The following is a 114,250-nucleotide window of genomic DNA, read 5'->3' as shown; positions in this document are numbered from 1 at the left end:
GGGCTGTACTGGCTCGTGGTCAACCTGGCCGCAGAGCGCCCGGTCGTGCTCGTCGTCGACGACCTGCAGTGGTGCGACCCGGCGTCGCTGCGGTTCCTCGCGTACCTCCTGCGGCGCGTCGAGGGGCTGCGCGCCCTCGTCGCGAGCGGGCTGCGCACGGGGGAGGTGCCCACCGACGCCGCGCTCGTCGCGGAGGTGGCGCACGACCCCTCGACGGTGTCGGTCGAGCCCGGCCCGATCTCGCGCGAGGGCGTCGCCACCCTGGTCGCGGCGGGGCTCGGCTCGCCAGCGGCGCCCGCCTTCGTCTCGGCGTGCCACCGCGCGACCGGGGGCAACCCGCTGCTCGTCCGCCAGCTGCTCCGCGCGCTCGAGTCCGAGGGCGTGCGCCCCGACGCGGACGCCGCCGGGACGGTGGAGGCCATCGGCTCGCGCGCTGTGACCAGCCTGGTGGGCATGCGGCTGGCGCGGACCTCCGAGCAGGTGCGCGAGGTGGCCCGCGCCGTGGCCGTGCTCGGCGACGGTGCGAGCCTGCCCGCCCTCGCGGCCTTCACCGGGCTCGCCGAGCCGGCCGCCGCCGACGCCGTGGCCGAGCTCGCCGCGGCCGAGGTGCTGCGTCCCGAGCCGCCGGTCGGCTTCGTCCACCCGCTCGTCGGTGACGCGGTCTACCGCAGCCTGCCGCCCGGGCACCGGGAGCTGGCGCACGAGCGGGCGGCGACGGTCCTCGCCGCGCGGGGCGAGGCGGCCGAGCGCGTCGCCGCGCACCTGCTGCAGGTGCCGGCCAGGGGCAGCGCGTGGGTCGTCGAGGTGCTCACCGCCGCTGCCGCGACCGCGGTCGACCGCGGCGCGCCGGAGGGCGCGGTCGCGTACCTGCGCCGGGCGCTGGAGGAGCCGCCGGAGCCGGCCGCGCGGGCGGCGCTGCTGCTCGAGCTCGGCAGGGTCGAGACGCTCGGCGACGGCGACGCGGCGATCGGCCACCTCGAGCAGGCGTACGCGCTGGCCGGGGAGCCGCGGCTGCGCGCGACGGTCGCCCAGGTCCTCGGGCACTCGCTGGTGTTCGCGGGCGAGCGGGGCCGGGTCACCGCCTTCTCCCGCCGCGCCGCCGCCGAGCTGCCGCTCGACATGGTCGACGCGCGGCAGGCGCTCGTCGCGCTCGAGCGGGTCGGCGCGCACATGCACGGGCTGCCGCTGCGCGAGTGGTTCGACGCCCCCGTGCAGCCCCTGGAGGGCGACGGCCCGGGCGCCCGCATGCTCGCGGTCACCCGCGCGTGGGAGCTGCTCCGCGCCGCCGAGGACCGCGACCGCTGCGTGGCACTGTGCCGCGACGCGCTGGCCGGCGGCGTGCTGCAGCAGTCCGACCCGGGGCTGTTCTGGGTCGTCGGGGCGTTCGTGCAGGAGCTCGCCGACATCGAGCTCGGCAGCTTCTGGGACGACATGCTGCGCCGCGCGCACCAGCAGGGGTCGCTGTTCTCGGCGTTGGCGACGCACATGTGGCGCGGTCACGCGCTCTGGCGGCGCGGGGACCTGCGCGAGGCGGAGCTCGCGCTGCGCACGGCGATCGAGCAGAGCCAGCGCTGGGCGGCACCACCGGTCGCCGCGTCCTACGGCGAGGCCTTCATCGTCGGCGTGCTGCTGGACCGCGGGGACACCGCCGCTGCGCGCGCCTTCTTCGACGCGCACGACGACCACGGGCGCATGGGCGACGGCGAGCGGCTGTGGGTCGAGGCCGAGGCCCGGCTGCTGCTCACCGAGGGCGACCCCGCGCGGGCACTCGCGTGCGTCGACGGCTCGGGCGAGGTCGTGCTCGGCGTCCGCAACCCCGCCTGGTCGCCGTGGCGCTCGCTGCGCGCGCTCGCGCTGCGCCAGCTCGGACGCGAGCCCGAGGCCCGCGCACTGCTCGAGCAGGAGCTCGACATCGGCCGGCAGTGGGGCGCCTCCCGCGCCGTCGGCCGCGCCCTCCGGCTGCTCGGCCGGCCGGCGGAGGCCGTCGCCGTGCTGAGCAGCACGCCCTGGCGGCTCGAGCTCGCGCACGCCCAGCACGCGCTGGTCGGGGCCGTGCCGGACGCCGAGCGCGAGGCTCTGCTCGTCTCCGTGCTCGAGCTGGCCGAGGAGTGCGGTGCCGAGGGGCTGCGCCGCTCCGCCGCGGCCCAGCTGACCGAGTGCGGCGGGCGCGCCCCCGACGAGCGGGCCGGGCGGCGCCGGCTCACGACCACGCAGCGGCGGGTTGCCGGCATGGCGGCGGACGGGGCGGACGCGCGGCAGATCGCCGCGTCGCTGTTCCTCACCCCGCGCTCGGTCGAGGTCACCCTCGAGGCCGTGCGGGCGGCGTACGGCGTGGCGAGCGACGCCGAGCTCCGGCTCGCGCTCGCCACCTGACGGCTAGGGCGCGTCCACCCGCTCGGTGACGCGGCGGGCGTCGAGCCGGGCGGGGTCGGCGTCGCGGCAGAGCACGACCGACCCGCCGACCGCGAGCGGGACGAGCAGCGCGGCGCCGATGCCCGCGACGTCGTGCAGCGGCAGGGTGGACAGCGTCCGGGCCCCGCGCCCGATCCCGGCCTGCTGCGCCTGCTGCGCGCCGAGCTCCCCGAGCTCCTCCCGGCTCCAGGTCCGGCCGTCGAGCACGAGCGCAGCCTCGTCGGGCCCCACCGGCGCGTACGGGACGAAGACGTCGGCGGAGCCGAGCACCTCGCGGCCGGCGAGCAGGGCGGGGCGCAGCGTGAGCGCGACGTCGCCGCTCGCGGGCTCGGCCACGACCGTGGCGTCGGCCGCCGGCAGCGGCGCGTCCTCGGGCACCGGGTGCACCACGACGCCCAGCGCCCAGCAGGCCTGGAGCCAGACCGCTGCTTGCCAGTGCGTCGGGAGGGCGAGCGCCAGCGTCGAGCCGGCCGAGAGGGCGAGCTCGTCCTGCAGGTGGTTCGCGGTCTTCGCGACCCAGTTGTCGAAGGTCCGCACCGACAGCTCGATGCGCTCGTCGCTGCCGTCGTCGTAGAACGTGAGGAACGGGCGGGCCGGGTCGTCGGTCAGCGCGGTCCGCAGCAGGTCGGTCGGGGTCGCCACGCGGCTCACGGTACGGTGCCGCGCGTGCCCCGCCGCGCTGCGCCCCTGCTCCTCGCAGCCCTGGTCGGCGCCTTCCAGCTGGCGATCGGCCTCGTCGCCTGGCGGACGTACCGCATCGGGTCGTGGGACCTCACGCTGTTCGACGCGACCGTGCGGCACTACTCCCGCTTCCAGGCGCCGGTCGAGGAGGCGCTCGGCACCCACATCGGCGGCGGCCCGCGGATGCTCGCGCTGGGCGACCACTTCAGCCCGGTGCTCGCGCTGCTCTCGCCGTTCTACTGGGTCTGGGCCGACCCGCGCATGCTGCTCGTCGCGCAGGCCCTGCTCGTCGCGGTCTCGACGCTGCTCGCGTGGGTGCTCGCGCGCCGGGCGCTCGGGACGGCCGCGGCGTACCCCCTCGCGCTGGCGTTCGGCCTCGCCTGGCCCTTCCAGGAGGCCTCGGTCGTCGGCTTCCACGAGACGCTGATCGCGGTGCCGCTGCTCCTGCTCGCGTTCGAGCGGCTGCAGGCGGGGGAGCCCGGGCAGGCTGCGGCCGCAGCGCTCTGCCTGCTGGGCGTCAAGGAGGACCTCTGCGCGGTCGCGGCGGGCTTCGGCGTGCTGCTCGTCCTGCTGCGCCACCGCCGGCTGGGTCTCGCGGTCATCGTCGCGGGGGTGGCGGGGGCGTACGTCGAGACGGCCGTCATCATCCCGGCGCTGAGCGACATCGGTGTGCCGAAGACGGCGTACTACCAGGAGTTCCTGGACGCGCTGCCCGATCCCGTCGCGGCCCTGCGCGTCGCGGTCGAGCCGGCGCAGAAGTGGCGGACGCTCGGCTGGCTGCTGGCGCCGTGGGGTTTCCTGCCGCTCGTCTCGCCGCTCACCCTCGTCGGCCTGCCGCAGCTGGGGGTCCGGGCGATCTCGAGCCAGCCCAACTTCTGGGGGCTGCAGCAGCACTACAACGCCGTGCAGGTGCCGGTGATGTACGCCGCAGCCGTCTGGGTCGCGCAGCGGCTCCCGCGCCCCCTCCGGCTGGGCTGGGTCGCGTGGACCGTCGTCGCCGCGCTCTGGATCACCGGGCGCCACCCCGGGGCGCTGCTCTGGCACGGCGACTCCTGGCGCACGTCCCCGCGGATCGCCGCGGCCGACCAGGCCGTCGCCGCCGTGCCGCACGGCGTGCGGGTCGAGGCCGACAACGAGGTGGGTCCGCACCTCGCGGCGCGGGACACCGTGCTGCTGCTGGACACGACACCCCGCCTCGCGCCGTGGGTGCTCGTCGACGTGGGGGTCCCGTCGTTCCCCATCGACTCGCTGCAGATGCAGCGCGACCGGGTCGGCGAGCTGCAGGCCATGGGCTACCGGCTCGTCCTGGACAACGGGCAGTACGCCGTGCTGGCCCGATGACGGCTGGATCGACGAGGCTGCTCGCCGGGCGGGTGCTCGCGGTGGGGTCGACCGCGCCCGCCGCCGCGGTGCTCGCCGCGCTCGCCGTGTGGGAGCCGCTGCTCGTCGCCGGCCGGCTCACCCCGCTGGCCGCCCTGCTCACCGGCGTCCCCGCGGCGCTGCTCGCCGCGGTGCCGGTGGGGCTCGGCGCCGCGCGCCGCGCGGTGGCAGCACCGCCCGTCGCGGTCGCTGCCCTGCTGCTGCTCACGGTGGCGTTCGGCGTGCTCGCGGCCGGCTGGGACTCGCAGAACGTCGTGCTGCGCCGCGACCCCGGCTCCTACGCGCTGCTCTCCTCGTGGGTCGCGGACCACGGCTCGCGCGACGTCCCGGTGCAGTGGGACCGCTTCGGTGGCCGCGACCCGGCGCTGTCGGCGGCGTCGCCGGCGTACTACCCGGGCGGGGACTCGCTCGTGCCGCAGTTCCTCTCCGGTGCGCCCATGGCGTTCGCCGCGGGCAGGTGGATCGGCGGCACCAGTGCGCTGCTCGCGACGCCCGCGGTGCTGGGCGCGCTCGGGCTGCTCGCGTTCGCCGGGCTGGCGTGGCGGCTCGTCGGCGCGTGGCCGGCGGTGCTGGCGACGGCGCTGCTGGGGACGGCGTACCCGGTGCTGCACGTGGCGCGGTCGACCTACAGCGAGCCGCTGGCCCTGCTCGCGCTCGCCGCGGGGCTCGCGCTGCTGCTGGACGCGGACGAGTCCGCGGTCCGCAGGGACTCAGCCTGGCTCGCGCTCGCCGCCGGCGGCGTGCTCGGGGTCGCCACGCTCGCGCGCATCGAGGCGCTGCGCGAGGTCGCCCTGCTCCTGCCGGTCGCGGTGGCCGTCGGGCTGCGCTCGCGACTGCGCGGCGGGGCGCTCGCGGTCGGGCTCGCGCTGGGCACGGGGCTGGGCCTGCTCGACGGGTACGCCGAGGCCTACCCGTACCTCGACGAGATCCGCGACTCCGTCCGCCCGCTCGTCGCGCTGCTCGTGGCGCTGGCGGTGGCGGGGGTCGCCCTCGTCGCGCTCGACGCGCACCGCCCGCTGCCCCGGCTGCGGGTGCTGCGCCGGGGGTCGCCGCTCGGCCCGCTGCTGGTGCTGCTCGTGGCCGCCGGGCTCGCCGTCCGCCCGTGGGTGTCGCCCGGCCGGCAGGACCCGGCGAGCGGCGGCGGCCGCGCCGTACGCGCCATGCAGGCGGTCGAGCACCTCCCGCTCGACGGCTCGCGGACCTACACCGAGCAGGTACCGCACTGGGTCGCGTGGTGGGTCGGCTGGCCTGCGGTGGTGCTCGCCGTCCTCGGCGCGCTCCTGCTCGTGCGGCGTGCACCAGCGGTCGTGCTCGTCCTCGGGGGCTCCGCCGTGCTCGTCGCGCTGCGGGTCGGGATCACGCCCGACCACCCGTGGGCCGACCGGCGGCTGGTCCCGTCCGCGCTGCCCGTCGTCGCGCTGTGCTCGGCCGCGGTGGTGGGCCGCGTCGCCGGGCGGTCGTGGTGGCGCCGGGTGGTGGCGGCCGCCGGGGTGCTGGCCCTGCTCGTCCCCGCAGCCCACGCGACGTGGCCGCTGCTCGGCAAGCGGACGGAGGTCGGCGAGCCCGAAGCGGTCGCGCAGGCGTGCGCCGCGCTGCGCCCCGGCGACGTCGCGTTCCTCCTCGACCTGCGCGCGCGGCGCGAGTGGTCCCAGCCGCTGCGCGGGACCTGTGGGGTCCCGTCGGTCGGGGTGCTGGACCGTACGCGGCTGCCCGAGCTCATGGCCGCGGCCCGGCGGGCCGGGTCGACGCCGGTGCTCGTCGCCGCGACGTACCCCGACCGGGTGGGCGCGGCCGGGCTCGACCCCGTGCACGTCGTCCACCTCGTCACCAGCGAGGACGCTCGCGTGCTGTCCTCGCGCCCGTCCGGCACCGTGCGGCTGTACGTCGACCTCTGGCTGGGACGGTAGCCTCGTCGTCCGATGAGCACCCCCGCCGCCGCCGTCTCCGCTCCGCACGTCACCGTCGTGCTGCCCTGCTACAACGAGCAGGACCACGTCATGGACGAGATCGAGCGGATCGTGAAGTCCCTCGACGCGAGCGGCTACACCTACGAGCTGCTCTGCGTGGACGACGCCTCGACCGACGGCACGCTGCGCGTGCTTCAGGAGGCGCTGCTGCTCTACCCGCAGGTGCGGCTGCTGCCGTTCCGCCGCAACGGCGGGTCGGGCACGGTGCGCCGCATCGGGACGCAGCAGGCGCGCGGCGAGATCGTCGTGTGGACCGACGCCGACATGTCCTACCCGAACGAGCGGATCCCCGAGCTCGTCCGGATCCTCGACGAGGACCCCTCGATCGACCAGGTCGTCGGTGCGCGCACGAGCGAGGAGGGCTCGCACAAGGCGCTGCGGGTGCCGGCGAAGTGGTTCATCCGCAAGTTCGCCGAGATGCTGAGCAACTCGCGGATCCCCGACCTCAACTCGGGGCTGCGCGCCTTCCGCCGCTCGGTGGCGCTGCCCTACCTCCGGCTGCTGCCGCCCGGCTTCTCCTGCGTCACGACGATCACGCTGGCGTTCCTGTCCAACCAGCACGACATCCGCTACGTGCCGATCGACTACGCCAAGCGCGCCGGGAAGTCGAAGTTCCGCTTCGTCCGCGACGCGTACCGCTACCTGCTGCAGGTGCTGCGGATGGTGATGTACTTCAACCCGCTCAAGGTGCTCATGCCGATCGCGCTGACCCTGCTCGGGCTGGCCGTCGCCAAGGGCGTGTTCGACATGGTGGTCCACCCGGTGCGCTTCGCCAGCAACACCGTGCTGCTGTTCGTGACCGGGCTCATCATCGCGGTGATGGGCCTGCTCGCCGACCTCATCGTGCGCAGCCGCGACGACTACTGAGGCCCAGGCCCACCCCTTCCTGTGATCATGCAGGTCCTGGGGACACCCTCCCCGTGATCATGCACGTCCTGGGTTGGTCGCCTCGAGATGCTCGGCCCCCTCACCCTCGTGATCATGCACGTCCTGGAGGCCCCAGGACGTGCATGATCACGGAGATGGTCGTCAGGCGGGGTACGGCGACTGCTGGTCCGGCGGCACGCTGCCGCCCTCGCCGCCACCCTTGTTGCCCTTGTCCGTCCCGTGCGCCTGGCCGCCCTGGGACGCGCTGGGGGAGGAGTTGCGGATCTTCTCCGCCTTGTCGCTCGTCCCGCCCTTGCGGTTGCGACCGAGCTCGGGCTGCTGAGGGTCCACCGTGACAGGAGGGTGCCCGCTGGGGCGGAACCGCACGCCTCCCCCTCCGCGGTGATCATGCAGATCCTGGGCCCACGACGTGCATGATCACGGGGGAAGGAGCGCCCCAGGATCTGCATGATCACGGGGGTGGGGCGCCCCAGGATCTGCATGATCACGGGGGAGCGGGGTCAGGGGGCGAGGGGCTTGCGGGCGCGGACGACGATGCCCGGGCCCGTGCCCGGGAACGCGCGCTGCAGCAGGCGGAACGGCACGGTCCCGAGGCGGATCGCCGTGCTCTGCCAGTCCTCCTGCGGCTGGAGGTAGCGCCCGCTGTGGCCCGAGCGCTCCTCCATCGACCCGGCGGAGGCGAGCTTGCGGGCCGAGATGGCGTTGCGCGCGGCCTCCAGCGCGTAGCCGACCGGAGCGCCGTACAGCCGGAGGTCGACCTCGTCGAGACCGGCCCGCCGCAGCAGCAGCCGCAGGGCGGGCGGGTCGTAGCGGCGGAAGTGGCCGACGAGCTGGTCGGCCGCAGCGAAGCGCGCCGCGTGCGCCGGCACCGAGAGCAGCAGCGAGCCGCCGGGCCGGATGCGCTCCACCCACGAGGCGAGGGCGACCGCGTCGTCCTCGATGTGCTCGAGCACCTCGAACGCGCAGACGAGGTCGAACTCCTCGCCCTCCCGCAGCTGCTCGACCGAGCCGTGCCGGACCTCGCCGCCGGCAGCGCCGACGCGCTCGACGGCCACGGCGTACGACGCGGCGTCCGGCTCGAGCCCGACGTAGCGGCCGAGCCCGGCGAGGCGCGCGCCCGCGGCGCCCTGCCCGCACCCGACCTCGAGCACGTCGAGCGGGGGGTCGGGCAGCAGCCGGGACACGACGTCCCAGCGCAGCCAGGCGTTGGCGGTCAGCGGAGGCAGGGGAGCGCTCATCGGCGCCCATCCTGCCAACGCTCCTGCAGCGCGCGTGCCAGCGGGGCCACGACGGCCTCCGGGCGGAACGCGGTCTCGGCGAGCCGCCGCCCCGCCTCCTGGTACGCCGCGAGCCGCTCGCGGTCGAGGTGCAGCGCGCGCAGCGCCTCGGCCAGCGCCCCCGGGTCGCCCGGCGGGACGAGCAGCGCGGCCTCGCCGAGCACCCGCTGCTGCGGCGGCGTCGCGGAGGTGACGACCGCGCAGCCGGCCGCCGCGCCCTGGAACACCTTGTTGGGGACGACGCGCAGGGCCTTCTCGCCGGTGCCGAAGATCCCGAGGCAGACGTCGTGGTCGGCGACGAGGGCGGGCAGCTCGTCCGCGTCGACCCAGTCGCGCCACGCGACCCGCGCCCCTGTGGCCGCGCGCCGGGTCGCCTCGAGGTCCTGACCGCTGCCGACCAGCGTCGCCTCGACCTCGTCGCCGGCGAGCAGGGCGAGCGCCGCCCCGACCACCGGCGCTCCCTGCAGCGGTGTGAACAGCCCGAAGAAGACGACGCGGAGCGGGCCGTCGGCGCGGGGGCGCGGCTCGGCGTACCACGCGTCGGGCGCGCCCACGAGGACGACGAGGCCCTTGCCGCGGGCCCGCGCGGGGAGCGCGGCCAGGTGCTCCTCGGTGTCGACGACGACGAGGTCGGCGGCGGCGAGCGCCGCAGCGTCGAGCGAGCGCAGCAGCCGCTGCTTCACCGCACCCCGCTCGCCGCGGTCGACCGCGGTGCCGGCCGCGCTGATGAGGTGGTCCAGCACGATCGGCGTGCGGGGGAACAGCGCCCGGGCCAGCAGCACGTCGAAGTGGCCGAGGTAGCCGACGAGGACCACGTCCGGCACCTGCCGCCGCAGCCGGAGGCGCAGCGCGCCGGCGGCGAGGGTCCGCCAGCGCGCGAGCAGGGTGGCCGCGAACGCCGGGAGCCGGCGCACGTCCTGCAGCGCGGCGACACGGCCCGCGGTGCCGATGCCCAGCGGGGCGTTGAGCGAGCGCACGTCGAGGCCGTGCCGGCGCAGCCCCTGGCCGAGCACCGCGACCCGCGGGTGCGAGCGAACGTCGTACGTGCCGAACAGCAGGACGCGCACTCAGCCCGCCGCGGCGGCGACGACGCGGCGCCCGTGGGCGATGGTCACGGTCGCGGCGAGCCGAGGGGAGAGCCCGCGCGCGGTGACCCGCCAGGTGCCGAGGGCGCTCGCCGTCGTCGCGTACGCCCTGGTCCGCCGGCCGTGCTGCGCGACCGTCAGCGTGACCCGCGTCCCGGGCAGCACGGTCCCGTGGAGGGCGAGCGCCCCCGCGCGGCTGAGCCGGCCGGGAGCCGCGACCGCGACGGGGCACACCGCGTCCACGTCGAGCGCGGTGCTGCCGTCCCGGCCGCCGGACTGCCCCTGGACGATCGGGCCGCCGGTGGGCGAGGTGCGGCTGCAGACGGCGCGGGCCTTCGCGAGCGAGCTCCCCGCGCCGCCGTTGGCCCAGACGGGGAGCGTCGCGAGGTCGGGAGCCGCGCCGACGATGGTGCTCCACTCGCTGCCGAGCGTGTAGATCCCGACGCTGGAGGCGGCGCCGCTGTGGCGCAGCGCGTCGCGGACGCCCTGGACGGCCGCGCGGTTGAGCGCCGGCGACTCGTCGACCCACGACGACGCGCTCTCCACGTCGATCCACCACTGGACCTCGCGCGTGCGCGGCAGGCCCGCCGCGCGGGTCCACGCGACGGCTGCCTGCGCGCCCGTCCAGCCGTAGTCGTACGCGCAGGCCGTGCTCGCCGGGGAGGACGCACCGGCCGCGCAGCGGCGCGGGCCGCCCTTGCCCCAGTACGCCCCCCCGACGACCAGCGCGACGTTGACCGAGAGCTGGAGCGCGCTCGGGCGTGCCGCGGCCCACGACAGCTGGCGGGCGAGGTCGGGGTTGGGGGTGCCGAAGTTCAGCCCCGTCACCGACACCACGCCGTACGTCCTGGCCGGCAGCGCGCGCCCGGCCTGCGCGGCGTTGACGTCGACGCCGGTGGCCCCGGGAGCGGCTGGACCAGGGGCGGCCGCGGAGGCGGCGCCGGGGACGAGCGAGAGGCCGGCGGCGAGCAGCGGCAGCAGGAGCCGGGGGAGCGTACGGAGCGGCGGGGTCACCGTCCCAGCCTAGGGGCCCGTGCGCGGCGCCCTGTATGGGCGGTTATCGCCCGGTTCGAGCGGGCAGCGGTCCCAGGAGACGGAGCGGACGACCGACACCACCACACCACTGGGAGCGCACGTGGCCACGAAGACCGACCAGCCCGGCAACCAGACGCCGGACACACCGGACGTCAGCGAGACCGAGCTGCGCAAGCAGAAGGTCGCCGACCTCCGCGTGATCGCGGAGCAGGAGGGCGTGCCGGGCGCCGGCGACCTCCACAAGGACGAGCTCGTCGACGCGATCGTCGACGTCCGCGAGGGACACGGCGGCGCCCAGGAGAGCGCCCGGGAGGGCGGCGGGAGCGCCGGCGAGCCCGGCGACGGCGGTCCCGACGACGGCCGCGTGCGCACCGGCCCCGACTCCTCGAAGTCGCTCAAGTACTCCCAGGAGATCACCTCGCCCGACGACGACCCCGAGCGCGAGGGCCGCAGCCTCGTCACCACGAGCCACGAGGTGATCCGGCAGTGGGCGGAGTCGCGCGACGGCGTCCCGTCCACCGTCGAGGGCACCGGTCCCGGCGACACGCTCGGGGTGCTGCGCCTCGACTTCGGCGGCGACGACGGCGACCGGCTGACGCACGTCTCCTGGGACGAGTGGTTCGCGACGTTCGACGAGCGCGGGCTCAACTTCATCTACCAGGAGGACCACACGGACGGCCGGCCGAGCACGTTCTTCCGCCTGGAGAACCCGGACCGCGAGGACGGCTGATGCTCCACCTCGGCCCGGGGCACGACCATGCCCCAGGTCCGGGCGGCGCGGGGTGCGTCGACTGCGCCTGGCAGGCGCACCTGGACGACGCCGAGTGGAACCTGCTGGCGCGCGGTGAGACGGAGGCGCAGCGCACCGACCGCACCTCGTCGAGCTGCTCCAGGAGCTGCGCGTCGCGCAGACAGGGGTGCAGATCCTCTTCGCGTTCCTGCTCGGCCTCTCGTTCACCGCGCGCTTCACCAGCCTGAGCGGCGCCCAGCAGGCGACGTACGTCGTGGTGCTGACGCTCACGGCGGCGAGCGCGGCCTTCCTCGTGGCCCCGGTGAGCTACCACCGGCTCGTCTTCCGCCGCCGGCTCACGGCACAGCTGGTGCGGACGGCGCACCGCTGCGCGATCGTCGGGCTCGCCCTGCTGCTGCTCGCGCTGGTCGGCTCGGTCGGCCTCGCCGCGAGCCTCGTGCTGGGCGGGTGGGCGGCGGCGCTGGCCGGCGGGCTGGGTCTGCTGTTCGCCGCGCTCTGGTACGCCCTGCCCCTCGCCGCCCGTGCGCAGCACGCCCACGTCCCGCTCGACGAGGCCGCGCTCGACGCCGCGCCGGGCGCGCTGACCTGACCGCTACTCTGCCCCGGTGGTCCGGAGGCTCCTGCGCGCGCTCGGCTCGCCGCAGGTGCGGTGGGCGTTCGTCGTCGCCGTGCTCGTCGGCTTCGCCACCGCGCTGTGGAAGAGCCGGCACGACCTCTCCCGCGCCCTGCGCGAGCTCTCCGCGGGTGCCCTCGGCGGGGGGCTGGCCGCGGTCCTCGTCGGGCTCGTCGCCAGCATGTTGGCGTACCGCGCGCTGCTCGCCGACCTCGGCTCGCCCCTGCCCGTCGTGGTCGCCGCCCGCATCTTCTTCGTCGGGCAGCTCGGCAAGTACATCCCGGGCTCGCTGTGGCCGGTCGTCGCGCAGATGGAGATGGGCCGCGACGCCGGCGTGCCCCGCCAGCGCAGCGCCACCGCCATCACGCTGACGATCCTCATATACCTCGGCATCGGGCTGCTCGTGGGCGGGGTCGCGCTGCTGTTCGCCAGCGGGGTGCCCGTGGCCTACCGCTGGCTCGTGCTCGCCGCGCCCCTGCTCCTCGCCCTGCTGCACCCCCGCCTGCTCAACCCGCTCGTGCGCCGAGTGGTCGCGCTCGCGCGCCGGCCCGCCCCCGAGCACGACCTCTCCGGGCGCGGGGTCCTCGCCGCGGCCCTCTGGTCGCTCGTCTCCTGGGTGGCCTTCGGCGTCATGGTCGAGCTGCTCGCCTCCTCGCTGGGGGCGCCCCCCGGGCGCGCGCTGCCCCTCGCGGTCGGCGGCTTCGCCGCAGCCTGGTCGGTGGGGTTCCTCGTCGTCCTCGCCCCCGCTGGCGCCGGGCCCCGCGAGGTCGTGCTGGTCGCCGTGCTCGCACCGGTCCTGCAGCGCTCCGAGGCGCTCGCCGTCTCGGTCGTGGCACGGCTGCTCATGACCCTCGGGGACGTGCTCACCGCGGGGGCGGCCGTCGCCGCGTGGCAGGCCGGGCGCCGCCGTTCGGTCACGGAGCGGTAACGATCACCCGCTAGGGTTCCTCCATGTCCGAGGCCATCCTGCTCGTCGGCGGCAAGGGGACGCGGCTGCGCCCCCTGACGCTGAACTGCGCCAAGCCCATGATCCCGACGGCGGGCGTGCCGTTCCTCACCCACCAGCTCGCGCGGCTGCGCGACGCCGGGGTGACGCACGTCGTGCTCGCGACGTCGTACCGCGCGGAGACGTTCTCCGCGCACTTCGGCGACGGCGCCGAGCTCGGCCTGGAGATCGACTACGTCACGGAGACCGAGCCGCTCGGCACCGGCGGTGGCATCCGCAACGTCGCCGACAAGCTGCGCAGCGCCCCTGACGAGCCGGTCGTCATCTTCAACGGCGACGTGCTCTCCGGGCACGACATCGCCGCCCAGGTCGCCGCCCACCAGGAGCGCGGCGCCGACGTCACCCTCCACCTGGTCGAGGTGGACGACCCCCGCGCCTTCGGCTGCGTGGTGACCGACGAGAGCGGCCGGGTCGAGGCGTTCCTCGAGAAGACGCCCGACCCGCCCACCAACCGGATCAACGCCGGCTGCTACGTGTTCAAGCGCTCCGTCATCGACGGGATCCCGGAGGGCCGCCCCGTCTCGGTGGAGCGGGAGACGTTCCCCGGGCTGCTCTCGAGCGGCGCGCTCGTGCTCGGGCACGTCGACAGCGCGTACTGGCTCGACCTGGGCACGCCCGCGGCGTTCGTCCAGGGCTCGCGCGACCTCGTGACGGGCCGCATCGCCTCGACGGCCGTGCCCGGGCCGACCGGGGAGAAGCTCGTGCTCCCCGGCGGCGAGGTGGCGATCGACGCCAAGGTGAGCGGCGGCACGACCGTGGGCGCCGGCGCGGTGGTCGGCCGCGGGGCCGTCGTCGAGGGCAGCGTCCTGCTCGACGGCGCGGTCGTCGAGGAGGGCGCCGTCGTCCGCGACTCGGTCGTCGGGGCAGGTGCCTCCATCGGCGCCGGGGCCGTGCTCGAGGGCGTCGTCGTCGGCGAGGCGGCGCGCATCGGCGCCCGCAACGAGCTGCTCACCGGCGTGCGCGTCTGGGCCGGCGCCGAGCTGGCCGAGGGCTCGGTGCGCTTCAGCAGCGACGCGGGCTGAGCCGCCGGCCCGGCGGCCCGGCAGCAGTCACAGGCTCCTCACAGCCGGCTGACAGCGGGTCCCCACGTGGACGGCCGAGGGTGGTGGCATGACGATCGCGACCGGGCTGCGCAGCGGTGCCAACGACCCCTCCGCCACCGAGGACCTCCGCCGGCCGGACGGCTCCCCGGTGCGCGTCCTCGTCGTCGACGACGAGCCGACCCTGTCCGAGCTGCTCTCCATGGCCTTGCGCTACGAGGGCTGGGACGTGCGCTCGGCGCCGGACGGGCTGACGGCGGTGCGCGTGGCCCGCGCCGAGCAGCCCGACGCGGTCGTGCTCGACTGGATGCTGCCCGACATCGACGGGCTCGAGGTGCTGCGCCGGCTGCGCGCCGAGGCGCCGCGCCTGCCGGTGCTCTTCCTCACCGCCAAGGACGCCGTCGAGGACCGGGTCGCCGGGCTGACCGCGGGCGGGGACGACTACGTCACCAAGCCGTTCAGCATCGAGGAGGTCGTCGCCCGGCTGCGCGGCCTCATGCGCCGCTCGGGGGTGAGCGTGGCGGCCGAGAGCCCGCTGCTGGTGGTCGGCGACCTCACCATGGACGAGGACAGCCGCGAGGTGCGGCGCGGCGGCGACTCCGTGGCGCTGACCGCGACGGAGTTCGAGCTGCTGCGCTACCTCATGCGCAACCCCCGCCGGGTGCTGAGCAAGGCCCAGATCCTCGACCGCGTCTGGAACTACGACTTCGGTGGCCAGGCCAACGTGGTTGAGCTCTACATCTCCTACCTGCGCAAGAAGATCGACGCTGGCCGCGAGCCCATGATCCACACCGTGCGCGGCGCGGGGTACGTGCTCAAGCCCGCCGTCGACGCCGGCGCCTGAGGCTGCTCGTGAGGCTGCCCGGGCGCTCGCTGCGCACCCGCCTGCTGCTCCTGCTGGCGGTCGTCACGTCGCTCGCGTGCCTGCTCGTCGGCAGCCTCGCGCTGGTCGCCATCGACCACTCGCTGCGCGGCAACCTCGACCGCCAGCTCACCGCCCAGCCCGGCGGCGGAGGGCAGCGCCACGAGGTGCCACCGCCGGGCGCCGACCCGGGGTGCGGCACGGTCCGGGTCCCGTCGCGCCCGAACTCCGTGTTCGCCTGCATCTCCGACGGCACCGTCGAGGACGCGCGGGTGTTCCCGGCAGGGTCGTCGTTCGGCTCCTCGGGGACAGCGCTGACGCGCACCTCGGTCTTCCTCAGCGTCCCCGCGACCGACGAGCGCCGGCCGGTCACCCGCTCGGTGCCCGGCCTCGGTGACTACCGGCTGGTCGCGTTCGGCACCCCCTCGACGGGCGTCGTCCGCGTGATCGGCTACCCGCTGGCCGAGGTGACCCGCCAGGTGCACCAGGTCGCCCTGGACATCCTGCTGGTCTCGCTCGGCACCGTGCTGCTCGTCGTCCTCGGGGGCGCCGCCCTGCTGCGCCGCGCCCTCGCCCCGCTGCAGCGCGTCGCCGGCGTGGCCGCGCGCGTCAGCGAGATGCCCCTCGAGCGCGGCGAGGTGGCGCTGGGCGAGCTCGTCCCGGCGCGCGACGCCGACCCGCGCACGGAGGCCGGGCAGGTGGGCTCCGCGCTGAACCGCCTGCTGGTCTCGATGGACAGCGCGCTCAACGCCCGGCACGCCAGCGAGATGCGGGTGCGGCAGTTCGTCGCCGACGCCAGCCACGAGCTGCGCACGCCGCTCGCCGCGATCCGGGGCTACGCCGAGCTGACCCGCCGGCACCGGGCGACGCTGCCGGAGGACACGGCGTACGCGATGACGCGGGTGGAGTCGGAGGCGGCCCGGATGACCTCGCTCGTCGAGGACCTCCTGCTGCTGGCGCGCCTCGACTCGGGGCGCCCGCTGGCGGCCGAGCCCGTGGACCTCACCTCGGTGGTCGTGGACGCGGTCAGCGACGCGCACGCGGTCTCGCAGGACCACCGCTGGGAGCTCGACCTGCCCGACGAGCCGGTCGAGGTCGTCGGCGACGCGGGTCGGCTGCACCAGGTGGTCGCCAACCTGCTGAGCAACGCCCGGACGCACACGCCTCCCGGCACGGCGGTGGAGGTGGCGCTGCGCCGGGAGGACGGGACGTGCGTCGTCACCGTCAGCGACGACGGGCCGGGCATCCCGCCCGACCTGCTGCCCGACGTCTTCGAGCGCTTCGCCCGCGGGGACTCCTCCCGCTCGCGGGGCGCCGGCAGCACGGGGCTCGGGCTCGCCATCGTCGCCGCGATCGTCACCGCGCACGGGGGAGCGGTCGGGGTGGGCTCGGTGCCCGGACGTACGCGCTTCACCGTGCGGCTGCCGCTGACGCCGTCGGCGGACCGCCCGGTCGACGCGCTGCTCGAGCCGGCCCGCCGGGCCTCCGAGCAGCCCCAGCGCACCGCCTCCTGACGCTCACAGGGACGGCACAGCGCCGGCACACGGGTGCGACAGCACCGGGCCCGAACCTCGAGCCATGGACACCGCCCTCGAGCTCCCCGCCACCTCGCTGCGCGACGCGCCCCCCGCGCCGCGGCAGTCCCTCCTCGTCCTCGACGTCGTCATCCCCGTCTTCGACGAGGAGCGCGACCTGGGGCCGTGCATCGAGCGGCTCCACGCGTACCTCCGCGCCGAGCTGCCGTTCAGCTTCCGCATCACGGTCGCGGACAACGCCAGCACGGACGGGACGCCGCTCGTGGCGGCGGCGCTCGCCGCGGCGTACCCCGAGGTCCGGGTGCAGCGGCTGGAGGAGAAGGGCCGGGGGCGGGCGCTCAAGGCCGTCTGGTCGGAGTCCGAGGCCCAGGTCCTGGCCTACATGGACGTCGACCTCTCGACCGACCTGCGGGCCCTGCTCCCGCTCGTCGCCCCGCTCGTCAGCGGCCACAGCGACGTGGCGATCGGCACGCGGCTGTCGCGCTCGTCGCGGGTGGTGCGGGGAGCGAAGCGGGAGGTGGTCTCGCGCTGCTACAACACGATCCTGCGCCGCACGCTCGCCGTGCGCTTCAGTGACGCCCAGTGCGGGTTCAAGGCCGTGCGCCGCGACGTCGCACAGCGCCTGCTGCCGCTCGTCGAGGACCCGGGCTGGTTCTTCGACACCGAGCTGCTCGTGCTCGCCCAGCGGGCGGGCCTGCGGATCCACGAGGTGCCGGTCGACTGGGTCGACGACCCCGACAGCCGGGTCGACATCGTCGCCACCGCCGTCGCCGACCTCAAGGGAGTGGCGCGGCTGTCGCGGGCGCTCGCGACTGGGTCGCTGCCGCTGGCACGGCTGCGCTCCGAGCTCGGGCGGGGGCCGCTCGACGCGGGCCCCTCCAGCGTCCCCGGCGTCCCCCGCGGCATGGCGGCGCAGCTGATCCGCTTCGGCGGGATCGGCGTGCTGAGCACGCTGGCCTACGTGCTGCTGTACGCCGGGCTGCGCGGCAGACTCGGCGCCCAGGCCGCCAACCTGCTCGCGCTGCTCGTGACGGCGGTGGCGAACACCGCCGCGAACCGCCGGCTCACCTTCGGCGTCGTCAGCAGCGAGGGCGCGCTGCGCCAGCAGGCGCAGGGGCTGGTGGTCTTCGCCCTCGGGCTCGCGCTCACCAGCGGCTCGCTCGCCGCCCTCGCCGCTGCGGGCACGACGAGCCGGGGGGTCGAGGTCGCCGTGCTCGTGCTCGCGAACCTCGCTGCGACGGTCCTGCGGTTCGTCCTGCTCCGGGTCTGGGTCTTCCGGGGGCGGCGGGGCTGAACCGAGCCGCTGGCCGCACCCGGGCCGTGCGTCGGTCACCATGGAGGCGTGACCCCACAGCCCCGCACCGCGCCCCTGGCGACGTCGGGCGCGCGGCCGGACGCGACGGGCGTGCACGACCCCGGTCACCTGCTCGACCTGCGCGCGGTGCTCGGGCCGCTGCGGCGCGGCGGCGGTGACCCGGCGTACGCGGTGGAGCCCGCCGTCGGCGGCGGGCTCCCGGCGGTCTGGCGCGCCTCCCTGCTCCCCTCGGGCGTCGCCTCCCTCCGGCTGGCCGCGGAGCACCTGGCCAGCGGCACCGTCGTGACCGCGCAGGCGTGGGGGCCGGGCGCGGAGGAGGCGGTCGCCCGCGTGCCCGACCTGCTCGGCGCCAGCGACGCCTCGGCGGGGTTCGCGCCGTCCCACCCGGTGCTCGCCGAGTCGGTGCGCCGGCACCGGGGGTGGCGGGTGCCGCGCACCGGGTGCGTGGTGGAGGCGCTCGTGCCGGCGGTGCTCGAGCAGAAGGTCACCTCGACCGAGGCGCGGCGCGCCTGGCGCGACCTCGTCCGCGCGTACGGCGTCCCGGCTCCCGGCCCCACCCCCGTGCCCATGTGGGCGCCGCCCGCGGCCCGCGACTGGTGCCGCGTGCCCTCGTGGACCTGGCACCAGGCGGGCGTCGATGACAAGCGGGCCGCGACGATCGTCCGCTCCTGCGCGGTGGCGCCGGCCCTGGAGCGCACGCTGGCGCTCCCGGCCGACGAGGCGGCGGCCGTCCTGTGCAGCCTCCCCGGCATCGGCCCGTGGACCGCGGCCGAGGTGCTGCAGCGCGCCCACGGCTCCGCCGACCACGTCTCGGTCGGCGACCTGCACCTGCCGGGGCTCGTCGGCTGGGCCCTGGCCGCGGAGCCGTGGGCGGACGACGCGCGCATGCTCGAGCTGCTCGAGCCGTACCGCGGCGCCCGCTACCGCGCGGTGCGGATGGTCGAGCTGGCCCTCGGTGGCGGGCTCGTCCCGCCGCGGCCGCGACGCGCCCCGCGCTACGCCGTACGCGACTTCCGCCGCATCTGATCCGCGGCGCGGACCGTGCGACCGGTCGCACGGGCTAACCGGTTCAGCGAGACCGTAGTGAATTCGTTATCGTTCTGAGCCTTGACGGGAGAGCGCTCTCCCCGCAGAGTCAGAGAGCGCTCTCTCGCGCGGTGCCCCGGCCCCAGGACGGCTTGCCGGAGGCGCCAACGCTCCCAGGAGGACACATGCAGCTCAACCCGACCCTGCGCCGGTGGCCGGCACAGGCGGTGACGGCCATCGCGGCCGTCTCGATGCTCGCCGCGTGCGGCGGCAGCAGCAAGAGCACCGCGAGCTCGGACACCCAGCCCGCCAGCAGCGGCGGCGCCGCGGCCAGCGCGGCTCCCGCGGCGAGCAGCGGCGGCGCCGCCGCCGACTCGGGCGAGAAGGTCACGCTCACGGTGCAGACCTTCGGCGGCTTCGACTTCGACACCAGCGGTCTGTACGACGCGTACATGAAGCTGCACCCGAACATCACCATCAAGGCCAGCTCGGTCGCGCAGGAGCAGAACTACTGGCCGGCGCTGCAGACGCACCTCCGCTCGGGCTCGGGCCTCGCCGACGTCCAGGGCATCGAGGTCGGCCGCATCGCCGACGTCACGCAGAACCAGGCCGACAAGTGGGTGGACCTCGACTCGCTCGGGGCCAAGGACGTCGCGGGCGACTACTTCCCGTGGAAGATCAAGCAGGCCAGCACGACCGACGGCAAGCTGCTCGCCCTCGGCACCGACATCGGCCCGCAGGCGGTCTGCTACCGCGCCGACCTGTTCAAGGCCGCCGGCATCCCCGACGACCGCGAGTCGGTCGCCAAGGCGATGTCCACCTGGGACGGCTACATCGCGCTGGGCAAGAAGTACGAGGCCGCCAAGCCCAAGGCCCCGTTCGTCGACAGCGCCTCCAGCCTGTTCAACGCCATCACGAACCAGGGCTCGACGAAGTTCTACGACGCCAGCGGCAAGCCGGTGTTCGACACGAACCCCGCCGTGGCGAAGGCCTGGGACTACGCGATGCAGGCCCACGAGGCCGGGCTGAGCGCGAAGCTCGCGCAGTTCTCGCCGCCGTGGATGACCGCCATCGCCAAGGGCGGCTTCGCGACCGTCGCCTGCCCCGCGTGGATGGTCTCCTTCATCGAGGCGCAGGGCAAGCAGGCCGCCAGCGGCAAGTGGGACATCGTCCCCGAGCCCAACGGCAGCGGCAACTGGGGCGGCTCGTTCCTCGGCATCCCGACGGCGAGCAAGCACCAGAAGGAGGCCTACGACTTCATCAAGTGGGTCACCGGTGCTGAGCAGCAGGTGAAGCTCTTCACCGACCCGGGCCGCCACTTCCCGAGCAACGCGAAGGCCGCGAGCGACCCGAAGGTCGCCGCTGTCGTGGACCCGTACTTCCGTGGCGCTCCCGTCGGCAAGATCTTCGCCGACGCCGCCGCGAACATCCCGGTCCAGCCGAACGGCGCGAAGGACGGCGTGATCCAGGTCGACCTGAACAACGGCATCCAGTCGGTCGAGCAGCAGGGCAAGGACCCGAAGAAGGCCTGGGACGAGGCCGTGAAGACGACGAAGGACGCCCTGAGCGGCTGATCCTGCACCACCAGTGACCTGTGGCGCTCCGGACCCCTTGCCGGAGCGCCACAGGTCTCGTCGCGAACCACAGAATCGAGAGAGCACATGGCGAGCTCCGCTGCACTACCGGGACGCCCGCGGATCACCCTGCGGCAGCGTCTCTCCCTCTGGGACCGCTCCATCACGGCGTACGGCTTCATCGCGCCGTTCTTCGTGCTGTTCTTCGCGTTCGGGCTGTACCCGCTGCTCGACACGGCGTGGGTGGCCCTGCACAGGGAGAGCCTCACCGCGTCCGGGAGCTCGTGGGTCGGCTTCGACAACTTCACCTGGCTTTTCGGCAACGAGTACTTCCGCAAGTCCCTGCTCAACACCGTCACCATCGGCATCCTGTCGACGGTGCCGCAGCTGCTCGTCGCCCTCGGGCTCGCGCACCTGCTCAACATGAAGATGCGTGGTCGCACGTTCTTCCGCGTCATCATGCTGATGCCGTACGCCACGTCGGTGGCCGCCGCGGCGCTGGTGTTCGCGCAGATCTTCGGGACGGACAGCGGTCTGCTCAACTGGCTGCTCGGCACGGTCGGGATCTCCCCGGTCGCCTGGGAGCCCGGGCACTGGACCTCGCAGATCGCGGTGTCCACCATCGTGATCTGGCGCTGGACCGGCTACAACGCCCTCATCTACCTCGCTGCCATGCAGGCCGTCCCCGGTGACCTCTACGAGGCCGCGGCCATCGACGGCGCGAGCAAGTGGCAGCAGTTCCGCAACGTCACGCTGCCGAGCCTGAAGCCCACGATCCTGTTCACCGTCGTGGTCTCCTCGATCGGCGCGACGCAGTTGTTCGGCGAGCCGCTGCTCTTCTCGGCCGGCGCCGGCAACGCGAACCCGCTCGGCGGCAGCAGCCACCAGTACCAGACCATGGGCCTGCTCATGTACCAGCAGGCCTTCACCGACGGCTCGCTCGGCCGCGCGGCCGCGACCGCCTGGACGATGTTCGTCATCATCATCCTCGTCACCCTGCTCAACACGCTGCTCGTCAGCGGCCGGATCCGCATCCCCGGCCTGCGCCGGAAGGGAGCACGCGCATGAGCGCGGTCCTCGAGAAGCCGACCACTCCCGCAGCCGCGCAGTCCCCGCGCCGCCGGAACCGCCGCAGCGGCGCGGGCGACGTCCAACGGGCGAGCTGGCCGACGTACGTCGTCCTGACGGTCGTCTCGCTCGTCTCGGTCTACCCGCTCTACTGGGCGCTCGTCGGTGGCTCGCGCACCTCCGCCGACATCAGCTCGGACCCGCCGCCCTTCGTGCCCGGCGGCAACCTCTGGACCAACCTCAAGACCGCCTGGGACGACGGGCACATGGGCAAGGCCCTGCTCAACTCCCTCGTCGTCAGCGGTTCCATCGCACTGGGCACCGTGCTCTTCTGCACGATGGCCGGGTTCGCGTTCGCGAAGCTGCGCTTCAAGGGCAACAACGCGCTGTTCGGGTTCACGGTCGCGACGATGATGGTGCCGCCGCAGCTCGGGATCATCCCGCTGTACCTGCTGATGTCCAAGCTGCACTTCAACAACCACATCATCTCGGTCATCCTGCCCACGCTCGTGACGGCCTTCGGCGTGTTCTTCATGCGCCAGTACGTCACCCAGGCCGTCCCCACCGAGCTGCTCGAGGCCGGCTGGATCGACGGGGCCAGCACCTCGCGCATCTTCTTCTCGATCGTCATCCCGATCGTCCGACCCGCGATGACCGTGCTCGGCATGATCACGTTCCTCGCCGCGTGGAACGACTTCTTCTGGCCCGTCGTGACCCTCAGCTCGGACAACCCGACGGTGCAGGTCGCGCTCAACAACATCGGCGTCGGCTACTTCACGGACTACTCGATCGTCTTCGCGGGAGTCGTCGCCGGCACCATCCCTGTGATCGTCGTCTTCGCCCTGCTCGGCCGCCAGATCGTTGGTGGCATCATGCAGGGGTCCCTCAAGGGATGACGGCCCTGACGAAGGAACCCGCTATGAGCACTCCGTCCACGCCCGCTGCGGGCACCCGCCTCGAGTTCCCGCAGGGCTTCCTGTGGGGGACGGCGACCGCGTCCTACCAGATCGAGGGCGCCGTCGACGAGGACGGCCGCGGTCCGTCCATCTGGGACACCTTCAGCCGCACCCCGGGCAAGGTCCTCGGTGGCGACAACGGCGACGTCGCCGACGACCACTACCACCGCTACCCCGAGGACGTCGCGATCCTCGCCGACCTCGGCGTCGGCGCGTACCGCTTCTCGGTGGCGTGGCCCCGCATCGTCCCGACCGGCTCCGGCGCGGTCGAGCGCCGCGGCCTGGACTTCTACAGCCGCCTCGTCGACGAGCTGCTCGGCAAGGGCATCCAGCCGATCGCCACGCTGTACCACTGGGACCTCCCGCAGGGCCTCGAGGACGCGGACGGCTGGGGCAACCGCGCCACCGCGTACCGCTTCGCCGAGTACGCCGTCGAGGTCGCCAAGGTCCTCGGCGACCGCGTGCACACGTGGACGACGCTCAACGAGCCGTGGTGCTCGGCGTTCCTCGGCTACGGCTCGGGCGTCCACGCCCCGGGCCGCACCGAGGAGGAGACCTCGCTGCGCGCGGCCCACCACCTCAACCTCGCCCACGGCCTCGCGCTGACGGCGATCAAGCCGTACATCGGTGACGCCGAGCGCAGCGTGACGCTCAACCTCCACCACGTGCGCGCGGCGACGGAGGACCCGGCTGACACCGACGCCGCCCGCCGGGTCGACGCCGTGGCCAACCGCGTCTTCCTCGGCCCGATGCTGGCCGGCGAGTACCCCGCGGACCTCTACGCCGACACCGAGGCGATCACCGACTGGGGCTTCGTGCAGGACGGCGACCTCGGGCTCATCCGCGAGACGCCGGTCACGACGCTCGGCATCAACTACTACAACCCGACCCTCGTGCGTGCGGCGCAGGGGGAGCGGGCGGCGGACGCCTTCGACGGGCACGGCAACGGGACCGGCACCCCGTGGCCGGGCTGCAGCGGCGTGGAGTTCCTCCAGCAGCCGGGGCCGTACACCGCGATGGGCTGGCCGGTGGACGAGAGCGGGCTCTACGACCTGCTCCAGCGGGTGTCCAAGGACTACCCCGGCCTGCCGCTCATGATCACGGAGAACGGCTCCGCCTGGGAGGACGAGGTCTCGGCCGACGGCGAGGTGCACGACCCCCAGCGCGTCGACTACCTCCAGCGCCACCTGCGGGCGGCGCACGAGGCGCTGAGCGACGGCGTCGACCTGCGCGGCTACATGCTGTGGTCGCTGCTCGACAACTTCGAGTGGGCCTACGGCTACAGCAAGCGGTTCGGCATCGTGCACGTCGACTACGACACGCAGCGCCGCATCCTCAAGGACAGCGGCAGGGCCTACCGCCAGGTGATCGCGGACAACGCGCTCGTCCTCTAGGTCCTGCTCGACCCGCAGCGGGTGGCCGTCGTCGACGGCCACCCGCTGCGCCGTACGGGGGAGGCGGGGAGCGGGTGCATCAGCAGGTCGGCGTGCCCTGCCGATGCTGCTCCGAAGGGGCGGGGGACGGGTCCGCCCCCAGTCGGCTGGGGAGGTGCTCGTGAGCGGCGTGCGGACCCGCCTCGCCGTCCCGGCCCTCGTCGTCGCCATGCTCGGCGCCCTCGGCGCGCTGCTCGTCTCCCCGCTGCTGGACGTCCCCGCCGCGGCGGGCGTCCCGCACCTGCCGTGGCCGGCGCTGGTCGTGGCGCTCGCGCTGGCCGAGGTCATCGTCGTCCACGTGGAGATCCGCCGCGAGGCCCACACCTTCGGCGCCGGCGAGCTCGCCCTCGCCGTGGGCCTGCTCGCCGCCGGCGGCCGCGAGCTCGTCACCGCCGAGGCCGTCGGCGTCCTGCTCGCCCTGCTCTGGCGGCGCCAGACGCTGGTGAAGCTCGCCTTCAACGTCGCGCAGTACGCCCTCTCCGTCGCCTGCGCGGTGCCGGTCGTGCACGCCCTGGCACCCGCGCCGCGCCTGCTCGACGCCGCCACCGCGCTCGCCGTGCTCGCCGGCCTGCTCGTCGCGTCCAGCGTCGGCTTCGTCCTCATCACCGCGGCGATCGGGCTCGTCGACCGGGTGCCCCCGCTGCGGGAGAACCTCGACGTCCTCGTCATCGGGTACGCCGGCGCGGCCGCCAACGCCGGGCTCGGGCTCTCGCTGCTCCTGCTCGCCTCCGAGGGTCCGCTCGCGCTGCTCTGTGCCGCCCCGGCCGTCGCGGCGGCGCTCGCGTCGTACCGGGCCTACGTGCACGCGCGGCAGCGGCGCGAGCACCTCGCGCTGCTCCTGGCGGCGACGCAGACGCTGCAGCGCGGCGGTGACGACGGCGACACCAGCGGCGGCTGGTCCACGGTCCTCGCGGCCCTCCAGGAGCGCGTCCACGCCGAGCGCGCGACCCTGCTCGTCGCGCCCGCGGCGACGGGAGGCAGCGCGGGGGAGGGCACCTGGCTGCGCCTCGACGTGGCGACGGACGCGGAGGCTCGGCCGCGCTTCAGGGGCGCGAGCGCGGCCGAGGTGGAGGCGCTGCTGGTGCCGGGCGCGAGCGCGCTGGTCGCCGCGATCCGGGACGAGGACCGGCTGCTCGGGCACCTGCTCGTGGGCCCCCGGCTCGGTCCGCAGCCGCGCTACGCGGAGAGCGACCGCACGCTCGTCGAGGCGCTCGCCAACCAGGTCGGGGGCGCGCTCGAGACGGGCCGGCTGGAGCAGGCGCTGGCGCAGATCACCGCCCTGCAGCAGCGCATGGCGCACGAGGCCACCCACGACGGGCTGACCGGCCTCGCCAACCGCACGCGCTTCACCACCGCGCTCGAGGAGGCGCTCGCGGGCCCCGGACCGGCCGCCGTCGTGCTCGTCGACCTCGACGACTTCAAGGCCGTCAACGACCAGCTCGGCCACGCCGCCGGCGACGAGCTGCTCCGGGCCGTCGCCGACCGGCTCCGCGAGGTGGTCCGGGCCGAGGACACCCCCGCCCGGCTGGGCGGGGACGAGTTCGCCGTCGTGCTCCCGGACTGCTCCGCCGCGCGCAGCGCCGAGGTCGCCGCGCGGCTCGTCGAGGCCCTCGCCGCCCCGGTCCAGCTGGGAGCGACGCGGGTGGCGCCGCGCGCGAGCATCGGCACCGCCGCCCGCGACGGCGAGCCGCTCGACCTGGACGAGCTCGTGCGCCGCGCGGACGTCGCGCTCTACCAGGTGAAGCGCAACGGCAAGGCGGGCCACCAGTCGTGGCGGCCCGGGCTCCGCATGGCGGGCGAGGGCCCGGCGCTGCTGTCCTCGGTGCTGCCGGCGGCGGTGGCCGACGGCGAGTTCGTCTGCCACTACCAGCCGCTGGTCGACCTGGAGACGGGCGCGTCGTTCGGCCTGGAGGCCCTCGTCCGCTGGCAGCACCCGCAGCAGGGCCTCTTGCTGCCGGCCGCCTTCCTCGGTGCCGCCGAGGACAGCGGGCTCATCCGGCAGATCGGCGAGCAGGTCCTGCGCGCCGCCTGCCGCGAGGTCGTGCGCCTGCAGGCGCAGGACGGCCGGGACCACCGGCTCCACGTCAACATCAGCCCCGCCCAGATGGACGCGGGGCTCCCGCACCTCGTGGCGCTCGCCCTGCACGAGTCGGGCCTGGCCCCCGACCGGCTGGTGCTCGAGGTGACCGAGGGGCTGGCGCTCTCCCGGCCGGAGGAGGCCGCCGAGCTCATGCGGGCCGTCGGCGAGCTCGGCGTGACCTGGGCGCTCGACGACTTCGGGACGGGGTACGCCGCCCTCGACCGCCTCGTCGACCTGCCGGTCTCGCTGCTGAAGATCCCGCGCCAGCTCGTCCGCGGGGTCGCCACGCCGCGCGGCGCCCGGCTGCTCAGCGGCACCCTCGCCCTCGCCCGCGAGATGGGGCTGGAGGTGGTCGCCGAGGGCGTCGAGCAGCAGCAGGAGCTCGACGCGCTGCTGGCCGGGGGCATCACCCGCGCGCAGGGCCACCTGTGGTCGACGGCGCTGGACCCCGTCGCGCTCGGGCCGTGGCTGCGCAGCGAGCCGCGGCTGCAGGTGCCCCGCCCCCGGCGCTGAGCGCGCGCGGACGGGCTGCCTGCCGCGTACGGCGCTAGGCCGAGGCGCGCACGACGAGCCGCGTGGGCAGCACGACGTGCTGCGGGGCCTCCTCGCCGTCGAGCATCAGCCCGAGCAGGCTGACCATCTGCACGACCGCACCGTCGATGTCCTGGTGCACGCTCGTCAGCGGCGGGTCGGTCCACTCGTCGAGCGCGGCGTGGTCGTCGAAGCCGACCACGGCGACGTCCTCCGGCACCTTGCGGCCGCTGCGGCGCAGCGCGCGCAGGGCGCCGACCGCCATGAGGTCGCTCGCCGCGAACACGCCGTCGATGTCGGGGGCGCGCTCGAGCAGCTCGCGCATCCCCGCCTCGCCGCTCTCCTGGCGGAAGTCGCCGGCGACCACGAGCCGGTCGTCGAACTGGTTCCCGAGGGCCTCGCGGTAGCCGGAGAGCCGGTCGACCGCGGCCGGCATGTCGAGCGGGCCGGTGATGGTCGCGATGCGGCTGCGCCCCTGCTCCAGCAGGTAGCGCGTCGCGGTGCGGCCCCCGCCGCGGTTGTCGTTGTCGACCCAGTGGCGCAGCGGGCCGGCGTCCCAGGGGCGGCCCTGCAGCACGACGGGCAGCCCCAGCCGGGCCGCCACCTCGGGCAGCGGGTCGTTGCGGTGCAGCGAGAACAGCAGGGCGCCGTCGACGTGGCCGCCCTCGAGGTACTGCGCGATCCGCTCGTGGTCCTGCTCGTCCTGGGCGAGGAGGAGGACCATCTGCCGGCCGGTGCGGGCGAGCTCGCGCGACGCCGCACGCACGATGGGCCCGAAGAACGGGTCCGCGAAGACGAACTCCGCCGACTCGGCGACGACGACACCCACGGCGCCGGTGCGCCGGGTCACGAGGCTGCGGGCCGCGAGGTTAGGCCGGTAGCCCAGCTCCCGGATCGCCTGCTCGACCCGCTCGCGCAGGTGCGGTGCCACCGTGGGGGAGTTGTTGACGACGCGGGACACCGTGGCGCGGGACACCCCCGCGGACGCCGCCACCTCCTCCAGCGTGGGGCGCTGCTGCTGCGCGGGCATCATGCCGTCGTCTCCTGCGGTCCCTAGCGGACGAGCACGAGCCCGTCCATCCCTAGCGGACGAGCACGAGCCCGTCCATCCCTAGCGGACGAGCACGAGCCCGTCCATGTCGCGCGGGCCCCGCGCCGCCGGCTCCCCTGCGGGGGTGCCCACGGCGACGGCGCCCATCGGGTCCCAATGATCGCTCACCCCGAGGGCCTCGCGGGCGACCTCCGGGCAGAACAGCGTCGAGGACACCCACGCCGACCCGAGCCCCTCGGCGGCCAGCGCCACCAGCAGCCCCTGCACGGCGGCACCGGCCGAGAGCAGGAACATCTCGCGCTCGGCGCGGGAGCGCCGCTCGTCGGGGTACGCGTGGGCGCCCTCGGTCACGAGGCAGGGCACGACGAGGAGCGGGGCGCCGCGCAGCACGCCGCCGCGCCGCAGCCGGCGCCCGACCGCCGCCTCGTCGAAGCCGTCCGCCCGCAGGTCGGCCGCCCACGCCGCCTCCATCGCGTCGAGCAGTCGGGTCCGCGCCTCGGCCGTCTCGAGGACGACGAAGCGCCAGGGGACCGTGTGGTGCGGAGCGGGGGCCGTGGCCGCGGAGGCCAGGGCGCGGCGCACGGCCGCGGGGTCCGGGGCGCCGGGCGCGAAGGAGCGGACCGTACGCCGCGCCGGCACCGCCGCCCGCGCGCCCTCGGCGAGCGCCTCGCGGGTCCCCAGCCGGAACATGTCGCCGGCCGCGGGTCGGACCAGCGCGCGCGCCCCCGGTCCGTCCTCGTCGAGGAGCAGCGCGTCGGCCCCGCGGACGACGGCCGCGGGGACGCCCGCGGCCTTGCCCTTCACGAGGTCCGCCGCCGCCGCGAGCTCGTCGCCGACCGCCGGGACGGTCACCTCGAGGGGGCGGCCGTCGGCGTCCGTGCCGCCGCGCAGGTCCTGGAGCACCGCCACCCCGGCCGCGCCCACGGCGATGTCGGTCTGCCCCTCGCGCCAGGCGCGGCCGGCCGTGTCGCTGACGACGACCCCCAGCCGGGTCAGGCCGAGCGCGGCCAGCAGGCCCGTACGCAGCTGACGGGCGGACGCGTCGGGGTCCTCGGGCAGCAGCAGCACGCCGCCCCCGGGGCCGACGTTGCTCGCGTCGACGCCCGCCGCGGCGATGACGAGCCCGTGGCGGGTCTCGACGATGCGGGTGTCGCCGCGCGCCGCGACCACGCGCACGGTCTCCGCCTCGATCGCCGCCGCCCGGTCCATCCCGGGGCGGGCCTGCCCCTCGGCCTTCGCCACGACCTTGCTCGCGACGACGAGGACGTCGCCGTCCTGCAGGGGGGCGGTGGCCGCGAGGAGCGCGACCAGGTCGTCGCCCGCGGCGACCTCGGGAAGGCCGGGGACCGGGAGGACCTGCAGCACCGGCGGACCTGCGCTCACAGCACCCCGGCCAGCTCGAGCGCCTCACGGGCGATCGCGGCCGTCGCCGGGACGTCGGTCATGAGGAGGGGGACGGCGCGGCAGGGGATCCCCGCCTCCACGACCCCGGGCACGAGGTCGGCGTCGACCGTGTCGACGAGCCAGCCGTCGAGGAGCGCGGGGCCGTAGTGCCTGGCCACCGACCCGGCGTCGACCGCGACCCCGAGCGAGGGCAGCAGCTTGTCGGCCATGCCCCGCACCACGGCGCCGCCGACGAGCGGGCTGATGCCGACCACGGGAGCGGCCGTGGCCTCCAGCGCCGCGCGGACCCCGGGGACCTGCAGCACGGTGCCGATCGAGACGACCGGGTTGCTCGGCGGCAGGAGGACGGCGTCGGCGGAGGCGACGGCCTCGAGGACCCCGGGCGCCGGCCGGGACGCCTCGGCACCCACGGCCACGACCTCGACGACCTCGGGAGCCGCGCGCAGGCCGACCCAGTACTCCTGGAAGTGCACGAGGCGCTCGCCGTCGGCGTCGCGCACCCGCACGTGGGTCTCGACCGGCTCGTCGGTCATGGGCAGCAGCTCGACGCCGCGCGCGGGGAGGCCCCAGCGGCCGGCGACCAGCGCGGTCGCCTCGCTGAGCGTGGCGCCGCCGGCCAGCATGCTCGTCCGGGTGAGGTGCGTCCCGAGGTCGTGGTCGCCCAGCGCGAACCAGGTCGGCAGCACGCCGTACGCCGCGAGCTCGTCGCGCACGACGTAGGTCTCGCCCTGCCGGCCCCACCCCTGCTCCTCGGAGACGGCCCCGCCGAGGGTGTAGGTCAGCGTGTCGAGGTCGGGGCACACGCGCAGCCCCCACATGGTGACGTCGTCGCCGGTGTTGGCGACGACGGTGACGCGGTGGGGGCCGGGGAGGGCCTCGAGGGCGGAGAGCAGGCCGCGCACGAAGCGGGCGCCGCCCGTCCCGCCGGCCGGGACGACGAGGTGCATGCCGCCATCCTCGCCGACGGGCCGCAGCCCGGGCGGGGAGGGCTCGGGCGAATGGGCTCAGGCGGAGAGCGACCCGTGGCGGACGCCCGACTCGCCGCGCGCGCGGCGGGCGGCCTTGACGGCGTACATCTGCTTGTCGGCGGTGCCGAGCACCTCCTCGGGCGTCTCGCCGGGCGTGCCGACCGTCGCACCGACGCTGACGCCGACCCTCAGGAGCAGGCCGGACACGGCGAACGGGCGGCGGACGGCGGCCTCGACGCGGGTCGCGAGCGCCTTGACCTCGGGACGGCCGGCGCCCAGGCAGAGCACGACGAACTCGTCGCCGCCGAGCCGGGCCACGACGTCGGAGGCGCGCACGAGCGTGCGCAGGCGGCGGGCGACCTCGGCCAGCAGCGCGTCGCCGGCCGCGTGGCCGTGGGTGTCGTTGATGGCCTTGAAGCCGTCGAGGTCGCAGAAGAGCAGGCCGGCGCCCAGACCGGTCCCCGCGTCGAGCGCGTCGCTCAGGGCGGCGTCGAAGGAGACGCGGTTGAGCAGGCCGGTGAGGGCGTCGGTCTCGGCGAGCTGGCGCAGCTGCGCCTCGCGCTGGCGCTGCTCGGTGACGTCGATGCCGACGCAGACGAGGAACCGCGGCTCGCCCTCAGGGGAGCGCAGCACGCTGTCGATCCAGGAGACGCGCTGGCGGTCGCCCTCGACCGTGAGGAACGCGGACTCGCGCATGCCGCCGCTGGCGGCCTCGAGCGCGGCGCGGATGCTGCGCTCGGCCTCGGCGCGGTCGTCCTCGCTGGCGTAGACCTCCCAGGCGTAGCGCCCGAGCACGTCGCCCTCGGTCCAGCCCTGCGCGGCGCGCGCGGTGGCGTTCATGCGGAGGACCCGGCCGGTGTCGTCGAGCACGACGACGAGCGCCCCGGCGTGCTCGAGCGCGGCGGCGTCGAGGGAGCCGGTGTGGACCGGGACCTGCGCCACGCTGCGCCACCTCCTCCGACCGGGTGCACGGACTGCACGGACCGCTGCGCCCGGGCACGAGGCCACCGTAGGCGTGCCGCTCCTATCGGCACGGCGGCAGGATCTTGAGGGGTTTCCGGGACGCGCACGAGCGGGCACGGCGCGTCACCGCCGCGGGAGCGCCGGAAGCCCCGCAGGTCAGCGGCTCGTAGCACCCGCCACCTTGACTTCCCGGTACCGACGCGCGTGTAATTCCAGGCATGTCGTTCCGGCAACCGGGGGATGCGGACGAGGGTCCGCACGGGTCGGCCACGACCAGGGTCCAGGAGGCACAGATGCTGGAGGTGCGCATGCACGGCGACGACGGCGTCACCGCTGCGGCCGGGGTCGCCCCGGTGGCCCTCATCGGGGGCGGGGCGCTCGCGCCGGCCACCCTCGAGGACGTCCTCGACGTGGTCGAGGGCGACGGCGGCGACGAGGCGGGGTGGCAGGAGCGCGCGCTGTGCGCCCAGACCGACCCCGAGGCCTTCTTCCCGGAGAAGGGCGGCAGCACCCGCGAGGCCAAGCGCGTGTGCCTCGGCTGCGACGTGCGCGCCGAGTGCCTGGAGTACGCCCTGGCCAACGACGAGCGCTTCGGCATCTGGGGCGGGCTGTCCGAGCGCGAGCGGCGCAAGCTGCGCAAGCGCGCGGTCTGAGCCCCTCCGAGCGGGTGGAGGGAGCGGCGGGCGTCACCGCGGTGGTCGTCTGCTCCGACGGCGCGCGCTGGCTGCCCCGGCTGCTCCGCGCCCTGCGGGCGCAGGACCGGCGCCCGGACGCGGTCGTGGCGGTGGACGCCGGCAGCACTGACGCGACGCTCGAGCTGCTCGCCGCCGCGCGGCAGGAGGGGCTCGTCACCCACGTCGTCGAGCTCGGGCGCCGCACCGGCTTCGGCGCCGCCGTCGCGGAGGGCGTGCGCGCGGCGCCCGCGTCGGGCTGGTACTGGCTCCTCCACGACGACTGCGCCCCGGCCCCCGACGCGCTCGGGCGGCTGCTCGGCACCGGGGAGGCCGACCCGGGCGTCGCCCTCGTCGGCCCCCGCCTCGTGGGCGGCCCCGACGGGCGCCGGCTGCTCGAGCTCGGCACCTCGACCACCCTCGGCGGGCGGCGCAGCACCGGCGTCGAGCCGGGGGAGGTCGACCAGGGCCAGCACGAGGGCGTGCGCGACGTGCTGGCGCTGAGCACCGCCGCCCTGCTCGTCCGGGCCTCCGCGTGGGAGCGGCTCGGCGGGCTGGAGCCGCTGCTGCCGCTGTTCCGCGACGACCTCGACCTCGGCTGGCGCGCCCGCCGGGCCGGCTGGCGCGCGCTCTGCGACGCCCGCACCTCCGCCTGGCACGCCGAGGCCGCCCGGCACGGCCTGCGCCCCCACCCCTCCCCGGGCGGTGCGCCGCTCGTCGCCGAGCGGCGCGCCGCCCTGCTCGCGCTGCTGCTCGACTGCGGCGCGCTGGCGCTGCCCCAGGTGCTGGTCCGCGCCGTGGTGGGGGCCGTCGGCCGCGCGCTCGGCCTGCTGCTCGCCGCGGCACCGGGCTCCGCCGCCCGCGAGCTGCTCGCCGTCGCCGCCGTCCTCGTCCGCCCCGACCGGGTCGTGCGCGGGCGCTGGCGGCGGCGCCGGACGGCGCGCGTCCCCTCCCGCGAGCTGCGCCCGTTGCTCGCCCGCCGCACGGGCGTCGTGCGCCTCGTCCGCGACGCCGCCGCGGCCGCCGTCGCGCCGGCCGAGCGCGGCGAGGAGCGCGGGCTGGCCGCCGAGGTGCGCGGCACGGGGCTGCTCGTCGCCGTCCTCGCGGTGGTCGCCCTCTGGCCGCTGCGCGACCTGCTCGGCGGGGCGCTGGCCGGGGGGCCCGTGGGGCGCGTGCCCGGCAGCCTCGGCGCGCTGCGCGGCCTGCTCGTCGACGGCTGGCACCCGGTCGGCCTCGGCTGGGCCGGGGTGTCCGCCGCCGCCGAGCCGCTCGTCCCGCTCTGCCTGGCCGCCCTCGCCGCCGGGGGCTCGCCCGTGCTGGGCGCCGGGCTGCTCGTCGCGCTGGGCGTGCCGCTCGCCGGGCTGACCGCGTCGCTCGCGCTGCGCGGGGTGCTCGAGCGCCGCGCGGTGCGGCTCTGGGCGGCGGGGGCCTACGCCCTGCTGCCCGCGGCGACCGGCGCGACCGCCGGCGGGAGGTCGCTGAGCGCCCTCGTCGTCGTCGCCCTCCCCGTCCTGCTGCGGCTGGCCGGCGCAGCCGCGCAGCCGGGCCGGCGCCGCAGCTGGCACGCTGCCTGGGGAGCCGCCCTGCTGCTCGGCGTGCTCGCCGCGGCCGCGCCGCAGCTCTGGACGGCCCTCGCGCCCGCGGGGGTGCTCCTCGCCCTCCTCGCGCTCGCGCAGCGGACCCGCGCGGGTGCTGCCGCCGCCCTGCGCGTCGCGCTCGTCCTCGTCCTCCCGCTGGCCCTGGAGCTGCCCCTGCTGCGCGCGGCGCTCGACGAGCCGCGCGCGGCGCTCGCCGTCGCCGACGGGGGTACGGGCCGGTCGGCCCCCTGGGAGCTGCTCCTGCTCCACCCCGGAGGGCCGGGCATGGCGCCGGTCCTCCTCGCCGCGCCGCTGGTCCTGGGCGCGCTCGCCGCCCTGCTCGTCGAGGGGCGGCGCGCCGCCGCCGTGCGCACGGCCTGGCTGCTCGCCCTGTCCGGCTGGGCCGCCGCGCTCACCGCCGCCGGAGCGCACTCCGCGGGGCGCGGGCCGTGGACCGGCCCGGCGCTGGCGGTGGCCGGGGCGGGCGTGCTGCTCGCGGCGGCCACCGGCGCCGAGGCGGCGGTCGTCCGGCTGCGGGCGCGCGCCTTCGGCTGGCGCCACCCCGCGACCGCGCTGGTCGCGGCGCTCGCCCTGCCCGTCCCGCTGGTCGTCGCGCTGCTCTGGGTCGGGGCGCTGCCCGTCGCCGGCACGAGCCGCTCGCCCCTGCGGGCCGCGGAGCCGTCGCTGCCGGCGTACGTCCTGGCGGACCTCGCGACCCCCGACCGCCCGCGCGTGCTCGTGCTCGCGGGCACGGGGACGCGGCTGCGCTGGGCGGTGGAGCGCGGCGGCGGCAGCCCGCTCGGCGGGGACCCCTCGCGGGAGCCCGCTGCGGCCCGGCGGGCTGCGGCCGCAGCGGTCCAGGCGGTCGCGTCCGGGCAGGGCGGCGGCGCCGCGCGCGGCCTCGCGGCGCTCGGCGTGCGCTACGTCGTGCTGCGCGCGCCGGTCGACGAGGCGCTGCGCCGGACCCTCGACGGGGTGCCGGGCCTCACGCGCTCAGGGCGCCAGGAGCCGGACGGGGTGTGGGAGGTCGCGTCGGGCCGCACGGGCGGGCTGTCCGCGCGGCTGCGCGTGACCGACGCCCGCGGCGCGGACCTCGCCGCCGTCCCGGCCCGTCCCGTCGGGGCCGTGGCCCGTCTCGCCGCCGGCGGCGCCGGGCGGCTGCTCGTGCTCGCGGAGCCGGCCGGCCCCGGCTGGCACGCCGCGCTGGACGGGCGCCCGCTCGCCGCGGCCAGCGACCCGGTCGCCCGCTGGGCCCAGGCCTTCGCCCTCCCCGCGTCCGGCGGGCGCCTCGTCCTGCGGCACTCCGCGCCGGCCGTGCGCCCCGAGCAGGAGCTGCGACTGGCCGGGGCGGCCCTGCTCCTCCTCCTCGCCCTGCCGCTGCCGTGGCCGCGCCGCCGGAGCGCGTCGTGAGGGGCGGGCCCGTGCGCGTCGTGCTGGCGGCGGTCCTGCTCGCCGCGGGGGCGGGCGCGGCGACCCGCGCGCAGCCGGCAGCCCCCGCGCCGGCGGCTCCGCCCGCTGCCAGCACCGTGCCGCTCGCCGCCGCGGTGCTCGCCTGCCCCGACCCGGTGGTGGGAGGCGCGACGACGTCGGAGGTCACCGCGGTCTCCGCAGGCGCCCTCGACGGGGGCGAGGTGCGCGGGCAGCTCGCGCTGGACCGGCTGCAGGGGCGCGGCCGCCTGCAGGGCGACGCGCTGCCCGGCGGGGGCACGGCGCTGCTCGAGCGCCGCCGCGGCGAGCTGCTCCACGCCCTCGTCCCCGCCGGCACCGGCCCGGTCGTCGCCCGGGCCTCCGGGCTGCTCGCGCCCGACCTCGCGGCGGGGCAGTGGACGCGCTCGACCAGCGGGCTGGAGCCGCAGGGCAGCGCGACCGGGTCCTCGCGCGGCACCGGACTGGCCGCGTGCTCCTCCGCCACGACCTCGACGTGGTTCGTCGGGGGGAGCGGCGGCACCGGCCGGACCGCCGCGCTCTACCTGTCCGACCCGGACCCCGCCCCCGCGGTGGTCGACGTCGAGGTCTGGGGACCCTCCGGCCCGCTCGACGCGCCCGCGCTGCACGACGTGGCGCTGGCCCCGGGCGGGCAGCGGGTCCTCCGGCTCGACGCGGTGGTGCCCGCCGACCGCTACGCCGTGCACGTCGTCCCGAGCCAGGGCCGCGTCGCCGCGGCGCTGCGCACGAGCGAGGCGTCGGGGCTGCAGCCGCTCGGCTGGGACTGGGTCCCCGCCGCCGAGGCACCCGCCGAGCGGCTCGTGGTCCCCGCCGTGCTGCCCGGCTCGGGCACCCGCACGCTGCGCGTCGTCGCACCGGGGAGGCGCTCGGCCGTCGTCGCCGTGCGCGTCGTCGGGCCCGACGGTGACGTGGCGCCCGACGCGCTCGCCGCGGTGCGCGTGCGCGCCGGGACCGTGACCGACGTCGACGTCACCAGCGCGGTCTCGGCGACCCCCTCGGCCCTCGTCGTGAGCTCCGACGTCCCGGTCACCGCCTCCGTGCTCGAGCGCCAGGGCGCCGCCCCCGGCGCGAGCACGCGACCGGGGGAGCTCGCGTACACCGCCGCCGTCCCCCCGCTGCGCGCCGGCGAGGTCGCCGTCGTCCCCTGGGTGCCGACCGGGACCGGCCGCTTCGCCGAGCTCACCCTGTCGGCCACCACGACCGCCGCCCGCGTGCGCCTCACCCCCCTCGGGCGTCCGGGGCGCCCGGCGCCCGCGGCCAGCGAGGTGGACGTGCCCTCCGACCGGACCGTCCGTGTCGCGCTGCCGACCGCGGTCGGCACCTACCCGTACGCCGTGCGCGTCCAGGTGCTCGCCGGCTCCGGCCCGGTCAGCGCCGGGGTGACCCTGCGCGAGGCCGGCGCCGACGGCCCGCTGCTGGCGGCGCTGCCGCTGCGCGCGGTCGCGTCGTCGGTCCGGGTGCCCGCCGTGCAGGAGGACCCGGGGCTGGCCCGCGGCTGACCGCCGTACGAGCTCCGTCCGCTCCGGTCCACCTGACTCCACGTGCGTGGGACGTCGACCGGCCTGCGCGTGGTGCGCTCGGCGTACGGGCACGACGCCTTCCTGCTGGAGACCGCGCAGGTCTCGGGTCTCGTGCGCGAGGCGCTCGAGCTGGCCGAGGTGGCGCTGGCGCGCGCTCCTCAGTCGTCGTCGCGCAGGTCGTAGTCCGGGTCGACGGACTCGGGCGGCAGGCCGAGCAGCTCGGCCACTTGCTCGGTGACGACGTCCTGCACGAGGTCGGCGAGGTCGTCCGGGCCGACCGCCCGCGTCTCGACCGGCCGGCGGTAGATCACGATGCGCGGCGCCAGCCCGGGCGTCGCCGGGAAGGCGCGCCCGAGCGGGACGGGGTCCGGCCCGGGGCTCGGCGCGTCGGTCGGCGGCACGTCCTCGACCGCCACCTCGAGCCCGCGCAGCTGGTCGGCCCAGCGCTGCTCCAGGCTCTCCACTGCGTCGAGGACGAGGTCGTCGAAGACCTGCGCGCGGGTCCGCGCGAGCGGCGTCCCGGGCGGGCTGAGGGGGCCGCGCAGCCCGCGCCCGTGCCGGTCGCGCCGGCGTCGGCGGGGCAGCGGGGGCATGCGCCGCAGCGTACGCGGCCGGCTCCGGGAGCAGCGGAGGGCGAGCGCGACACGGGCGGCGCGGCGGCAGGTCCCTGCGCACACCCCGCGCGGGTCCTATCGTTGCCCCTCGTGAGCCCGATGCGCCGCTGCACCCGCACCGCGTGCGGGCGGCCTGCCGTCGCGACGCTGACCTACGTCTACGCCGACTCCACGGCCGTCCTGGGCCCGCTCGCGACCTACGCCGAGCCGCACTGCTACGACCTGTGCGCCGAGCACGCGGAGCGGCTGACCGCGCCGCGCGGCTGGGAGGTCGTGCGGCTGGCGCTCGGGACCGCGGCCCCGCAGCCCTCCGTCGACGACCTCGAGGCGCTGGCCGACGCCGTGCGCGAGGCCGCTCGCCCCGCGGCCGACGGCGTCGCCCCCACCCCCGTCGGGCCCGGCCGCAGGGGCCACCTGCGCGTCCTGCCGCCGCCGGAGCGCTGAGACCCGCGCCGCGAGGGGCCTCCCGCGGCACCCCCGCGCCTCGATAGGCTGCCCGGCATGGCGGACCTCTCCCAGATCATCAAGGCCTACGACGTCCGCGGACTCGTGGGCGAGCAGATGACCGAAGACCTGGCCCGCGCCGTGGGTGTGGCCTTCGTCCAGGTCGTGTGCGCCGAGACCGGCGCCGACGCGATCGTGGTCGGCAAGGACATGCGCCCCTCCTCGCCCTCGCTGTCGCGGGCCTTCTCCGAAGGGGTCGCCAGCCAGGGCGTGTCGGTCACGGACATCGGTCTCGCGTCGACGGACCAGCTCTACTTCGCGTCGGGCTCCCTCGACCGGCCCGGCGCGATGTTCACCGCGTCGCACAACCCGGCGGCCTACAACGGCATCAAGCTCTGCCGCCCGGGCGCCGCGCCCGTGGGGCAGGACACCGGGCTGCGCCGCGTCTCCGAGCTGACCAGCCAGTACCTCGACGAGGGCCTCCCGCCCGCCGTCGCGACCCCCGGGACCATCGAGGAGCGCGACCTCCTCCAGGACTACGCGGCCTACATGCACCAGCTCGTGCCGCTCGCGGCCGCGCGCCCGCTCAAGGTCGTCGTCGACGCCGGCAACGGCATGGCCGGCCACACCGTGCCGGTGGTGTTCGGCTCGCTGCCCTTCGAGGTCGTCCCGCTCTACTTCGAGCTCGACGGCAACTTCCCCAACCACGAGGCCAACCCCCTCGAGCCGGCCAACGTCGCCGACCTGCAGAAGGCCGTGCTCGAGCACGGCGCCGACATCGGCCTCGCCTTCGACGGCGACGCCGACCGCTGCTTCGTCGTCGACGAGCGCGGCGAGATCGTCTCGCCCTCGGCCATCACGGGGCTGGTCGCGGTGCGCGAGCTGCGCCGCGAGCCGGGCGCGGCCGTGATCCACAACCTCATCACCTCGCGCGCCGTCCCCGAGATCATCACCGAGCACGGCGGGCGCCCCGTGCGCTCGCGCGTCGGCCACTCGTTCATCAAGGGCGACATGGCCGAGCACGGCGCGATCTTCGGCGGCGAGCACTCCGGCCACTTCTACTTCCGGGACTTCTGGAAGGCCGACTCCGGCATGCTCGCGGCGCTGCACACGCTCGCCGCGCTCGCCGAGGCGCCGGCGGGGACGCCGCTCAGCGGGCTGCTCTCCGCGTACACCCGCTACGTCGCGTCGGGCGAGATCAACAGCCGCGTGGCCGACCCGCGGGAGCGCAGCGCGGCGGTCGAGGAGGCCTTCGGCAGCCGCGACGGCGTCGTCGTCGACCACCTCGACGGGCTGACCGTCACGCACCCCGACTGGTGGTTCAACCTGCGGCCCTCCAACACCGAGCCGTTCCTCCGGCTCAACGCCGAGGCGGCCGACGTCCCCGCGATGGAGGCGCTGCGCGACGAGGTGCTCGCGATCGTGCGGGCGCAGTCGTGACGGCGGGCCCGCTCGGCGTGGCGCCCTGGGTCCTCGAGATCCTCGCCTGCCCCCAGGACACCGCGCCGCTGCGGGCCGACGAGGCCGCCGGTGAGCTCGTCTGCACGCGCTGCGGGCTCGCCTACCCCGTCCGCGACGGCATCCCCGTCCTGCTCCTCGACGAGGCGCGCCGGCCGTGACCGGCACGCTCGTCGCCGACGACGCGCTGCTCGACGACCCCTCCGCGCTCGCCGCGGCGGACCACGGCGGGATGCTGCTGGCCTGCGCCTCGGCCGGGGCGCAGGTCCGCGCGGCGCTCCGCACCAGCGCAGAGGCCGGGCTCGCCGCGGTCGCGGCGGAGGGCCGCCCGCGCAGCCTCGTCGTCGCCGGCGTGGGCGGGTCCGGGACGGCGGGGTCCGTGCTCGCGGCCGCCACCGGCACGCGCTGCCCCGTCCCCGTCGTGGGCGTGCGCGACGTCGTGCTCCCCGGCTGGGTCGGGCCGCTCGACCTCGTGGTGGCCGTCTCGTGCAGCGGGCGCACCGAGGAGACCCTGCTGGTCGTGGAGGAGGCCGCCCGGCGGGGCTGCCGGCTCGTGACCGTCGGCGCCGCCGGCTCGCCGCTGCACCGCTACGGCGAGCAGGCCCGCGCCCGCCACGTCCCGGTCGACGCCGGTGGGCGGCTGCCCCGGGCCAACCTGTGGGCGCTGTCGGTCCCGCTGCTGGTGCTGGCCGACGCGCTCGGGCTCGCGACGGTCCCCGAGGCCGACCTGCTCGCCACGGCCGACGCGCTGGACGCCACCGCCACGGCGCTCGCGCCGTCGGTGCCGCTGGGGGAGAACCCGGCCAAGGACCTCGCGCTCGCGCTGGCCGGCCGGCTGCCGCTGGTCTGGGGCGCGTCGAGCGTGGCGTCCGCCGCCGCGTACCGGCTGGTCGGGCAGCTGGCCGAGAACGCGAAGCTGCCGGCCGTCCTCGGCGACGTGCCGGAGGTCGGCCACAACCAGGTCGTCGCCTTCGACGGCCCGTACGCCGGCGGCGCGGTCGACGACGTCTTCCGCGACCCCTTCGACGACCCGGCCGGGATCTCCCTGCGCCCCGTCCTCCTCCGCGCCGACGACGAGCACCCGCGGGTCGCGGTGCGCGCCGGCGCGCTGCAGGCCGTCGCCGAGCAGCGCGGGATCGCCACGACCGTCCTGCGCGCGACCGGCGCGAGCCCGGTCCAGCAGCTCGCCTCGCTCGTCGCCCTCGGGGACTTCGCCAGCACGTACCTCGCGCTCGCGACGGGCGTCGACCCGACCCCGATCCCGGCGATCGACGAGCTCAAGGCGCGCACCGCCCTGGACGCGCGGTGAGCAGCGGAGGCGGCAGCCGCGCGATCGTCGCGGCCCTCGGCGCCAACCTCGGGATCGCCGCCACCAAGTTCGTCGCGTTCGGGCTCACCGGCTCGTCGTCGATGCTGGCGGAGGCGATCCACTCGGTCGCCGACTCCGGCAACCAGCTGCTCCTCCTCGTCGGCGGGCGCCGCGCGCAGCGCGAGGCCGACGAGCGGCACCCCTTCGGCTACGGCCGCGAGCGCTACGTCTTCGGCTTCATCGTCTCCGTCGTGCTGTTCAGCGTGGGCGGGCTGTTCGCGCTGTACGAGGGCGTCCACAAGTGGCAGCACCCCGAGCCGATCGAGAGCTGGAAGTGGGTCCCGGTCGTCGTGCTCGTCGTGTCGATCGCGCTCGAGTCGTTCTCCTTCCGGACCGCCGTCGCGGAGTCGCGGGCGCCGAAGGGCGAGCAGTCGTGGGTGCAGTTCGTCCGCACCGCGAAGGCGCCCGAGCTGCCCGTCGTGCTGCTCGAGGACGCCGGGGCGCTGACCGGTCTCGTCCTCGCACTGTTCGGGGTCGTGCTCACGCTCGTGACGGACGACGGGCGCTGGGACGCCGCGGGCACGGGGATGATCGGCCTGCTGCTCGTCGTCATCGCCACGGTGCTCGCCGTCGAGACCAAGTCCCTGCTGCTCGGCGAGGCCGCGTCCCCCGAGTCCGTCGCCCGGATCCGCGCCGCGCTCGAGCAGAGCCCGCGGGTCGAGCGCGTGATCCACATGCGCACGATGCACCTCGGCCCCGAGGAGCTGCTCGTCGCCGCGAAGGTCGCGGTGCGCCACGACGAGACCGCGGCGGCCGTCGCCGCCGCCATCGACGAGGCCGAGGTGGCCGTGCGCGCCGCCGTCCCCATCGCCCGCGTGATCTACCTCGAGCCCGACGTGTGGAGCGACGAGGCCGCCGCGCGCGGCTCCGACCTGCCGCCGGTCGGTCCGCCCGCGGGCGGGCACTGAGCCGTACGTGCCCGTCAGGCGCTGGCGCGCCTCGTGCCCGTCAGGCGCTGACGCGCCTCGTGCCCGTCAGGCGCTGACGCGCCTCGTGCCCGTCAGGCGCTGACGCGCCTCGTGCCCGTCAGGCGCTGACGCGCCGCAGGAACCGCTGGGTCCGCTCGTCCTGCGGGTCGCCCAGCACCTGCTCGGCGGTGCCGCGCTCGACCACCCGCCCGCCCTCGAGGAAGCAGACCTGGTCGGCCACCGAGCGGGCGAAGGCCATCTCGTGGGTCGCCAGCACCATCGTCATGCCCTCGGCCTGCAGCTCGCGGACGGCGTCGAGCACCTCGCCGACGAGCTCGGGGTCGAGCGCCGAGGTCACCTCGTCGAGCAGCAGCAGGGTCGGGCGCATGGCGAGCGAGCGGGCGATCGCGGCGCGCTGCTGCTGGCCGCCGGACAGCCGGTCGGGGTACGCGCCGGCCTTGTCCTCGAGCCCGAAGCGCGCGAGCAGCCGGCGGGCCTCGTCCTCCGCCTCCCGGCGCGGGGTGCCGAGCACGCGGCGGGGGCCGAGCGTGCAGTTGTCGAGCACGCTGAGGTGCGGGAAGAGGTTGTAGGCCTGGAAGACGATCCCGATGCGGCGGCGCACGGCGTCGGCGTCGACCCGCGGGTCGGTGATGTCCTCGCCCTCGAGCTCGATCCAGCCGTCGTCGAGGGTCTCGAGCAGGTTGAGGCAGCGCAGCAGCGTCGACTTGCCCGAGCCGGAGGCGCCGATGAGCGCGGTGACGGTGTGCGGCGCGACCTCGAGGTCGACAGCGTCGAGCACGACGTGGTCGCCGAAGGCCTTGCGCACCCCGTGCGCCTGCAGCAGCGCGCTCACAGCGGCCCTCCCGTGGAGCGGACCCCGCCCTGGGAGCGGGCCGCGAGCCAATCGGTGAGCCGGGTCATGGGGATGGTGAGGGCGACGAACAGCGCGCCCGCCACGACGTACGGCGTGAAGTTGAAGGTCCGGCCGTTGATGATGCTCGCGGCCTGCACGGCGTCGGTCACCCCGAGCACGGAGACGAGGCCGCTGTCCTTCTGCAGGGAGACGAGGTCGTTGAGCAGCGGCGGCACGACCCGGCGCACGGCCTGCGGCAGGACGACGTGGCGCAGCGACTGGGCGTACGACAGCCCGAGCGAGCGGGCGGCCATGCGCTGGGAGGGGTGCACCGACTCGATGCCGGCGCGGAACACCTCCGCGACGTACGCCGAGTAGGTCAGCACCAGCGCGGCCGAGCCCCAGAACACCACGGAGTCGGTGACGCCGGTGAGCCGCAGCGCCGGCACGCCCAGACCGAGCAGCAGTAGCACGAGGATGAGCGGCAGGCCGCGGAAGAGGTCGGTGTAGGCGGTCGCGAACAGCCGCAGCGGGAACGCGACCGGGCCCTGCAGCGTGCGCATCAGCGCGAGGGTCAGCCCGAGCGCGAGGATGACCACCTCGCAGCAGACCATGATCCGGACGTTGAGCCAGAGCCCGTCGGCGACGTCGGGCAGCGACGTCCACGCCCAGTGCGGGCTGAGGAACGACTGCTGCACGGCCGGCCAGCCGGGGGAGCTGACGAGGACCGCCAGCACTCCGGCGACGAGCGCGACGGTGAGGGTGCCGGCGACCCAGCGGGAGCGGGCGGCGCGCGAGCGGCGGTACGCCTCCCGCTCGCGCTGCCGCTCGCTGGCGACCCAACCGCTCACTCGCCGAGGACGGGGGCGCCGACCGTCTTGGCCAGGAACTGCTGCTGGAGCTCGGTCAGGGTGCCGTCCGCGCGCAGCGCGTCGACCGCCTGCGAGACGCAGCTGGTGAGGGCGCTGCCCTTCTCGAGGACCATGCCGAACTGCTCACCACCGGGCTTGGCCGGGAACTGGCCGACGATCTTCGCGTCCGGGATCTCCGCGGCGGTGATGTAGAACGCGGTCGGCAGGTCGACGGCGAGCCCGTCGATCTGACCGTTCTTCAGCGCGGCCTTCGCGATGTCGTTGGTGCGGAACGCCGCGACCTTCTTCGACGGCTTGACGACGTCCGTGAGCGTGTCGAGGCTCGTCGTGCCGATCTGGCCGCCGAGCTTCGCGCCCTTGAGGTCGGCGATGGTCTTGGCCCCGGCGATGGGGGAGTCCTTGCGGGCGATGATCGCTTGGGTGACGTCGTAGTAGCCCGAGCTGAAGTCGACGACCTTCTTGCGCTCGTCGGTGATGCTCACCTGGTTGATGTCGACGTCGAACTTCTTGCGCCCGGGAGCTGCGACCGCGTCGAAGGGCACGGTGATCCACTTCACCTGGTCGCGGCTGAAGCCGAGCTTCGCTGCCACGGCGTACGCCACGGCGGACTCGTAGCCCTTGCCGTTGGTCGGGTCGTCGTCGCTGAACCACGGGTCGTAGGCCGGCTTGTCGGTGCCGACGGTCAGCACGCCGGACTTCTGCAGCTTCAGCGAGTCCTTGGCGCAGGCGGCGTCGGGAGCGGCGCTCGACCCACCCGCGGAGGCGTCGGGGGCGGCGCTCGCCGCGCCGGAGGCCGGGGCGCTGGCCGCGGAGCTGCCGCCCGCGGCGGCGCTGGGAGTCGCGGCTCCCGTGGAGGAGGAGCTCTGGGCGCAGGCGGCGAGCGCGGCGAGGGCGGCGACGGCGGCGAGGGGGCGCAGCTTCATGGGGGTCCTCGGGAGGTGGAGCCGGTCAGGGTACGCAGCGCTGCGCGGGCGCCGGTCCGCCGGTCCCGCCGCGTCGACGCCGCGAGGGGTCGCGCGCCGTGGATCCCTCGGCCGTGCGCCGCCGCAGAGTAGCAGCGCGTGGGCGGGGGCGTCCTGCGCTGCGGAATCCGCGTCCAGCAGCTGGGACGGGCAGCACCGTCAGAGCAGGCGCGGCACGAACTCGACGGCGAGCGCCACCGCCGCCGCGGCCAGCAGGAGAGCGCCAGCGCGCAGCGAGCGGCGGTAGCCGGCGTCGCCGATCCGGCGCCGTCCGCCCGCCGCGAGCAGGCTCACCGCGAGCTTCGCCCCCACCAGCCCGGCGTAGAAGCCGGCGACGAGCGCGACCGCGGAGGGCGGGCTGGACCGCCACGCCGCCACCGTCAGCGGCCCGAGCGCGGTCAGCCAGGAGAGCCAGGGGTGCGGGCTGGCGAGGTTCACCCCCGCGGCGCGGACGAGGTCGCGCCGCGCCGTGGACGGGGCTCCGGGGGCGGGCAGCACGGCGTACCGCGCCTCCCGCCAGGTCTGCAGCGCGGTCCACCCGACGACGACGGCACCCAGCGAGCCCAGCGCCCCGAACCACCAGTCGGGCAGCGCGTCCGCGAGCGTGACGGCGACGGCCACCACGACGACGTCGCTGAGGAGCGGCGCGGAGGCGACGGCCGCCCCGGCACGGACGCCCCCGCGCAGCGTCGAGGTGACGACGAGCACGAGCAGCGGGCCCGGGCTGACGCCGGCGGCCAGCCCGAGCGCGAGTCCGAGCAGCAGGTCGCCCACGGCGACCAGCCTCCCAGGACGGCCAACCCTGACACGCTCGTGGTAGGGTTGGCCCATGGAGCGCGCCGCCACTGTGCAGGACGCCGCGGCCGCGTCGGGCTGGTCGCCGCGCATGCTGCGCTACCTCGAGGCGCGCGACCTCGTCCGTCCCGAGCGCTCGGCCGCCGGCTACCGGCTCTACGGCCCCGCGGAGCTCGAGCGCCTGCGCAGCCTGCGCGCGCTGCTCGACGAGACGGGCCTCGAGCTCGCCGAGGTGGCCAGCGCGCTGCGGCTGCGCCGCGACCGGGCGCTCGCGGCGGCGGTCGACGAGTGGCTCGACGGCGTGCCGGAGGCCGAGGGACCGGCGCTCGAGGCGCTGCGGTGGGAGCAGGAGCGCTCCGCCCGCCTGTTGCGCCCCGGCCAAGGTTCACGCGACACTGTCAAGGAGCGGGCGGGAGCTGCCGATGCAGCAGCCGGCCCAGCAGAAGAACCAGCACCAGCCCTCCACCCGGAAGCAGGGGAGCCTCCCGCATGACCAGCACCACCACCAGCACCGGGCTGCAGCCCGACGTCCGCAACGGGCTCGACTTCAAGGTCGCCGACCTCGCGCTGGCCGAGTTCGGCCGCAACGAGATCCGCCTGGCCGAGCACGAGATGCCGGGCCTCGTCCAGCTGCGCGAGGAGTTCGGCGGGAGCAAGCCGCTCGCCGGCGCGCGCATCGCGGGCTCGCTGCACATGACGGTCCAGACCGCCGTGCTCATCGAGACGCTCGTCGCGCTCGGCGCCGAGGTGCGCTGGGTCTCCTGCAACATCTTCTCCACCCAGGACCACGCGGCCGCCGCGGTCGTGGTCGGCCCGACCGGCACGGTCGACGCCCCCGCCGGCGTCCCGGTCTTCGCCTGGAAGGGCGAGACGCTCCCCGAGTACTGGTGGTGCACCGAGCAGATCGTCGCCTGGCCGGACGGCGGCGGCCCCAACATGATCCTCGACGACGGCGGCGACGTCACGCTGCTCGTCCACAAGGGCGTCGAGTTCGAGGCCGCGGGCGCGGTCCCGGCGACGGCCGACGACGACTCCGAGGAGTGGGCGGTCGTCCTCGACACGCTGCGCCGCTCGCTCGCGGCGGACCCGCAGCGCTTCACCCGCATCGGCGCCGGCATCAAGGGCGTCACCGAGGAGACGACCACCGGCGTCCACCGCCTCTACGAGTTCGCCCAGGCGGGCTCGCTGCTCTTCCCGGCGATCAACGTCAACGACTCGGTCACCAAGTCGAAGTTCGACAACAAGTACGGCACCCGCCACTCGCTCATCGACGGCATCAACCGCGCCACCGACGTCCTCATCGGCGGCAAGGTCGCCGTGGTCTGCGGCTACGGCGACGTCGGCAAGGGCTGCGCGGAGTCGCTGCGCGGCCAGGGCGCCCGCGTCATCGTCACCGAGATCGACCCGATCTGCGCGCTGCAGGCCGCCATGGACGGCTTCCAGGTGACGACGCTCGAGGACGTCGTCGGCCAGGCCGACATCATCATCACGGCGACCGGCAACAAGGACGTGCTGACGGTCGAGCACCTCTCGAGCACCAAGCACCAGGCGATCGTCGGCAACATCGGCCACTTCGACAACGAGATCGACATGGCCGGGCTGGGCCGCGTGGCCGGCATCCGCCGGACGACCATCAAGCCGCAGGTCGACGAGTGGACCTTCCCCGACGGCCACAGCATCATCGTGCTGTCGGAGGGCCGCCTGCTCAACCTCGGCAACGCGACGGGGCACCCCAGCTTCGTCATGTCGAACTCGTTCTCGAACCAGGTCATCGCGCAGATCGAGCTGTTCGGCAACACCTCGTCGTACGACAAGCAGGTCCACGTCCTGCCCAAGCACCTCGACGAGAAGGTCGCGCGCATGCACCTCGACGCGCTGGGCGTGAAGCTCACGACGCTGTCGAAGGAGCAGGCGCAGTACATCGGCGTGCCGGTCGAGGGGCCGTTCAAGCCGGACCACTACCGCTACTAGTCCCTGCTGCCGATCCCCTTCCGATCCGCACACTGACCAGCAGGTCCGCGTCATGACAGCACGGCGCATCGAGCACTCCGCCCGCTCGATGCCCGTGCTGTCGGCGTTGCGGGACCGGTGGGCGCAGGAGCGCCCCCTCGAGGGGGTGGCCGTCGCCGCGTGCCTGCCGGTGACCGCCGAGACGGCGGTCCTCGTCCTGGCGCTCCAGGCGGCCGGTGCCGCGGTGGCCCTCTGCTCGTCGAACCCGCTGTCGACGCAGGACGACGTGGCGCGGGCACTGCACGCGGCCGGCGTCGCGGTGCGGGCGCGCCGCGGCGCGTCGCGCGACGACTACTACGCCGCCCTGCGCGGCACGCTCGACGAGCTGGCGGACGCGCGCTGCGGCGTGCTGCTCGACGACGGCTGCGACCTGCTCAGCACCCTGCACGACGAGCGCGCCGACCTGCTCGCGGCGGTCCCGCTCGCCGCGAGCGAGCAGACGGCGAGCGGCGCGCTGCGCCTCCGGCGGCTGGCGGCCGAGGGCCTGCTCCGGCTGCCCGTCGTCGCCGTGGACGGCAGCCGCGTACGCCGCGTCGTCGACACCCGGTGGGGCAGCGGCCAGGCCACGGTCGACGCGCTGCTGCGCGGCAGCGGGCTGCTCATCGCCGGCAAGACGGCCGTGGTGGCGGGCTACGGCGACGTCGGCCGCGCCGTCGCCACCCGGCTGCGCGGCATGGGCGCCCACGTGGTCGTCACCGAGGTCGACCCGGTCGCCGCGCTCGAGGCCGTCCTCGAGGGCCACCGCGTGCTGCCCATGGCCGACGCCGTGCGCGAGGCCGACCTCGTCGTCACCGCGACCGGAGGCATCGGCGTCGTCGCGGCCGAGCACGTGCCGCTGCTGCGCGACGGTGTCGTGCTGGTCAACGCCGGGCACTTCGACGTCGAGGTGGACGTCGCGGCCGTGGCCGCCGCGGGGACGAGGCTGCCCCGCGTACGACCCTCGCTCGACACGTGGCAGCTGCCCGACGGCCGGCGGGTCAGCGTCCTCGCCGAGGGCCGCGTGGCAGGGCTCGCCGCCGCTGAGGGGTCGCCGCCCGAGGCCATGGACGTCGCTTTCGCGCTGCAGGCGCTGGTCGTGCGCTGGCTCGTCGAGCAGCACCCGGAGCGCGCGGCCGTGCTCCCCGTCCCTCCGGAGCTCGACGCCCGCGTCGCCGAGCTCGCGCTGGCAGCGCTCTCCGTACGCGTGGACGTGCTCAGCGAGGAGCAGCGGGCGTACCTCTCCTCCTGGCGGTCGGGCTCCTGATCGGGCCACTCGCGCGGCATTGGCCCTGTCCGCCTGGCTGGTCGGTCAGCAGGATGGCAGGGTGACCTCCCGCCTCGCCCAGCTCCTCGCCGGCCTCGCGGCGTACGGCCTCTCCGACGCCCTGCTCGTCCGGGCGGGGCTCGGCCTCGACCCGTGGACCGCGCTGCACCAGGGACTCGCGCGGCAGAGCGGGCTCAGCATCGGCGTCGTCACCAACCTCGTCGGCGTCGCCGTGCTCCTGCTCTGGCTGCCGCTGCGGCGGCGCCCCGGGCTCGGGACCGTGCTCAACGTCGCGCTCATCGGGCCGTTCCTCGACCTCGCGCTGCGCGAGCTGCCGCACGCGCACGGGCTCGTCGCGCGGGGCGCGCTGCTCGTCGCCGGGGTGCTGCTCAACGCGGTGGCCACCGCGGCGTACGTCGGCGCGGGGCTCGGCACCGGACCGCGCGACGGGCTGAGCCTGGGCCTGGCCGAGCGGGGCCTGCCGCTGTGGCGGGTCCGCACCGCGGTCGAGGTCACCGTCCTCGTCACCGGCGTGCTGCTGGGCGGCACCGCCGGCATCGGCACCGTGGCGTACGCGGTGGCGATCGGCCCGCTCGTCCACCGGCTGCTGCCGCTGCTCGCCCGCGCCCCTCAGACGGGCGGCGCGAAGCCGCCGGCGCCGGGCGGCGAGGGCGCGGGCGGTGCTGGAGCCGGCAGCGGGGGCAGGACGGGCGACGCAGGCACCGCGGTGCTCCCGGCCAGGCGCGCGAGCTCCCGGCGGCGCCGCTCGGCGAGCACGGCGGCGAGGTAGGCCTCCGGCGGCATGCCGGGCAGCGGCGCCGGGGTCACCCGCTCGGCGACCGCTGTCGCGTAGCGCGCGCCGAGCGCCGCCCGCCGGTCGGGCAGCAGGTCGGCGGTGCGGCCCAGGAACGTCCGCGCCTCCTGCGCGAGCGCGTCCGGCAGCCCGGACAGGTCGAGCGCCGCGGACCACGCGGGCGGTACGCCGGGGTGGGCGTCCACGGCGGCCCGCGCCCGCGGCACCCGCTCGCGCAGGACCACGGTCCCGGCGAGGTGGTCGCCCACGCGCTTGCCGCGCGCCGAGGCGGCGGAGGCGACGAGCGCCACGACGCCGGAGGTGAGCCAGAGCTCGCCGAAGCCCACGAGCGCGCGGACGATGCTCTGCCGGGGGCGGACGGGGGAGCCGTCGTCGCCCACCACGCGCAGCCCCAGGGCGAGCTTGCCGAGGCTGCGCCCTCCGGTGACGGTCTCGAGGAGGACGGGCTCGCCGACGAAGACGGCGACCACGGCGAGCACGACCAGCCCCGCGAGGACGGCGTCGTCCACGACGTCGCCGACGAGCGCGACGAGGGTGACGAGCCCGAGGAGCAGCGCCACCTGGAGCGCGACGTCGAGCGCGGCGGCGATGCCGCGGGTGAGGAAGGTCGCGGGCCGCAGGTCGAGCGGGACCGCCTCGCCGGTGACGACCGGGCCCGGCAGCGCGCTCATGGGCGCAGTCTGCCCCAGCCGGTCCGGCGCGGCTATCGTGCGCGCGTGGACCTCGAGGCGTACGCCGCCGCCCACCGCGGGGAGTGGGAGCGCCTCGACGCGCTGGCGCGGCGCCGGCACCTCGCGGGCGCCGAGGTCGACGAGCTGGTGGAGCTCTACCAGCGGGCCGGCGCGCACCTCGCCGCGGTGCAGGCGGCCGCACCCGACCCCGCGCTCGTCGGCCGGCTCTCCTCGCTCGTGGCTCGCGGCCGGGCCGCCGTCGCGGGGGGTCCGGCGCCGAGCTGGCGGGCGCTCGGCCGCTTCTTCGCCGTGGTGCTGCCGGCGGCGCTGTGGCGCGCCCGGTGGTGGGTCGGCGGTGCGTCCCTCGGCTCGCTGGTCGTCATCGTCGCCGCCGCGGTGTGGGTCGCGCGCGACGCGCAGGTGGCGGCCACGGTCGTGCCGGCGGGGCAGCTGCCGGACTTCCGCCGCGAGTTCGTCGACTACTACTCGCAGAGCGCGCACGGGTCGTTCGCCTTCAAGGTGTGGACCAACAACGCGTGGGTCGCGGCGCAGTGCCTGCTCGCCGGGATCTCGCTGGTGTTCCCGGTCTGGGTGCTGCTGCAGAACGCCGCCGACGTCGGGGTCTCCGCTGGGCTGCTCGCCCGCGACGGCCAGCTCGGCACGTTCCTCGTCTTCATCTCGCCGCACGGGCTGCTCGAGCTCACCTCGGTCTTCACCGCCGCGGGCACCGGGCTGCGGCTCGGCTGGACGCTCGTCGACCCGGGGCCGCGCACGCGCTCGGCCGCGCTCGCCGTCGAGGGCCGGGCGATGGGCGCGGTGGCGCTCGGCCTGGTGCCGGTCTTCGCGGTCGCCGGCACGATCGAGGGCTTCGTCACGCCCTCCGGGCTCCCGGCCGCGGTGAAGGTCGGCGTGGGCGTCGTCGCGTGGGCGGCGTTCCTGGCCTACGCCGGGGTGCTGGGCTCCCGCGCCGCCCGGGCCGGGACCACGGGCGACCTCGAGCAGGCGCCCGCCGTCCTGCCGACCGCGGGCTAGAGCCGGCCGGCCGCCTTCAGCGCGAGGTACGCGTCGGCGAGCGCCGGCGCGAGCCGGTCCGGAGGCGCGTCGACGGCGGTGACGCCCTGCCGCTCGAGCAGGGCGGCGAGGCGGCGGCGCTCGGCGAGGGAGCGCTCGGCGGCCGCCGCGGCGTACACCGCGGCGGCGTCGCCCCGCCCGCGGGCCAGCTGCTCGACGCGCGGGTCGGCGACGGCGGCGACGAGCACCGCGTGCCGGCGCAGCAGCGGGGGCAGCGCGGGCAGCAGCCCCTCCTCGAGGCGCACCCGGTCGAGCCCGGTGAGCAGCACGACCAGCGCGCGCTGCGGCGCGCTCGTCAGCACGTCGCGCACGGCGCCGGCGAGGTCGGCGTCGACGAGCTCGGGCTCGAGCGGCGCCATCGCCTGGACCAGCGCGGGCAGGAGCGCGGGGCCGGTGCTGCCGGTGACCCGCGCCCGCGGACCCGACGCGTGCGCGAGCAGCGAGACGCGGTCGCCCGCCGCGGCGGCGAGGGCCGCGAGCAGCAGCGCGGCGTCGAGCGCGGCGTCGAGGCGCGGGGCGTCGCCGACGCGCCCGGCCGAGGCGCGACCCGTGTCGAGGACGAGCACGACGTGCCGCCCGCGCTCAGGGCGCCAGGTGCGCACGACGACGGTGCCAGCGCGCGCCGTCCCGCGCCAGTCGATGGAGCGGACGTCGTCACCGGGCACGTACGCGCGGTGGGCGTCGGCCTCCGTCCCCTGCCCGCGCACGAGCACGGCGTCACGGCCCTCGATCTCGCGCAGCTGCGCCAGCTTGCCGGGCAGGTGGCGCCGGGACGCGAACGGCGGCAGGGCGCGCAGGACGCCGGGGACCTCCAGCGAGCGCTGCCGCGCCGCCAGGCCGAGGGGCCCCCGGGTGCGTACGGTGACGCGGTCCGCCCTCCGGTCGCCGCGGCGCGTGGGCAGCAGGTCCGTCGTGCAGCGCTGCGCACCGCCGGCCGGCACGTCGAGCCGGTGCGTACGCGGCGAGGCGCCCGCCGACGGGGGCCACGCGTCGCGGAGCAGCCCGGTGACGCGGCGTCCGGCGGGAGCGCGGACGGTGAGGGTGGTCGCAGCGGCGGAGCCGAGGCGGACGGCCGCGTCACCGGTGCGCGACAGCTCGAGCCGGCGGGGAGACGGGGCGAGCAGGGCGTCGAGGCCCACCAGCACGACGAGGGCGAGGTTCCAGCCGAGCACGCCCGCCCAGGAGGGCGTGAGGAGCGCGACCGCGAGCACGCTCGCGAGGGCGAGCAGCGCCGCGCGGCCGGTGAGGGCCACGGCTAGCGGGGCACCGGCACGGCGGCGAGCACGGCCTCGAGCACGGCGTCCGCGGTGACCCCCTCGAGCTCCGCCTCCGGCCGCAGGACGACCCGGTGGCGCAGGGCGGGGCGGGCCAGCGCCTTGACGTCGTCGGGGAGGAGGTAGTCGCGCCCGGACAGCCAGGCCCAGGCCCGGGCGGCCGCGAGCAGCGCCGTGGCGCCGCGCGGCGACGCGCCGAGGCGCAGGGAGGGTGAGCTGCGGGTGGCCCGGCAGACGTCGACGACGTAGGCCAGCACCTCCGGCGCGACGCTGACGCGCCGGGCCTGCTCGCGGGCACGCGCGAGCACGGCGGCGTCGGCGACGGGGCGTACGCCGGCGGCGGCGAGGTCGCGCGGGTCGAAGCCCTCGGCGTGCCGGAGGAGGACGCCGACCTCCTCCTCACGGGTGGGTAGCGGCAGCACGAGCTTGAGCAGGAAGCGGTCGAGCTGCGCCTCGGGCAGCGGGTAGGTGCCGTCGTGGTCGACGGGGTTCTGCGTCGCCGCCACGAGGAACGGGTCGGGGAGAGCGCGCGGGGTGCCGTCGACGCTGACCTGGCGCTCCTCCATGGCCTCGAGCAGCGCCGCCTGCGTCTTGGCGGGCGTGCGGTTGATCTCGTCGGCCAGCAGCAGGTCGGTGAAGACGGGGCCCGGGCGGAAGGAGAACTCCGCGGTCCGCGCGTCGTAGACGAGCGAGCCCGTGATGTCGCCGGGCATGAGGTCGGGCGTGAACTGCACCCGCGTCGCCCGCAGCGAGAGCGAGGCAGCCAGCGCGCGCACGAGCAGGGTCTTGGCGACGCCGGGCACGCCCTCGAGCAGCACGTGCCCGCGGCAGACCAGGGCGATGACCAGCCCGGTCACCGCGGCGTCCTGCCCGACGACGGCCTTGGCGACCTCGGCGCGCACGGCGAGCAGGGCCTCGCGGGGGTCGGCGTACGGCTGCTCGCTCACGTGCGGCGCACCTCCTCCTCCAGCGCGTCGAGCGCGGCGGCCGAGCGGGTCAGGGCCGGGTCGTCGGCCGGAGCCGCACCGTACAGCAGCGGTCCGACGCTGCCGGGCGGCCTGCCGCTGGCGCGCGCGACGGCGGTGACGAGCTGCTCCGGCGGCGTGCCCGCGGGCAGGCCCAGAGCCCGACGCAGCCGCTCGGCCGCCGCTCCGCGCAGGGCGTCGACGGCCCGGTCGCGGGCACGCGCCCGCAGGTAGAGCCGCCCCCGCCCCTCGACCGCCTCGGCGGCCGGCACCACCACCGGCAGCGGCTCGGGGACGACGCGGCCGAGGCGCCGCGCCCGCCACAGCGCGGCGACGAGGGCCGCGACCAGCAGCTGGGCCACGCCGTAGCGGAGGCCGGCGGGCAGCAGGGAGACCAGCGTGCGGCGGGACTCGGCGGGCACGTCGTCGGGTGAGGGGAGGTACCACGCGAGCCCCGGGTGTGCCCCGAGCAGCCCGAGCGCGAGGGCGGCGCTCCCTTCCTCGCCGAGCGTGCCGTTCTGCAGGGGGCGGGGCGAGCCGAGCACCGTGACCCGGCGGCTCCCGACCTGGTCGTCGACGAGCAGTGCGCCGCCGCCCGCCGGGTAGCAGGTCAGCGCCCCGGGCCCCGACGAGTACGCCGTGCCCGGGAGCCGCACGCGGCCCGCTCGCTGGGCGGCCGGCAGCCCGCAGCCGGGGTCGCGCCGCCCGCGCCCGGCCGTACCGACCGGGCGCAGCTCGGGAGCGAGCACGCGGAGCTGCGGCTCGTCCGGTGCGACGAGGACGAGGTCCGCGCCGCTGCCCGCGAGGGCGCGGACCTGGGCGTCGACCAGAGCCGCGGGCTCCGTGACGAGCAGCGTCATCCCGGCAGGCGCCCGGCCGGCCTCGGCGGCGGTGCGCACGAGCGTGACCGCCACGCCCTGGCGGCCGAGCAGCCGAGCGAGCGCAAGGCTCCCCGAGGAGTCGGCGGCGCGGGGGTCGAGGTAGCCGGCCCGGGCGCCCGAGGCCGTGAGCGCCACCGCGGCGCCGGTGAGCACGACGAGCAGGACCACGGCCGCGGCCGCCGCCCGCCGGCGTACGGGCCGGCGGGCGCTCACGCGCGCACCCCCGCCCGCACCGCGCGCAGCGCGGCGACCCCGAGCGCGTCGTCGTTGCCGGTCGCCGGGCGCCCGGCGTACCAGACCTGCTCGAAGGATGCGGCCGCCGCGCCGAGCGCCTCCCGCGCCGCGGGCACGGCCAGGGCCGCCTCCGCCGCGGCCTCACCGACCGTCCGGCCGGCGCGCGGCTCCAGCCTCCCGTCCTCCTCGAGGCCGCGGACGAGGGCCCGCCAGCGCTCGCGCAGGGCGAGGTCGTGGCGCCCGGCGCGGGCGTGCTCGTCGGCGAGCGCGGCGTGGCCGGCGGCGTCGAGCGCGCCGCCGGCGAACAGCGGGGGAGCCGCCGCCGACCGCACGAGCGCGCCGGTCCGCAGCCGCACGGCGACGACGGCGCCGACGACGAGCAGCACGAGGGCGGCGAGCCCCAGCCAGCCCACCCCGCCCCCGCCGCCCCCGACCGAGGAGAGCAGGTCCCCGGCCCGGTCGAGCACCCAGCGCAGCGCCCGGGAGACGACGCCGGGGCGGTCGCGGGCGTACTCCGGGCGGGCGAGCTCGCGCCGCGCGAGCTCGCGGGCGGCAGCGCGGCCGAGCTCGACGGGGACGGCCACCGCTCAGGCCGCGGCGCGCGCCAGCTCGAGGTCGAGTCCCTCGCGGCGCATGCGCAGGTCGACGTAGAGCAGGCCGACCGAGCAGGCGACGATCGGCGCCGTGAGCGTGCCGGACACGACGGAACCGACCGCGACGAGCAGCTGCGGCCCCACGTCGTAGAGCGAGCCGTCGGACGCGCGCGACACCACGAAGGCGGCCACGCTGAAGACGCCGCCGAGGATGCCGCCGGCGACGCTCGCCCCGATCTGCACCAGCAGCTGGATGCCGAGCACCCGCCAGAACGACCCGCGCACCAGGCGCACCGAGCGGCGCAGCGCCCCGCGCACGCCCTGCTTCTCCAGCACGAGCGCGGGAGCCGCGACGCCCGTGGCGGTCCAGAGCCAGGCCAGCAGCACGACCAGCCCGGCCAGCAGCGGGACCGCCAGCAGGGCCCCGGCCACGGGCGCGACGGCGACCGCTGCGACGGCGATGACCACCACCACGACGGCGACCGCGAGCACCGAGACGAGGGCGAGCAGCAGCGTCATGCCGAGCAGCGGGAGGAGCCGGGGCCGGACCTCCCGCCACACCTCGCCAGCGGGAGCGGGGCGGCCGAGCACCGCGCGGCCGAGCACACCGACGAGCATCCCCGTGAGGACGACGTGCACGAGCACGCCGACGAGCGCGGAGATCCCCGTCGCGGCCGTGAGGTGGCCGAGGGCGCTCGTCGCCTGGTCGTCGGTCAGGGGGACGGTCGAGTCGCGGAACAGCGGGGCCGCGCCGGCGCCGACGGTCGTGTTGGCGACGAGCCCGACCAGCGCGCCCACGCTCACGGCCACGGCGGAGAGCCCGAGCACGACCCGGGGGTGGGCGCGCGCGGTCTGCACGGCGCCGTCGAGGATCTCGCCGACCGCAAGCGGGCGGAGGGGGACGACGCCCGGCCGCACCGCGGCGTAAGCAGGGGTGGCGGGCGCGCCGTACGGCGAGGGTCCCCAGCCCGGAGCGGGGGGCGGCAGCGGCGCGCCAGCCGGCGGCGCCGGCGGCGGGACGGGCTGGACAGGGGGGACCGGTGGGTGCCACCCGCCCCCGGGCGGCCCCTGCGGTTCCTGCGACATGCCCTGCCTCGCCTCGCCCTCGTCGTCCGTCGTGCCGAGCCCCGCCGATCCTGCCACCCCCGGTTGCGGCGGGGGTGCACGATGGAGGGGGCCCGTACGGGCCGGCGGGCGAGGGAGAGGACGGGGACGCAGGTGAAGGGACGAGTGCTCGTGGTCGACGACGACCCGGCGCTGGCGGAGATGCTCGGGATCGTGCTGCGCAGCGAGGGGCTCGACCCCGTGTTCTGCGCGGACGGGGACTCCGCGCTGGAGGTGTTCCGCGAGTCGCGCCCCGACATCGTGCTGCTCGACCTCATGCTCCCCGGCCGCGACGGCATCGAGGTGTGCCGGCAGATCCGGGCGGAGTCCGGCCTGCCCATCGTCATGCTCACGGCCAAGGGCGACACCGTCGACGTCGTCGTCGGGCTCGAGGCGGGCGCCGACGACTACGTCGTCAAGCCGTTCAAGCCCAAGGAGCTCGTCGCGCGGCTGCGTGCCCGGCTGCGCCGCGGCGACGAGCCGGCCTCGGAGTCGCTGCAGATCGGCGACCTCTCCATCGACCTCGCCGGCCACAGCGTGCGGCGCGACGGCCAGCTCATCGGGCTGACCCCGCTGGAGTTCGACCTGCTGGCCGCCCTCGCGCGCAAGCCCTGGCAGGTCTTCAGCCGCGAGGTGCTGCTCGAGCAGGTGTGGGGCTACCGCCACGCCGCCGACACCCGGCTGGTCAACGTCCACGTGCAGCGCCTGCGCGCCAAGATCGAGCGCGACCCGGAGCACCCGGAGGTCGTCGTCACCGTCCGCGGCGTCGGCTACAAGGCGGGACCGGCCTAGCCCGTGCGCCTGCCCTCCGCGCTGCGCTCGGGGCGCCGGCCGGCCTCGCCGCGCCCCGCCCTCCGCGCGCCCCGGCCCGCGACGCTGCCCCGGGCCCCGCTGCCGCGCCACCCCGCTCGCCGGGTGGTCGCCGCGTGGCGCCGCTCGCTGCGCCTGCGGGTCGTCTCGACGACGGTCGCGCTCTCGCTGCTGTTCGTCTCGCTGCTGGGGACGTTCCTGTTCGTCCAGGTGCGCGACGCGATCCTGCGCGCCCGCGTCACGAGCGCGGTCGCCGAGACGCTGTCCGGCGCGGCGGGGTCGAAGGTGTCGGCGCCGGCTCCCGACGGCACGAGCGCCGCGAAGGTCAACGCCGACGCCGGGAAGCTGGTGCGCTCGCTCGCGAGCACCGGCGGGGAGCCCGGCCGGCGCGAGGTTCTCCTGCTCGTCACCCGGCGCTTCGCCGGCGGCACCGAGGTGCTGAAGGATTGGCAGTCCGGGGTCAACGAGCAGCAGGTGGTGCCGGCGGAGCTGCGCGACGCGGTGTCCGAGGGCCGGTCCGGCTACGCGTACGCCGTGGGACGCGACCCGAAGCGCCAGCGCAGCGTGCCGGCGCTCGTCGTCGGGACCGGGGTCCAGGTCGACGGGCTGCAGTACGAGCTCTACTACGTCTTCTTCCTCACCTCCGAGCGCGACACCCTCGACCTGGTCCGCAACACCTTCCTCCTCGCCGGGATCGCCCTCGTCGTGCTCGTCGGGCTCATCGCGTACGTCGTGGCGCGCACCGTCGTCACGCCCGTCCGCCTCGCCGCGCGCATCGCCGAGCGGCTCGCCGCGGGCAAGCTCGAGGAGCGGATGCACGTACGTGGTGAGGACGACCTCGCCCGGCTGGGGGCGTCGTTCAACCGCATGGCGACCAACCTGCAGAGCCAGATCCGCGCGCTGGAGGACCTCTCGCGGGTGCAGCGGCGGTTCGTCTCCGACGTCTCCCACGAGCTGCGCACCCCGCTCACGACGGTGCGCATGGCCGCGGACGTGCTCCACGGCTTCTCCGACACCTTCCCGCCGCACGTCGCGCGCTCCAGCGAGCTGCTCCAGACCCAGCTCGACCGGTTCGAGGCGCTGCTCGCCGACCTGCTCGAGATCAGCCGCTTCGACGCCGGCGCCGCGCAGCTCGAGCTGGAGCCCGTCGACCTCGAGGCCCTGGTGCGCCGCGCGCTCGAGGCGGCCGAGCCGCTCGCCGAGCGGCGCGGCAGCGAGCTGGTGCTGCAGCCGCCCATGCAGCCCTGCCTCGCCGAGTGCGATCCGCGGCGGATCGAGCGGGTCGTGCGCAACCTCGTCGTCAACGCCGTCGAGCACGGCGAGGGCCGGCCCATCACCGTGGCGATCGCGGGCAACGACGAGGCTGTCGCGATCGGCGTGCGCGACCGGGGCATCGGCTTCACGCCCGAGGACGCGCTGCGGGTGTTCGACCGGTTCTGGCGCGCGGACCCCTCCCGCGCCCGCCACACCGGGGGCACCGGGCTCGGGCTCTCGATCGCGCTGGAGGACGCGCACCTCCACGGCGGGTGGCTTCAGGCGTACGGCGAGCCCGGGCACGGCGCGCACTTCCGGCTGACCCTGCCCCGGCACGCCGGCGCGGAGCTCCACGGCTCGCCGATCCCGCTGGGCCCGGCCCGGCGCAACGCCATCACCGACATCGGCGTGGCCTACCAGCAGACCGAGCGCGCAGGAGGGCTGCTGTGAGCCGCGCCCGTCGCGGGACTCCCGTCCTGCTCGCCCTCTGCCTGCTGCTGGCCGCCTGCGCCGGCATCCCGTCCTCGGGCATGACCGAGGTGCCGGACCGCGCGGTCGCGCCGGCCGACGCGTACGTCCACGTGCGGGTGCCGGGCCCCGAGCCGGGGCTGGACCCGCGCACGGTCGTGGCGCGCTTCCTCGCTGCGTCCGCCGGGTTCGACGAGGACTTCGCGACCGCCCGCAGATTCCTCTCCGCCTCGGCCGCGACGAGCTGGCAGCCCTCCGCGGGCATTCTCGTCGTCGACGCGCTCACCCCGGAGAAGGGGGGCGACCCCACCTCCCCCCAGCAGGTCGAGCGCGGGACGGCGCTCGGGCGGCTCGACGGCGGGCGCTACGTCCCGCTGCCGGCGCCGGTGAAGGTGCGGCTGACCTTCTCCCTCGTCGACGCGGCGGTGCAGGGCGGGAGCGCGGAGTGGCGCGTCGGCGCCCTGTCCGGCGCGCCGGTCGAGGGTGCCGCGGACGCCCTGGGCGAGATCGACCTGTCCACCGGCCTGGTGCTCGACCGGGCCTCCGTCGCCTACGCGCTGGCGCCGCTCAACCTCTGGTGGCTGACTCCCGACCACCAGCGCCTCGTGCCGGAGCCGGTCTTCCTGCCGCAGGGCCGCGGCAGCCTCGCCACGGCGCTGGTCCAGCTGCTGCTCGCGGGCCCGCCGACCCGCCTGCAGGGCGCCGTCACCACCGCGGTCCCCCGCGGGACGGTCCTGCAGCAGCCGGTCACGCTCGACACGAGCACCGCGCAGGTCCAGCTCAGCGGGCTCGACGCGCTCTCGGCCGCGCAGCGCGAGCTGCTCGGGGCGCAGCTGTCCGCGACGCTGACGCAGAGCGACCTCGGCGCCGACCTCGAGCTCGGCATCGACAAGGTCGCGCTCGCGACCGGGGTGGGGGCGCCGGTCGACGTCACGGGCCTCGCCGCCGGCTACGACCCGGCGCCCAAGGCGGAGAAGACCGTCCTGGCCGTCCGCCTCGACAAGAAGCACCCGGGGGTGCGCGCGGGGCAGGTGGTCGTGGCCACGGTCGGAGGGTCCTCGGCGACTGCGTACTCGGGCCTGCGGGGTCGGGCGCTCTCCTTCCCCGTGCGCACCGGTGTCGGCCGCGCGGGCGTCGTGCGCAGCGCCGCGCTCGGCGGCACGGGCCGGCGCGAGCTCGTGCTCGACGACGGCACCGGGCTGGCGCCGCGGACTGTCTACACGGGTCGCGGGTCGCTCGCGGCGCCGTCCTTCGACGGCACCGGCTGGCTGTGGTCGGGGGACACCGCGACCGGCCAGCTGCTCGTCGTCGCCCCGGGCTCGACCGAGGTCGGGCAGGTCCCGCTCGACCTCGGCGCGCTCGCCCAGCGCTACGGCGTCCCGCGGCTCTCGCTCAAGCTCGTCCACGTCGCGCCGGACGGGGCGAGGGTCGCGGTCGTCCTCACGACCGGCAAGCAGCGCGACGTGGTGGTCGTGCTCCCCGTCGTGCGTCGAGAAGCCACTCCCGTGCCCCTGCTAGGGGAGGCGCTGCCGCTGGCGAGCACCGGCGACCAGGTGGTGCGCGACGTCGAGTGGGCGCAGCCGTCCTCGGTCGCGCTGCTCACGTCCAACCCCGGCTCCAAGGCGCAGCCGAGCTTCCGGGTGGTCCCGGTCGGCCGGGTGTCGTCCACCGTCGACGAGACCGCGGGGGCGGAGACCGTCGCCGTCTCCGCGAACCCGGACCAGCCGCCCGTGCTCGGGCTGCCGGGGACCGGCGGCCAGCTGCAGCTGCTCAAGGGCAAGACCTTCGGCGCCGGGCTCACCCAGCCCTCCTTCCAGGAGTAGGAGCCCGGGCGTCCGTCCCCAGGGTGCGACCGCGTCCGAGGGGCCCGTCGTCCCCAGGCCGCACCCGCGTGCTCGCACAGGGCGGAGGCCGCGCGGGAGCGTGGGCACGTGCTCGCCGATCTCGCCGACCTGCTCCTCCGGGCGCGCTGCGCGGGCTGCCGCGGCCCGGCCAGCGGGCCGCTGTGCGCGGACTGCCTCGCCCTGCTCGGCGCGCCGCCGCACCGCTCCCGCCCCACGCCGGAGCCGCCGGGTCTCCCGGTGGTGCACGCCGTCGCGGCGTACGCCGGCCCGCTGCCCGCCGCGCTCGCCGCGTTCAAGGAGCACGGGCGCCGGGCGCTGGCGCCCCCGCTCGGGGAGGCGCTGGCCGCGGCCGTCCGCGGGCTGCTCGCCGAGACGGGTGCACCGCTGGAGGAGGGGCTGCTGCTCGTGCCGGTCCCCTCCTCGCGCTCGGCCGTCCGGCGCCGCGGCCGCAGCGCGGGGGGCGAGCTCGCGGCGGCGGCCGCCGGGGCGCTGCGCCGGCAGGGCGTGCCGGCGCGCCGGGCGGTCCTGCTGCGCCCGACCCGGCAGGTCGCGGACTCCGCCGGGCTCGGCGCGGGGGAGCGAGCGCGCAACCTCGCCGGGGCGTACGCCGCCCGAGCGGGGGGCCCGCGGGGGGTGGTCGTGCTCGTCGACGACGTCATGACGACGGGCGCCTCGCTGGTCGAGGCGCGCCGCGCGCTGCTCGCCGCCGGGCGGGTGCCAGTCGGTGCGGCGGTGGTCGCGACGACCCGGCGCCGCCGTCCGCCGTCGGTGGGGAGGGCCGGTCGGCCGGCGGGCCCCCGCGCCGCGCCGGATGCGACTACCGTTCCTCCATGGCACCCGACCGGGTCCGTGGTTGCGCTCGTCCCCCCTCGGCTGCGCGAGCAGTCGCGGAGGGCGGGCTAGCCGATGCCAGCCGCAGGCGAAACGGCCCACGTAAGGCGACTCCTCGTCGACCGATCACGGTGCGGCTTAGAAGTAAGTCCTGCCCCGCCGGTGGTCCAGATGGCCGCCGTCCCGGGAGAAGGGCAGTAGTGGCGTGGAGCCGCGACCCCCTCAGCAGGCGGATGTGGGGTTCGAAGACCAGGTCGGCCGGTCGGGTGCCGCCCCCTCCCCGACGCTCCGGGGACACTCCGGGCGTGTCGCAGGGTGATCAGGGCGCATCGCCGGGTAGTCAGTACGGACAGCCCAGAAGGGACCCGAGGACCATCGCCCGTCCGTGACCCGGCCCCCGCCAGGTCGCCACTCCGCTGGAGGTCGCATCCGTGGATGTCGTCGTCAAGGGTCGTCACACCGAGGTGACCGACCGGTTCCGCCGCCACGCCGTCGAGAAGCTCAGCCGGGTCGACCGCTTCGACGCCAAGGTCATGCGCATCGACGTGGAGGTCTCGGAGGAGCACAACCCGCGACTGGCGGGTGAGTGCGAGCGGGTCGAGATCACCGTGCGGTCCAAGGGGCCGGTCGTGCGTGCCGAGGCGTGCTCCGACGACCGCGGGACGGCGCTCGACCTCGCGATCGGCAAGCTCGAGGCGCGGCTGCGCAAGGCCGCTGACCGCCGCCGCGTGCACCACGGCGGGAAGACGCCGGTGTCGGTCGCCGCCGCGACGGCAGCGGCCGGGGCGACGCCCTCCGACCTCGTCGTCGAGGACGACGCCGAGGCCGCGGGCCCGGACCAGGGCGAGAGCCCGGTGGTCATCCGGGAGAAGGTCCACGAGGCGCAGCCGGTGACGCTGGACCAGGCGCTCTACGAGATGGAGCTCGTCGGCCACGACTTCTTCCTCTTCGTCGACGCCACCACCAAGCGCCCGAGCGTGGTCTACCGCCGCAAGGGGTGGAACTACGGCGTGATCGCCCTCGACCTCGAGGCGGCCCCCGGGCCCGCGCCCGACGAGGGCTAGCCGACCGCGCGGCGGGGGAGCGGGAGCGCGCTCTCCCGCTCCCCGCCTGGTCGCGTGACAAGATGGCGGCGTGCCGGCTGACCCGATCCGCGTGCTGATCGTCGACGACCACGCACTGTTCCGCCGTGGCCTGGAGGCGGTGCTCGGCCTGGAGCCGGACCTCGAGGTGGTCGGCGAGGCGGGTGACGGCGCCCAGGCCGTGGCGCAGACCGTCGAGCTGACGCCGGACATCGTGCTGATGGACGTCAAGATGCCCCAGCGCGGGGGCATCGAGGCCTGCCGCTCCATCCGCGAGCTGGTGCCGAGCGCCGAGATCATCATGCTGACCAGCTCGGACGAGGACGCCGACCTGTTCGAGGCCATCAAGGCGGGGGCCAAGGGCTACCTGCTGAAGGACGTCGCCATCGACGAGGTCCCGAGCAGCATCCGCGCCGTCCACGGTGGGCAGTCGCTGATCTCGCCCGCACTGGCCAGCAAGCTGCTCACGGAGTTCTCGACGCTGATCCGCCGCAGCGACGACCGTGAGCAGGTGCCGGCCCCGCGGCTCACCGAGCGCGAGCTGCAGGTGCTCAAGCTCGTCGCCCGCGGGCTCAACAACCGCGACATCGGCCAGCAGCTCTTCATCAGCGAGAACACCGTGAAGAACCACGTCCGCAACATCCTCGAGAAGCTCCAGCTCCACTCGCGCATGGAGGCGGTCGTCTACGCGGTGCGCGAGAAGCTGCTCGAGATCACCTGAGCCCCGGACGGTGCCCGCGCGCAGCCCGGAGCGGCTGACCCTCGCCCAGGCCCGGCGCGTGGCGCTCGCCGCGCAGGGCTTCGCTGTGGAGCGCCCGGCGGCGGTCGGCAACCGTGCCCTCACGGCCACGCTCGCCCGGCTCGGCGTCGTCCAGATCGACAGCGTCAACGTCCTGTCCCGCGCCCACTACCTGCCGTTCTTCAGCCGCCTCGGCGCGTACGACCGCGGCGGGCTGGACGCCCTGGCCGGGCGCGCTCCTCGTCGGTTGGTGGAGTACTGGGCCCACGAGGCGAGCTACGTACCGCCCGCGACGCTGCCGCTGCTCCACTGGCGGATGCAGCGCTGGGAGACCGACGCGTGGGGCTCCCTGCGCCGGGTGGCGGTGGAGCACCCCGACCTCGTCGCCGCCGTGCTCGAGGAGGTCGGTGCCCGCGGCCCGGTGACGGCGGTCGGGCTGGAGCGCGCGCTCGCCCACGACCTGCCGCGGGCGAAGGACCACTGGGGGTGGAACTGGTCGCTGGTCAAGCAGGCGCTGGAGCACCTGTTCTTCTCCGGTCGCGTCACCTCCGCCGGGCGCACCGCGCAGTTCGAGCGCCGCTACGCCCTCCCCGAGCGGGCGCTGCCGGCCGCCGCTCTCGCCGCGCCGCCGGAGGACCCCTTCCCCGAGCTCGTCGAGACCGCCGCCCGGGCCACCGGCGTCGCCACCGAGCGCGACCTGCGCGACTACTTCCGCCTGCCGGTGGCGGACGCGCGGCACGGGATCGAGGTGCTCGTCGAGCGGGGGGTCCTGCTGCCGGTGCAGGTGGGGGAGCTGCGCCGCCCGGCGTACCTCCACGCGGCCGCGCGGCTGCCCCGGAGGGTCGAGGCCCGCGCCCTGCTCGCGCCCTTCGACCCGCTCGTCTGGCAGCGCGACCGCGTCGAGGAGCTCTTCGGCTTCCGCTACCGCATCGAGATCTACGTGCCGGCGCCGCAGCGCGTCCACGGCTACTACGTGCTGCCCTTCCTGCTCGGTGACCGGCTCGTCGCCCGCGTCGACCTCAAGGCCGACCGGGCTGCGGGCGTGCTCGTCGTGCAGGGCGCGTACGCCGAGCCCGACGCCCCGCCCGCCACCGCGCGCGAGCTCGCCGAGGAGCTGGGCCTGCTCGCCGGCTGGCTCGGGCTGGATCAGGTGCGCGTCGTCCCCCGCGGCGACCTCGCGGCCGCGCTCGCCGGAGTGGTGGGAGCGTGACGGGCACCCCGGCGTACCGCGTGCTGGGTCCGCTCGCCCCCGACGTCGCCGGACCCCGCCCGCGCGCCCTGCTCGCCCGCCTCGCCCTCGAGCCCGGGCGGACGGTCCCGCGGGCCGCGCTCGTCGACGCGCTGTGGGGCGAGGAGCCGCCGGCCGACGCGTCGGGAGCCCTGCAGACGGTGGTCTCCCGGCTGCGCCGGGCGCTGCCCGAGGCGGCCGCCGTCTCCTCGCAGCCCGACGGCTACGCGCTCGCCGTCGCGCCGGACGAGGTCGACGCGGGGCTCGCCGAGCGGCTCGCCCGGCAGGGGCGCGCCCTGCTCGGGGAGGGCCGGGCGGCCGAGGCGGCCGCGGTCCTCGACCGCGCGTGCGGGTTGTGGCGCGGCGAGCCGCTCCAGGGCGTCACGGCGCCGTACGTGCCGGCCGCCGCCGCGCGCCTCGAGGCCGCCCGCGCCGACCTCGTCGAGCTCGCCGCCGCGGCCGCCCTCGGCGCCGGGCGGGCGGCGGACGCGGCGGAGCGCCTCGCGGGCCTGCTCGAGCGCGACCCGCTGCGGGAGAGCGCCGTCGTCCTGCGCATGCGCGCCCTCGTCGTCCTCGGCCGGCAGGCCGACGCACTCGCGCTCGCGGAGCGGACGCGGGCGCTGCTCGCCGACGAGCTCGGCGTCGACCCGGGCGCCGAGCTCCAGGAGGCCCTGCTCGCCGTGCTCCGCGGCGAGCGGGCCGCGCCCGAGCCCGCCGCGCCTCCCGCCGGGCCCGCCGCACCGGCGTACCTCACGAGCTTCCTCGGCCGCGACGGCGCGCTCGCGGCGCTCGCCCGAGCCGTCGCGGAGGCGCGGCTGGTGACGCTGCTCGGGCCCGGCGGCGTGGGCAAGACCCGCCTCGCCACGGAGGCGGGACCGGCGCTCGCCGCGGCGGCGGGGTCGGGCGACCCGCCCGTGCTCGCGCTGCTGGCGCCCGTGCGGCCGGACGAGGAGCTCGCCACCGCCGTCGTCGAGGCGCTCGGCCCGCGCCGCTCGATGCTGCCGGACGTCACCGCCGTCCCCGGCACGCCCGGCGACCGCCTGGTCGAGCTGCTCGCCGGTGCTCCCCGCGTGCTCGTGCTCGACAACTGCGAGCACGTCGTGGCCGCGGCCGCCCGGCTGGTCGCGCTGCTGCTGGCGCGCTGCCCGCAGCTGCGGGTCGTGACGACCAGCCGCGAGCCGCTGGGACTGCTGGGCGAGCGGGTCGTCGCCGTCCCGCCCCTCGACGACGCCGCGGCGGCCGAGCTGCTCCGCCAGCGCGCGGACGCCGTGCGCCCGGGCTCGGCCGACGACGACCGGCTCGTGGCCGAGGTGTGCCGGCGCCTCGACCGCCTGCCGCTGGCGATCGAGCTCGCGGCCGCGCGGCTGCGCGGGATGACGCTGCAGCACGTCGCCGACCGGCTCGACGACCGCTTCCGGCTGCTGCGCGGCGACGACCCCGCGCTGTCGACCCGCCACCGCGGGCTGCGCGCGGTCATCGACTGGAGCTGGGAGCTGCTCCCTCCAGCCGACCGGCGGGTGCTGCGCCGCCTCGCGGTCTTCGCGGGCGGTGCGTCCGTGCCGCTGGCGGCCGCGGTGTGCGCCGACGACGGGGGCGACGCCGTCGAGGTCGCCGACGCGCTCGCCCGGCTCGCCGAGCAGTCGCTGCTCGAGGCGGGCGCCGACGGGCGCTACCGGATGCTCGAGACCGTCCGGGAGTACGCCCGGGAGCGCCTGCGCGAGGCCGGCGAGGAGGAGGAGGTGCGGCTGCGGCACGCCCGCGCGTACCTCGAGCTGGTCGAGCGGGTGGAGCCCGACCTGCGCACCGCTGGCCAGTCGGCCGCCATCTCCCTGCTGCGTGCCGAGCGCGCGGAGGTCGGCGCGGCGATCGAGGCCTTCGTGGCCGCCGGCGACGTCGACGGCGCGCTGCGCACGGGCGCCGGCCTGTGCTGGTACTGGGTGCTGCTCGGCAGCCACGCCGAGGCCGCCGTCGAGCTGGCACGGCTCCATGACCTGCCCGGCGACGCCTCGCCCAGCGCGCGCGCCCTGGTCGAGTCGATGTGGCTGCTGGCCGCGGGCACGAGCACGGGCGTGCCCGACCTGGCCGAGCGCTTCCTCGCCGTGCAGGAGCTCGTGACCTCCACCCCTCCGGACGAGCGGCACCCCCTGCTCGCGCTCGTCGGCGTCGTCGCGGGCATCGTCGCGGACGACAGCGCGGCCGTGCGCGCGGCCGCCGAGGAGGTGCTGCCCGGTGCCGACACCTGGCAGCAGGCCGCGCTCCACCTGGTCGTCGCGCTGTCCGACGAGAACGCCGGCGAGGTCGAGGGCCAGCTCGAGGGGCTGGAGCGGGCGCTCGCGCTGTTCCGCCGCGTGGGCGACGGCTGGGGGATGGCGATGACGCTGTCGCAGCTCGCCGGCGTGCACGCGCTGCGCGGGGAGCTCGAGCAGGCGGAGGCGGCGTACCGCGAGGCGGTCGAGCGGCTCGTCGGGCTGCAGGCCGTGGACGACGCGTCCTTCACGAGGGTCCGGCTCGCGATGCTCCACGCCGCGCACGGCGACCCCGCCGCGGCCCGCGACGCGCTGGAGTCGGCCGTCGCGGTGTCCGAGAGCACGGGCTCGCTGGCGAGCGGGGCCCTGGCCCTCATGGCGCTGGCCGAGCTCGACCTCGTCGAGGGGGACCCCGCTGCGGCGCTGCGGCGGCTGGGCCCGGTCCGCCCGTCCGGGCCGGAGCCGGGGTCGCACGAGCCTGCCCAGCTCACCGCCCTCGTGCTCGCGGTCGCCGCCTCGGCGGAGGCCGCCCTCGGCGCTGTCGACCGGGCGCGGGTCGCCGGCCTCGACGCCCTCGCTCGCGCCAGCGCCGTGCGCGACATGCCCTGCCTCGCCGAGGTCGTCGCGGTCTGGGCCGACCTCGCGCTGGCCGCAGGGGACGGGGGAGGGGCGGCGTACGCGCTGGGGGCGGCCGCCGCCGTGCGCGGTGCCGACGACCTCGGCGGACTGCGGACCCGCAGGCTGCGCGACGCCGCCCTCGCCCTGGTGGGCGAGGACGGCGTGTCCGCGGCGTACGCGCAGGGCCGGGCGCTGGGGCGCCACGAGGTGCTGGGAGCGCTGCGCGCGTCAGGTGCGCTTCCGGTACGCCCGGGTGGCGAGCGGGACGAAGACCGCGAGCAGCCCGACCATCCAGCAGGCGGTGACGAGCAGCGGCTGCGCGACCGGGCCGCCGACGAGCAGCCCGCGCTCGGCCTCGAGGACGTGGCTGACGGGGTTCAGGTGGGTCCAGGCCTGTAGCCAGCCGGGCAGCGTGCTGGTCTGGACGAACGCGTTGCTGCCGAAGGTCAGCGGGAACAGCACGAGGAACGCGATGCCCTGCACGGACCCGGCGCTGCGCGCGACGAGCCCGAGCCACACGCTGACCCAGCACAGGCACAGCGCGAACCCGATGACGAGGACCGCGCCCGCCAGCGCCTCGAGGGCGTTGGTGCGCACGTCGAACCCGATCGAGAAGCCCACCGCGGCGAGGACGACGACCGACACCGCGTAGCGCACGACGTCACCGAGGACGGCTCCGACGAGCGGGGCGCTGCGCGAGATGGGCAGGCTGCGGAAGCGGTCGAAGACGCCCTTCTCGACGTCGGTGTTGAGGTTGACGCCGATGGCCACCGAGCCGAACAGCACGGTCTGGACGAGCAGGGCGGGCAGGACGTACTCGAGGTACTCGTGGCGGGAGCCGGCGATCGCCCCGCCGAAGACGTAGACGAAGAGCAGCACGAAGATCACCGGCTGCAGCGTCACGTCGAGCAGCTGCTCCGGGGTGCGGACGATCTTCCGCACCGCGCGGCCGGCGAGCACGAGGCTCTGCCGGACGGTGGCGGGGAGCAGCGGGCGCGGCGTCGAGGCGGGGCTGGCGGTGGCGGCGCTCATCGGGCGTCCTTCCGGGTCAGGGCGAAGAAGACCTCGTCGAGGCTGGGGAGGGCGAGGGCGAGCTCGCTGAGCGCGATGCCCTCGCGCTGGACCACGTCGAGCAGCGTGCGCAGGACGCCCTCGTCGCCCGGCACGCTCGCGACGCCGCGCCCGGGGGAGTCGGGCACGCGCCCGGTGACGCGCTCGAGCAGGGCGAGCACGGCTGGCAGGTCCCCGGGGTCGGCGGGCCGGACCCGCACGCTCGAGGCGCCGACGACCCGCTTGAGCTCGGCCGGGGTGCCGGTGGCGATGACGCGGCCGGCGTCGATGACCGTGATGGCGTCGGCGAGCGCCTCCGCCTCCTCGAGGTACTGCGTGGTCAGCAGGACCGTGGTGCCGTCCGCGACGAGGCGGCGCACGATGCCCCACACCTCGTCGCGCTTGGCGGGGTCGAGCCCGGTGGTGGGCTCGTCGAGGAAGATCACCTGCGGCGAGCTCACGAGGCTCACCGCGAGGTCGAGCCGACGGCGCATGCCGCCCGAGTACGTCTTGGCCGCCCGGTCCGCGGCGTCGTCGAGGTCGAAGTCGGCGAGCAGGGCGGCGGCGCGGGCCTTCGCGGCCCGCCCGGGCAGGTCGAGCAGGCGCCCGACCATGACGAGGTTCTCGCGGCCGGTGAGGTCCTCGTCGACCGAGGCGTACTGGCCGGTGAGGCCGATCGAGCGGCGCACGGCGTCGGGCTCGCGGACGACGTCGTGCCCGGCGACGCGCGCCGTCCCGCCGTCGGGGCGCAGCAGCGTGGCGAGGATGCGCACGGCGGTCGTCTTGCCGGCGCCGTTGGGCCCGAGGACGCCGAGCACCGTGCCGGCGGGCACGGCGAGGTCGATGCCGTCGAGCGCGCGGGTGGCGCCGTACGCCTTGGTGAGGCCCTCGGCGTGGACGGCGAGGTCGGAGCTGCTCCGCGTCATCGGCGCGAGGTCCTGTCGGAGGGCCCGGGACGTGCCCGGCGCAGGGGCGACGGGGCTGTGGGTCTGGGTGGTCTGCGTGCTGCTCATGGGACCACCGTCCCCGGAGGCGCTGTCAGGCGGCGCTCAGCCCGCTGTCAGCGCCGGCGCCCCGTCGACAGCGGCTGCCAGCGGCCGACAGCCGCCTAGTGGACGTCGGTGAGGATGCCCGTGAACAGCGACGCGAGCCCGGCCGCGAGGAAGACCCCGAGCCCGATCCAGAACACGACCCACGAGCCGGCGGCGAGGCCGATGCCGCCGACCGTGAACGCGACCACCATGACGAGCACCCACACCCAGGAGATCGGGCGTCCGCGCGTGCTGGCCTGGGCCATCCGTGTCCTCCGTGGGTCGTGCTGGTGGTCGTGCCGGTGGCGCTCGTCGCGCCGCGCTGCCGGAGCACGCGGTGGGCCAGCGCGGGGGCAAGCCTAGCCGCCTGCCCCGGCAGCGGGAGCGCGGGCATAGCATGGACAGCCACGGCGCCACGACGACGCCGCTCGCCGCGCTCCCGCCAGGGAGCGGGCGGGACACGGACGCAGGTAGGAGTCGAACGGGTGCCCGCGATCCTCGACAAGATCCTTCGCGCCGGCGAGGGCAAGACGGTGCGCAAGCTCGAGGGCCTCGCGGCCCAGGTCAACGCCATCGAGGAGGACTTCGTCGCGATGAGCGACGAGGAGCTGCGCGGCCAGACCGAGGAGTTCCGCCGCCGCCTCGCCGAGGGCGAGTCCCTCGACTCCCTGCTGCCGGAGGCGTTCGCCACCGTGCGGGAGGCGGCCAAGCGCGTCCTCGGGCAGCGCCACTACGACGTCCAGCTCATGGGCGGCGCCGCGCTCCACCTCGGCAACATCGCCGAGATGCGCACCGGTGAGGGCAAGACCCTCGTCTCGACGCTGCCGGCCTACCTCAACGCCCTCGAGGGCAAGGGCGTCCACGTCGTCACCGTCAACGACTACCTCGCCGAGCGCGACGCCGAGTGGATGGGCCGCGTCCACCGCTTCCTCGGGCTGTCGGTGGGCACGATCCTCGCCTCGATGACGCCGGAGCAGCGCCGCGAGGCCTACGCCTGCGACATCACCTACGGCACCAACAACGAGTTCGGCTTCGACTACCTGCGCGACAACATGGCGTGGTCGCGCGACGAGCTGGTCCAGCGCGGGCACAACTTCGCCGTCGTCGACGAGGTCGACTCGATCCTCATCGACGAGGCCCGCACGCCGCTCATCATCAGCGGCCCCGCCGACCAGGCGACGAAGTGGTACGCCGAGTTCGCGGCGCTCGTGCGCCGCATGAAGCGCGGCGACCCCGAGAAGGACGTCGACGGCGACTACGAGGTCGACGAGAAGAAGCGCACCGTCGGCATCCTCGAGCCCGGCGTCGTCAAGGTCGAGGACTGGCTCGGCATCGACAACCTCTACGAGTCGGCCAACACCCCGCTCGTGGGCTACCTCAACAACGCGCTCAAGGCCAAGGAGCTCTACAAGCGCGACAAGGACTACGTCGTCATCAACGGCGAGGTCCTCATCGTCGACGAGCACACCGGCCGCATCCTCGCGGGCCGCCGCTACAACGAGGGCATGCACCAGGCCATCGAGGCCAAGGAGGGCGTGCCGATCAAGGACGAGAACCAGACGCTCGCCACGATCACCCTGCAGAACTTCTTCCGGCTCTACTCCAAGCTCTCCGGCATGACCGGCACGGCCATGACCGAGGCCTCGGAGTTCCAGCAGATCTACAAGCTCGGCGTCGTCCCCATCCGGACCAACCGCCCTGCCCAGCGCGCCGACCAGTCCGACCTCATCTACAAGACCGAGGAGGCGAAGTTCGACGCCGTCGTGGAGGACATCGCCGAGCGGCACCAGAAGGGCCAGCCGATCCTCGTCGGCACGGTGAGCGTCGAGAAGTCGGAGTACCTCTCGCAGAAGCTGCGCCGCCGCGGCATCCCGCACGAGGTGCTCAACGCGAAGCACCACGAGCGCGAGGCGGCCATCGTCGCGCTCGCCGGCCGCAAGGGCGCCGTCACCGTGGCGACCAACATGGCCGGCCGCGGCACCGACATCATGCTCGGCGGCAACTCGGAGTTCCTCGCCGACCACGGGCTGCGCGAGCGCGGCCTCGACCCGGTCGAGACCCCGGAGGACTACGAGGCGGCCTGGGCCGACGCGGTCGAGAAGGCGCGCGAGGCGGTGCGCTCCGAGCACGACGAGGTCAGCGAGCTCGGCGGCCTCTACGTCCTCGGCACCGAGCGCCACGAGTCGCGGCGCATCGACAACCAGCTGCGCGGCCGCTCCGGCCGTCAGGGCGACCCCGGCGAGTCGCGGTTCTACCTCTCGCTCGAGGACGACCTCATGCGGCTGTTCAACGCCGCGATGGTGGAGTCGTTCCTCACCCGCTTCAACATCCCGGACGACGTGCCCATCGAGTCCAAGATGGTGACCAACGCGATCCGCTCGGCGCAGTCGCAGCGCGAGGCGCAGAACTTCGAGATCCGCAAGAACGTCCTCAAGTACGACGACGTCCTCAACCGCCAGCGCGAGGTCATCTACGACGAGCGCCGCCGCGTGCTCGAGGGCGAGGACCTCGCCGACCAGGTCGCGCACATGATCGACGACGTCGTCGAGGCGTACGTCGTGGGCGCGACCGGCGACGGCTTCGCCGAGGAGTGGGACCTCGACCAGCTCTGGACGGCGCTGCGCACCCTCTACCCTGTCGGCGTCACCGTCGCCGAGGTCGAGCAGGAGGCGGGCGGCGACCGCGCCGGCATCACCCAGGACCTGCTGGTGGAGCGCCTGCAGCGCGACGCGCAGGAGGCGTACGCCCGCCGCGAGGAGGCGCTCGGCGAGGAGGTCGTGCGCGAGCTCGAGCGCCGCGTCGTCCTCTCGGTGCTCGACCGCAAGTGGCGCGAGCACCTCTACGAGATGGACTACCTCCAGGAGGGCATCGGGCTGCGCGCGATGGCGCAGCGCGACCCGCTCGTCGAGTACCAGCGCGAGGGCTTCCAGCTGTTCACCGCGATGATGGACGGCATCAAGGAGGAGTCGGTCGGCTTCCTGTTCAACCTCGAGGTCCAGGTCGAGGCGGAGGAGGACGGCGCGGCCGACGAGGCGGGCGACGAGCACGAGCACGTCCACGTCTCCGCCAAGGGCCTGGAGGCGCCGCGCCGCCCGACGCAGCTCGCCTACACGGCGCCCAGCGTGGACGGCGACGCCCGGGAGATCCGCGAGGAGAGCGACGACCTCGACGGCGTCGACTTCGCCGAGGTCGCCCGCAACGCCCCGTGCCCCTGCGGGTCGGGCAAGCGGTTCAAGCGCTGCCACGGCGACCCGCGCAACCGGCAGGAGTCGTTCCCCGGCCAGATCGGCTAGCCAGGTCGGCTGGCCAGGTCGGCTGGCCAGCTCGGCTCGTCAGCCAGGCCGCCCGCCGCACGCTCAGCCCGCCACCCGGACCCCCCGGGCGGCGGGCTGCTGCGTCTCCGGGGAGGTGCCGGGCAGCAGCCGGTCGTACGACGTGCAGACCCAGCGGCCGTCGAGGCCCTCGAGGCGCAGGGCGAGCGCGCGCACCCGCCCGTGCACGGCGACGACGGCGGCGACCTCGGCGACCCCGTCGTCGGGCTCCCCGACGTGGACGCGTACGAGCCGTCCCGGCAGCGGACGCACCCCGGCACGCGCGGCCGGCGGGCTCGTGGCGCGGCGGCGGCGCACGTCGAGCAGGACGTCCTCGCGCAGCCAGCGGGCGAGCTGGCTCGTCGGCCGGGCCCCGGACTCCACCTCGAGCAGGGCCTGGACGAGCCGGGTGGCCCAGGCGCGGGCGTCCGGGAGCGAGGAGCGGCCCGTACGCCGTGGCCCGTCGCCGTCGACGAGGCGCAGCCGCACGGGACCGGTGCGCTCGGCGAACCCGAGCTCGAGGCGCAGCTGAGCCAGGTCCTGCCGCGTCCTTGATCGCTCCGCCGGAGGCGTGGAGGGCGGGGCGTGCGGCGGCTCGTGCGCGGGGGCGGGGCGGCGGAAGGGGAGCGTCGCGGGGCTCGTGGTGGTCACGGGGTCTCCTCGGCTGGGGTGGTGCGCTGGCGGGGTGTCGGAGCAGGTGGGCGCCTACCGGGCGCGGGTGGGGCGCTCGACGGGGATGCGGAGCACCTGGCCCGGCACCAGGCGGTCGGGGTGCCGGCCGAGCTGGTCGGTGTTGGCGTGCCACCACCGGGGCCAGGCGCGGGCGACGTCCGCGGGTCGCGCGGCCGAGCCGAGCTGCCGTGCCGCGAGCGCCCACAGGGAGTCGCCCGTCCGGACGGTCACGGTCCTCGCGGTGGGAGCAGCAGGAGCAGAGGCCGTCGCCGGAGCGGGTGCCGGGGCAGCCATGGGCCGGTCGGCGGTGGGGAGGCCCCGCGTCCACGCCAGCGCTGAGGGGACCGCCGGAGCACGGACGGTCCCGGCGGGACCGGCGGCGAGCGCGGGGGCAGCCGGTGCCGCGACGACGGCGGCACCCGCGAGGGCGCCCAGCGCCCGGCGCAGCACCAGGGGAGTGACCCGCTCGGCCGCGACGGTGGCCGCACCCCCGACCGCGCCCGGCAGCGCCGCGAGCGCGCAGAGCGCACCAGCGAGCGCGAGCCAGCCGAGCACGGCGACGACCAGCAGTCCTGCGGTGGCCCCCGTGCAGGTGTCGAGCGCGGCGGGTCCGGCCCCCGGGGCGCGCAGCGCGGCCGAGCCGACGCGGACGGCACCGGGCGCGTACGCCGCCAGCGCTGCCGTGGCGAGGACGGCGGTCGAGGCACTGCGGAGGACGGCCATGCACTCATCCCTTCGTTTGCTTGCGTTTGCGTGTGGATGCATTCGATCACCACGAGGTGCGCGCCGCCATCACTCGAAGGTGTGGTCTGCTTGCCCGGTGCGCTGGGACGAGCTGTTCGCGGACCTGGAGGCCCAGCTGGAGGCCGCCGAGCGCGCCGAGCTCGGGGCCGAGGTCGCGGACCGCACCCGGCGGGAGTGGGCCCGGGTGCCGTGGGCGGCGCGGCTCCGCTCGGCGCACGGCTGCAGGCTCGTCCTGCGCGTGGAGGGGGCCGGTCCGCTCGAGGGCGAGCTGGTCGACAGCGGGCCGGGCTGGCTGCTGCTGGGGTCGGGCGTGCGGGCTGCCGTGGTCGCCGCCCCCGCGGTGCTGGCGGTGAGCGGCCTCCCGGCCCGCAGCGCCGTCGAGGAGGGCGAGGTCGCGCGGCGGCTGGACCTGGGCTACGTGCTGCGCGGGCTCGTCCGCGAGCGCGCGGCGCTCGACGTGGTGCTCCGCGACGGGACCGTGCTCCACGGCACCGGGGACCGCGTGGGCGCGGACTGGCTCGACCTCGCGGTGCACCCGGCGGACCGAGCGCGGCGCAGCGGCGAGGTGCGCGGGGTGCAGACGCTGCCGCTGCCCGCGCTCGCGGTGGTGCGGCCCGGCTGAGCCGGCGTCAGTCGGTGGGCTCGTCCCCGAACGGGTGCGCGTCGACGAACGCCCGGGTCTCCGAGTAGAGCCGCTGGATGTAGTCCTCCAGCACGCTCGCCTCGACCCGCCACTGGCCGCGTCCGCCGATCTTGATCGCCGGCAGGTCGCCGTTGCGCACGAGGGCGTAGGTCTGCGAGGCCGAGATGTTGAGGATCTCGGCGACGTCGCTGAGCTGGAGGAAGCGTCGCTGCACGGCCATGGCGGCACCAGTGTCGCAGTCGTACGCCCAGCGTGACGACGCTCGTCCACAGGGTGGTGGGTGCCTCCGTCCGGTGGTCACCCGTGCGAGGGAGCGGGCGGCGTCGTGCTCGGCCTGCCCGCAGCCTGGGCGACGACCCCTGCACCAGCACCAGCACCGCACCAGCACAGGAGGAGCACGCCGTGCCCGACGCCCCCGCCCCCAGCGCCGCACGGCTGCCGCGCGCCCGCTGGCTCGAGCCGCGCGCCGTGCTCGGCCTGCTCCTCGTCCTCGGCTCGGTCGCCCTCGGCAGTCGCGTCGTCGCCTCGGCCGACGACCGTACGCCGGTGTGGGCGCTGCGCCGCGACCTCGCCGCGGGAGCGCGGCTCTCGCCGGCCGACCTGGTCGCGGTCCGCGTGCGGCTGGACGGCGCGTCCGGGCGCTACCTCGCTGCCGGGCAGGCACCGAGCGGCCTCGTGCTCGTCCGCCCGGTGACGGCCGGGGAGCTGCTGCCGAGCCGCGCGGTCGCGCGCACCGGCGGGGGCGAGGTCCGCGACGTGACCCTCGAGGTCGGCGCCGTGGACGGCATCGACCGGCACGCCGTCGTCGACGTCTACGTCGTGCCGCGCGACGAGCCGGCACCCAGCTCGTCGGCACCCAGCGAGTCGGCTCCCAGCGGCCCCGTGCTGCGCCGCGTCCCGGTCGTGCGCACCGGCAGCGGCAGCGGCTTCGGCTCCTCGGCCAGCACGACGGTGACCGTCGAGGTGCCCGAGGCGCAGGTCGCCCCGCTGCTCGCGGCCGTCGCGACCGGCTCGGTGCACCTCGTCGAGGTCCCTGCCGCTCCTGCCGTGGCCGCGTCGTGACGGGCCTGCTGGTCGCGCTGCCCGGAGCGCCCTTCGAGGGCGAGCTCGTCGGGCGGATCGAGCACGGGGGCGGCGCGCTGCGCGTCGTGCGCCGGTGCGTGGAGCTCGCCGACCTGCTGGCCGCCGCAGCGGCGGGCAGCGGGGAGGTCGCCCTCGTCGGCGCCGACCTGCGTCGGCTCGACCGGGACGCGGTCGCCCGCCTGCACGCCTCGGGCGTCGCGGTGCTGGGGGTCGCGGCGGCGACGGACGACCACGGGCGCGAGCGCCTGCGCGCCGCCGGCGTCGCCCCGGTGCTGGCCGCGGACGCGCCGCTGGCAGCGCTGGAGGAGGCCGTGTCCCTCGCCCTCGAGCGGCTCGGCGGGACCGCCCGGGGCTGGGCCGACCCCGCGGCCGCACTCCCGCTGGTCGCCGACCTGCCCGCCGAGGAGGCGCCCGAGCCGGCGGTCGAGGGCACTGTGGTCGCCGTGTGGGGGCCCGCGGGCGCCCCCGGTCGCAGCACGGTCGCCCTCGGGCTGGCCAGCGAGGCGGCGGCGCTCGGGGTGCCGACGGTGCTCGTCGACGCCGACACGTACGGCGGGGTGCTCGCCCAGGCCCTCGGCCTGCTCGACGAGGCCCCCGGCCTGGCGGCTGCGGTGCGGCTCGCGGCGACCGGCGGCCTGGACGTCGCGGCCCTCGGGCGGCTAGCCCCGGAGGTCTCGCCGCGGCTGCGGCTGCTCACCGGGATCCCGCGGGCCGAGCGCTGGCCCGAGCTGCGCCCGGCGGCGCTCGAGGACGTCCTCCGCGCGGCCCGGGGGCTCGGCGCGCTCGTGGTGGTCGACTGCGGCTTCTGCCTCGAGCAGGACGAGGAGCTGAGCTTCGACGTCGCCGCACCCCGGCGCAACGCGGCCACGCTCGTCGCGCTGGAGCAGGCCGACGTCGTCCTCGCCGTCGGCTCGGCGGACCCGCTCGGCCTGCAGCGCCTGGTCCGCGGGCTGCGCGAGCTGCGTGACGCGGTGCCGGTCGCCGACCCGCGCGTGCTCGTCAACCGGGTGCGCCGCAGCGTCGTCGGACCACGCCCCGAGCAGCAGCTGCGCGACGCCCTCGTCCGGTACGCCGGCGTGGCCGACGCCGTCCTCGTCCCGGAGGACCGCGCCGGGCTCGACGCCGCCCTGCTCGCCGGGCGGACCCTCGCCGAGGCCGCGCCCGGGTCGCCGGTGCGCGAGCCGCTGCGGGCGCTGGCGGCCGAGCTGACCGGGACGGCGCCGCGGCGCCGGCGGCGCTCGGCCCGACGGTGGGCAGCCGCCCGGGCGTGACCGGGGGCTCAGCCGCTGAAGAGCAGGAACAGCCCGCCGACGGTGTAGCCCACCATGAGCACCAGGAGGGGCAGCTGGCCGAGCACCGCGGCCCGCCGCGGGAACAGCGCGAGCGACCGGTCGTGCGCGAGCACCACCCCGAGGACGTGCCCCGTGACGACCGCGGTGACCTGGACGCCGGCGACGATGCGCGCGGCGATGAGCGTCGAGGAGATGCTCGCCGAGCGCAGCCCCAGCAGGTCGGCCCCGCGCTGCAGCGGGTCGGTGGCGAGGATGACCGTGCGCTGGCCCTGGTAGACGAGCAGCGAGTAGTAGTGCGCGACGACGTACCCGAGGGCGATCGGCACGAGCGTGTGCGCGAAGGAGCCCGGCAGCCCGCGCGCCGCGCGCCCGCCGAACCGGCCGGCGAGCCACACCGCGAGCAGGTAGGCCGCGCCGATGAGGAGCACGCAGGCGACCAGGCCGGCGGTCCCGAGCAGGGTGCGGTGCGCGACGGTCTGCGCGTAGGTCACCCAGCGCAGCGACCCTGACCACGAGTCCCAGGCGGTGGAGCCGAGCATGACGAGGACGACGGCGAGCGCGCCGGGCTGGACGGGCAGGGTGGTCATCCCGGACAGCGGCGAGCGGAGCACCCAGGTGCCGTCCGCGCGGCGGCCCAGCGGCGAGAGCCGGCCGAACGCGCCGGACCACGCCTCGAAGGGGTCGGCCGCGGCGAACCACGCCGAGCCGTAGACCGCCGAGCCGACGAGCAGCACGCCGGCGTAGGTCCCGAACCACGCGCGCAGCACCGGCAGCGTCGTGCGGTCCGGGGCGACCAGCTCGAGCCAGACGAACGCGAGCAGCGCCAGGGCGGCGGGCCACTGGCCGACGCGGGCGGGCAGGCGGAGCAGCCCCTCCTCGGGGCGGGTGCCGGCCAGCCGGGCGTACGCGGCGTGCAGCGTGCGCAGCGGGCTGACCGCCCGCCACACCGGCCCGAGCAGCACGGACGCGGGCACGATCCCGACCCAGAGCAGGACGAACACCGCGCCCGGGAAGGGGTTGGTGTCCACGTCCCTGCCGAGCAGGCCCGAGGCGAGGAACCAGCCGCAGACGACGAGGCCCGCGACCCGGACGGCGCGGGCGGTGGCGGGTGCCCGCAGGACGCGCTGCAGCGCGTCGGGGAGGGCGCGGCCCTCAGCGCCCGCGAGCCGGGGCGTCGACCACAGCGCGCCGAGCGCCGCGAACGAGACGAGCAGGGCGAGCGCGGCGCCCGCCAGGACGTACCCGAAGGGCAGGGGGAGGTCCTGCCGCCCGACGATGCCGTGCGCGAGCAGCACTCAGCGGACCACGAGCTGGAAGAGCGTCAGCCCGGTCTCGTGCGTCTCGACCTCGAAGGTGCCGGTCTGGTCGGCGACGAAGCGGATGACGACGGGGGTCCCCGCGTGCAGGGCGACCTCCTCGTCGTAGCCGTGCACGTGCACCACGTCGTCGCGGTCCTCGGACACCGTGATGGCGACCGGGGTCCCGACGGCGACGTCGACGTGGCTCGGCGGCGGGGAGACGCGCCCCTTCGTGATCGTCACCGTGACCGCGCGCTCCCCGGCCACGGGCTGCCCTGCGTCGCCGGCGTCGCTGCCGGACGCGGCGGGGCTCGGCGTGGCGCTCGGGGAGGCGGACGGCGAGGCCGTCGGGGAGGCGGAGCGGGGCGGGCTGGCGGTGGGTGACGGGCTCGCGGAGCGCCTAGGAGCCGGCGGCGAGGGGAGGGCCACCGGCGTACCGACCGGGAGCGGCGTCTCGACCGCCGGCGCGGAGGGCTGCTCGCTGCTCGCGGCCGCGCTGGGCGGTGTGCTGGCGCCGCCGTCCGCGGTGCCCAGCGGCTTCTCGCCCGAGCTCCCGCCGCAGGCCGCCACGAGCAGGAGCGCTCCCAGCACGGGTCCGGCGGTGACGCGTCGCACAGGCTCTCCCTCGGTCGCCGACTGCCTCCCCAGGTTAGGTGGTGGCCCTGTCGGGAACCCGGACCCCATGGCGGGCGACCTGCAGCAGGGCCCGCGCCGGGCGGTGGTGCTCGGCGCCGGCGGTGTCCTCGGCGCGGCCTGGATGGTCGGCTCGCTCGTCGCGCTGCGCGACGCGCTCGGCGTCGAGGCGCGCGACGCGGACCTGCTCGTGGGCACCTCCGCCGGGTCCGTGCTCGCCGCCCTGCTGGCCGCCGGGTGCTCCGCGGAGGACCTGCTGGCGTCGCAGCGCTCCGCGGAGGGGCTGTTGCCGCTGCCCGGTGGGCGCACGGTCGGCTTCGACCACGACACGGGCACCGGCGGCTGGCTCCCCGCCCGCCCCTCCCCGCCGCCCGCGTCGCCCGCCCTGCTCCGCCGCGGGCTGCGCGACCGGCACGTCCCCCCGCTCGCGACGTTCTGGGCCGCCATGCCCGGCGGGCGCGGGAGCCTCGAGCCGCTCCGGACCGCCCTCGCCGACGCGTGCGGACCCGGCTGGCCGCGCCCGGGGCTCGCCCTCCCCGCGCTGGACTTCGCCACGGGGGAGCGGCGGCTGTTCACCGCCGCCTCCGGGATCCCCGTCGCCGACGCGGTCGTGGCCTCGTGCACCGCCCCGCTCTGGTACGCGCCGGCGGAGCTCGGCGGCCGCACGTACATCGACGGCGGCGTCGCCTCCATCACGAGCGCGGACCTGCTCGCCGAGCTGCCGGCGGACCGGCGGGTCGACGAGGCGTACGTGCTGGCGCCGCTCGCCTCGCTGGTGCCCGACGCACCGCGCGACCTCGCCTCCCGGCTGGAGCGGCGCTGGCGGCGGCGGGAGACGCGCAAGGTGCTCGAGGAGGTGCGCGCCGGCGCGTCGCGGGGGACCCGCGTCGTGCTGCTGACCCCGGGGCCCGAGGATCTAGCCGTGATGGGAGCGAACCTCATGGACCCGCGGCGCCGCAGCGCCGTGCTCGAGACCGCGCTGCGCACGACGTCGCGGGCGCTGGCGCGGACGAGCCTGGGCGTAGCCGGGTGAGGGTCTACCTGCCGGCGACCGCGGCGGTGCTCGCCGCACTGCGTGAGGCGCGGGTGCTGGGCCCCGCTCCCCTCCGCGCGTACGCCGTGACGGACGACGTCCGCGCCGACGTGCCGGGTGAAGACGAGGAGGAGGCCGAGTTCCTCGCCACGCTCGCGGCGGCCCGGGAGAGCGTGCTGCTGCTCGCGGCCGACGGCTCGGCGCCGCGCCGCGTCGTCATCGCGGCCGACGTCAGCACCGCCCGCCCGGACGACGACCCTGCGCGCGGCGCGGGTGCCGTGCTCCTCGGCGAGGAGGTCCCGCTGGCGCGCATGGCCAGTGTGCACGCCGACGAGGAGGCGGCCGAGCAGGCGGTCGCCGCGGCAGCGGCCGACCCCACGGAGGAGCGGCTCGACGCCTGCGAGGAGCACGACCTGCTGTGGTGGGCGACCCAGGAGCTGGACGAGCTGCTGGCCGACCTCGGCGGTGCCCACCCGGACGGAGCAGGGCCGGAGTGACAGGATGAGGTCGTCTCGCCAGTGACGTCGAGGAGGCCGAGCCCGTGCCAGCTGCGATCCCGAGCGCGTTCGAGGAGCTCTACCTCGGGAGCCTCTCGCCCGAGGACCGGGCCGAGCTGGACGGGCGCGCCCCTGCCGTCGCCGCCGAGCACCGCGCGCTGGCCGCCCGGCGCGGCGACGACGAGACGCTCGTGCGCGTCCGCGCGCTCGCCGAGGGTGGCACCCGGCTCTCGGTCGAGGTCGTCACCGACGACATGCCGTTCCTCGTCGACTCGCTCACCGCGGTGCTCACCCGGCTCGGGCTGCACATCTCCTGGGTGGCGCACCCCCAGCTCGCCGTGCGCCGCGACGGCGGCCGGCTGGTCGACGTCGTCGGGACCGCGGGCGACGCCTGCCCCGAGGACTGCCGCGCGGAGAGCTGGATCCACGTCGAGGCCACTTCGCCGGTGCCGGTCGCGCCGGTCGAGGTCGAGGCGGCCGTGCAGGGCGTGCTCGGCGACGTCCGCGCCGCGGTCACCGACTGGGCGGCGATGCGGGAGCGGGCGCTCGAGGTCGCAGCCGCGCTCGCGAGCACCCCACCGGCCGTCCCCGCCGAGGAGGTCGAGCAGGCGGAGGAGCTCCTGCGCTGGATGGCCGACGACGCCTTCACCTTCCTCGGCTACGCGGAGTACGCCCTCCAGGCCGATGACGCGCTCGTGGTCGTGCCCGGCACGGCGCTGGGGCTGCTCCGCCCGCACGAGCCGGCGTCCCGGCCGCGGACCACTGCCGGCGCGCGCCACCTCGACCCCGCCGTGCGCGCGAAGGCCCGCGAGCCGAAGCTGCTCGTGCTCACCAAGGCGAACTCCCGCTCGACGGTGCACCGCGCGGCGTACCTCGACTACGTCGGCGTCAAGGTCTTCGACGCGGCGGGGCAGGTCGTGGGGGAGCGGCGCTTCATCGGGCTGCTCGCCACCACGGCGTACACCGAGAGCGTCCGGACGATGCCCGTCGTGCGGCAGAAGGTCGCCGACGTGCTCGCCCGGCTCGGCACCACGAGCCACTCGCACTCGGGCCGCGCCGTGCTCCAGGTCCTCGAGACCTACCCGCGCGACGAGCTGCTCGCCATCGGCACCGACCAGCTCGAGAGCACCGTGCGCGCCGTCGTCCAGCTCCAGGAACGCCGACGTGTCAGGCTGTTCGTGCGTCGTGACGACTACGGCCGCTTCGCCACGTGCCTGCTGTTCCTGCCCAGGGACCGCTACTCCACCCAGACCCGGCTGCGGCTGGAGTCCGTGCTGCGCAGGGCGTTCTCGGCCGACTCGGTGACGTACTCGGCCTACGTCACGGAGTCCGTGCTGGCGCGGCTGTTCTTCGTCGTGCGCAGTGCCCCCGGCAGCGCCGTCCCCGACGTCGACGTGGCCTCCCTCGAGGCCCGGCTCGCCGCCGCGGTGCGCACGTGGGAGGACGAGCTCGCCGAGGCGCTCGCCGCGAGCGTCGGCGAGGACGACGCGCGCCGGCTGGGCGCGCGCTACGGCGCGGCGTTCCCCGAGGCGTACAAGGAGGACTTCGACGCGCTGCAGGCCGTGCAGGACCTGCGCCGGTTGGAGTCCCTCGAGGGCGCGGCGAGCGCCGGGCTCGTCACCGCGGTGAGCCCGCCCGACGCGGACGGCGCGCGGCGGTTCACGGTCTACCGCACCTCCACCATCTCGATCTCGCGCGTGCTCCCGGTGCTCGACCGCATGGGCGTCGAGGTGCTCGACGAACGGCCCTACGAGCTCGAGCGCGGCGACGGCAGCCGCGCGTGGGTCTACGTCCTCGGCGTGCGCGGGCTCTCCGTGCCCGACGGCTACGCGGATAGCGACCTCGTCCACCTGTTCCAGGACGCCTTCGCGGCCGTCTGGCACGGACAGGCCGAGTCCGACGGGCTCGACCAGCTCGTGGTGCGCGCCGGGCTCTCCTGGCGGCAGGTCGCCGTGCTCCGCGCCCTCACGCGCTGGCTGCGCCAGGCGAGCCCCGGGTTCGCCGCCTTCACCCCGGCCTACGTCGAGCGCGCCCTCGTGCGCAACGCGCTCGTCACCCGTGGGCTCAGCCAGCTGTTCGAGGCGCGGCTCGACCCCGCGCGGGAGACCGGTCGCGAGACCGCCGTCGCCGGGCTGCGCGCGCGCGTCGAGCAGGGCATCGAGGCCATCGAGGGGCTCGACGACGACCGCATCCTGCGCGGCCTGCTCGGGGTGGTGCTGGCCGTGCTGCGCACGACGTACTTCCAGCTGGGCCCGGACGGCGGCCCGAAGGACGCGCTGGCGCTGAAGATCGCCACCCGCGAGGTTCCCGACGTCGTCGAGCCGCGGCCGGCGTACGAGGTGTTCGTGTCGGCGCCCGCGGTCGAGGGCGTGCACCTGCGGTTCGGCGCCGTCGCCCGCGGCGGCCTGCGCTGGTCCGACCGCCCCGAGGACTTCCGCACCGAGGTGCTCGGGCTTGTCAAGGCGCAGGCCGTGAAGAACGCCGTGATCGTGCCGGTCGGCGCGAAGGGCGGGTTCGTCGTGCGCGCGCCCAAGGCCGACCCCGCCGATCGGGAGGCCGTGCTCGCGGAGGGGGTCGCGGCGTACCGGACGTTCGTGCGCGCCCTGCTCGACCTCACCGACAACCGCGTGCAGCGCGGCGGTACGAGCGAGGTCGTCCCGCCCCCGCGCGTCGTGCGGCACGACGGGGACGACCCGTACCTCGTCGTCGCGGCGGACAAGGGCACCGCGACCTTCAGCGACATCGCCAACGCGATCGCGTTCGAGGCGGGGTTCTGGCTGGGCGACGCCTTCGCCTCGGGCGGCTCGGCGGGCTACGACCACAAGGCGATGGGCATCACCGCGCGCGGAGCCTGGGAGGCGGTGCAGCGCCGCTTCCGCGAGCTCGGCCACGACGTGCAGTCCGCGCCGACGACGGTCGTCGGCGTCGGCGACATGAGCGGCGACGTCTTCGGCAACGGGATGCTGCTCTCGACCCAGCTGCGCCTCGTCGCGGCCTTCGACCACCGCCACGTCTTCCTCGACCCCGACCCGGACCCCGCGGTGTCGTACGCCGAGCGCCGCCGGCTGTTCGCCCTCCCGCGATCGTCGTGGGCGGACTACGACGCCGCGCTGCTCTCGCCGGGCGGCGGGGTGTTCCCCCGCACCCTCAAGCACATCCCGGTCTCGCCGCAGGTGCGCGCCCGGCTCGGGCTGCCCGACGACGTGGAGCAGCTGGCGCCGGCCGAGCTGCTCCGCGCGGTCCTGCTCGCGCCCGTGGACCTGCTGTGGAACGGCGGCATCGGCACCTACGTCAAGGCCTCGTCCGAGTCCAGCGCCGACGTCGGGGACAAGGCGAACGACGCCATCCGCGTCGACGGGCGCGACCTGCGGGTGCGCGTCGTCGGCGAGGGCGGCAACCTCGGGCTGACCCAGCTCGGCCGGGTCGAGGCCGCGCAGGCCGGCGTGCTCGTCGGGACCGACGCCATCGACAACTCCGCCGGGGTCGACACCTCCGACCACGAGGTCAACATCAAGATCGTCGTCGACGAGGCGGTGCGCGACGGGGCGCTCGCACCTGCCGAGCGCGAGCCGCTGCTCGCCGCGATGACCGACGACGTCGCGGCGCTCGTGCTGCGCGACAACATCGAGCAGAGCGCGCTGCTCGGCCTGGCCCGCGTGCTGGCCCCGGCACTGCTCCCGGTGCACCGGCGGCTGCTGCGCCGGCTCGAGGAGCGAGGGCTGCTGCAGCGCCGGCTCGAGCGGCTGCCCGACGACGCCGAGCTGCGCGCGCGCGGCGCCGCCGGGCGCGGGCTCACCGCCCCGGAGTACGCCGTCCTGCTCGCCTACGTGAAGAACACCCTCGCCGACGACGTGGCCGCGACGCCGGTGCCCGACGAGCCGTGGACCGCCGAGCTGCTGCGCGGCTACTTCCCGCCGCTGCTGCGCGAGCGGCTGGGCGCCCGGCTCGACGCCCACCCGCTGCGCCGCGAGATCGTCACCACCCGGCTGGTCAACCGGATGGTGAACACCGCGGGCGCGACCTTCGCCTTCCGGGCGCAGGAGGAGACCGGGGCGCCGCTTGCCGACGTCGCCCGCGCGTACGCCGTGGTGGAGCGGGTCTTCGGCGTCACCGCGCTGCTCGAGGAGGTGGAGTCGCTCGGCACCTCCGCGCCCGTGCCCGCGCAGGACGCCCTCGTGCAGGAGGTGCGCCGGCTCGTCGACCGCGCGGCGCGGTGGTTCCTCTCCAGCCGGCCGCCCGGCCTCGACGTCGAGCAGGAGACCGCGCGCTACGCGGGTGCGGTCGGCGAGCTCGGTCCCCGCGTGCCGGAGCTCGTCAGCGGCGTCGCCCGCGCCCGGCTGGAGCGGCTGGCCGACGGGCTCGCGGTCGACGGCGTGCCACGGGCGCTCGCGGCGCGGGTCGCCGCGCTGCTCGACGTGTTCGCCCTGCTCGACGTGGTCGAGGTGGCCCGCTCGACGGGCACCGAGCCCGCAGAGGCGGCGCCGGTCTACTACGCGGTGATGGACGCGCTCGGGCTGGAGGCGCTGCTCGCCCGCGTCGCGGCCCTGCCGCGCGGGGACCGGTGGCAGGCCATGGCGCGCGCCTCCGTGCGCTCGGACGTCTACGGCGTGGGCTCCGCGCTGACGGCGGCCGCGCTCGCCGCCGAGGGGGCCACCCCGGCCGAGCGCGTCGCCGCGTGGGCCTCGGCCCGGGGCGAGCTGGTCGAGCGGACCCGGGCCACGGTCGGTGCCGCGCTCGCCGCGGAGCCCGCGGACCTCGCCGCCGTGTCGGTCGCGGTCCGCGCCCTGCGCAGCCTGCTGCGGTGAGCACCAGCCCGTACCCTGCACCGGTGCGCACGCTGTCGGACATCACCCGCGAGCAGACCGACCTGACGCCGGCGCAGGTCGCCCACCTGCAGGCCCTCACGTCCGACTGGCAGATGCTCGCGGACCTCTCCTTCGCGGACCTCGTGCTGTGGGTGCCGACCAAGGACGGGCAGGGCTACGTCGCCGGCGCCCAGATGCGCCCCACCACCGGGCCCACCCTGCTCGACGACGACGTGCTGGGCGAGCACCTCCCGCGCGGCAAGCGCACGCTCGTCGACCTCGCCCTCGACGAGGGCCGCATCACCCGCGGGCGCGACCTCGACTGGCGCGCGGACGTGCCCGTGCGCGAGGAGACCGTGCCGGTCGTGCACCAGGGCCGGGTCATCGCCGTCATCGCCCGGCACGTCAACCTCGCGACCGCGCGGACGCCGAGCCGGCTCGAGGTGACCTACCTGCAGTGCGCGGGCGACCTGGCGCAGATGATCGCGGAGGGGAGCTTCCCGTACCCCGGCAGCGCGGACGCCTCGGGCTCGGCCTCCCCCCGCGTCGGCGACGGCATGCTGCGCCTGGACGCCGCCGGGCTAGTGACCTACGCGAGCCCGAACGCGCTCTCGGCCTACCGGCACCTCGGGCTCGCGGCCGACATCGTCGGCGCGCACCTCGGCCGGCTGACCGCGGCGATCGCGCCCTCGCAGCTGCCGGTCGACGAGGCCGTGGAGTGGGTGGCCGGCGGGGCCGCTCCGCGCACCACGGAGATCGAGGCCCGCGGGGTGACCATCGTCCTGCGCGTGCTGCCCCTGCTGCACGACGGGCTGCGGGTGGGGGCGCTCGTCCTCGTCCGCGACGTCACGGAGCTGCGCCGCCGCGAGCAGGAGCTGCTCAGCAAGGAGGCGACCATCCGGGAGATCCACCACCGGGTGAAGAACAACCTCCAGGCCGTCGCCGCCCTCCTGCGCCTGCAGGCGCGGCGCGTGCAGGCGCCGGAGGCGCAGGCCGCCCTGGGGGAGGCCGTGCGCCGGGTCGGCTCCATCGCCGTCGTGCACGAGACGCTGTCGCGCTCGGTGGACGGGCTGGTGTCGTTCGACGAGATCGCCGAGCGGCTCGCCTCCGGCGTCGTCGAGGTCGCCCGCGCCGAGGCGCCGGTGCAGCTGCAGCGCTCCGGACGCTTCGGCACGCTGCCGGCCGAGACCGCGACGCCGCTCGCGCTCGTGCTCACCGAGCTGGTGCAGAACGCCGTGGAGCACGGCGCGGGCGTGCGCGGCGGCCTGGTCGAGGTGCTGGCCGCCCGGGCCGACCGGGAGCTCACGGTGCAGGTGCGCGACGACGGCGTGGGCCTGCCGGAGGGCTTCGACCTCGAGCGCTCGGCCAACCTCGGGCTGCGCATCGTCGCCGGCATGGTGAAGACCGAGCTGCGCGGCGAGCTGGTGCTCGAGCGGCGCGAGGGCGGCGGCACGAGCGCCGTGGTGTCGCTGACCGTGCCCACGGGCGAGGCCGTCCCGGACTAGCCCGGCGCTCATCCCGGCGTCGTCCGGGCCAGACGCGCGAGAGCCCGGACCACGTCCCGGCGGGTGCCGGGTCGTCGTCCGGGCTCTCGCCCGTGCGGCCGCAGAGGGGCCGCGCTGTCTGCTGCTAGGCGGTGCGCACCCGGTTGCGGGCGGCGCGGCGCTTGAGCGCGCGGCGCTCGTCCTCGGACAGCCCGCCCCACACCCCGGAGTCCTGGCCCGACTCGAGCGCCCACTGCAGGCACGTGTCGGTGACGGAGCAGCGGCGGCACACGGCCTTCGCCTCGTCGATCTGCAGCAGGGCCGGGCCGGTGTTCCCGATCGGGAAGAACAGCTCGGGGTCCTCCTCGCGACAGGCTGCCTCGTGGCGCCAGTCCATGTCCGTCACTCCTCGTCTCGTGCGTGCGTCTGAAGGTGCCGCAGGTGCGGCTCCGGGCTGGGCCGCCGTCCGGGCCAGCGGCACGTCGTGCCCCGGCCCGCTCCTGCTCCAACGGCTGCGCTGCCGTCCCACGTTCCGAACCCCCGGGGAGGGCCACGGCGCCAGGGGCGCTAGGCTCCTGGCACGGCGTGAGCCGTCCGGGGGACAGGATCCCCGCCGTGCAGCCTGCCACCGGCCCGGTTGGTTCCACAAGCGTTTCACCGACGTTTCCTCGTCGGTGGCAGTGTCGGCTGCATCACACTGCGTCCGCTGCCTTCCCGGCCCGTCGGCTCCGCAACCCTCCCGCGACGCTGCGTGCTCGCGGGACCCGCCCGAAGCGTCAGGCGACTACGGTCAGTGCGCGTGGCACGCTCTCGACGACGAGCCGCTGTCGCAGCTCCACGGCGTCGCCGTCGAGCTCCACCGGGAACGGACGGTCGGCCGTGACGACGGCCGACGTCACCCCGTGCAAGGACACGGCAGACCGGCCGCCGGCGCCGCGTCCGGGACGGAGCACGCGGGCGAGCACGCCGGTGACCGTGAACGGGTCGATGCGGCGCATGCCGAACAGGTCGAGGTCGTCGTCGAACGACGCCAGCGGGAACGGGTCGACGGGCAGCTCGCCGACGAACGTCCACGGGCGCGTGTTGCCGAACACCGCCATCCGCAGCTGCACGGGCGCGAGCCCCGGCACCTCGACGGTCACCGGGGTGACGACCGAGCCGCCGCTCAGCCGGTCGCGGGAGACGGTCTCCGCGACCGTGCGGATGTAGAGCCCGGGCGTGGAGGCGCGCCCGCTCTCGCGGTGCCGCTCGACCCGCCGCACGACCTCGGCGTCGAGGCCCACGCCGGCGGCGAAGGTGAACCACCGCCCGTCCGCGCGCCCGAGGCTGACCTCGCGACGGCGGCCGGCGCGGACGCGCTGGAGCAGGGCGCTCGTCGCCTCCACCGGGTCGCGGGGCAGGCCGAGCGCGCGGACGAAGACGTTGGTGCTGCCGCCCGGGACGACGGCGAGCGCGGGGACGGGGAGGCCGGAGGGCTGGTCCGCGAGCAGCCCGTTGACCACCTCGTTGACGGTGCCGTCGCCGCCGAGCGCAATGACGAGGTCGAGCCCGTCGGCGCGGGCCTCGCTCGCGAGCTCGGCGGCGTGGCCGCGGTGCCGCGTGGAGACCACCTCGACCTTGAGGTCGGAGCCGAGGGCACGGGCGATGACGTCCTGCGTGCCCGGCGTCATCGACGTGGCCTTGGGGTTGGCCACCAGGAGCGCGCGCACCGCCACACTGTAGGCCGAGCAGCCGGCGCGCGGGCGCGGAGCCGCCGTGCCGGGTGGCGGCGCTGCTGGTTGGATCGGGGGCGTGCCCGACCCGTCCGCGCCGAAGCCGGTGCCCGCGCCCGTGCCGCTGGTCGTCCTCGCCGCGTGCGTCGGGCTCGAGGGCGCGGCGCTGGTCGTCCTCGCCGTCGGCGAGCTGGGCTACGTCCTGCTCCACCTCGGCGACCAGGACGCCCGGGCCTCGGTGCTGTTCGCCGTGCTCGCCGCGCTGTTCGCGCTGTACGGCGGGGCGCTGCTCGCCGCTGCCCGCGCGGCGCTCCGCCGGCGGCGCTGGGCCCGGGCGCTGGCCGTGCTCTCCCAGCTCATCGGCCTGCTCATGGGGTGGCAGACCACGTCGTGGGGCATCCCCGCCGTCGGGGTGCCGCTGCTCCTCGTCAGCGCGACCGGGCTGGTGCTCGCGCTGGCGCCGCAGGCCGGAGGGCTGCTGGTGGAGCCGCAGGCCGACGACGGCACCAGCGGCGGCGCCGCGTCGTCCTGAGGCCCGCCTGCTCAGTCCTCGGTGAGCAGGCCCTCGCGCAGCTGCGCGAGGGTGCGCGCCAGCAGGCGCGAGACGTGCATCTGCGAGATGCCGACCTCGGCCGCGATCTCGGACTGGGTCATGCCGCGGAAAAAGCGCAGCAGCAGGATCTTCTGCTCGCGCGCCGGCAGCCGCTCGAGCATCGGCTTGAGCGACTCGCGGTACTCCACGCCCTCGAGCGCCTCGTCGTCGACGCCGAGGGTGTCGACGACGGCGACGGAGTCCTCGTCGTTCTGCTCGGAGGCGTCCAGCGACAGCGTGGAGTACGCGTTGGCGGACTCCAGGCCCTCGAGGACCTCCTCGTCGGTCAGCCCGAGGTGGGTCGCGAGCTCGGAGACGGTGGGGCTGCGCCCGTTGCGCTGCGACAGCTCGCTCGTCGCCTGCGTGAGCGTCAGCCGGAGCTCCTGCAGGCGGCGGGGGACGCGGACGGCCCAGCCCTTGTCGCGGAAGTGCCGCTTGATCTCGCCGACGATCGTCGGCGTCGCGTAGGTGGAGAACTCGACCCCGCGCTGGGGGTCGAAGCGGTCGACCGACTTGATGAGCCCGATGGTGGCGACCTGCACGAGGTCGTCGTAGGGCTCGCCGCGGTTGCGGAAGCGCCGGGCCAGGTGCTCGACGAGCGGCAGGTGCTGCTCGACGAGCGCGTCGCGGACGCGCTTGTGCTCCGGGGTGCCCGCCTCGAGCTCGGCGAGGCGGGCGAACAGCGCGCGCGTGCGCTCGCGGTCGACGCCGACGCCGGTGGACGGCGGGATCTCCGTGGCGGCGGGGGCGGCGACGGCCTGCTCGGCCTGCTCGGCCTGCTCGGTCGGCTCCGCCTGCTCGGCGCTCAGCTCGGGTGCCGCCGGCGCGGCGACCTCCGAGCTGCTCACGAGCCCTCCCCCTCACCGCTGTCGCGGCGCTTGTGCAGCGAGATCCAGACCTCGAGCCCCTCACCCACGCCGGCGTCGACCTCGCCCGCCAGCGCCGTCAGCACGGTCCAGGAGAAGGTCTCGCGCTCGGGCAGGCTCCCGCGCGTGGTCGGCGCGCTCACGGTGATGAGGATGCCGTCGTCCTCGAGCACGAAGTCGCAGCGCAGCTCGGCGCCGGGGGCGACCTGGGGGAGGAGCATCGCGCAGGCCTCGTCGACCGCGATGCGCAGGTCCTCGATGTCGTCGAGGGTGAAGTCGAGGCGCGCCGCGAGCCCTGCCGTCGTGGTGCGCAGCACCGAGAGGTAGGCGCTGGACGCGGGCAGGACGACCTGCACGGCGTCGCGGATGCCGGCCCCGGGCCACGGGACTGCGGACAACGCGGTCTCGCTCAAGCTGGACTCCCTGCTGCTGGCCGGTGTGCTGCTCGCGGTGACGGTCTCCACCCGCGCGCGGCCCCACGCTACCCGTCCCGCTGCGCCCTCGCGCGCACGACCTCGGGCGGTGCACCCGGGCGGGTAGCGTGCGCGGGTGCCCGGCCCCCACACCCTCGCGGCGAGGTGGTCGTCACCGGTCGTGCTGGTCGCGGTGGGCGGCGCCGCGGGGACGGCGGCGCGCCTCGCCCTCGTCCGGCTGCTCGGGCCGCAGCACGGGTGGCCGGTCCCCACGACGCTCGTCAACCTCTCGGGCGCGCTCGCGCTCGGGCTGCTGCTCGGCCGGCTCGGGGAGCCCGTCCCCGTCGGCCTGCAGCGCTGGCGGCTGCTCGTCGGCACCGGCTTCTGCGGCGCGCTCACGACGTGGAGCACGCTCGCGGTGGAGGTCGACCGGCTCGCCCGCGACGGCCGCGCGGGGCTGGCCGCGGCGTACCTCCTCACGAGCGTCGCGGGCGGGCTGCTCGCGGCGGCGGTGGGGCTCGCCCTCGGGCGGCGGCGGTGACCGACCTGCTCGTCGTCCTGGCCGGCGCGCTGGGAGCGGTGGCGCGGCTGCTCGTCGACACGGGCGTGCGCGCGCGCACGCGCTCCGCCCTGCCCGTCGGCACGCTCGTCATCAACACCAGCGGCTGCCTGCTGCTCGGCCTGCTGACCGGCCTGCAGCTGCGCGGCGAGGTGGCGCCGGACGTCCTGCTCGTGGCCGGCACGGGGTTCTGCGGCGGCTACACGACCTTCAGCACCGCGAGCGTGGAGGCGGTGCGCCTGCTCGCCGAGCGGCGGGGGCTCGCCGCGGCGTACGTCGTGCTGACCGTCGCGCTCGCGCTCTCAGCCGCGGGGCTGGGCCTGCTCGTCACCCGCTAGGCCGGCGAGCGCGCGCAACGGCTCCCCGGTCAGCCGGTGCACGGTCCACTCGTCCTGGAGCTCGGCGCCGAGCGAGCGGTAGAAGCCGCGGGCGGGCTCGTTCCAGTCCAGGCAGGTCCACTCCAGCCGGCCGTACCCGTGCTCGACGCAGAGCGCCGCGAGGGTGCGGAGCAGCCGGGTGCCGACGCCGTCGCCTCGGCGGTCCGGCCGGACGTACAGGTCCTCGAGGTAGAGCCCGTGCCGCCCGAGCCAGGTCGAGAACGAGCGGAACCACAGCGCGAACCCCACGACCTCCCCGTCGTCGTCGGCGACGTGCGCGAACACCGCCGGGTGCGGCGCGAACAGCGCGGCGCTGAGGTCGTCCTCGGTCGCCACGACCTGCTCGGGCGCCCGCTCGTACGCCGCGAGGTCGCGCACGAGCCCGAGGACCGCGGGGACGTCGTCGGGGCGGACGGGGCGCACGACCAGGGTCATGAGGAGCATCCTGCACGTGTGCTGCTGGACAGGGCCGCGCAGGCCGCACTGGTGGGACGCGCCGCACGTGCGTGGGCGCGGGTGTTCGGCGTGCGCGCCCGCGAGCTCGACGGGCTGCGGGTGTGCGCGGGGCTGCCGGGGTGGGCGTACCCGCGCGGGGGAGTGACCTGGGGCGACACCTACGTCTGCGGCCCGCAGCCCTGGGCGGTGAGCGCGCCGCGGCTGCGCCACGAGTCGGTCCACGTGCGCCAGTGGCGGCGCTACGGGCTCGCCTTCGCGCTGCTCTACCTGCGTGCGGGGCGCGACCCGCGCACCAACCGCTTCGAGGTCGAGGCGGGGCTCGCCGACGGTGGGTACGGTGGCGGCTGAGCGAGCGGGAGGTCGCGCGGTGCCGGTGGAGGACGTCGAGCTGGGTCCCGAGGGGATCCGCCTGGGCCAGCTGCTCAAGCTCTGCGGGCTGGTCGACACCGGCGGCGAGGCCAAGCAGGCGGTGGAGGGCGGCGAGGTGCGGGTCAACGGCTGGGTCGAGCGGCGGCGCGGGGCGCAGCTGCACGCGGGTGACGTCGTCGAGTACGCCGAGCGCGAGGTCCGGCTCACCGCCGCGGGCGGTGCCGCGTGACCGAGCTGCTCGCCGGACCGGACTCCGCGGAGGAGCTCGAGGCCTACCGCCGGGAGCTGACGGCGTACTGCTACCGCATGCTCGGCTCCGGGTCGGAGGCCGAGGACGCCGTGCAGGAGACGCTCGTCAAGGCCTGGCGCGCCCGCGACGGCTTCGAGGGCCGGTCGTCGGTCCGCTCGTGGCTCTACCGCATCGCGACCAACTCCTGCCTCGACATGCTCTCGGCCACGCAGCGCCGGGCGCGGCCGATGGAGCTGCGCCCGTCGCAGGGCGCCGGCGACGGCCTCGGCCCGCTGCTCCCCGAGGAGCACTGGGTCATGCCCGCGCCCGACGGCCGGCTGCTGCCCGAGCAGGCCGACCCCGCCGAGACGGTCGAGCTGCGCGAGAGCGTGCGGCTGGCGCTCGTCGCCGCCCTGCAGCACCTGCCCCCGCGCCAGCGCGCGGTGCTCATCCTGCGCGAGGTGCTCCAGTGGCCGGCGAGCGAGGTCGCCGAGCTGCTCGGCACGACCGTCGCCTCCGTCAACAGCCTGCTGCAGCGGGCGCGCGCGACGCTGGGGGACCAGCAGCCGGAGCCGGGCGACGCGCTGGCGCCGCTCGACCCGGTGCAGCGCGAGCTGCTGGAGCGCTACGCCGCCGCGTTCGAGGCCTACGACATGGACGCGCTCACCGCGCTCCTGCACGAGGACGCGACGATGTCGATGCCGCCGTACGACATGTGGCTGCAGGGCCCCGCGGAGGTGGTCGCCTGGATGACCGGGACGGGCCACGAGTGCGAGGGGTCGCGGCTCGTGCCGACGGCGGCGAGCGGCCAGCCGGCGTACGCGCAGTACCGCCGCTCGCCGGACGGCGTCCACCGCGCCTGGGCGCTGCAGGTCGTCGACGTGCGCGACGGCCGGGTCACCGGGATCACGTCGTTCCTCGACGTCGCGCACCTGTTCCCGGGCTTCGGGCTGCCGCTGGAGCTCCCGGCGGACTAGCCGTCGGGCTGCTCGTCCTCCGGCTGCACGGAGACGTGCGCGGCGACCACCTGCCAGGTGCCGGCGAGCTTCACCCACGTCTGGCTCTGCCGGCCGACGGCCCCGGGCTGCGACGCGTAGCGGAACTCCGTGCTCACCACCGCGTACGCCGTGCCGAAGGTCGCGACGACCGTCGGCCCGAGGCGCCGGTCCCGGCCGACGGGGGTGGCGCCCGTCCGCCAGCGCTCGATCTCCGCCGCGCCGTAGAGCCGCTCGGCCACGCCGTAGCGGACGCAGGACGGGCTGTCCCAGAAGGCCGCGGTCATCGCGGGCACGTCGTGGTCGACGAGCGCCTGCTCGTACGCCGTGAACGCCGCCCGGACCTCGGCGACGACGTCCGGGCGGTCGAGCTCGAGCTGCTCCGTGGCGCCGGCGGTCACCGCGCCTCCAGCGCCTTGAGGAACGCCTCGGAGGTCGCTACAGCGCCGAAGACACCGCCCTGCATCTTGACCATCTGCAGTGCTGCCAGGTGGTTCTCGTACGCCGTGGCTCCCGTGCAGTCCTCGAGGACCAGGCACTCGTAGCCGCGGTCGTTGGCCTCGCGCATGGTCGTGTGGACGCAGACGTCGGTCGTGATGCCGGTGAGCACGAGGTGGCTGATCCCGCGGGTGCGCAGCACGAGGTCGAGGTCGGTCGCGTAGAACGCGCCCTTGCCGGGCTTGTCGATGACCACCTCGCCGGCGACGGGGGCGACCTCCGGGACGATCTCCCAGCCCGGCTCGCCGCGGACGAGGATGCGGCCCTGGGGGCCGGGGTCGCCGATGCCGGCGCCGATGCTCCTGCTGCGCCACAGCTTGTTCGGCGGGCAGTCGGAGAGGTCGGGCCGGTGCCCCTCGCGCGTGTGGACGACGAGCATCCCGGCGGCGCGGGCACCGGCGAGCACCGCGGCCGTAGGGCCCAGTCCGACGCGGGTCAGGCCGAGGTCGTAGCCCATCGCGTCGACGTAGCCGCCGTCGCCGCAGAAGTCGACCTGCCAGTCGATGCAGAGCAGGGCGGTGCGGGCCGGGTCGACGTCACCGTCGTAGGGCCAGGTGTAGGGGTCGGCGACGACCTGTGCGCTCATGGGGGCGGACGCTAGGGGTGCCGCGTTTCCGGGAGGTGCGGACGGCGTGAACGCGAGTGGCGGCGTGCTCGCTGCTCCGTCCGGGTGATCCCCCTTGCGCGACCCGCGGGCGGCTGTGACAGACTGCACGCAGGTCACGAGTGCCAGCGTTCAGCCCCGGCTTGCTGGTCGGCAACCCTCCTCCGCGGCGGGGTGCTCCGGGTGACGACCTGGCCGGTCGCGCAGTGCGGCTCGGCAAGCGCGGACCCGCCGAGTCGTCCTCCGGGTCCCCGGACCTGGAGAAGTCCCGTGACGCTGCTCCTCGACGCCCCCACCACCGGCACCGTCGTCCCCGGCACCCCGCTCCCCGTCGTCGGCGCCGGCCGCCTCGTGCCCGTCGCGGCGGGCACCACCGCGTACGCCGACCTCGACGTCGCCGCCTCCGCCCCCGCGCTCGTCGCGGTGCAGGAGACGGTGACCCGCGCCCAGGAGTGGTACGCCAGCGTCCACCGCGGCGCCGGCTTCGCCAGCCAGGTGAGCACCGAGCTGCTCGAGCAGTCGCGCGAGCGGATCGCGGCCTTCCTCGGGTGCCGCCCTGGCGACGAGGTCGTCCTCACCCGCAACACCACCGACGCGTTCTCCCTGCTCGCGCACTGCCTGCCCGCCGACGTGACCGTCGTCAGCTTCGCGAGCGAGCACCACGCCAACCTGCTCTCCTGGCGCGAGCGCGGCGACCACGTCCTGCTCCCGGTGCCGGCCGGCCCCGAGGAGGCCGTGCTCGCCCTCGACGCCGCGCTGGACGCGCTGCCCGGACGCGTGCTCGTCTCGGTCACGGGCGCGAGCAACGTCACCGGCGAGGTGTGGCCGCTGGCCGAGCTCGTCCGCGTCGCGCAGGCGCACGGCGCGCGGGTCGCCGTCGACGCCGCGCAGCTCGTGCCGCACCGCCGCTTCGACCTCGCCGCGCTGGGCGCGGACTGGGTGGCGTTCTCGGGGCACAAGCTCTACGCGCCGTACGGCTCGGGCGTGCTCGCGGGCCGCGCGGACTGGCTGGACGAGGCCGCGCCGTACCTCCCGGGCGGCGGCGCCGTCCGCTCGGTGAGCACCACCGACCAGGTGTGGGCGACCGGCCCGGCGCGGCACGAGGGCGGCACGCCCAACGTGCTCGGCGCGGTCGCGATCGCCGCCGCCTGCCGCGAGCTGGAGGCCGCGGGCCGCGCCGCGCTCGAGGAGCGGGAGCAGGCGCTGACCGCGCTGCTCGAGGAGGGCCTGCGCGGCGTCGAGGGCGTCACCGTCCACCGGCTCTGGCCCGCCGCCGACCGGATCGGCGTCGTCACCTTCACGGTGGCGGGCTGGACCCCCCGCGCGCTCGCCACCCGGCTGAGCGCGGAGCACGGCGTGGGCGTGCGGCACGACCGCTTCTGCGCGCACCCGCTCGTCGACCGCCTGCTGGACTGCGTGCCGAGCGCGCCGGGCTGCGCCGACGTCGACGCCGGCACCGCCGTCCGCGCCTCGCTCGGCGTCGGCACGACCGAGGCCGACGTCGCCGCCCTCGTCGAGGGCGTCCGCGCGCTCGTCGCCGCCGGGACGGCGACGCCCGTGCCCGCGGCGGGCGACCCCGCCGGGCTCGCCACGGCGATCCTCGACGGGTCCGCTGCGTGACGGCGCTGTCCGACGCCGCGGTCGCGCGCACGGCGGCCGCCGACGCAGGAGACGTGCTGCTGGCGCTGCGCACGTCGTTCGGTGACGCCCCCGGCCTCGCCGCCCGCGGCGACAGCGGGGCGCAGGCGACGATCGCGGCCGTGCTCGCCCGGCTCAGGCCCGGGGACGCCGTCCTCTCCGAGGAGGCGGTCGACGACCCCGCGCGCCTGCGTGCGGAGCGCGTGTGGATCGTCGACCCGCTCGACGGCACCAAGGAGTACGCCCTCGGACGGGCGGACTGGGCCGTGCACGTCGCGCTGTGGCAGCGCGGGGAGCTCACCGACGGCGTGGTCGCGCTGCCCGCCGAGGGCGTCGTGCTCGCCACCGACGACGTCCCTCCGGCGCTGCCGCCCGTCGCCGACCCGCCCCGCTTCGCGGTGAGCCGCAGCCGGGCCTCCGACCTCGTCCTCGGGGTCGTCGAGGAGCTCGGTGGCGTCACCGTGCCGATGGGCTCCGCGGGGGTCAAGGTCGCGGCCGTCGTCCGCGGGGAGGTCGACGCGTACGTGCACAGCGGCGGGCAGTACGAGTGGGACAGCGCGGCCCCGGTCGCCGTCGCGCGGGCGGCCGGGCTGCACACCAGCCGGGTCGACGGTTCGCCGCTTCTCTACAATCGTCCGGACCCGTCACTGCCGGACCTGGTGGTGTGCCGCCCCGAGCTGGCGGACGCGGTCCTGGCGGCGGTGGCTCGACGAGCCGGCGCCGCCGGCACGAGCCGGACGAGCTGACGGGGAGGACCGCGGGATGACGAGCCCGTCGCACGACTACCGCTTGAGCCAGCTGCAGGTGCTGGAGGCGGAGTCGATCCACATCTTCCGCGAGGTGGTGGCCGAGCTCGAGCGCCCCGTGCTGCTCTTCTCGGGCGGCAAGGACTCCATCGTCATGCTGCGGCTGGCGGAGAAGGCGTTCTGGCCGGCGCGCATCCCCTTCCCGGTCATGCACGTGGACACGGGGCTGAACTTCCCCGAGGTCCTCGAGTTCCGCGACCGGCGGGCGACCGAGCTCGGCGTGCAGCTGCTCGTCGCGTCCGTGCCGGACGCCATGGAGCGCGGCCTCGTCCGCGAGGAGCCGAACGGCTCGCGCAACCGCATCCAGACCCCCGTGCTGCTCGAGGCCGTCGAGAAGCACCGCTTCACGGCGCTGTTCGGCGGCGCGCGGCGCGACGAGGAGAAGGCCCGTGCCAAGGAGCGGGTCTTCTCGTTCCGCGACGACTTCGGCCAGTGGGACCCCAAGAACCAGCGCCCCGAGCTGTGGAACCTCTACAACGGGCGCATCCACCTCGGCGAGTCCATCCGCGTGTTCCCGCTGTCCAACTGGACCGAGCTCGACGTCTGGTCCTACATCGCCGCCGAGGGCATCGAGATCCCCGCGCTCTACTACGCCCACGAGCGCGAGGTCGTCGAGCGCGACGGCATGCTGTACGCCGTCGGCGACTTCGTGACGCCGCGCGAGGGTGAGCGGGTCACCCGGGAGAGCGTGCGCTACCGCACGATGGGCGACGCCAACCTCACCGCGGCCGTGCGCTCCGACGCCGACACCATCGAGAAGGTCCTGGCGGAGGTCGCGAGCACCCGGCTCACCGAGCGGGGCGCGACCCGCGGGGACGACCGGGTCAGCGAGGCCGCCATGGAGGACCGCAAGCGCGAGGGGTACTTCTAGCCATGGACATCCTGCGGTTCGCCACGGCCGGCTCGGTCGACGACGGCAAGAGCACGCTCATCGGGCGGCTGCTCTACGACAGCAAGTCCATCTTCGAGGACCAGTACGAAGCGGTCGAGCGCGCCTCGGCGGGCAACGACTACGTCAACCTCGCGCTGCTCACCGACGGCCTGCGGGCCGAGCGCGAGCAGGGCATCACCATCGACGTCGCCTACCGCTACTTCGCGACCCCGCGGCGCAAGTTCATCATCGCCGACACCCCGGGGCACATCCAGTACACCCGCAACATGGTGACCGGGGCCTCCACCGCGGACCTCGCGATCGTCCTCGTCGACGCCCGCAAGGGCATCCTCGAGCAGTCGCGCCGGCACGCGTTCCTCGTCTCGCTGCTGCGCGTCCCGCACCTCGTCGTCGCGGTCAACAAGATGGACCTCGTCGACTACTCGCAGGAGGTCTTCGAGGCCATCGGCGAGGAGTTCTGCGGCTTCGCCACCAAGCTCCAGGTGCACGACCTCACGGTCATCCCGATCTCCGCCCTCGAGGGCGACAACATCGTGCACAAGTCGGCCACCATGCCGTGGTACGACGGGCCTTCGCTGCTGCACCACCTCGAGCACGTGCACATCGCGTCGGACCGCAACCTCGTCGACGCCCGCTTCCCGGTGCAGTACGTCATCCGGCCGCAGTCGCGCGAGTTCCCGGACTACCGCGGCTACGCGGGCACCATCGCCTCGGGCGTCTTCAAGCCGGGTGACGAGGTCCAGGTGCTGCCGAGCGGGTTCACCTCGCGCATCGCCGGCATCGACACCTTCGACGGCCCCGTCGAGGAGGCCTTCGCCCCCATGGCGGTGACGATCCGGCTCGAGGACGAGATCGACATCTCTCGCGGCGACATGATCTGCCGGCCGCGCAACGCGCCGCAGCCGCAGCAGGACGTCGACGCGATGATCTGCTGGATGACGGAGGAACCCCTGCGCGCAGGGCAGAAGCTCGCGATCAAGCACACGACGCGCTCGGCCCGGGCGTTGGTCAAGGAGGTCCAGTACCAGCTGGACGTCAACACCCTGCACCGCGACGAGACCGCGGACTCGTTGGGGCTCAACGACATCGGCCGCGTCCGACTGCGTACGACGGTCCCGCTCTTCGCCGATGCGTACAGCCGCAACCGCAGCACGGGCGGCTTCATCCTCGTCGACGAGGCGACCAACCGGACCGTGGGCGCGGGGATGGTCCACGACTAGACCCCCCGTGGTCATGCACGTCCTGGGCCCCAGGACGTGCATGATCACCGCGGGGTGGAGGGGACGAGACCGCGCTCCACGAGGTGCGCCCACACGCGGTCGACGGCCTCGCCCAGCGGGAGCTCGCTGGTGTCCACCCGGACGTCCGCGTCCTCCGGCACGTCGTACGGGTCGGAGATCCCGGTGAACTCCGGGATCTCGCCGGCCCTGGCCCTCGCGTAGAGCCCCTTGCGGTCCCGGGCCTCGCAGACCTCCAGCGGCGTCGCGACGTGCACGAGGACGTACGCCGCCCCCGCCGCCTCCGCCATCGCGCGGACCTCGGCGCGCACCGCGGCGTACGGCGCGATGGGGGCGCAGACGGCGGTGCCGCCGTGCCGCGCGACCTCCGCGGCCACCCAGCCGATGCGGCGGACGTTCAGCTCCCGGTCGGGCCGGGAGAACCCGAGCCCGGACGAGAGCATCGTGCGGACGACGTCCCCGTCGAGCACGGTGACCGAGCGGGCCGTCCGCTCGAGGACGCGCTCGACGACAGCGCGGGCGAGCGTGGACTTGCCGGACCCCGAGAGGCCCGTGAACAGCAGCACCGTGCCGCGCCGGTGCAGGGGGACCCGCCAGCGCCGCAGGGCCTCCTCGACCCCGGGGAGCGTGAAGCCCGCGGGGAACGTCGCGCCGGCGTCGAGCAGGTCGAGGACCTCCTGCTGCGTCAGCGGTCCTGCTGCGCTCGGGACGGTGACCGGCCGTCCGGCCCAGCGTTCCACGACGGCGGCGGCGTCGAGCTGGGCCGGCACCGTGAGCAGGCGCACGGGCAGGCCGGTCGCCGCGAGCGCGGGGACGAGGACCTCCGCGGGGTACGCGCGACCGGCTCCGACGACGCCGACCAGCACGGCGCCCTCCGGGAGCGCGAGCAGGTCGTGCCGGTGCAGCGGCGCCGTGCACACGACCACGTCGCCGTCAGGCACGGGCCCGTCGTGGAGCGGCGCGAAGAGACCTCCGCTGCGGGCGCGGAGCCGCTCCAGCTCGCCGCTCGCCCGGTCCTCGGCGACCGCGGAGACGAGCATCCGGGCGAAGGGGACCGCCTCCCGGTCGACGAGGACCAGCTCGTCCCCGACCGCCGCCGGCGCCGGGACGGCCGGCTGCCGGGGGTGCCAGCCGGCGAGCGCGAGCTCGACCTCCTCCGCGACGGCGTCGGGCACGGGAACCTGCTGCGCTGCCATACGGCAAGTGTCGCGTACGGGTAGGAACCCAGGTGCCCTGCCGCCGGTCGGAGGGGCATGCTGGCCCGCATGAGCGATGCGACCGCCCGTTGGAAGGGCCTCGTCCTCGACGCCGCCGACACCGACGTGGCCATGGGCTTCTGGGGGCCGGTGCTCGGCCTCACGGGCGAGCACACTGGCGGGCCGGACGGGGTGATGAGGGGCGGGGCGTCCGAGCGGACCGTCTGGGTCAACGCGGTGCCGGAGCCGAAGACCGTGAAGAACCGCGTGCACCTCGACCTCGTCGCCGACGACATCGACGCGTACGTCCGGCTCGGCGCGCGGGTCGCCCCGGGCTACGCCGCGGCGCAGGAGTGGAGCGTGCTGCAGGACCCGGAGGGCAACGAGTTCTGCGTCTTCCCGCCCGGGCCCGCGCGGCCGAGCGCGATCGTCGTCGACAGCCCGCGCCCGGAGGAGATCGCCGCGTGGTGGGCCGACGTGCTCGGGGCGGAGGCGAGCGCCGCACCTGACGGCACCCGGCGCTGGCTGACGCACGTCGACGGCCTGCCGTGGGACACCTGGAAGTTCGTCGGGGTCGACGACCCGAAGGTCGTGAAGAACCGCTGGCACTGGGACGTGACCGCGCCGGCACTGGAGCCGCTGCTGGAGCGCGGGGCGAGCGTGGTCCGCGCCCAGGACGACGAGATCCGCTGGCACGTGCTCGCCGACCCGGACGGGAACGAGTTCTGCGTCTTCCTGCCCTGACCCGCGACCCCAGGACGTGCATGATCACGGCTGAGGGGGGATCTACGCTGGGCCTGTGCGGAGCCGACGCGACAGGGAGCAGCTGCTCCCGGCCGCACAGGCGGCCCGGGACCGCGCCATGCAGGCGTTCTACCGGATGGACTCCGCGCAGCGGGCCGTGACGGTGGCCAGCGCGGCGTACTCCCGGCTGGAGCCGGGCCCCGACGCGGGGCGGATGGCCGCCGAGCTCGCCCCGCTCGACGCCGAGGCCGAGCAGGTCGCCGCGCGCTACATCGCGACCCTCGACCGCTTCGACCTCGAGCTGCCCAGCACCGACCCGGCCGCCGCGGTGCCCGCCCTCGACGAGGCCACGTGGGCGCTCGAGGCGGCGGCGACGCGGCTGGAGCAGCTCCAGGGGAGGTACGCGCCGGCCCTCGAGCGCGCCGACCGCGCACTGGTCGAGGCCACGGCCCGGGTGCAGGAGGCGCGGGCCGCGCTGGAGCGGGCGCGGTCCGCCGTGGCCGCCCTCGACCCCGTGCCCCACGACGTCGCGGACCTGCTGCGCGGCGCGGAGCAGGCGGCGCAGGGGATCGCCGGCGGGGCGGTGCAGCAGGGACCCGAGGCCGCGCGGCGGGCGGCCGAGGAGGTGCGCCGCTCGGCGGACCGGGTCGTGCAGGCCGCGAGCACGCTGGGGGAGCGCAGCGCGGCGCTCGAGCGGCGGCTCGCCTCCCTGGGCGTACGGGTCGACGCCGTCGCGTACCGCGCGGAGGCGCTGGCCCCGGACCTCAGCACGCTGCGCCGGGACTTCGTCGAGCCCTCGTGGCGCGACGTCGAGGGCGCGCTGGCCGCGGCGCGCCCGCTGCTCGCCGCGCTGCCGGACCGCGTCGCGGACCTGCGCCGGCTGCTGCACGCCGGGGAGGTGGGCCGCGCCGAGGAGCAGGTGCGCCAGCTCGTCAGCGACCTCGAGCGGGCGGAGGCGGCGGTCGACGGCGTCGGGCGCCGGCTGCAGGCGCTGCGCGCCGTGGAGTCCCGGCCGCGCGAGCCCCTCGAACGCGCCCGCTTCGCCGTCCGCGACGCCCAGCGCCTCGTCGTCGGCAGCGGCAAGGAGGCGCCCCGCCCGGCCTGGGTGGCGCGGCTCGACGGGCTCGTCGCCCGCCTCGAGCAGCTCGAGCACGGGCTGGGGGTCCGCGGCCACCGCGACTGGTGGGCCTACGCCGCCGAGCTGGGGTCGATCGAGCGCACGGCGGCGCAGGTCGTGGACGACGTGCGCCGGGCCCGCGGCCGGTGAGCGCGAGCCGCTGAGGGCCGTCCAGCGCGGGGGAGTGCCCGAACTGCCCCACCTCTTCCCGGCACGTCCTCGCTAGGCTGCGGAACTGGCACGCCGGTCCGCGGCGTTGTCCAGACGGTACGCGCCGGCACCACCGTCGGCCGACGACACGGGAGGACCCGCGTGGGAGTCAGCCTTTCCAAGGGTGGCAACGTCTCGCTGACGAAGGAGGCGGGGCCGGCCGGTCTCAGCAACATCCTCGTCGGGCTCGGCTGGGACACCCGCACCACCACCGGCACGGACTTCGACCTCGACGCCTCGGCGATCCTGGTCAAGACCGACGGCAAGGTGCTCTCCGACCAGCACTTCATCTTCTTCAACAACCTGAAGAGCCCCGAGGGCGCGGTCGAGCACACCGGCGACAACAAGACCGGTGAGGGCGAGGGCGACGACGAGGCGATCAAGGTCAACCTGCCGCTCGTGCCGGCCGAGGTCGACAAGGTCGTCTTCGTCGTCTCGATCTACGACGCCGATGCGCGCTCGCAGAACTTCGGCCAGGTCCGCAACGCCTTCATCCGCGTGGTGAACGAGGCGGGCGGCGCGGAGCTCGCCCGCTACGACCTCTCCGAGGACGCTTCGACCGAGACCGCGATGGTGTTCGGCGAGGTCTACCGCAGCGGCGCGGAGTGGAAGTTCCGCGCCGTGGGCCAGGGCTACGCCTCGGGCCTGCGCGGCATCGCGCTCGACTTCGGCGTGGGGGTCTGACCCTCCACGCTCTGCTGCGGCCCGCCGTCCCTGTGGACGACGGGCCGCAGCCGTCCCTGGCCCGCTAGCCTGGCGAGCCCCCCACTCCCTGGAGAACCCTGTGCTGCTGCGGACCTTCCGCTGGGCCTTCCTCATCACCGCCATCGGCCTCGTCGCCGCCCTCCTGCTCGGCGGCCCGCAGGCCCTCGCGCTCGTGGCGATCCTCTCGGTCCTCGAGATCTCGCTGTCGTTCGACAACGCGGTCGTCAACGCGAAGATCCTCGAGCGGATGTCGGAGTTCTGGCAGCGGGTGTTCCTCACCGTCGGCATCGCCATCGCGGTCTTCGGCATGCGGCTGCTGTTCCCGCTGCTCATCGTCGGCATCACGGCGAAGCTCTCGCCGTGGGAGGCGCTCAAGCTCGCCAACGAGGGCGGCAGCGTGGACACGCCGGGGACGTACGCGTACCTCCTCCACCACGCGCACCCCGACATCGCGGCGTTCGGCGGGATGTTCCTCCTGCTGCTCTTCCTCGACTGGCTCTTCGACGTCGAGCGCGAGTTCCGCTGGCTGCGCTGGCTCGAGGTCCCCCTCGGCCGGCTGGGCGCCGTCGACGGACTCGCCGTCGTGGTCTCCCTGGTCGCGCTCGCCGTCGCCGCGGAGGTCGCCGCCGACGAGCCGGGTGACGTGCTGCTCTCGGGGATCCTCGGCATCGTGACGTACCTCGTCGTCAACAGCCTCGGCAACCTGTTCGAGTCGGCCGGCGACGACGAGGAGGAGGGCGCGAGCAGCACGTCGGTCACCGGCGTGGTCGGCAAGGCCGCGTTCTTCCTCTTCCTCTACCTCGAGGTGCTGGACGCGTCGTTCTCCTTCGACGGCGTCATCGGGGCCTTCGCCATCACCGACGACATCTACGTCATCGCCGCGGGCCTGGGCATCGGCGCGATGTACATCCGCTCGCTGACGGTCTACCTCGTGCACAAGGGGACGCTGTCGGAGTACGTCTTCCTCGAGCACGGCGCGCACTGGGCGATCGGCGCGCTCGCCACGATCATGCTCGTCTCGATCGGCACGGACATCCCCGAGGTCGTCACCGGGCTCATCGGGGTGGCGTTCATCGGCGCGGCGTTCTTCAGCTCGGTGCAGCACAACAAGAGCGCGGCCGAGCGCGAGGAGCTGGGCATCCACGCCTGAGCCCGGCCCCGCGCCTAGCCGGGGTAGCGGGCGGCGCGGGTCACGACGGCGTGGCCGGAGAAGCGCCCCGGCCTGGCAGCCCCCGCTGCCGGTCCGGGTGGTGCGCTCTGGTCGGCGGGGACCCCGAGCAGGGCGCGCGTCACCTCCTGTCCGGTGTCGAGCAGGTCGTCGAGGGCCCGGTGCAGGTGCTCGCCGGTCACGACCCGGAGCGGCGCCGCCGGGTCGTCGGCGAGCGCCTCGAGCACGGCGCGGCGGACGAGCTCCTTCATGAACGACGCCGTCACGCCCTCGCTGCGGGCGACGACGTCGTCCACGTCCTCGTCCGCTGCCTCCAGGGGGACCCCGCGGGTGTAGACAGCGAAGAGCCGGCGCCGCGCCTCCTCGTCGGGCAGGCCGATCTCCACGGCCACGTCGACGCGGCCGGGGCGCGCCGCCAGGGCCGGCTCGAGCAGGTCGGCGCGGTTGGTCGTCAGCAGGAAGAGCAGGTCCGCGTCGGAGGCAGCGCCGTCCATCGCGTCGAGCAGCTCGAACAGCACCGGGCTCGGGCCCGGCCCGAACCCGCGGTCCTCGGCCACGAGGTCGACGTCCTCGAGCACGACGGCGGAGGGCTGCAGCTCGCGCGCCAGGGCGGTGACGGCGCCGACGAGGTGCAGCGAGCGGCCGGAGAGCATGAGCGCGGTGGTGCCCGGCAGGTGCTGCACGAGGTAGCGCGTCGTGTGCGTCTTGCCGGTGCCGGGCGGGCCGTACAGCAGCAGCCCGCGCTTGAGGTGCTGGCCCGCCGCGCGCAGGTCGTCGCGCCGCCGCGCCACGTCGAGCGCGTGCCGCTCCACCCGCCGCAGCACCGCCTCGGGGAGGACGACGTCCGCGCGCTCGGTGGGCGGGAGCTCGGGGAAGGCGACGGTGAAGCCGTACGGCCCCTGGGCCAGCTCGATGACCTGGCCGCGGTAGACGTTGTGCTGCAGGCGCAGCCGGTCCAGCTCGGCCAGCAGCTCCTGCGCCTGCGCCGTCGGCAGCCCGGCGACCTCGACGACCAGCTCGGGCTCGCCGCGGTTCGGCGTCGGCTCGCGCAGGAACAGCGCCACCCGGCCGAGCGCGTCGTCCTCGACGAGCAGCAGCGCGGTGCGCAGGCAGGCGCGGGTGCGCCCGGGGCCCGAGGGCAGGTCGACCAGTGCCGGTGCCGTCAGCCGCACGGGCGGCAGGCCGTCGCCGTGCAGCAGCTGCTGGAGGTCGACGGGTCCCCAGTTGGCCGGCAGGCTCACGCCCTCGACGCGCACCCGCCGACCGTCCGCCGCCGACCACGCGTCGAGCGCCACCTGGAGGTTGACGTGCTCGAAGGGCGGCAGCGTACGGGTCACGACGGAGGGCTCGACGCCGCTCTCCCCGAGGTGGTCGCGCAGGACCCGCACCACCTCGACGTCTCCGCGCGGGGCGTCGCGGTGGGCCCACTCGCTGAGCTCCCGGAACGCCCTGGCGAACTGCCGCAGCTCGTCCTCGTCAGGCACGTCGGCAGCCTAGGGCGCAGGATCAGCCGCGCACGAGCCCTTTCTGCCGCGCCTGCTGCAGCCAGCCGGGGTACTCCGTCATCATCAGCTCGAAGAGCCGGTCGTCGGAGAGCGACGCGGGGTCCTCCACCGCGAAGAAGTCGGCGTTGTCGAGGAACCTGCCCGGCATGTCGTCGAGCGCCTCGAGGAACGCGAACTCGCTGCGGCCGTGCAGCCCGAGACCGCCACCCGCGCCACCGCTGCGCCCGATCGCCATGAACTGCCAGAACAGCGGCTCGTAGGAGCTCGACTGGACCTGGGCGCGGGTGACGTCCTCGTCGAAGGTCGCCCCGTCGGTGATGAACATGACGTAGACGGGCGCATCGCTCAGCGGGCTCGTGCGCGGCGCGTCGGAGCCGAAGTAGTGCTTGCGGATCGCCGCCATCGCCTTGCCGTAGTAGGTCCCGGCCTCCAGCCGGTGCGAGCGCAGGATCTCGCCGACGTAGGCGCTGTAGTTGTCGGGCGTCATGCTGCCCGCCGGGTAGCCGCCCTCGCCGAAGACGAAGCAGTCGATGCTCGCGTCGTCGTCGAAGCGCATGCCGAGCGCGAGGACGCGGTCGGCCAGCGCCTGGATCTTGCCGGTCTCGTAGAGCTTGTACATCGAGCCCGAGATGTCGAGCGCGATGGCGACCCGCGCGGTGTGCTCGCCGAGCCCCTTCTTCTCCAGGCTGACCGCGGCCTTCTTCGTCAGGTCGAGCAGCTTGCGGTCGCCCTTCTGCTCGAGCTTCTTCTCGAGGTCGACGAGCTTCTGCTTCTTCAGCGAGACCGCGGGGGCGGCGGGAGCCGCCGGGGGAGCAGCGGCAGCCGCGGGAGCGGGTGCGTCGTCGACGGTGATGCCGAAGTCGGTGGCGAGGCCCGCCAGGCCCGAGGCGTAGCCCTGGCCCACGGCGCGGAACTTCCACTGCCCGCCGCGCAGGTAGACCTCGCCGAAGACGAACGCCGTCTCGCTGCTGGCGTCGGTGATGTCGAAGCGGACGAGCTCGGCGCCGGAGCCCGCGTCGAGCACCCGCAGGTGCAGGCCGGGCACCTGGCCGAACGTCCCGCCGTCCGCCGAGGCCGCGATGACGACGCGCTCCACGCCCGGCTCCAGGCGCGCGGTGTCGACCTCGAGGCTGTCGCTGGCGCTGGGCCCCTGCTGCTTGCCGACGTGCCGGACGGCGCCGGAGGGGTGCGACGGCTGGTTGTAGAACACCAGGTCGTCGTCGCTGCGCACCTTGCCGCTGGCCTGGAGGAGCAGGGCCGAGGCGTCGACGTCGGGGGTGCCCGGGCGGGGCGACCAGCCGAGCACGGCGCGTACGGAGCTGCTGGGGAGCGGGGCGTTGGCGCCCTTGGCGATGCTCGGCATGCCTCCGATCCTGCCCGATCGCGCGGACCGGTGACGACCCGCGCCCCGGCCGTCCACAGCCGCCGCCCGCGCGTCGCCCGCCCGTCACCTCGGGGCGCTACGGTGACGCCCTCCTCGGCGCTCCCGCTCTGCCGGCACTCCCGGGCACCGGACCGCGTTGGGGAGTCGTAGGGGCGGTCGAGCAGCGGTCGCCCGAGGGGGGGAGGGCACGTGCAGCACTTCGAGTTCCTTCCGGCCGACGCCCGCGAGCGGCTGTTCCACCTGCCTCCGGCGCCCTTCGACCGGGAGAGCGACCCGGCGCTGCTCGCGGTGGCGCTCGGCGCCGCGCTCTACGCCCCCGCCACCCGCACCAGCCTCGCGGCGGACGCCGTGCGGATGGCCTCCCTCGGCGTGCGCAGCATGGTCGTGTGCCTCGAGGACGCCGTCGCCGACGACGACGTCCCCGCCGCGCAGGCGCACGCGGTGGCCGAGCTCGCCGCCCTGAGCGGCAGCGGGGCCGCGGCACCGCTGCTGTTCGTCCGCGTCCGCCGCCCCGAGCAGGTCCTCGAGATCGCCTCCTCGCTCGGCCCGGCCGCGGGCGTGCTCGCCGGCTTCGTGCTGCCGAAGTTCACCGAGGACTCCGGCGGCGCCCTCGAGGCCGTCGAGGAGGCGTCCGCGCTCGCCGGCACCCGCCTGCTCGCGATGCCGGTGCTCGAGTCGCCGGTCATCGCCGCGCGGGAGACCCGCGTCGACGCGCTCGTCGGGGTCGGGCGCCTGCTCGACAAGCACCGCGACAGCGTGCTGTCGCTGCGCATCGGCGCGACCGACCTGTCCAGCGCGTACGCCCTGCGCCGGGACCGCGACCTCACGGTCTACGACGTGGCCCCGGTCGCCGCGGCGATCGCCGACATCGTCGGCGTGCTGGGCCGCGCCGACGGCTCGGGCTTCACCATCAGCGGCCCGGTGTGGGAGTACTTCTCGGCGCGCCCGCGGATGTTCCGCTCGCTGCTGCGCTCGACGCCGTTCGAGGAGCAGGACGCCGGGGAGCTGCGCGACGAGCTCGTCACCCGCGACGTGGACGGCCTGCTGCGCGAGGTCGTGCTCGACAAGGCGAGCGGGCTCACCGGCAAGACCGTCATCCACCCGAGCCACGTGCTGCCCGTCCACGCGCTCAGCGTCGTCACGCACGAGGAGTGGAGCGACGCCTCCGACATCCTCGGGACCAGCGAGCAGGGCGGGGTGGCGGCGTCGCACTACCGCAACAAGATGAACGAGTCGAAGCCGCACACCTCCTGGGCGCGGCGCACCCTGCGCCGCGCGGAGGCCTTCGGCGTCTACGCCGAGGGCGTCTCCTACGTCGACCTGCTGGCCGCGGCGGCCGCGTGAGCAGGATCGTCGACGGGCTCGGGCTCCGGCTCGAGACGTCCGGGTCGCCGCTCGGGCTCGAGCTGCCCGACCTGCTCGGGCTCGCCCTGCGCCGCAACCCGCGCCGCGCGCACCTGCTCGTGTCGCGGGTGCTGGGGAAGCACGTCCCGACGGACCCGCGCGTGGTCGAGGGCGCCGCGCTGCTGCTGGGCGCCCTGACCCGGCGGCTGCTGGTCGCCGGCGCGCACGCGCCGGGCCCGGCCGAGGGGGCGCTGCTGGTCAGTGCCCTCGCCGGCAAGCCAGGGGCGGCCGAGCAGCTGCACGGGCGGGCGGTCGCCCTGACGCAGGCCCCGCCGGTCGACGCCCTGGTGCTCGCGTACGCCGAGACCGCGACCGCCCTCGGCGAGGGCGTCGCCGCCGCGCTCGGGGCCCCGGTGCTCTGCTCGACCCGCCGCCCCGCGCTCGGCGTCCCCGCCGCCGCCGGGTTCGAGGAGGCGCACAGCCACGCCACCTCGCACCTGCTGCTGCCGCACGACCCGCGGCTGCTCGACGTCCCCGGCCCGCTCGTCCTCGTCGACGACGAGCTCACCAGCGGGCGCACCGTGCTGCACACCATCGAGGCGCTGCACGCGGTCGCGCCCCGCGAGCGCTACGTCGTGGCCAGCCTCGTCGACCTGCGGCCGGAGGCCGACCGGGACGCCCTCGCCGCCGCGGTCGGCGCCCTGGGTGCGACCGTCGAGGTCGTCGCGCTGGTGAGCGGGCGGGCCCTGCTCCCCGACGACGTGCTCGAGCGGGCGCCGCTGCTGCTCGCCGGGCTCGCGCTCCCCGAGCCGCCGGCTGCCCGGCCGCCGTTGCCGGGGCGCTCCCTGCCGTGGCCCGACGGCGTCCCCGAGTCCGCGCGGCACGGGCTGCTCCCGCGCCAGCGCGAGCGCGCGGCGGAGGCGCTGGGACCGGCGGCGGCGCTGGTCGCGGCCGACCTGCCCGCCGGCGCCCGCCGGGTCCTCGTGCTCGGCACCGAGGAGCTGCTCGGCCTGCCCCTCCGCCTGGCGGTCCGGATCGCCGCGCTGCTGCCCGGGGCCGAGGTCCGCTCCTCGAGCACGACCCGCTCGCCCGCCCAGCCCGTCGACGAGGAGGGCTACGCGCTGCGCGCGGGGCTCGCCTTCCGCTCGGTCGAGGACGGGGGCGTCCGCTACGCGTACAACGTCCGGCCGGAGGAGTGGGACGCCGTCGTCCTCGTGACCGACACCGACGTGCCCGGCGAGCTCGCCGCGCAGCTCGGCGCGCGCCTGGACGCCTACCACGTGGAGCCGCAGCTGCCGCTGCCCGAGCCGCTGCGCGGGCCCGACTTCGGCTCGTACGCCGCGGACGAGGTCGGCTGGCTGCTCACCGACCTCTCCGGCGCCCGCATCGAGGCGCCCGTCGAGGAGCGCGAGGAGGCGATCCAGCGCGGCGGCGCGCACTACGCGGAGTCGCTGCCGGTCGAGTACTCGCCCAGCGCGGCGTACCTCGAGCTGTTCGAGCAGGCCCTCGAGGAGTCCGCGGCGAAGGTCGCCGCCGCCGTCGGGGTCGTCGCCGAGATCGTGCTCGCGGAGGCGGGGGAGGACGTCGTGCTGGCGAGCCTCGCCCGTGCCGGCACGCCCGTCGGCATCCTGCTCCGGCGCTGGGCCGCACGCCGTGGGCTGGACCTGCCGCACTACGCGCTGTCGATCGTGCGCGGTCGCGGCCTCGACGAGACCGCGCTGCGCTGGCTCGTGCGCGAGCACGGCCCCGGACGGGTGGTCTTCGTCGACGGCTGGACCGGCAAGGGGGCGATCGCGCGCGAGCTGCGGGCCGCCCTGGACGCCGTACGCGCCGGTGGCGGCCCGGACGTCGCACCCCGCCTCGCCGTGCTCGCCGACCCTGGCCGCTGCGTCGACACGTTCGGCACGCGGGAGGACTTCCTCATCCCCTCGGCGTGCCTCAACTCCACGGTCTCCGGGCTCGTCAGCCGCACCGTGCTCAACGCGGAGCTGCTGCGGCCGTGGCAGTTCCACGGGGCGAAGCACTACGCCGACCTGGCGCCGCACGACCTCTCGGCCCGCTTCCTCGACGCGGTCAGCGCCCGCTTCGACGACGTGGCGGGCGAGGTCGAGGCGACCTGGCGCCAGGTCGCGGCGGGGCCCCGCGAGCCCGACTGGTCGGGCTGGGCCGCCGTCGAGGAACTCAGTGACCGCTACGGCGTCGGGGACCCTACCCTGGTCAAGCCGGGCGTCGGGGAGACGACCAGGGTGCTGCTGCGGCGCGTACCCTGGCGGATCCTCGTCCGGCGAGGGGCGGCGCCGGCGCTGGCCCATGTGCTGCTCCTCGCATCGCAGCGGGGCGTGGAGGTCGAGGAGGTCGAGGACATGCCGTACAGCTGTGTGGGGCTCATCCACCCGCGCTACGACCGGGGGGCGACGGGCGCCGACGGGCTCGCGGCCGCGGGGGTGCAGCGGTGAGCGTCGTCGCTGCCGTCGACCTCGACCGCACCCTCATCTACTCCGGGCGCGCGCTGGCGCTGCCCGGCCCGGACTCGGCCGCGCCCGCCCTGCTCGTCGGCGAGGTCTACCGCGGGGAGCCGATCTCGTTCCTCACCGCGGAGGCCGGGCGCCTGCTGGTCGAGCTGGCCTACGCGTCCACGCTCGTGCCGACGACGACGCGCACCCGCGAGCAGTACAGCCGCGTGCGTCTGCCGGGGCCGCCCCCGCGCTACGCGATCTGCGCCAACGGCGGGCACCTGCTCATCGACGGGGTGACCGACCCGGTGTGGCGCGCGACCGTCGACGCGAAGCTCGCGGCGACCTCCGCGCCGCTCGCCGAGGTGGCGGAGTACTTCCGCAAGGCCTGCGAGCGCTCGTTCGTGCGCAAGCGTCGGGTGGCGGAGGAGCTCTTCTGCTACGCCGTGGTCGAGCGCGAGGAGCTGCCGGGCGCGTTCGTCAGCGAGCTGAGCGGCTGGGCCGAGGGCCAGGGCTGGCAGGTCTCGCTGCAGGGCCGCAAGCTCTACGTCGTCCCCAAGGAACTGACGAAGTCGGCCGCAGTGGCCGAGGTGGCGCGGCAGACCGCAGCGACGCGCGTGCTCGCAGCGGGCGACTCGATCCTCGACGCCGAGTTGCTCGCCTTCGCCGACCAGGGCGTGCGCCCGGCGCACGGCGAGCTGCACGACACCGGCTGGTCGGCGCCCAACGTCCACATCACCGGGTCCTACGGCGTGGTGGCGGGCGAGGACATCGCGCGCTGGCTGGTCGCCGAGGCGATCCACTGGGCGGGCTGACCGCCCGCCCAGTGGGGGGCTAGCGCCAGGAGCCGGCTTCGAGGAACTCGCGGATCCGCCCGATGGCGTCGCGCAGCTGCTCGACGGGCGGCAGCGTGACGATGCGGAAGTGGTCGGGCGACGGCCAGTTGAAGCCCGTGCCCTGCACGACGAGCACCTGCTTCTGCTCGAGCAGCGACAGGATGAACGCCCGGTCGTCCGCGAGCGGGTAGACCTCGGGGTCGAGGCGCGGGAAGCAGTAGAGCGCGCCCTTCGGCTTCACGCAGGAGACGCCGGGGATGTCGTTGAGCATCTCCCAGGCGAGGTCGCGCTGCTCGTGCAGCCGGCCGCCGGGCAGCACGAGGTCGCGGATGCTCTGCCGGCCGCCGAGCGCGGCCTGGATCACGTGCTGCGCCGGCACGTTGGCGCACAGGCGCATGTTGGCGAGCATGTCGAGGCCCTCGATGTACGACGTGGCGTGCCCCTTGGGACCGCTCACGATCATCCAGCCCGAGCGGAAGCCGGCGACGCGGTACGCCTTGGACAGCCCGTTGAACGTCAGGCAGAGCAGATCGGGCGCGAGCGCCGCCGTCGACACGTGCACGGTGTCGTCGTAGAGGACCTTGTCGTAGATCTCGTCGGAGAGCAGGAGCAGGCCGTGCTCGCGGGCTACCTCGACGAGGCCCTCCAGGACCGGGCGGGCGTAGACCGCGCCGGTCGGGTTGTTCGGGTTGATGACGACGAGCGCCTTCGTCCGCGGCGTCACCTTCGCGCGGAGGTCGTCGAGGTCCGGCTGCCAGCCGGCCGACTCGTCGCAGCGGTAGTGCACGGCGCGGCCGCCGGACAGCGAGACCGCGGCGGTCCACAGCGGGTAGTCCGGCGCGGGGACGAGGACCTCGTCGCCGTTGTCGAGCAGCGCCTGCAGCGCCATGACGATGAGCTCGCTGACGCCGTTGCCGAGGTAGACGTCCTCGACGTCGACGCCGGCGATGTCCTTCTGCTGGGAGTACTGCATGACCGCCCGGCGGGCGGAGAGCAGGCCCTTGCTGTCGCTGTAGCCCTGCGCGCGCGGCAGGTTCGCGATCATGTCCTCGAGCAGCTCCTCGGGCGCGTCGAAGCCGAACGGCGCCGGGTTGCCGATGTTGAGCTTGAGGATCCGGTGCCCTGCCTGCTCGAGCTCGCGGGCCCGGCTGAGGGCCGGACCGCGTACGTCGTAGAGGACGTCGCTGAGCTTCGCAGACTGGGTGAACTCCATGTGTCCATGGTGTCACCCGCCGCTGGGGCTCGTCGCCGGCATTAGCGGGCGAGGGTCGTGCCTGAGGACGATCCGCCTGTCGGTGACCGCCGCTAGCGTCCCCGGCATGATCGACCACCTCGGCCTGCAGTGCCGCGACCCCGAGCGCTCCGCCGCCTTCTACACCACGGTCTTCGCGCCCCTCGGCGTCGTCGAGGGCGTGCGCTTCCCCTCGCCCGACGGCCTCGTCGTCGGCCTCGCCGGCCGTGACGGTGCGTGGCAGCTGTGGGTGAGCGGCCTCGTCGACGACGGGGTGCGGCCCGTGCACCTCGCGCTGAGCGCCGGCAGCCGCGAGGAGGTGGAGGCCGTGCAGGCGCTCGCCCGGCAGGAGGGCGCCGAGATCCTGCACGAGGCGCGGGAGTTCCCGGAGTACCACCCCGGCTACTACGGCGTGTTCCTCCGCGACCCCGACGGCAACAACGTCGAGGCGGTCTTCCACGGAGCGCCCGAGGGGGCGTCCGCCTAGGCGAGGACGCAGTCGCCGCACAGCGCGGCCGGGTGGACCCGCCCGCCCGCGGCCTGCCACACGCCGCAGCAGGAGCGCCGCCGGAAGCGCCCGCCGCGCGCCTCCCACGTCCCGGCGAGGCTGCTGGCGCCGAGCCCGGCGAGCACCCAGCGCTGCGCGCCGGGGACGACGGCGGCCGCGCCCGCGAGCGCGGAGGCGGTGTTGCCGGCGGCGGTCTGCTCCGGCACGGCGTACGCGCCGGTGACCGCGCGCGCGAGCGCGCGCAGCGGGCCCTCGACGACGGCGACGAGGTGCGCCTCCAGCTCGTCGGTCGTCGCGGGCTCCAGCGCGTCGGGGGGCAGCGACAGCGGCACCGGACCGCCGAGGACGTCCTGCCAGTGCGCGCCTGCCGGCTGCAGCCGCGCCCCGAGCACGGCGGCCGCCACGACCGGCGTGACGAGCCGGGCCGCCAACCCGAGCTGCGCGACGGAGGCCGCGACGCGGGGCTGGACGGAGGGCCCCAGGGCACGGCCCGTGGCCTCCACCCGCGGCCGGAGGGCGGAGCCGTCGAGCGCTGCGGAGAGCGGCAGCCAGGGCGGGACCAGGTCCGCGTCGTGCAGCTCGACCGAGGCGAACCCGCCCAGCCGCTGCAGCTGCTGCGCTACGCCGGCCGGGTCCACCCCGCCACGGTATCCGCGCTCAGGAGCCGACGTCCGGGTAGCGCTCGTGCACGTGCTCGCGCACCTCGCGCTGCTGCTCCTCGTCGCCGTGCTGCGCGACCCGGGCGAGCGCGTTGCGCGCGTGGCTCTCGTCCGGGATCGGGTACTTCCGCTCCTCCGGCAGCGCGAACTGCCCGGTGTCGAGCTTCTTGCGGTCCTTGTCGTCGAGCTCAGCCATGACGAGGGGGTACCCGCTCTAGCGACTGACCGAGCGCCTGAACTCCGCCGGGCTCACGCCGCGCTCGCGCTTGAACGCGGCGCTGAGGGCGTACGCGCTGCCGTAGCCGACCCGGCGGGCGACCGCGTCGAGCGTCGTCTCGGGCTCGAGGAGCAGGTCGGCGGCCAGGGAGAGCCGCCACGAGGTGAGGAAGGCCATGGGCGGCTCGCCGACCAGCTCGGTGAAGCGGCGGGCGAACGCCGCCCGGGACGTGCCGCACGCCTGGGCCAGCGAGGCGACCGTCCAGGGCGCTCCGGGGGAGTCCTGCACCAGCCGCAGGGCGGGTCCGACGACGGGGTCGCCGTGCGCGGCGTACCACCGCGGGCCGCCCGCGCTCGGCCGCGCCAGCTCGGCGCGCAGCACGGCGACGAGGTGGAGGTCGAGCAGCCGGTCGAGCACGGACTCCTGGCCCGGCAGGTCGCGCCCGACCTCCTCGGCGAGCAGTCGCACCAGGCCGTCATCACGCTCCGTGGCGCGCACGAGCAGCCGCGCCGGCAGCGTGGCCAGCAGCCGCCGGCTCACCTCGCCCATCCCGGCGTAGGTCCCGGTGACGAGGTACGTGCTGCCCGCCGGGTCGTTGCCCCACGTCCGCACGTCGAGGTCGCGCATGACCGGCGGCTGCACCAGCGCCCGGCACTCCTGCCCGGGCCCGATGGCGACCTGCGGCGGCGTGCTGGCGGAGTCCGCCACGACGTAGGGGTCCGGCCCGCGCAGCAGCGCGACGTCACCGGGCGCGAGCTCCAGCGGAGGGCCGTCGTCCGCGAC

The 114,250-nt window shown here is 76.0% G+C and carries 104 protein-coding genes, 3 pseudogenes and 1 riboswitch (2 of these 108 running past the window's edge); of the genes and pseudogenes, 65 read left to right on the top strand and 42 right to left on the bottom strand.

All coding sequences use genetic code 11. From position 1 onward, the window contains the following. Nucleotides 1–2,373: the 3' portion of a BTAD domain-containing putative transcriptional regulator gene (locus EV189_RS09735; protein WP_231116233.1), read on the top strand. It extends 1,272 nt beyond the left edge of the window; the window shows 2,373 of its 3,645 coding nt (coding positions 1,273–3,645); the start codon falls outside the window, past its left edge; its stop codon occupies nucleotides 2,371–2,373. 3 nt (nucleotides 2,374–2,376) lie between these two features. Here the strand turns inward: EV189_RS09735 and EV189_RS09730 are convergent, their stop codons facing one another. Next, nucleotides 2,377–3,054: a TIGR03089 family protein gene (locus tag EV189_RS09730; protein WP_231116232.1), complete on the bottom strand. Its 678-nt coding sequence runs from the start codon at nucleotides 3,052–3,054 to the stop codon at nucleotides 2,377–2,379. A 24-nt stretch (nucleotides 3,055–3,078) separates the two neighbouring features. On the opposite strand from EV189_RS09730, the gene EV189_RS09725 reads away from it, so the two are divergent. From EV189_RS09725 to EV189_RS09715, 3 genes are read left to right on the top strand one after another with little or no spacing between them, the layout of a single operon-like run. Continuing rightward, a complete protein-coding gene (locus tag EV189_RS09725) occupies nucleotides 3,079–4,434 on the top strand; it encodes a DUF2079 domain-containing protein (RefSeq protein WP_165400221.1) in 1,356 nt (451 codons plus the stop codon). Then, nucleotides 4,431–6,380 carry a hypothetical protein gene (locus EV189_RS09720; protein WP_130492676.1) on the top strand — a complete coding sequence of 650 codons (1,950 nt, stop codon included), beginning with the start codon at nucleotides 4,431–4,433 and terminating at the stop codon, nucleotides 6,378–6,380. The genes EV189_RS09725 and EV189_RS09720 overlap by 4 nt, the downstream gene beginning before the upstream one ends. Before the next feature lie 12 nt (nucleotides 6,381–6,392). Continuing rightward, nucleotides 6,393–7,307, top strand: coding sequence for a glycosyltransferase family 2 protein (locus EV189_RS09715; RefSeq protein WP_130492675.1), 915 nt, complete (start codon nucleotides 6,393–6,395; stop codon nucleotides 7,305–7,307). Between the two features lie 162 nt (nucleotides 7,308–7,469). Here EV189_RS09715 and EV189_RS09710 read toward each other — a convergent pair whose 3' ends face one another. The 4 genes from EV189_RS09710 to EV189_RS09695 all read right to left on the bottom strand — a co-directional run bounded on the left by EV189_RS09710 (nucleotide 7,470) and on the right by EV189_RS09695 (nucleotide 10,704). Continuing rightward, a complete protein-coding gene (locus EV189_RS09710; RefSeq protein ID WP_130492674.1) occupies nucleotides 7,470–7,658 on the bottom strand; it encodes a hypothetical protein in 189 nt (62 codons plus the stop codon). A gap of 170 nt (nucleotides 7,659–7,828) precedes the next feature. Beyond that, complete coding sequence (locus tag EV189_RS09705; protein ID WP_130492673.1) at nucleotides 7,829–8,566, bottom strand: class I SAM-dependent methyltransferase; 738 nt, start codon at nucleotides 8,564–8,566, stop codon at nucleotides 7,829–7,831. Next, a complete protein-coding gene (locus tag EV189_RS09700) occupies nucleotides 8,563–9,672 on the bottom strand; it encodes a glycosyltransferase (RefSeq protein WP_130492672.1) in 1,110 nt (369 codons plus the stop codon). The genes EV189_RS09705 and EV189_RS09700 overlap by 4 nt, the downstream gene beginning before the upstream one ends. Then, nucleotides 9,673–10,704, bottom strand: coding sequence for a glycoside hydrolase family 25 domain-containing protein (locus EV189_RS09695; RefSeq protein ID WP_130492671.1), 1,032 nt, complete (start codon nucleotides 10,702–10,704; stop codon nucleotides 9,673–9,675). Between the two features lie 121 nt (nucleotides 10,705–10,825). On the opposite strand from EV189_RS09695, the gene EV189_RS09690 reads away from it, so the two are divergent. From EV189_RS09690 to EV189_RS09625, 13 genes are all read left to right on the top strand, one after another. Next, nucleotides 10,826–11,455 carry a Rho termination factor N-terminal domain-containing protein gene (locus tag EV189_RS09690; RefSeq protein WP_130492670.1) on the top strand — a complete coding sequence of 210 codons (630 nt, stop codon included), beginning with the start codon at nucleotides 10,826–10,828 and terminating at the stop codon, nucleotides 11,453–11,455. 187 nt (nucleotides 11,456–11,642) lie between these two features. Continuing rightward, complete coding sequence (locus tag EV189_RS09680; RefSeq protein ID WP_231116231.1) at nucleotides 11,643–12,065, top strand: DUF6328 family protein; 423 nt, start codon at nucleotides 11,643–11,645, stop codon at nucleotides 12,063–12,065. A gap of 16 nt (nucleotides 12,066–12,081) precedes the next feature. Next, nucleotides 12,082–13,017, top strand: coding sequence for a lysylphosphatidylglycerol synthase domain-containing protein (locus EV189_RS09675; RefSeq protein WP_231116230.1), 936 nt, complete (start codon nucleotides 12,082–12,084; stop codon nucleotides 13,015–13,017). Between the two features lie 23 nt (nucleotides 13,018–13,040). After that, on the top strand, nucleotides 13,041–14,117 hold the full coding sequence (gene manB, locus EV189_RS09670; protein WP_130492669.1) for a mannose-1-phosphate guanylyltransferase: 1,077 nt from the start codon (nucleotides 13,041–13,043) through the stop codon (nucleotides 14,115–14,117). Nucleotides 14,118–14,205: 88 nt separating this feature from the next. After that, nucleotides 14,206–14,979, top strand: coding sequence for a response regulator transcription factor (locus tag EV189_RS09665; protein WP_130492668.1), 774 nt, complete (start codon nucleotides 14,206–14,208; stop codon nucleotides 14,977–14,979). 14 nt (nucleotides 14,980–14,993) lie between these two features. After that, complete coding sequence (locus EV189_RS09660; RefSeq protein ID WP_165400257.1) at nucleotides 14,994–16,511, top strand: sensor histidine kinase; 1,518 nt, start codon at nucleotides 14,994–14,996, stop codon at nucleotides 16,509–16,511. Between the two features lie 64 nt (nucleotides 16,512–16,575). Beyond that, nucleotides 16,576–17,826 carry a glycosyltransferase gene (locus EV189_RS09655; protein ID WP_130492666.1) on the top strand — a complete coding sequence of 417 codons (1,251 nt, stop codon included), beginning with the start codon at nucleotides 16,576–16,578 and terminating at the stop codon, nucleotides 17,824–17,826. Between the two features lie 48 nt (nucleotides 17,827–17,874). Further along, the gene (locus EV189_RS09650; protein WP_231116229.1) at nucleotides 17,875–18,873 is read left to right on the top strand and encodes a DNA-3-methyladenine glycosylase family protein; all 999 of its coding nucleotides are present in this window, start codon (nucleotides 17,875–17,877) and stop codon (nucleotides 18,871–18,873) included. 185 nt (nucleotides 18,874–19,058) lie between these two features. Further along, entirely contained in the window at nucleotides 19,059–20,447 is a 1,389-nt protein-coding gene (locus tag EV189_RS09645) for an ABC transporter substrate-binding protein (protein ID WP_130492665.1), read from the top strand. 87 nt (nucleotides 20,448–20,534) lie between these two features. Next, complete coding sequence (locus EV189_RS09640) at nucleotides 20,535–21,515, top strand: carbohydrate ABC transporter permease (RefSeq protein ID WP_130492664.1); 981 nt, start codon at nucleotides 20,535–20,537, stop codon at nucleotides 21,513–21,515. Then, nucleotides 21,512–22,411, top strand: a complete 900-nt coding sequence (locus EV189_RS09635; protein ID WP_130492663.1) for a carbohydrate ABC transporter permease — start codon at nucleotides 21,512–21,514, stop codon at nucleotides 22,409–22,411. The genes EV189_RS09640 and EV189_RS09635 overlap by 4 nt, the downstream gene beginning before the upstream one ends. 23 nt (nucleotides 22,412–22,434) lie before the next feature. Further along, nucleotides 22,435–23,865, top strand: a complete 1,431-nt coding sequence (locus EV189_RS09630; RefSeq protein WP_231116228.1) for a GH1 family beta-glucosidase — start codon at nucleotides 22,435–22,437, stop codon at nucleotides 23,863–23,865. A gap of 160 nt (nucleotides 23,866–24,025) precedes the next feature. After that, nucleotides 24,026–26,497, top strand: a complete 2,472-nt coding sequence (locus EV189_RS09625; protein ID WP_130492661.1) for a putative bifunctional diguanylate cyclase/phosphodiesterase — start codon at nucleotides 24,026–24,028, stop codon at nucleotides 26,495–26,497. 34 nt (nucleotides 26,498–26,531) lie between these two features. Here the strand turns inward: EV189_RS09625 and EV189_RS09620 are convergent, their stop codons facing one another. The 4 genes from EV189_RS09620 to EV189_RS09605 form a co-directional block, all read right to left on the bottom strand. Then, entirely contained in the window at nucleotides 26,532–27,545 is a 1,014-nt protein-coding gene (locus tag EV189_RS09620) for a LacI family DNA-binding transcriptional regulator (protein WP_130492986.1), read from the bottom strand. An 81-nt stretch (nucleotides 27,546–27,626) separates the two neighbouring features. Then, entirely contained in the window at nucleotides 27,627–28,949 is a 1,323-nt protein-coding gene (locus tag EV189_RS09615; RefSeq protein ID WP_130492660.1) for a coenzyme F420-0:L-glutamate ligase, read from the bottom strand. Continuing rightward, entirely contained in the window at nucleotides 28,946–29,917 is a 972-nt protein-coding gene (gene cofD / locus EV189_RS09610; protein WP_130492659.1) for a 2-phospho-L-lactate transferase, read from the bottom strand. Before cofD ends, EV189_RS09615 begins: the two co-directional genes overlap by 4 nt. A gap of 57 nt (nucleotides 29,918–29,974) precedes the next feature. Then, entirely contained in the window at nucleotides 29,975–30,880 is a 906-nt protein-coding gene (locus tag EV189_RS09605; RefSeq protein ID WP_165400220.1) for a GGDEF domain-containing protein, read from the bottom strand. A 314-nt stretch (nucleotides 30,881–31,194) separates the two neighbouring features. Between EV189_RS09605 and EV189_RS09600 the strand changes: the two genes are divergently transcribed. The 4 genes from EV189_RS09600 to EV189_RS09585 are packed head-to-tail and all read left to right on the top strand — an operon-like array spanning nucleotide 31,195 to nucleotide 36,298. After that, the gene (locus EV189_RS09600) at nucleotides 31,195–31,554 is read left to right on the top strand and encodes a WhiB family transcriptional regulator (protein ID WP_269204182.1); all 360 of its coding nucleotides are present in this window, start codon (nucleotides 31,195–31,197) and stop codon (nucleotides 31,552–31,554) included. A 14-nt stretch (nucleotides 31,555–31,568) separates the two neighbouring features. Further along, complete coding sequence (locus tag EV189_RS09595) at nucleotides 31,569–34,559, top strand: glycosyltransferase family 2 protein (RefSeq protein ID WP_165400219.1); 2,991 nt, start codon at nucleotides 31,569–31,571, stop codon at nucleotides 34,557–34,559. Between the two features lie 11 nt (nucleotides 34,560–34,570). Then, nucleotides 34,571–36,094 carry a DUF5719 family protein gene (locus EV189_RS09590; RefSeq protein WP_130492656.1) on the top strand — a complete coding sequence of 508 codons (1,524 nt, stop codon included), beginning with the start codon at nucleotides 34,571–34,573 and terminating at the stop codon, nucleotides 36,092–36,094. Nucleotides 36,095–36,136: 42 nt separating this feature from the next. After that, nucleotides 36,137–36,298 (top strand): hypothetical protein, encoded by a 162-nt coding sequence (locus tag EV189_RS09585; protein ID WP_196788547.1) that lies wholly within the window; start codon nucleotides 36,137–36,139, stop codon nucleotides 36,296–36,298. Here the strand turns inward: EV189_RS09585 and EV189_RS09580 are convergent. Further along, entirely contained in the window at nucleotides 36,274–36,708 is a 435-nt protein-coding gene (locus tag EV189_RS09580) for a metallopeptidase family protein (protein ID WP_130492655.1), read from the bottom strand. The two genes, EV189_RS09585 and EV189_RS09580, sit on opposite strands and share 25 nt — an antisense overlap. Before the next feature lie 111 nt (nucleotides 36,709–36,819). Here EV189_RS09580 and EV189_RS09575 point away from each other — a divergent pair, with 111 nt between their 5' ends. The 5 genes from EV189_RS09575 to EV189_RS09555 are packed head-to-tail and all read left to right on the top strand — an operon-like array spanning nucleotide 36,820 to nucleotide 40,908. Continuing rightward, nucleotides 36,820–37,173, top strand: coding sequence for a DUF3499 domain-containing protein (locus EV189_RS09575; protein WP_196788546.1), 354 nt, complete (start codon nucleotides 36,820–36,822; stop codon nucleotides 37,171–37,173). 57 nt (nucleotides 37,174–37,230) lie between these two features. Next, a complete protein-coding gene (locus tag EV189_RS09570; RefSeq protein WP_130492654.1) occupies nucleotides 37,231–38,613 on the top strand; it encodes a phosphomannomutase/phosphoglucomutase in 1,383 nt (460 codons plus the stop codon). Then, nucleotides 38,610–38,792 carry a Trm112 family protein gene (locus EV189_RS09565; protein WP_269204181.1) on the top strand — a complete coding sequence of 61 codons (183 nt, stop codon included), beginning with the start codon at nucleotides 38,610–38,612 and terminating at the stop codon, nucleotides 38,790–38,792. Before EV189_RS09570 ends, EV189_RS09565 begins: the two co-directional genes overlap by 4 nt. Then, nucleotides 38,789–39,940 carry an SIS domain-containing protein gene (locus EV189_RS09560; RefSeq protein ID WP_231116226.1) on the top strand — a complete coding sequence of 384 codons (1,152 nt, stop codon included), beginning with the start codon at nucleotides 38,789–38,791 and terminating at the stop codon, nucleotides 39,938–39,940. Before EV189_RS09565 ends, EV189_RS09560 begins: the two co-directional genes overlap by 4 nt. After that, complete coding sequence (locus EV189_RS09555; RefSeq protein ID WP_130492653.1) at nucleotides 39,937–40,908, top strand: cation diffusion facilitator family transporter; 972 nt, start codon at nucleotides 39,937–39,939, stop codon at nucleotides 40,906–40,908. Before EV189_RS09560 ends, EV189_RS09555 begins: the two co-directional genes overlap by 4 nt. A 118-nt stretch (nucleotides 40,909–41,026) precedes the next feature. Here the strand turns inward: EV189_RS09555 and EV189_RS09550 are convergent, their stop codons facing one another. The 4 genes from EV189_RS09550 to EV189_RS09535 all read right to left on the bottom strand — a co-directional run bounded on the left by EV189_RS09550 (nucleotide 41,027) and on the right by EV189_RS09535 (nucleotide 44,369). Next, nucleotides 41,027–41,761 carry an amino acid ABC transporter ATP-binding protein gene (locus EV189_RS09550; protein WP_269204180.1) on the bottom strand — a complete coding sequence of 245 codons (735 nt, stop codon included), beginning with the start codon at nucleotides 41,759–41,761 and terminating at the stop codon, nucleotides 41,027–41,029. Continuing rightward, nucleotides 41,758–42,612, bottom strand: coding sequence for an amino acid ABC transporter permease (locus tag EV189_RS09545; RefSeq protein ID WP_130492651.1), 855 nt, complete (start codon nucleotides 42,610–42,612; stop codon nucleotides 41,758–41,760). Before EV189_RS09545 ends, EV189_RS09550 begins: the two co-directional genes overlap by 4 nt. After that, entirely contained in the window at nucleotides 42,609–43,556 is a 948-nt protein-coding gene (locus tag EV189_RS09540; RefSeq protein WP_130492650.1) for an ABC transporter substrate-binding protein, read from the bottom strand. Before EV189_RS09540 ends, EV189_RS09545 begins: the two co-directional genes overlap by 4 nt. 198 nt (nucleotides 43,557–43,754) lie before the next feature. Next, nucleotides 43,755–44,369, bottom strand: a complete 615-nt coding sequence (locus EV189_RS09535) for a LysE family translocator (protein ID WP_165400218.1) — start codon at nucleotides 44,367–44,369, stop codon at nucleotides 43,755–43,757. A 55-nt stretch (nucleotides 44,370–44,424) separates the two neighbouring features. Here EV189_RS09535 and EV189_RS09530 point away from each other — a divergent pair, with 55 nt between their 5' ends. From EV189_RS09530 to yczE, 4 genes are all read left to right on the top strand, one after another. Further along, nucleotides 44,425–44,883, top strand: a complete 459-nt coding sequence (locus EV189_RS09530; protein WP_130492648.1) for a MerR family transcriptional regulator — start codon at nucleotides 44,425–44,427, stop codon at nucleotides 44,881–44,883. Beyond that, nucleotides 44,880–46,361 (top strand): adenosylhomocysteinase, encoded by a 1,482-nt coding sequence (gene ahcY / locus EV189_RS09525; RefSeq protein ID WP_130492647.1) that lies wholly within the window; start codon nucleotides 44,880–44,882, stop codon nucleotides 46,359–46,361. Before EV189_RS09530 ends, ahcY begins: the two co-directional genes overlap by 4 nt. Before the next feature lie 52 nt (nucleotides 46,362–46,413). After that, the gene (locus EV189_RS09520; RefSeq protein ID WP_130492646.1) at nucleotides 46,414–47,643 is read left to right on the top strand and encodes an adenosylhomocysteinase; all 1,230 of its coding nucleotides are present in this window, start codon (nucleotides 46,414–46,416) and stop codon (nucleotides 47,641–47,643) included. A 61-nt stretch (nucleotides 47,644–47,704) separates the two neighbouring features. Continuing rightward, the gene (yczE, locus tag EV189_RS21130) at nucleotides 47,705–48,433 is read left to right on the top strand and encodes a membrane protein YczE (protein ID WP_407938118.1); all 729 of its coding nucleotides are present in this window, start codon (nucleotides 47,705–47,707) and stop codon (nucleotides 48,431–48,433) included. 266 nt (nucleotides 48,434–48,699) lie between these two features. On the opposite strand, the pseudogene EV189_RS21125 reads toward yczE, so the two are convergent. Beyond that, nucleotides 48,700–49,128: pseudogene (locus EV189_RS21125) on the bottom strand (RDD family protein); the annotation flags it as partial. Between the two features lie 45 nt (nucleotides 49,129–49,173). Between EV189_RS21125 and EV189_RS09505 the strand changes: the two are divergent. Beyond that, nucleotides 49,174–50,160, top strand: a complete 987-nt coding sequence (locus tag EV189_RS09505; RefSeq protein ID WP_130492644.1) for a stage II sporulation protein M — start codon at nucleotides 49,174–49,176, stop codon at nucleotides 50,158–50,160. Here the strand turns inward: EV189_RS09505 and EV189_RS09500 are convergent. From EV189_RS09500 to EV189_RS09480, 5 genes are read right to left on the bottom strand one after another with little or no spacing between them, the layout of a single operon-like run. Continuing rightward, nucleotides 50,157–51,452: a DUF58 domain-containing protein gene (locus EV189_RS09500; RefSeq protein ID WP_130492643.1), complete on the bottom strand. Its 1,296-nt coding sequence runs from the start codon at nucleotides 51,450–51,452 to the stop codon at nucleotides 50,157–50,159. The two genes, EV189_RS09505 and EV189_RS09500, sit on opposite strands and share 4 nt — an antisense overlap. A 2-nt stretch (nucleotides 51,453–51,454) precedes the next feature. Continuing rightward, a complete protein-coding gene (locus EV189_RS09495) occupies nucleotides 51,455–52,420 on the bottom strand; it encodes an AAA family ATPase (protein WP_130492642.1) in 966 nt (321 codons plus the stop codon). After that, complete coding sequence (locus EV189_RS09490; RefSeq protein ID WP_130492641.1) at nucleotides 52,417–53,532, bottom strand: DUF4350 domain-containing protein; 1,116 nt, start codon at nucleotides 53,530–53,532, stop codon at nucleotides 52,417–52,419. The genes EV189_RS09495 and EV189_RS09490 overlap by 4 nt, the downstream gene beginning before the upstream one ends. Further along, nucleotides 53,529–54,137, bottom strand: coding sequence for a DUF4129 domain-containing protein (locus tag EV189_RS09485; protein ID WP_130492640.1), 609 nt, complete (start codon nucleotides 54,135–54,137; stop codon nucleotides 53,529–53,531). The genes EV189_RS09490 and EV189_RS09485 overlap by 4 nt, the downstream gene beginning before the upstream one ends. A 3-nt stretch (nucleotides 54,138–54,140) precedes the next feature. Continuing rightward, entirely contained in the window at nucleotides 54,141–55,064 is a 924-nt protein-coding gene (locus EV189_RS09480; protein ID WP_165400217.1) for a hypothetical protein, read from the bottom strand. A 300-nt stretch (nucleotides 55,065–55,364) separates the two neighbouring features. On the opposite strand from EV189_RS09480, the gene mtrA reads away from it, so the two are divergent. The 8 genes and pseudogenes from mtrA to EV189_RS21060 all read left to right on the top strand — a co-directional run. Further along, nucleotides 55,365–56,042: an MtrAB system response regulator MtrA gene (gene mtrA, locus EV189_RS09475; RefSeq protein ID WP_130492638.1), complete on the top strand. Its 678-nt coding sequence runs from the start codon at nucleotides 55,365–55,367 to the stop codon at nucleotides 56,040–56,042. Between the two features lie 3 nt (nucleotides 56,043–56,045). After that, a complete protein-coding gene (gene mtrB, locus EV189_RS09470; RefSeq protein WP_130492637.1) occupies nucleotides 56,046–57,764 on the top strand; it encodes an MtrAB system histidine kinase MtrB in 1,719 nt (572 codons plus the stop codon). After that, on the top strand, nucleotides 57,761–59,605 hold the full coding sequence (locus EV189_RS09465) for a GerMN domain-containing protein (RefSeq protein WP_130492636.1): 1,845 nt from the start codon (nucleotides 57,761–57,763) through the stop codon (nucleotides 59,603–59,605). Before mtrB ends, EV189_RS09465 begins: the two co-directional genes overlap by 4 nt. Nucleotides 59,606–59,713: 108 nt before the next feature. After that, nucleotides 59,714–60,529, top strand: a complete 816-nt coding sequence (locus tag EV189_RS09460; RefSeq protein ID WP_196788544.1) for a ComF family protein — start codon at nucleotides 59,714–59,716, stop codon at nucleotides 60,527–60,529. Nucleotides 60,530–60,888: 359 nt separating this feature from the next. After that, entirely contained in the window at nucleotides 60,889–61,521 is a 633-nt protein-coding gene (hpf, locus tag EV189_RS09455) for a ribosome hibernation-promoting factor, HPF/YfiA family (RefSeq protein ID WP_130492635.1), read from the top strand. A 70-nt stretch (nucleotides 61,522–61,591) separates the two neighbouring features. Further along, on the top strand, nucleotides 61,592–62,260 hold the full coding sequence (locus EV189_RS09450; protein WP_130492634.1) for a response regulator: 669 nt from the start codon (nucleotides 61,592–61,594) through the stop codon (nucleotides 62,258–62,260). 10 nt (nucleotides 62,261–62,270) lie between these two features. Then, nucleotides 62,271–63,488, top strand: a complete 1,218-nt coding sequence (locus EV189_RS09445; RefSeq protein WP_130492633.1) for a winged helix-turn-helix domain-containing protein — start codon at nucleotides 62,271–62,273, stop codon at nucleotides 63,486–63,488. Further along, nucleotides 63,485–64,672: pseudogene (locus EV189_RS21060) on the top strand (AfsR/SARP family transcriptional regulator); the annotation flags it as partial. The gene EV189_RS09445 and the pseudogene EV189_RS21060, both read left to right, overlap by 4 nt. Before the next feature lie 1,926 nt (nucleotides 64,673–66,598). Here the strand turns inward: EV189_RS21060 and EV189_RS09435 are convergent. The 3 genes from EV189_RS09435 to EV189_RS09425 form a co-directional block, all read right to left on the bottom strand. Further along, nucleotides 66,599–67,402, bottom strand: a complete 804-nt coding sequence (locus EV189_RS09435) for an ABC transporter permease (protein WP_130492631.1) — start codon at nucleotides 67,400–67,402, stop codon at nucleotides 66,599–66,601. After that, a complete protein-coding gene (locus EV189_RS09430; protein WP_130492981.1) occupies nucleotides 67,399–68,346 on the bottom strand; it encodes an ATP-binding cassette domain-containing protein in 948 nt (315 codons plus the stop codon). Before EV189_RS09430 ends, EV189_RS09435 begins: the two co-directional genes overlap by 4 nt. 182 nt (nucleotides 68,347–68,528) lie before the next feature. Further along, entirely contained in the window at nucleotides 68,529–68,717 is a 189-nt protein-coding gene (locus tag EV189_RS09425) for a hypothetical protein (protein ID WP_130492630.1), read from the bottom strand. 219 nt (nucleotides 68,718–68,936) lie between these two features. On the opposite strand from EV189_RS09425, the gene secA reads away from it, so the two are divergent. After that, nucleotides 68,937–71,744 (top strand): preprotein translocase subunit SecA, encoded by a 2,808-nt coding sequence (gene secA, locus EV189_RS09420; protein ID WP_130492629.1) that lies wholly within the window; start codon nucleotides 68,937–68,939, stop codon nucleotides 71,742–71,744. 63 nt (nucleotides 71,745–71,807) lie between these two features. Here secA and EV189_RS09415 read toward each other — a convergent pair whose 3' ends face one another. Beyond that, nucleotides 71,808–72,413 (bottom strand): Rv3235 family protein, encoded by a 606-nt coding sequence (locus tag EV189_RS09415; RefSeq protein WP_130492628.1) that lies wholly within the window; start codon nucleotides 72,411–72,413, stop codon nucleotides 71,808–71,810. Nucleotides 72,414–72,467: 54 nt separating this feature from the next. Beyond that, entirely contained in the window at nucleotides 72,468–73,157 is a 690-nt protein-coding gene (locus tag EV189_RS09410) for a LysM peptidoglycan-binding domain-containing protein (protein ID WP_130492627.1), read from the bottom strand. A 97-nt stretch (nucleotides 73,158–73,254) separates the two neighbouring features. Here EV189_RS09410 and EV189_RS09405 point away from each other — a divergent pair, with 97 nt between their 5' ends. Beyond that, nucleotides 73,255–73,800 (top strand): hypothetical protein, encoded by a 546-nt coding sequence (locus EV189_RS09405; protein WP_130492626.1) that lies wholly within the window; start codon nucleotides 73,255–73,257, stop codon nucleotides 73,798–73,800. Nucleotides 73,801–73,807: 7 nt separating this feature from the next. Here the strand turns inward: EV189_RS09405 and EV189_RS09400 are convergent, their stop codons facing one another. Beyond that, nucleotides 73,808–74,041 (bottom strand): helix-turn-helix domain-containing protein, encoded by a 234-nt coding sequence (locus EV189_RS09400; RefSeq protein ID WP_231116224.1) that lies wholly within the window; start codon nucleotides 74,039–74,041, stop codon nucleotides 73,808–73,810. 182 nt (nucleotides 74,042–74,223) lie between these two features. Between EV189_RS09400 and EV189_RS09395 the strand changes: the two genes are divergently transcribed. Both EV189_RS09395 and EV189_RS09390 read left to right on the top strand, forming a co-directional pair. Continuing rightward, the gene (locus EV189_RS09395; protein ID WP_165400216.1) at nucleotides 74,224–74,883 is read left to right on the top strand and encodes an SAF domain-containing protein; all 660 of its coding nucleotides are present in this window, start codon (nucleotides 74,224–74,226) and stop codon (nucleotides 74,881–74,883) included. Next, nucleotides 74,880–76,175 carry an AAA family ATPase gene (locus EV189_RS09390; RefSeq protein WP_130492624.1) on the top strand — a complete coding sequence of 432 codons (1,296 nt, stop codon included), beginning with the start codon at nucleotides 74,880–74,882 and terminating at the stop codon, nucleotides 76,173–76,175. The genes EV189_RS09395 and EV189_RS09390 overlap by 4 nt, the downstream gene beginning before the upstream one ends. An 8-nt stretch (nucleotides 76,176–76,183) precedes the next feature. On the opposite strand, the gene EV189_RS09385 is transcribed toward EV189_RS09390, so the two are convergent. Further along, nucleotides 76,184–77,491, bottom strand: a complete 1,308-nt coding sequence (locus EV189_RS09385) for a hypothetical protein (protein ID WP_130492623.1) — start codon at nucleotides 77,489–77,491, stop codon at nucleotides 76,184–76,186. After that, a complete protein-coding gene (locus EV189_RS09380) occupies nucleotides 77,492–78,109 on the bottom strand; it encodes a hypothetical protein (protein WP_130492622.1) in 618 nt (205 codons plus the stop codon). A gap of 67 nt (nucleotides 78,110–78,176) precedes the next feature. On the opposite strand from EV189_RS09380, the gene EV189_RS09375 reads away from it, so the two are divergent. Genes EV189_RS09375 through EV189_RS09360 form a run of 4 tightly spaced genes read left to right on the top strand, consistent with a single transcriptional unit; the run spans nucleotide 78,177 to nucleotide 85,967 of the window. After that, entirely contained in the window at nucleotides 78,177–79,160 is a 984-nt protein-coding gene (locus tag EV189_RS09375) for a patatin-like phospholipase family protein (protein WP_231116223.1), read from the top strand. After that, the gene (locus tag EV189_RS09370) at nucleotides 79,157–79,657 is read left to right on the top strand and encodes a DUF6912 family protein (protein WP_130492621.1); all 501 of its coding nucleotides are present in this window, start codon (nucleotides 79,157–79,159) and stop codon (nucleotides 79,655–79,657) included. Before EV189_RS09375 ends, EV189_RS09370 begins: the two co-directional genes overlap by 4 nt. 44 nt (nucleotides 79,658–79,701) lie before the next feature. Then, a complete protein-coding gene (locus tag EV189_RS09365; protein ID WP_130492620.1) occupies nucleotides 79,702–84,462 on the top strand; it encodes an NAD-glutamate dehydrogenase in 4,761 nt (1,586 codons plus the stop codon). A 32-nt stretch (nucleotides 84,463–84,494) separates the two neighbouring features. Continuing rightward, nucleotides 84,495–85,967 carry a sensor histidine kinase gene (locus tag EV189_RS09360; protein WP_196788560.1) on the top strand — a complete coding sequence of 491 codons (1,473 nt, stop codon included), beginning with the start codon at nucleotides 84,495–84,497 and terminating at the stop codon, nucleotides 85,965–85,967. A 124-nt stretch (nucleotides 85,968–86,091) separates the two neighbouring features. Here EV189_RS09360 and EV189_RS09355 read toward each other — a convergent pair whose 3' ends face one another. Then, nucleotides 86,092–86,343 carry a WhiB family transcriptional regulator gene (locus tag EV189_RS09355; RefSeq protein ID WP_130492618.1) on the bottom strand — a complete coding sequence of 84 codons (252 nt, stop codon included), beginning with the start codon at nucleotides 86,341–86,343 and terminating at the stop codon, nucleotides 86,092–86,094. A gap of 379 nt (nucleotides 86,344–86,722) precedes the next feature. Beyond that, complete coding sequence (locus tag EV189_RS09350; protein ID WP_130492617.1) at nucleotides 86,723–87,655, bottom strand: diacylglycerol/lipid kinase family protein; 933 nt, start codon at nucleotides 87,653–87,655, stop codon at nucleotides 86,723–86,725. Nucleotides 87,656–87,737: 82 nt separating this feature from the next. Here EV189_RS09350 and EV189_RS09345 point away from each other — a divergent pair, with 82 nt between their 5' ends. Next, on the top strand, nucleotides 87,738–88,190 hold the full coding sequence (locus EV189_RS09345) for a hypothetical protein (RefSeq protein WP_130492616.1): 453 nt from the start codon (nucleotides 87,738–87,740) through the stop codon (nucleotides 88,188–88,190). 11 nt (nucleotides 88,191–88,201) lie between these two features. Here EV189_RS09345 and EV189_RS09340 read toward each other — a convergent pair whose 3' ends face one another. Together EV189_RS09340 and EV189_RS09335 are read right to left on the bottom strand one after the other, a co-directional pair. Next, nucleotides 88,202–89,098, bottom strand: coding sequence for an RNA polymerase sigma factor SigF (locus EV189_RS09340; protein WP_130492615.1), 897 nt, complete (start codon nucleotides 89,096–89,098; stop codon nucleotides 88,202–88,204). Next, nucleotides 89,095–89,529: an ATP-binding protein gene (locus EV189_RS09335; protein ID WP_231116222.1), complete on the bottom strand. Its 435-nt coding sequence runs from the start codon at nucleotides 89,527–89,529 to the stop codon at nucleotides 89,095–89,097. The genes EV189_RS09340 and EV189_RS09335 overlap by 4 nt, the downstream gene beginning before the upstream one ends. A 136-nt stretch (nucleotides 89,530–89,665) precedes the next feature. Here EV189_RS09335 and EV189_RS09330 point away from each other — a divergent pair, with 136 nt between their 5' ends. Next, nucleotides 89,666–90,070, top strand: coding sequence for a CrcB family protein (locus tag EV189_RS09330; RefSeq protein ID WP_130492614.1), 405 nt, complete (start codon nucleotides 89,666–89,668; stop codon nucleotides 90,068–90,070). Continuing rightward, complete coding sequence (locus tag EV189_RS09325) at nucleotides 90,067–90,426, top strand: fluoride efflux transporter FluC (protein WP_130492613.1); 360 nt, start codon at nucleotides 90,067–90,069, stop codon at nucleotides 90,424–90,426. Before EV189_RS09330 ends, EV189_RS09325 begins: the two co-directional genes overlap by 4 nt. On the opposite strand, the gene EV189_RS09320 is transcribed toward EV189_RS09325, so the two are convergent. Continuing rightward, complete coding sequence (locus tag EV189_RS09320) at nucleotides 90,391–90,900, bottom strand: GNAT family N-acetyltransferase (protein ID WP_130492612.1); 510 nt, start codon at nucleotides 90,898–90,900, stop codon at nucleotides 90,391–90,393. The genes EV189_RS09325 and EV189_RS09320 overlap by 36 nt on opposite strands. Nucleotides 90,901–90,918: 18 nt before the next feature. Between EV189_RS09320 and EV189_RS09315 the strand changes: the two genes are divergently transcribed. The 3 genes from EV189_RS09315 to EV189_RS09305 are packed head-to-tail and all read left to right on the top strand — an operon-like array spanning nucleotide 90,919 to nucleotide 92,496. Beyond that, entirely contained in the window at nucleotides 90,919–91,269 is a 351-nt protein-coding gene (locus EV189_RS09315) for a Fe-S oxidoreductase (protein WP_130492611.1), read from the top strand. Further along, nucleotides 91,259–91,519 (top strand): RNA-binding S4 domain-containing protein, encoded by a 261-nt coding sequence (locus EV189_RS09310; protein WP_231116221.1) that lies wholly within the window; start codon nucleotides 91,259–91,261, stop codon nucleotides 91,517–91,519. Before EV189_RS09315 ends, EV189_RS09310 begins: the two co-directional genes overlap by 11 nt. Continuing rightward, entirely contained in the window at nucleotides 91,516–92,496 is a 981-nt protein-coding gene (locus tag EV189_RS09305; protein WP_130492610.1) for a sigma-70 family RNA polymerase sigma factor, read from the top strand. The genes EV189_RS09310 and EV189_RS09305 overlap by 4 nt, the downstream gene beginning before the upstream one ends. Here EV189_RS09305 and hpxZ read toward each other — a convergent pair. Both hpxZ and biuH read right to left on the bottom strand, forming a co-directional pair. Next, nucleotides 92,493–92,915: an oxalurate catabolism protein HpxZ gene (gene hpxZ / locus EV189_RS09300; protein ID WP_130492609.1), complete on the bottom strand. Its 423-nt coding sequence runs from the start codon at nucleotides 92,913–92,915 to the stop codon at nucleotides 92,493–92,495. The two genes, EV189_RS09305 and hpxZ, sit on opposite strands and share 4 nt — an antisense overlap. Further along, entirely contained in the window at nucleotides 92,912–93,598 is a 687-nt protein-coding gene (biuH, locus tag EV189_RS09295; protein ID WP_130492608.1) for a biuret amidohydrolase, read from the bottom strand. Before biuH ends, hpxZ begins: the two co-directional genes overlap by 4 nt. Nucleotides 93,599–93,730: 132 nt before the next feature. After that, a riboswitch (SAM riboswitch) is annotated at nucleotides 93,731–93,845 on the top strand. Between the two features lie 41 nt (nucleotides 93,846–93,886). Here biuH and EV189_RS09290 point away from each other — a divergent pair. From EV189_RS09290 to cysN, 4 genes are read left to right on the top strand one after another with little or no spacing between them, the layout of a single operon-like run. Further along, entirely contained in the window at nucleotides 93,887–95,236 is a 1,350-nt protein-coding gene (locus EV189_RS09290) for an aminotransferase class V-fold PLP-dependent enzyme (protein ID WP_231116220.1), read from the top strand. Nucleotides 95,237–95,241: 5 nt separating this feature from the next. Next, nucleotides 95,242–96,000: a 3'(2'),5'-bisphosphate nucleotidase CysQ gene (locus EV189_RS09285; protein ID WP_130492975.1), complete on the top strand. Its 759-nt coding sequence runs from the start codon at nucleotides 95,242–95,244 to the stop codon at nucleotides 95,998–96,000. Between the two features lie 16 nt (nucleotides 96,001–96,016). Continuing rightward, nucleotides 96,017–96,931 (top strand): sulfate adenylyltransferase subunit CysD, encoded by a 915-nt coding sequence (gene cysD, locus EV189_RS09280; protein ID WP_130492607.1) that lies wholly within the window; start codon nucleotides 96,017–96,019, stop codon nucleotides 96,929–96,931. A 2-nt stretch (nucleotides 96,932–96,933) separates the two neighbouring features. Then, a complete protein-coding gene (cysN, locus tag EV189_RS09275; RefSeq protein ID WP_130492606.1) occupies nucleotides 96,934–98,172 on the top strand; it encodes a sulfate adenylyltransferase subunit CysN in 1,239 nt (412 codons plus the stop codon). A 44-nt stretch (nucleotides 98,173–98,216) separates the two neighbouring features. Here cysN and cysC read toward each other — a convergent pair. Next, nucleotides 98,217–98,879: pseudogene (gene cysC, locus EV189_RS21120) on the bottom strand (adenylyl-sulfate kinase); the annotation flags it as partial. Nucleotides 98,880–99,455: 576 nt separating this feature from the next. On the opposite strand from cysC, the gene EV189_RS09265 reads away from it, so the two are divergent. The 4 genes from EV189_RS09265 (at nucleotide 99,456) to EV189_RS09250 (ending at nucleotide 103,312) form a co-directional block, all read left to right on the top strand. Continuing rightward, a complete protein-coding gene (locus tag EV189_RS09265; RefSeq protein WP_130492605.1) occupies nucleotides 99,456–100,130 on the top strand; it encodes a VOC family protein in 675 nt (224 codons plus the stop codon). 55 nt (nucleotides 100,131–100,185) lie between these two features. Further along, on the top strand, nucleotides 100,186–101,397 hold the full coding sequence (locus EV189_RS09260; RefSeq protein WP_130492604.1) for a hypothetical protein: 1,212 nt from the start codon (nucleotides 100,186–100,188) through the stop codon (nucleotides 101,395–101,397). Nucleotides 101,398–101,559: 162 nt separating this feature from the next. Next, nucleotides 101,560–102,141: a TerD family protein gene (locus EV189_RS09255; protein ID WP_130492603.1), complete on the top strand. Its 582-nt coding sequence runs from the start codon at nucleotides 101,560–101,562 to the stop codon at nucleotides 102,139–102,141. 100 nt (nucleotides 102,142–102,241) lie between these two features. Beyond that, nucleotides 102,242–103,312, top strand: a complete 1,071-nt coding sequence (locus EV189_RS09250; RefSeq protein ID WP_130492602.1) for a DUF475 domain-containing protein — start codon at nucleotides 102,242–102,244, stop codon at nucleotides 103,310–103,312. 14 nt (nucleotides 103,313–103,326) lie between these two features. Here EV189_RS09250 and EV189_RS09245 read toward each other — a convergent pair whose 3' ends face one another. Further along, entirely contained in the window at nucleotides 103,327–104,814 is a 1,488-nt protein-coding gene (locus tag EV189_RS09245; protein WP_130492601.1) for an AAA family ATPase, read from the bottom strand. A 22-nt stretch (nucleotides 104,815–104,836) separates the two neighbouring features. Continuing rightward, a complete protein-coding gene (locus tag EV189_RS09240; RefSeq protein ID WP_130492600.1) occupies nucleotides 104,837–106,198 on the bottom strand; it encodes a VWA domain-containing protein in 1,362 nt (453 codons plus the stop codon). Nucleotides 106,199–106,408: 210 nt separating this feature from the next. Between EV189_RS09240 and EV189_RS09235 the strand changes: the two genes are divergently transcribed. From EV189_RS09235 to EV189_RS09225, 3 genes are read left to right on the top strand one after another with little or no spacing between them, the layout of a single operon-like run. Next, entirely contained in the window at nucleotides 106,409–107,563 is a 1,155-nt protein-coding gene (locus tag EV189_RS09235; protein WP_130492599.1) for an HpcH/HpaI aldolase/citrate lyase family protein, read from the top strand. Continuing rightward, a complete protein-coding gene (locus EV189_RS09230; protein WP_196788542.1) occupies nucleotides 107,560–110,019 on the top strand; it encodes a phosphoribosyltransferase in 2,460 nt (819 codons plus the stop codon). Before EV189_RS09235 ends, EV189_RS09230 begins: the two co-directional genes overlap by 4 nt. Beyond that, nucleotides 110,016–110,831: an HAD family hydrolase gene (locus EV189_RS09225; RefSeq protein WP_130492598.1), complete on the top strand. Its 816-nt coding sequence runs from the start codon at nucleotides 110,016–110,018 to the stop codon at nucleotides 110,829–110,831. Before EV189_RS09230 ends, EV189_RS09225 begins: the two co-directional genes overlap by 4 nt. Nucleotides 110,832–110,850: 19 nt before the next feature. Here EV189_RS09225 and EV189_RS09220 read toward each other — a convergent pair whose 3' ends face one another. Next, nucleotides 110,851–112,065, bottom strand: coding sequence for a pyridoxal phosphate-dependent aminotransferase (locus EV189_RS09220; RefSeq protein WP_130492597.1), 1,215 nt, complete (start codon nucleotides 112,063–112,065; stop codon nucleotides 110,851–110,853). 106 nt (nucleotides 112,066–112,171) lie between these two features. Between EV189_RS09220 and EV189_RS09215 the strand changes: the two genes are divergently transcribed. Further along, nucleotides 112,172–112,570 (top strand): VOC family protein, encoded by a 399-nt coding sequence (locus EV189_RS09215; protein ID WP_130492596.1) that lies wholly within the window; start codon nucleotides 112,172–112,174, stop codon nucleotides 112,568–112,570. On the opposite strand, the gene EV189_RS09210 is transcribed toward EV189_RS09215, so the two are convergent. The 3 genes in view from EV189_RS09210 to EV189_RS09200 are tightly spaced (at most 19 nt apart) and all read right to left on the bottom strand, a layout consistent with a single transcriptional unit that may run on beyond the window. Then, nucleotides 112,567–113,229 carry a hypothetical protein gene (locus EV189_RS09210; protein ID WP_130492595.1) on the bottom strand — a complete coding sequence of 221 codons (663 nt, stop codon included), beginning with the start codon at nucleotides 113,227–113,229 and terminating at the stop codon, nucleotides 112,567–112,569. The genes EV189_RS09215 and EV189_RS09210 overlap by 4 nt on opposite strands. 19 nt (nucleotides 113,230–113,248) lie before the next feature. Beyond that, nucleotides 113,249–113,446, bottom strand: a complete 198-nt coding sequence (locus EV189_RS09205; protein WP_130492594.1) for a DUF6582 domain-containing protein — start codon at nucleotides 113,444–113,446, stop codon at nucleotides 113,249–113,251. Between the two features lie 18 nt (nucleotides 113,447–113,464). Next, nucleotides 113,465–114,250 carry the 3' portion of an AraC family transcriptional regulator gene (locus EV189_RS09200; RefSeq protein WP_130492593.1) on the bottom strand. The gene runs 147 nt beyond the window's last position, so only the last 786 of its 933 coding nucleotides appear in the window; its start codon lies beyond the right edge, outside the window; it ends in the stop codon at nucleotides 113,465–113,467.

The organism is Motilibacter rhizosphaerae (assembly GCF_004216915.1).
Classification (GTDB): Bacteria; Actinomycetota; Actinomycetes; order Motilibacterales; family Motilibacteraceae; genus Motilibacter; species Motilibacter rhizosphaerae.
The sequence above is the reverse complement of the archived record's forward strand: the minus strand, read 5'-3'. Positions and strand labels throughout refer to the sequence as shown.

Excerpts from the sequence above, each read along its gene's own strand:
- EV189_RS09720 (WP_130492676.1), top strand. The coding sequence starts at position 4,431 with ATGACGGCTGGATCGACGAGGCTGCTCGCCGGGCGGGTGCTCGCGGTG.
- EV189_RS09715 (WP_130492675.1), top strand. The coding sequence starts at position 6,393 with ATGAGCACCCCCGCCGCCGCCGTCTCCGCTCCGCACGTCACCGTCGTG.
- EV189_RS09705 (WP_130492673.1), bottom strand. The coding sequence starts at position 8,566 with ATGAGCGCTCCCCTGCCTCCGCTGACCGCCAACGCCTGGCTGCGCTGG.
- manB (WP_130492669.1), top strand. The coding sequence starts at position 13,041 with ATGTCCGAGGCCATCCTGCTCGTCGGCGGCAAGGGGACGCGGCTGCGC.
- EV189_RS09665 (WP_130492668.1), top strand. The coding sequence starts at position 14,206 with ATGACGATCGCGACCGGGCTGCGCAGCGGTGCCAACGACCCCTCCGCC.
- EV189_RS09655 (WP_130492666.1), top strand. The coding sequence starts at position 16,576 with ATGGACACCGCCCTCGAGCTCCCCGCCACCTCGCTGCGCGACGCGCCC.
- EV189_RS09645 (WP_130492665.1), top strand. The coding sequence starts at position 19,059 with ATGCAGCTCAACCCGACCCTGCGCCGGTGGCCGGCACAGGCGGTGACG.
- EV189_RS09640 (WP_130492664.1), top strand. The coding sequence starts at position 20,535 with ATGGCGAGCTCCGCTGCACTACCGGGACGCCCGCGGATCACCCTGCGG.
- EV189_RS09635 (WP_130492663.1), top strand. The coding sequence starts at position 21,512 with ATGAGCGCGGTCCTCGAGAAGCCGACCACTCCCGCAGCCGCGCAGTCC.
- EV189_RS09630 (WP_231116228.1), top strand. The coding sequence starts at position 22,435 with ATGAGCACTCCGTCCACGCCCGCTGCGGGCACCCGCCTCGAGTTCCCG.
- EV189_RS09620 (WP_130492986.1), bottom strand. The coding sequence starts at position 27,545 with ATGCCCGCGCAGCAGCAGCGCCCCACGCTGGAGGAGGTGGCGGCGTCC.
- cofD (WP_130492659.1), bottom strand. The coding sequence starts at position 29,917 with ATGCACCTCGTCGTCCCGGCCGGCGGGACGGGCGGCGCCCGCTTCGTG.
- EV189_RS09600 (WP_269204182.1), top strand. The coding sequence starts at position 31,195 with ATGCTGGAGGTGCGCATGCACGGCGACGACGGCGTCACCGCTGCGGCC.
- EV189_RS09580 (WP_130492655.1), bottom strand. The coding sequence starts at position 36,708 with ATGCCCCCGCTGCCCCGCCGACGCCGGCGCGACCGGCACGGGCGCGGG.
- EV189_RS09570 (WP_130492654.1), top strand. The coding sequence starts at position 37,231 with ATGGCGGACCTCTCCCAGATCATCAAGGCCTACGACGTCCGCGGACTC.
- EV189_RS09540 (WP_130492650.1), bottom strand. The coding sequence starts at position 43,556 with ATGAAGCTGCGCCCCCTCGCCGCCGTCGCCGCCCTCGCCGCGCTCGCC.
- EV189_RS09530 (WP_130492648.1), top strand. The coding sequence starts at position 44,425 with ATGGAGCGCGCCGCCACTGTGCAGGACGCCGCGGCCGCGTCGGGCTGG.
- ahcY (WP_130492647.1), top strand. The coding sequence starts at position 44,880 with ATGACCAGCACCACCACCAGCACCGGGCTGCAGCCCGACGTCCGCAAC.
- EV189_RS09520 (WP_130492646.1), top strand. The coding sequence starts at position 46,414 with ATGACAGCACGGCGCATCGAGCACTCCGCCCGCTCGATGCCCGTGCTG.
- EV189_RS09435 (WP_130492631.1), bottom strand. The coding sequence starts at position 67,402 with ATGAGCGCCGCCACCGCCAGCCCCGCCTCGACGCCGCGCCCGCTGCTC.
- EV189_RS09430 (WP_130492981.1), bottom strand. The coding sequence starts at position 68,346 with ATGACGCGGAGCAGCTCCGACCTCGCCGTCCACGCCGAGGGCCTCACC.
- EV189_RS09425 (WP_130492630.1), bottom strand. The coding sequence starts at position 68,717 with ATGGCCCAGGCCAGCACGCGCGGACGCCCGATCTCCTGGGTGTGGGTG.
- EV189_RS09410 (WP_130492627.1), bottom strand. The coding sequence starts at position 73,157 with ATGGCCGTCCTCCGCAGTGCCTCGACCGCCGTCCTCGCCACGGCAGCG.
- EV189_RS09400 (WP_231116224.1), bottom strand. The coding sequence starts at position 74,041 with ATGGCCGTGCAGCGACGCTTCCTCCAGCTCAGCGACGTCGCCGAGATC.
- EV189_RS09375 (WP_231116223.1), top strand. The coding sequence starts at position 78,177 with ATGGCGGGCGACCTGCAGCAGGGCCCGCGCCGGGCGGTGGTGCTCGGC.
- EV189_RS09355 (WP_130492618.1), bottom strand. The coding sequence starts at position 86,343 with ATGGACTGGCGCCACGAGGCAGCCTGTCGCGAGGAGGACCCCGAGCTG.
- EV189_RS09320 (WP_130492612.1), bottom strand. The coding sequence starts at position 90,900 with ATGACCCTGGTCGTGCGCCCCGTCCGCCCCGACGACGTCCCCGCGGTC.
- biuH (WP_130492608.1), bottom strand. The coding sequence starts at position 93,598 with ATGAGCGCACAGGTCGTCGCCGACCCCTACACCTGGCCCTACGACGGT.
- cysD (WP_130492607.1), top strand. The coding sequence starts at position 96,017 with ATGACGAGCCCGTCGCACGACTACCGCTTGAGCCAGCTGCAGGTGCTG.
- cysN (WP_130492606.1), top strand. The coding sequence starts at position 96,934 with ATGGACATCCTGCGGTTCGCCACGGCCGGCTCGGTCGACGACGGCAAG.
- EV189_RS09265 (WP_130492605.1), top strand. The coding sequence starts at position 99,456 with ATGAGCGATGCGACCGCCCGTTGGAAGGGCCTCGTCCTCGACGCCGCC.
- EV189_RS09240 (WP_130492600.1), bottom strand. The coding sequence starts at position 106,198 with ATGCCGAGCATCGCCAAGGGCGCCAACGCCCCGCTCCCCAGCAGCTCC.
- EV189_RS09220 (WP_130492597.1), bottom strand. The coding sequence starts at position 112,065 with ATGGAGTTCACCCAGTCTGCGAAGCTCAGCGACGTCCTCTACGACGTA.
- EV189_RS09215 (WP_130492596.1), top strand. The coding sequence starts at position 112,172 with ATGATCGACCACCTCGGCCTGCAGTGCCGCGACCCCGAGCGCTCCGCC.
- EV189_RS09205 (WP_130492594.1), bottom strand. The coding sequence starts at position 113,446 with ATGGCTGAGCTCGACGACAAGGACCGCAAGAAGCTCGACACCGGGCAG.